84 protein-coding genes (2 of these 84 cut by a window edge) are annotated in these 115,343 nt (G+C 66.1%); 36 read left to right on the top strand and 48 right to left on the bottom strand.

The window, feature by feature from the left end:
- The 14 genes in view from O3305_RS10555 to O3305_RS10490 are tightly spaced (at most 32 nt apart) and all read left to right on the top strand, a layout consistent with a single transcriptional unit that may run on beyond the window.
- Positions 1-543: the 3' portion of a FliH/SctL family protein gene (locus O3305_RS10555; RefSeq protein ID WP_269576359.1), read on the top strand. 132 nt of this gene lie to the left of the window's left edge; the window shows 543 of its 675 coding nt (coding positions 133-675); its start codon lies beyond the left edge, outside the window; the stop codon is at positions 541-543.
- A complete protein-coding gene (locus O3305_RS10550; protein WP_269576358.1) occupies positions 540-1,856 on the top strand; it encodes a FliI/YscN family ATPase in 1,317 nt (438 codons plus the stop codon). Before O3305_RS10555 ends, O3305_RS10550 begins: the two co-directional genes overlap by 4 nt.
- Positions 1,849-2,298 (top strand): hypothetical protein, encoded by a 450-nt coding sequence (locus tag O3305_RS10545; protein WP_269576357.1) that lies wholly within the window; start codon positions 1,849-1,851, stop codon positions 2,296-2,298. The genes O3305_RS10550 and O3305_RS10545 overlap by 8 nt, the downstream gene beginning before the upstream one ends.
- A complete protein-coding gene (locus O3305_RS10540; protein ID WP_269576356.1) occupies positions 2,295-3,086 on the top strand; it encodes a hypothetical protein in 792 nt (263 codons plus the stop codon). Before O3305_RS10545 ends, O3305_RS10540 begins: the two co-directional genes overlap by 4 nt.
- Positions 3,083-3,535: a flagellar hook assembly protein FlgD gene (locus tag O3305_RS10535; RefSeq protein ID WP_269576355.1), complete on the top strand. Its 453-nt coding sequence runs from the start codon at positions 3,083-3,085 to the stop codon at positions 3,533-3,535. Before O3305_RS10540 ends, O3305_RS10535 begins: the two co-directional genes overlap by 4 nt.
- A gap of 3 nt (positions 3,536-3,538) precedes the next feature.
- The gene (locus O3305_RS10530; protein WP_269576354.1) at positions 3,539-4,744 is read left to right on the top strand and encodes a flagellar hook-basal body complex protein; all 1,206 of its coding nucleotides are present in this window, start codon (positions 3,539-3,541) and stop codon (positions 4,742-4,744) included.
- A complete protein-coding gene (locus O3305_RS10525; RefSeq protein WP_269576353.1) occupies positions 4,741-5,523 on the top strand; it encodes a FliM/FliN family flagellar motor switch protein in 783 nt (260 codons plus the stop codon). Before O3305_RS10530 ends, O3305_RS10525 begins: the two co-directional genes overlap by 4 nt.
- A complete protein-coding gene (locus tag O3305_RS10520; RefSeq protein WP_269576352.1) occupies positions 5,520-5,825 on the top strand; it encodes a FliM/FliN family flagellar motor switch protein in 306 nt (101 codons plus the stop codon). The genes O3305_RS10525 and O3305_RS10520 overlap by 4 nt, the downstream gene beginning before the upstream one ends.
- On the top strand, positions 5,813-6,226 hold the full coding sequence (locus O3305_RS10515; RefSeq protein ID WP_269576351.1) for a hypothetical protein: 414 nt from the start codon (positions 5,813-5,815) through the stop codon (positions 6,224-6,226). Before O3305_RS10520 ends, O3305_RS10515 begins: the two co-directional genes overlap by 13 nt.
- Positions 6,227-6,258: 32 nt before the next feature.
- A complete protein-coding gene (fliP, locus tag O3305_RS10510; protein ID WP_269576350.1) occupies positions 6,259-6,939 on the top strand; it encodes a flagellar type III secretion system pore protein FliP in 681 nt (226 codons plus the stop codon).
- A complete protein-coding gene (locus O3305_RS10505) occupies positions 6,936-7,679 on the top strand; it encodes a sigma-70 family RNA polymerase sigma factor (RefSeq protein WP_269576349.1) in 744 nt (247 codons plus the stop codon). Before fliP ends, O3305_RS10505 begins: the two co-directional genes overlap by 4 nt.
- 14 nt (positions 7,680-7,693) lie before the next feature.
- The gene (locus O3305_RS10500; RefSeq protein WP_269576348.1) at positions 7,694-8,260 is read left to right on the top strand and encodes a tetratricopeptide repeat protein; all 567 of its coding nucleotides are present in this window, start codon (positions 7,694-7,696) and stop codon (positions 8,258-8,260) included.
- A gap of 1 nt (position 8,261) precedes the next feature.
- Positions 8,262-8,615, top strand: coding sequence for a hypothetical protein (locus tag O3305_RS10495; protein ID WP_269576347.1), 354 nt, complete (start codon positions 8,262-8,264; stop codon positions 8,613-8,615).
- Positions 8,612-9,736, top strand: coding sequence for a tetratricopeptide repeat protein (locus O3305_RS10490; RefSeq protein ID WP_269576346.1), 1,125 nt, complete (start codon positions 8,612-8,614; stop codon positions 9,734-9,736). The genes O3305_RS10495 and O3305_RS10490 overlap by 4 nt, the downstream gene beginning before the upstream one ends.
- A 23-nt stretch (positions 9,737-9,759) precedes the next feature.
- Here the strand turns inward: O3305_RS10490 and O3305_RS10485 are convergent, their stop codons facing one another.
- Genes O3305_RS10485 through fliQ form a run of 4 tightly spaced genes read right to left on the bottom strand, consistent with a single transcriptional unit; the run spans position 9,760 to position 13,885 of the window.
- Positions 9,760-11,784 carry a flagellar biosynthesis protein FlhA gene (locus O3305_RS10485; protein WP_269576345.1) on the bottom strand — a complete coding sequence of 675 codons (2,025 nt, stop codon included), beginning with the start codon at positions 11,782-11,784 and terminating at the stop codon, positions 9,760-9,762.
- Positions 11,781-12,854: an EscU/YscU/HrcU family type III secretion system export apparatus switch protein gene (locus O3305_RS10480; protein ID WP_269576344.1), complete on the bottom strand. Its 1,074-nt coding sequence runs from the start codon at positions 12,852-12,854 to the stop codon at positions 11,781-11,783. The genes O3305_RS10485 and O3305_RS10480 overlap by 4 nt, the downstream gene beginning before the upstream one ends.
- A gap of 1 nt (position 12,855) precedes the next feature.
- Complete coding sequence (locus O3305_RS10475; RefSeq protein WP_269576343.1) at positions 12,856-13,611, bottom strand: flagellar biosynthetic protein FliR; 756 nt, start codon at positions 13,609-13,611, stop codon at positions 12,856-12,858.
- A 4-nt stretch (positions 13,612-13,615) separates the two neighbouring features.
- Positions 13,616-13,885, bottom strand: coding sequence for a flagellar biosynthesis protein FliQ (gene fliQ, locus O3305_RS10470; RefSeq protein WP_269576342.1), 270 nt, complete (start codon positions 13,883-13,885; stop codon positions 13,616-13,618).
- Positions 13,886-14,125: 240 nt separating this feature from the next.
- Between fliQ and O3305_RS10465 the strand changes: the two genes are divergently transcribed.
- The gene (locus O3305_RS10465; RefSeq protein WP_269576341.1) at positions 14,126-23,914 is read left to right on the top strand and encodes a LysM peptidoglycan-binding domain-containing protein; all 9,789 of its coding nucleotides are present in this window, start codon (positions 14,126-14,128) and stop codon (positions 23,912-23,914) included.
- Between the two features lie 50 nt (positions 23,915-23,964).
- Here the strand turns inward: O3305_RS10465 and O3305_RS10460 are convergent, their stop codons facing one another.
- Positions 23,965-24,513 (bottom strand): hypothetical protein, encoded by a 549-nt coding sequence (locus tag O3305_RS10460; RefSeq protein ID WP_269576340.1) that lies wholly within the window; start codon positions 24,511-24,513, stop codon positions 23,965-23,967.
- Between the two features lie 208 nt (positions 24,514-24,721).
- Positions 24,722-25,183, bottom strand: a complete 462-nt coding sequence (locus tag O3305_RS10455; protein WP_269576339.1) for a hypothetical protein — start codon at positions 25,181-25,183, stop codon at positions 24,722-24,724.
- An 837-nt stretch (positions 25,184-26,020) separates the two neighbouring features.
- On the opposite strand from O3305_RS10455, the gene O3305_RS10450 reads away from it, so the two are divergent.
- From O3305_RS10450 to O3305_RS10410, 9 genes are all read left to right on the top strand, one after another.
- Entirely contained in the window at positions 26,021-27,307 is a 1,287-nt protein-coding gene (locus tag O3305_RS10450; protein ID WP_269576338.1) for a TetR/AcrR family transcriptional regulator, read from the top strand.
- Positions 27,308-27,460: 153 nt separating this feature from the next.
- Positions 27,461-30,154 carry a TonB-dependent receptor domain-containing protein gene (locus tag O3305_RS10445; protein WP_269576337.1) on the top strand — a complete coding sequence of 898 codons (2,694 nt, stop codon included), beginning with the start codon at positions 27,461-27,463 and terminating at the stop codon, positions 30,152-30,154.
- Between the two features lie 79 nt (positions 30,155-30,233).
- The gene (locus tag O3305_RS10440; RefSeq protein ID WP_269576336.1) at positions 30,234-33,467 is read left to right on the top strand and encodes an alpha-L-rhamnosidase; all 3,234 of its coding nucleotides are present in this window, start codon (positions 30,234-30,236) and stop codon (positions 33,465-33,467) included.
- Positions 33,464-34,948, top strand: coding sequence for a carboxylesterase/lipase family protein (locus tag O3305_RS10435; protein ID WP_269576335.1), 1,485 nt, complete (start codon positions 33,464-33,466; stop codon positions 34,946-34,948). Before O3305_RS10440 ends, O3305_RS10435 begins: the two co-directional genes overlap by 4 nt.
- On the top strand, positions 34,945-35,832 hold the full coding sequence (locus O3305_RS10430; protein ID WP_269576334.1) for an alpha/beta hydrolase: 888 nt from the start codon (positions 34,945-34,947) through the stop codon (positions 35,830-35,832). The genes O3305_RS10435 and O3305_RS10430 overlap by 4 nt, the downstream gene beginning before the upstream one ends.
- Positions 35,829-37,427, top strand: coding sequence for a tannase/feruloyl esterase family alpha/beta hydrolase (locus O3305_RS10425; RefSeq protein ID WP_269576333.1), 1,599 nt, complete (start codon positions 35,829-35,831; stop codon positions 37,425-37,427). The genes O3305_RS10430 and O3305_RS10425 overlap by 4 nt, the downstream gene beginning before the upstream one ends.
- Positions 37,424-39,139 carry an AMP-binding protein gene (locus O3305_RS10420; RefSeq protein WP_269576332.1) on the top strand — a complete coding sequence of 572 codons (1,716 nt, stop codon included), beginning with the start codon at positions 37,424-37,426 and terminating at the stop codon, positions 39,137-39,139. Before O3305_RS10425 ends, O3305_RS10420 begins: the two co-directional genes overlap by 4 nt.
- Entirely contained in the window at positions 39,136-39,441 is a 306-nt protein-coding gene (locus O3305_RS10415; RefSeq protein ID WP_269576331.1) for a hypothetical protein, read from the top strand. The genes O3305_RS10420 and O3305_RS10415 overlap by 4 nt, the downstream gene beginning before the upstream one ends.
- Positions 39,441-41,993, top strand: coding sequence for a glycoside hydrolase family 3 C-terminal domain-containing protein (locus tag O3305_RS10410; protein ID WP_269576330.1), 2,553 nt, complete (start codon positions 39,441-39,443; stop codon positions 41,991-41,993). The genes O3305_RS10415 and O3305_RS10410 overlap by 1 nt, the downstream gene beginning before the upstream one ends.
- Before the next feature lie 147 nt (positions 41,994-42,140).
- Here the strand turns inward: O3305_RS10410 and O3305_RS10405 are convergent, their stop codons facing one another.
- The 4 genes from O3305_RS10405 to O3305_RS10390 all read right to left on the bottom strand — a co-directional run bounded on the left by O3305_RS10405 (position 42,141) and on the right by O3305_RS10390 (position 48,505).
- Positions 42,141-43,355, bottom strand: coding sequence for a Ca2+-dependent phosphoinositide-specific phospholipase C (locus O3305_RS10405; protein ID WP_269576329.1), 1,215 nt, complete (start codon positions 43,353-43,355; stop codon positions 42,141-42,143).
- A gap of 73 nt (positions 43,356-43,428) precedes the next feature.
- On the bottom strand, positions 43,429-45,807 hold the full coding sequence (locus O3305_RS10400) for a TonB-dependent receptor (protein WP_269576328.1): 2,379 nt from the start codon (positions 45,805-45,807) through the stop codon (positions 43,429-43,431).
- 102 nt (positions 45,808-45,909) lie between these two features.
- Positions 45,910-47,244 (bottom strand): MFS transporter, encoded by a 1,335-nt coding sequence (locus O3305_RS10395; protein ID WP_269576327.1) that lies wholly within the window; start codon positions 47,242-47,244, stop codon positions 45,910-45,912.
- Between the two features lie 61 nt (positions 47,245-47,305).
- A complete protein-coding gene (locus O3305_RS10390; RefSeq protein WP_269576326.1) occupies positions 47,306-48,505 on the bottom strand; it encodes a TetR family transcriptional regulator in 1,200 nt (399 codons plus the stop codon).
- 288 nt (positions 48,506-48,793) lie between these two features.
- On the opposite strand from O3305_RS10390, the gene O3305_RS10385 reads away from it, so the two are divergent.
- Positions 48,794-51,223, top strand: a complete 2,430-nt coding sequence (locus O3305_RS10385) for a glucose/quinate/shikimate family membrane-bound PQQ-dependent dehydrogenase (protein ID WP_269576325.1) — start codon at positions 48,794-48,796, stop codon at positions 51,221-51,223.
- 197 nt (positions 51,224-51,420) lie between these two features.
- Complete coding sequence (locus O3305_RS10380; protein ID WP_269576324.1) at positions 51,421-52,611, top strand: carbohydrate porin; 1,191 nt, start codon at positions 51,421-51,423, stop codon at positions 52,609-52,611.
- A gap of 8 nt (positions 52,612-52,619) precedes the next feature.
- On the opposite strand, the gene O3305_RS10375 is transcribed toward O3305_RS10380, so the two are convergent.
- On the bottom strand, positions 52,620-53,240 hold the full coding sequence (locus O3305_RS10375; RefSeq protein WP_269576323.1) for a TetR/AcrR family transcriptional regulator: 621 nt from the start codon (positions 53,238-53,240) through the stop codon (positions 52,620-52,622).
- Positions 53,241-53,323: 83 nt separating this feature from the next.
- Between O3305_RS10375 and O3305_RS10370 the strand changes: the two genes are divergently transcribed.
- Positions 53,324-54,643, top strand: a complete 1,320-nt coding sequence (locus tag O3305_RS10370) for an NAD(P)/FAD-dependent oxidoreductase (protein ID WP_269576322.1) — start codon at positions 53,324-53,326, stop codon at positions 54,641-54,643.
- A gap of 81 nt (positions 54,644-54,724) precedes the next feature.
- Here O3305_RS10370 and O3305_RS10365 read toward each other — a convergent pair whose 3' ends face one another.
- From O3305_RS10365 to O3305_RS10340, 6 genes are read right to left on the bottom strand one after another with little or no spacing between them, the layout of a single operon-like run.
- Entirely contained in the window at positions 54,725-55,480 is a 756-nt protein-coding gene (locus O3305_RS10365) for an ABC transporter ATP-binding protein (RefSeq protein ID WP_269576321.1), read from the bottom strand.
- A gap of 3 nt (positions 55,481-55,483) precedes the next feature.
- Positions 55,484-56,263: an ABC transporter permease subunit gene (locus O3305_RS10360; protein ID WP_269576320.1), complete on the bottom strand. Its 780-nt coding sequence runs from the start codon at positions 56,261-56,263 to the stop codon at positions 55,484-55,486.
- Entirely contained in the window at positions 56,260-57,237 is a 978-nt protein-coding gene (locus tag O3305_RS10355) for an aliphatic sulfonate ABC transporter substrate-binding protein (RefSeq protein WP_269576319.1), read from the bottom strand. The genes O3305_RS10360 and O3305_RS10355 overlap by 4 nt, the downstream gene beginning before the upstream one ends.
- On the bottom strand, positions 57,234-58,172 hold the full coding sequence (locus tag O3305_RS10350) for a TauD/TfdA dioxygenase family protein (protein ID WP_269576318.1): 939 nt from the start codon (positions 58,170-58,172) through the stop codon (positions 57,234-57,236). Before O3305_RS10350 ends, O3305_RS10355 begins: the two co-directional genes overlap by 4 nt.
- 20 nt (positions 58,173-58,192) lie before the next feature.
- Positions 58,193-59,533: an LLM class flavin-dependent oxidoreductase gene (locus tag O3305_RS10345; RefSeq protein ID WP_269576317.1), complete on the bottom strand. Its 1,341-nt coding sequence runs from the start codon at positions 59,531-59,533 to the stop codon at positions 58,193-58,195.
- Positions 59,534-59,535: 2 nt separating this feature from the next.
- A complete protein-coding gene (locus O3305_RS10340) occupies positions 59,536-61,908 on the bottom strand; it encodes a TonB-dependent receptor (protein WP_269576316.1) in 2,373 nt (790 codons plus the stop codon).
- Positions 61,909-62,076: 168 nt separating this feature from the next.
- Between O3305_RS10340 and cysK the strand changes: the two genes are divergently transcribed.
- The 3 genes from cysK (at position 62,077) to O3305_RS10325 (ending at position 66,336) form a co-directional block, all read left to right on the top strand.
- A complete protein-coding gene (gene cysK / locus O3305_RS10335) occupies positions 62,077-63,033 on the top strand; it encodes a cysteine synthase A (RefSeq protein ID WP_269576315.1) in 957 nt (318 codons plus the stop codon).
- Between the two features lie 14 nt (positions 63,034-63,047).
- Positions 63,048-63,731, top strand: a complete 684-nt coding sequence (locus O3305_RS10330) for a DOPA 4,5-dioxygenase family protein (RefSeq protein WP_269576314.1) — start codon at positions 63,048-63,050, stop codon at positions 63,729-63,731.
- Between the two features lie 244 nt (positions 63,732-63,975).
- The gene (locus tag O3305_RS10325) at positions 63,976-66,336 is read left to right on the top strand and encodes an arylsulfatase (protein ID WP_269576313.1); all 2,361 of its coding nucleotides are present in this window, start codon (positions 63,976-63,978) and stop codon (positions 66,334-66,336) included.
- 41 nt (positions 66,337-66,377) lie between these two features.
- Here O3305_RS10325 and O3305_RS10320 read toward each other — a convergent pair whose 3' ends face one another.
- From O3305_RS10320 to O3305_RS10285, 8 genes are all read right to left on the bottom strand, one after another.
- Positions 66,378-67,220 (bottom strand): fumarylacetoacetate hydrolase family protein, encoded by an 843-nt coding sequence (locus O3305_RS10320; protein WP_269576312.1) that lies wholly within the window; start codon positions 67,218-67,220, stop codon positions 66,378-66,380.
- Between the two features lie 25 nt (positions 67,221-67,245).
- The gene (locus O3305_RS10315; protein WP_269576311.1) at positions 67,246-67,983 is read right to left on the bottom strand and encodes an SDR family oxidoreductase; all 738 of its coding nucleotides are present in this window, start codon (positions 67,981-67,983) and stop codon (positions 67,246-67,248) included.
- 63 nt (positions 67,984-68,046) lie between these two features.
- The gene (locus tag O3305_RS10310) at positions 68,047-69,072 is read right to left on the bottom strand and encodes an aldo/keto reductase (protein ID WP_269576310.1); all 1,026 of its coding nucleotides are present in this window, start codon (positions 69,070-69,072) and stop codon (positions 68,047-68,049) included.
- Entirely contained in the window at positions 69,069-69,407 is a 339-nt protein-coding gene (locus tag O3305_RS10305) for an L-rhamnose mutarotase (RefSeq protein WP_269576309.1), read from the bottom strand. Before O3305_RS10305 ends, O3305_RS10310 begins: the two co-directional genes overlap by 4 nt.
- The gene (gene fucP, locus O3305_RS10300; protein ID WP_269576308.1) at positions 69,404-70,687 is read right to left on the bottom strand and encodes an L-fucose:H+ symporter permease; all 1,284 of its coding nucleotides are present in this window, start codon (positions 70,685-70,687) and stop codon (positions 69,404-69,406) included. Before fucP ends, O3305_RS10305 begins: the two co-directional genes overlap by 4 nt.
- A 348-nt stretch (positions 70,688-71,035) precedes the next feature.
- Positions 71,036-72,331 (bottom strand): L-fuconate dehydratase, encoded by a 1,296-nt coding sequence (locus O3305_RS10295; RefSeq protein WP_269576307.1) that lies wholly within the window; start codon positions 72,329-72,331, stop codon positions 71,036-71,038.
- A 215-nt stretch (positions 72,332-72,546) separates the two neighbouring features.
- Entirely contained in the window at positions 72,547-73,428 is an 882-nt protein-coding gene (locus O3305_RS10290) for an IclR family transcriptional regulator (protein WP_269576306.1), read from the bottom strand.
- 31 nt (positions 73,429-73,459) lie between these two features.
- Positions 73,460-74,188, bottom strand: coding sequence for a GntR family transcriptional regulator (locus tag O3305_RS10285; RefSeq protein ID WP_269576498.1), 729 nt, complete (start codon positions 74,186-74,188; stop codon positions 73,460-73,462).
- A gap of 444 nt (positions 74,189-74,632) precedes the next feature.
- Here O3305_RS10285 and O3305_RS10280 point away from each other — a divergent pair, with 444 nt between their 5' ends.
- Positions 74,633-77,365: a TonB-dependent receptor gene (locus O3305_RS10280; RefSeq protein ID WP_269576305.1), complete on the top strand. Its 2,733-nt coding sequence runs from the start codon at positions 74,633-74,635 to the stop codon at positions 77,363-77,365.
- A gap of 1,011 nt (positions 77,366-78,376) precedes the next feature.
- Here O3305_RS10280 and O3305_RS10275 read toward each other — a convergent pair.
- The 6 genes from O3305_RS10275 to O3305_RS10250 form a co-directional block, all read right to left on the bottom strand.
- Positions 78,377-78,865 (bottom strand): hypothetical protein, encoded by a 489-nt coding sequence (locus O3305_RS10275; RefSeq protein ID WP_269576304.1) that lies wholly within the window; start codon positions 78,863-78,865, stop codon positions 78,377-78,379.
- Between the two features lie 98 nt (positions 78,866-78,963).
- Positions 78,964-80,298 carry an APC family permease gene (locus tag O3305_RS10270; RefSeq protein WP_269576303.1) on the bottom strand — a complete coding sequence of 445 codons (1,335 nt, stop codon included), beginning with the start codon at positions 80,296-80,298 and terminating at the stop codon, positions 78,964-78,966.
- Positions 80,295-81,755, bottom strand: coding sequence for a S10 family serine carboxypeptidase-like protein (locus tag O3305_RS10265; RefSeq protein WP_269576302.1), 1,461 nt, complete (start codon positions 81,753-81,755; stop codon positions 80,295-80,297). The genes O3305_RS10270 and O3305_RS10265 overlap by 4 nt, the downstream gene beginning before the upstream one ends.
- A 2-nt stretch (positions 81,756-81,757) precedes the next feature.
- Entirely contained in the window at positions 81,758-82,867 is a 1,110-nt protein-coding gene (locus O3305_RS10260) for a pyridoxal phosphate-dependent aminotransferase (protein ID WP_269576301.1), read from the bottom strand.
- 176 nt (positions 82,868-83,043) lie between these two features.
- Positions 83,044-86,094 (bottom strand): TonB-dependent receptor domain-containing protein, encoded by a 3,051-nt coding sequence (locus O3305_RS10255; protein WP_269576300.1) that lies wholly within the window; start codon positions 86,092-86,094, stop codon positions 83,044-83,046.
- 166 nt (positions 86,095-86,260) lie between these two features.
- Positions 86,261-87,676, bottom strand: a complete 1,416-nt coding sequence (locus O3305_RS10250; protein WP_269576299.1) for a S10 family serine carboxypeptidase-like protein — start codon at positions 87,674-87,676, stop codon at positions 86,261-86,263.
- A gap of 314 nt (positions 87,677-87,990) precedes the next feature.
- Here O3305_RS10250 and O3305_RS10245 point away from each other — a divergent pair, with 314 nt between their 5' ends.
- Positions 87,991-89,223 (top strand): aminotransferase class V-fold PLP-dependent enzyme, encoded by a 1,233-nt coding sequence (locus O3305_RS10245; protein ID WP_269576298.1) that lies wholly within the window; start codon positions 87,991-87,993, stop codon positions 89,221-89,223.
- Between the two features lie 11 nt (positions 89,224-89,234).
- On the top strand, positions 89,235-90,746 hold the full coding sequence (locus O3305_RS10240; RefSeq protein ID WP_269576297.1) for a S10 family serine carboxypeptidase-like protein: 1,512 nt from the start codon (positions 89,235-89,237) through the stop codon (positions 90,744-90,746).
- Here the strand turns inward: O3305_RS10240 and O3305_RS10235 are convergent, their stop codons facing one another.
- From O3305_RS10235 to O3305_RS10225, 3 genes are all read right to left on the bottom strand, one after another.
- Entirely contained in the window at positions 90,747-91,376 is a 630-nt protein-coding gene (locus tag O3305_RS10235; RefSeq protein WP_269576296.1) for a hypothetical protein, read from the bottom strand.
- A 79-nt stretch (positions 91,377-91,455) separates the two neighbouring features.
- A complete protein-coding gene (locus O3305_RS10230; protein ID WP_269576295.1) occupies positions 91,456-93,531 on the bottom strand; it encodes an amidohydrolase family protein in 2,076 nt (691 codons plus the stop codon).
- Entirely contained in the window at positions 93,531-94,484 is a 954-nt protein-coding gene (locus O3305_RS10225) for an ornithine cyclodeaminase family protein (RefSeq protein ID WP_269576294.1), read from the bottom strand. Before O3305_RS10225 ends, O3305_RS10230 begins: the two co-directional genes overlap by 1 nt.
- A gap of 128 nt (positions 94,485-94,612) precedes the next feature.
- Between O3305_RS10225 and O3305_RS10220 the strand changes: the two genes are divergently transcribed.
- Positions 94,613-95,086, top strand: a complete 474-nt coding sequence (locus O3305_RS10220) for an Lrp/AsnC family transcriptional regulator (protein WP_183998663.1) — start codon at positions 94,613-94,615, stop codon at positions 95,084-95,086.
- On the opposite strand, the gene O3305_RS10215 is transcribed toward O3305_RS10220, so the two are convergent.
- Both O3305_RS10215 and O3305_RS10210 read right to left on the bottom strand, forming a co-directional pair.
- On the bottom strand, positions 95,066-95,989 hold the full coding sequence (locus O3305_RS10215; protein ID WP_269576293.1) for a DMT family transporter: 924 nt from the start codon (positions 95,987-95,989) through the stop codon (positions 95,066-95,068). The genes O3305_RS10220 and O3305_RS10215 overlap by 21 nt on opposite strands.
- The gene (locus tag O3305_RS10210; RefSeq protein WP_269576292.1) at positions 95,986-97,176 is read right to left on the bottom strand and encodes an aromatic amino acid transaminase; all 1,191 of its coding nucleotides are present in this window, start codon (positions 97,174-97,176) and stop codon (positions 95,986-95,988) included. The genes O3305_RS10215 and O3305_RS10210 overlap by 4 nt, the downstream gene beginning before the upstream one ends.
- Positions 97,177-97,319: 143 nt before the next feature.
- Between O3305_RS10210 and O3305_RS10205 the strand changes: the two genes are divergently transcribed.
- Positions 97,320-97,826 carry an Lrp/AsnC family transcriptional regulator gene (locus O3305_RS10205; protein WP_183998666.1) on the top strand — a complete coding sequence of 169 codons (507 nt, stop codon included), beginning with the start codon at positions 97,320-97,322 and terminating at the stop codon, positions 97,824-97,826.
- A gap of 87 nt (positions 97,827-97,913) precedes the next feature.
- Positions 97,914-99,629 carry a M61 family metallopeptidase gene (locus O3305_RS10200; protein WP_269576291.1) on the top strand — a complete coding sequence of 572 codons (1,716 nt, stop codon included), beginning with the start codon at positions 97,914-97,916 and terminating at the stop codon, positions 99,627-99,629.
- Between the two features lie 6 nt (positions 99,630-99,635).
- On the opposite strand, the gene O3305_RS10195 is transcribed toward O3305_RS10200, so the two are convergent.
- From O3305_RS10195 to O3305_RS10140, 12 genes are all read right to left on the bottom strand, one after another.
- A complete protein-coding gene (locus tag O3305_RS10195; RefSeq protein WP_269576290.1) occupies positions 99,636-101,039 on the bottom strand; it encodes an efflux transporter outer membrane subunit in 1,404 nt (467 codons plus the stop codon).
- Positions 101,032-101,937 carry an HlyD family secretion protein gene (locus O3305_RS10190; RefSeq protein WP_269576289.1) on the bottom strand — a complete coding sequence of 302 codons (906 nt, stop codon included), beginning with the start codon at positions 101,935-101,937 and terminating at the stop codon, positions 101,032-101,034. Before O3305_RS10190 ends, O3305_RS10195 begins: the two co-directional genes overlap by 8 nt.
- Complete coding sequence (locus O3305_RS10185; RefSeq protein WP_184168786.1) at positions 101,934-102,149, bottom strand: DUF1656 domain-containing protein; 216 nt, start codon at positions 102,147-102,149, stop codon at positions 101,934-101,936. Before O3305_RS10185 ends, O3305_RS10190 begins: the two co-directional genes overlap by 4 nt.
- Positions 102,146-104,191 carry an FUSC family protein gene (locus O3305_RS10180; RefSeq protein ID WP_269576288.1) on the bottom strand — a complete coding sequence of 682 codons (2,046 nt, stop codon included), beginning with the start codon at positions 104,189-104,191 and terminating at the stop codon, positions 102,146-102,148. Before O3305_RS10180 ends, O3305_RS10185 begins: the two co-directional genes overlap by 4 nt.
- Before the next feature lie 3 nt (positions 104,192-104,194).
- Positions 104,195-104,638: a MarR family winged helix-turn-helix transcriptional regulator gene (locus tag O3305_RS10175; protein WP_269576287.1), complete on the bottom strand. Its 444-nt coding sequence runs from the start codon at positions 104,636-104,638 to the stop codon at positions 104,195-104,197.
- 113 nt (positions 104,639-104,751) lie between these two features.
- Positions 104,752-104,919: a hypothetical protein gene (locus O3305_RS10170; RefSeq protein ID WP_184168783.1), complete on the bottom strand. Its 168-nt coding sequence runs from the start codon at positions 104,917-104,919 to the stop codon at positions 104,752-104,754.
- Positions 104,920-105,089: 170 nt separating this feature from the next.
- The gene (locus O3305_RS10165) at positions 105,090-107,807 is read right to left on the bottom strand and encodes a M16 family metallopeptidase (protein WP_269576286.1); all 2,718 of its coding nucleotides are present in this window, start codon (positions 107,805-107,807) and stop codon (positions 105,090-105,092) included.
- A 69-nt stretch (positions 107,808-107,876) separates the two neighbouring features.
- Positions 107,877-111,284: a TonB-dependent receptor gene (locus O3305_RS10160; RefSeq protein WP_269576285.1), complete on the bottom strand. Its 3,408-nt coding sequence runs from the start codon at positions 111,282-111,284 to the stop codon at positions 107,877-107,879.
- Between the two features lie 109 nt (positions 111,285-111,393).
- On the bottom strand, positions 111,394-112,362 hold the full coding sequence (locus O3305_RS10155) for a FecR family protein (protein ID WP_269576284.1): 969 nt from the start codon (positions 112,360-112,362) through the stop codon (positions 111,394-111,396).
- Positions 112,359-112,817: an RNA polymerase sigma factor gene (locus O3305_RS10150; RefSeq protein WP_184168779.1), complete on the bottom strand. Its 459-nt coding sequence runs from the start codon at positions 112,815-112,817 to the stop codon at positions 112,359-112,361. Before O3305_RS10150 ends, O3305_RS10155 begins: the two co-directional genes overlap by 4 nt.
- Positions 112,818-112,960: 143 nt before the next feature.
- Positions 112,961-113,887: an alpha/beta hydrolase gene (locus O3305_RS10145; protein ID WP_269576283.1), complete on the bottom strand. Its 927-nt coding sequence runs from the start codon at positions 113,885-113,887 to the stop codon at positions 112,961-112,963.
- A protein-coding gene (locus tag O3305_RS10140) for a TonB-dependent receptor domain-containing protein (RefSeq protein ID WP_269576282.1) crosses the window boundary here: on the bottom strand, positions 113,887-115,343 show its 3' portion. It continues 1,630 nt past the right edge of the window; the window shows 1,457 of its 3,087 coding nt (coding positions 1,631-3,087); its start codon lies off the right edge, out of view; the stop codon is at positions 113,887-113,889. The genes O3305_RS10145 and O3305_RS10140 overlap by 1 nt, the downstream gene beginning before the upstream one ends.

Genomic DNA, 115,343 nt, shown 5'->3' with positions numbered 1-115,343 from the left:
CGTCTGGAGGGGGAAGTCGTGCGCCTGAACGCCGTGCGAAAGCAGGATGCGGCCGACGCGGTGCAGGCTATCGAGGCGGCGCGCGCAGAAGGATTGAGGCAGGGGTTGGCCGAAGCGGAAACGCGGGAAGCGGACCGCTTGCTCGCGCTCAACAAGATGTTGCGGGAAAGCACTGACGCCTTTGCAGCGCGGCTGGAGGTGCTCGACGCACTCGCGCCGGCGCTGGCTCGTACCGCGCTGGCAAAATTGTTCGACAATGTCGAAGCCTGGGCCGTGCCGGTGGAGGCGATGCTCGCGCGACAGCTTGCCACGCTGCGTCGCTCGACGCTCGTCGCAGTCAGGGTCAGCCCGCAGGATTTCCCCGATGCCCAGGCGCTCATTGTCTTGTCCGGCGCGCTCGGCCTCGAAGGCTCGAGCCTGACCAGCGACCGCGAACTGCGCGCAGGCGCGAGCCGGATCGAGTGCCGGCTCGGCCAGATCGATCTCGATGCGCGAGAACAATGGCAGGCGTTGTCGGCGTTGCTGGAGGATATGTCGGGATGACGGTCCACCCCTTCCTCCAGCGGCTTCGGGATGTCGAGCTGGTTCGTCCGGTCGGTTTCGTGCGCAAGGTAGCGCACGGCCATCTCGAGTCGACCGGGCCCGCTTGTACCCTGGGCGATCTGTGCGAAGTGACGGGTGAAGGAGGTGCGGTCCTCGCCGAAGTGGCTGGCGTCGACGATGGCGGGCTGATCCTGGTGCCGCTGGAACACAATGGTCAGATACGGCCTGGCGCGCGCGTTCAGGCACTGCCGAGCGGCGGTGCCGCAGGGGTTGGCCAGGGGTTTGCCGGTCGCGCGATCGACGCGCTCGGCCGGCCTTTTGATGGCATGGGTCCGATTGCGGCGGATGCGCATGTGTCGCTTGCCGGATCGGTGCTGCGTCCGCTGGACCGCGGCGCGACAGGGCGTAAGGTGGCGACCGGTCTGCGGGCGATTGACGGCCTCCTTACGCTGGCGGAGGGGCAGCGCGTTGGCATCTTCGCCGCGGCGGGGGTGGGAAAGACCAGCCTGCTTGAGCAGCTTGCCGGCCAGATCGAATGCGATCGCTGCGTGTTGTGCCTGGTGGGGGAGCGCGGGCGCGAAGTCGAGGGAATTTGGCGGACGCTCTCCCGGCGCGAGGATGCCGGGCGCTTCACACTGGTCGCGGCCACTTCGGACGAGACCGCTGCGCTGCGCGCGCGCGCCGTCAGCCAGGCACTCTGTCTCGCGGAATTCTGGCGCGACCAGGGGCAGCATGTGCTGCTCGTGATCGATTCCGTTACCCGCCTTGCCATGGCGCTTCGCGAGATCGGCCTGGCCGCAGGCGAGCCGCCGACGGTTCGCGCCTACACACCGAATGTTTTCTCGGCGCTACCCCGGCTGGTGGAGCGCTGCGGGGCCTCCACATCGGGCGGGGCGATCACTGCGATAATGACGGTGCTGAGCGAAACCGACGATGTCGACGATCCGATCGTCGAGGTGATGAAGTCATTGCTCGACGGCCATATCGTGCTTTCGCGGACACTGGCGGAGCGCGGGCATTTCCCGGCGATCGATATCTCGCGATCGATCAGCCGCCAGGCGGCGCGCCTGATGGACGCCGCGCATGCCGGCGTCGCGCGTACGGCGGTTTCGCAGCTTGGTATCTATGATGAGGCGCGGGTGATGATCGAAAGCGGCGTCTACAAGACAGGCGCCAATGCCGACATCGACCAGGCGATCGCAACGCGCAGCCGCCTGATGGCATTCCTGCGTCAGGGGCAGGACGACAAGGTCGCCTTCGCTGACACGCTTTCGGGCTTGCGCGGCGCCGTCGGGAGTGCCGGGCATGCATGATCGGCGGACGCATCGTACGCTTTCGGACATTGCGCTCCTGCGCAGTGCCGAACGCCTCGCCGCTTATCAGGCATTGGCTGATGCCCGCGCGCGCGAGCGTGAGGCGGAAGAAGCGGCAAGCCGCGCGGACGCGCGCGCTACAGCCGCGGCCGAGGATTGGAGTGTGCATCTGGCCGGCAGCGACTTCGCGCCCGAGTTGGCGCGTGCGCTAGCTGATGACGTGGTCGCTCAGGGCGAGCGGGCGGTTCTTGCGCGGAACCATTGCCTGCGCATGGCGGACCAGCGAGAGGAATCGGAGCAGGACTGGCACGACGGCGATGCGCGCTGCCGGCTAGCTGATCGCGCGTTGTCTGACAGCAGGCGTGCGCGACAGCGCGAGCGGGATGAACGGCTGCTCGCCTTGCTCGCGGATCGTACGGCATTGCTTTGGAGGCGTGCATGATCACTCCCTTGCCGCAATCGAACGTCACTCCCCCCGATCCGCGCGGTCCGGGGGATTCGCGGAATGCGGGCGATCCGGGTGACTTGTTCGCGCGCCTGCTTGGCGTCGAGGAATTTGCATCCTCCATACCCCTCCCTCCATCCGGGGACCCGCGGACTGCCCTGGCGATGCCGGAACCCGCAATCGACCAGAGGGAGGGCATGGAGGGCGATGCCCCGGCACCACTGGCGCAGGTTTTCAACCAGGAAGGGTTCTTCAGCCACGCATTTCTTAACACGGATGCGACCGCAGGGAAGCTTGGTGCGGAGCCGATTGCCTGTGATACTCTCGCTGGCGTCAGCCTCTCGGACAGGGGGATGCCGGCTGCGGCCGGCCTGCCGGCTGGTGCACCGGTGCAGGCAGGCATGGTGCCCCCGTCTCAGATTCTCGCCTCGCCACAGGCCTTGGCAGCGGCAGGCGGAGAGGACGGCAGCGGCCTGCACGCGTCACCGGTGCCTGCCCAGAGCCCGGGCGCCAGCACGCCGTCGGCACCCGAAGCCGAGGGCGAGGCCCCGGAGGTCCATCCGCTGCGCCGGTTGTTACGCGCCGCTGCCGGCGCGCAATCGCCCGTCCAGGTAGCGATCAGCGAGGGGGAGCTGGGCCTTCATGTCACCGCGCGCCTTGCGGGCCTGGAGGAATCCGAGCGCCGTCAATTGCGCCAGGCCATTACCGCGCTTCTCGCCCGACATGGCTTCAGGGCCGACCATATCCAGATCAATGCAATGCCAATCCGGGGGATAAAGGGATGATCGCGCAGTCCGCGCCCGTAAGCGCAGCCGATACCGGCCAGACCGCCCAGCAGAATGCAGAAACGTCGAGTGCTGCGACCGACGCGTTCGGCTTGAGCTTCGACTCGCTTCTCAAGATCATCCTGACGCAGCTGACCTATCAGGATCCGCTCAAGCCGATGGATAATTTCGAATTCGTCTCGCAGCTGGCCCAGTTCTCGCAAATCCAGCAGAGCCAGACGATGAACGATCGGCTGGAAACCCTCGTTTCCGCCCAGGCGACCAGCCAGGCGACCAGCCTGCTGGGCACCCAGGTCGATATCCCGGCGGGAGCGACCACGCTCACAGGCACGGTAACTGCGGTGACCTTTGACAATGGCTCGCCCCGGATCACCATCAAGACCGCCGACAATCGCACGATCAGCAATCTCGCGATCGCAAGCGTCACCCAAGTCAGGAAGGGGAACTAAGCCATGTTCGGAGCGATCTATATCGGCCTCAGCGGCCTGAACGCTTATTCGCGCGGGCTCGAACAGGTCAGCAACAATGTCACCAACCTCAACACGTCGGGTTTCCGCGGTTCGACGGTGACGTTCCAGAATTATTATGGAAGCGGCAGCCAGGGCGGCCTTTCCCATTCCACCGATTCACGAGGCGGTGGAAACGGCGTCGGCATCGGTGACAACCGGCTCGATTTCACCGAAGGCCAGCTGCGCCAGACCGGCAATGATCTCGATCTGGCGATCGACGGCGGCGGCTTCCTGGTGCTGATGGACGGCGACAAGATGCTCTATGCGCGCACGGGCAGCTTCGAAGTCGACAAGCAGGGGTTCATCGTCCTCTCGGGCACCAATTACCGGCTGGCGACGCTCGATGCCTCGGGCCGCCCGGTCAGCCTGTCGATCGACCAGTCACGTACCAATGCGCCGCTCGGTACCACCACGATCAAGTTCAGCGATAACCTCTCGTCCTCCGCGACGGCAGCCGTCACCGTCAATGACATGACGGTCTATGACAATGCGGGCGGCGCGCACAAATGGACCGCCAAGTTCGAGAAGGTCGCCGGCTCGAGCACGGATGCGACCAGCGGGACCAATATATCCAGCTGGACGATGACGATTACCGACGACAAGGGCGCCACGATTGCGACCAAGACGCTCAAGTTCATCGGCAGCATCGTCGATCCGACGACGTCGCAGATCGATGTGGAAGACACGACGAACGGCTTTACCGTAAAGCTCGATTTCTCGTCGGTTCAGTCATATTCGGCGGGTACCGCCTCGACCTTGCGATCCGCGTCCATCGACGGGCACGGTGTCGGTACGCTGACTACGGTCACGGTAAATTCCAGCGGGCATCTGGAACTCGCCTATTCCAATGAGCAGAAGCTCGATCTCGGGGCGGTCGCGCTCGCGGATTTCCGCGATCCGCAGGCCCTGAAGGAGCAGAATGGCGGTCTGTTCACCTATTCGGGAAGCGGCGAGCGCATGTTCCTGAGCAGTGGCGATCCTCGCGTAGGCCAGGTGAAGGCCAAGCAGCTCGAGGCCTCCAACGTCGATCTCTCCAAGCAGTTCGGTGACCTGATCCTGATCCAGCGCGGGTTCCAGGCTTCCTCACAGATCGTCAGTGTTTCCAATGACATGATCCAGCAGCTGTTCGGCATCCGAGGTCAGGGATGACCCTTGCCTGGACGCCCTGGCTGCCGGAGAATGCCATTCTCCCGGCTGCGGTGCAGCGCATGCTCGCCGACCAGATCGGAAACTGGTCGGGCGATTGGTTCGCCGGCGCTCCTGCCTATGCGGTCGGGCAATTTTCCCGTGTCACGGCGCCGCGCTCCGAGCTCCGCAAGACGATCTGGCACGATTCCGGGGAAGGGGTCGCCATTGGCCTGCCAGCGACGGGCGCGGCGGCGCTTGGTGCCCTGGTGATCGATGTGTCCATGGCGCCCGGCAATCGAAGCGCCGAGGATATCGAGCTGCTCGGCTCGCTGGGCAAGGATTGTCTCGACGATCTCAAGCACCGGCTGGGACAGCTCTTCGCCCTGAGCAAGCCCGATTGGCGCCAGTCGGAAGCGGGGCAGGGAGCAGGGCCCGCCCAGCGGCTGGAAATCTCACTGGCCGCGCGAGCGCTAACCATTCAGGTTGAACTGACGGAATCGCGTTTCGCGCGCTTCCTGCGGACCATGTTGCCGGCATCGGCGCCGACCGGGCCGCTCGCCGACGGAGCGGATGCGCTCGCGGGCATTGCGGTATCGCTCTCAGCGTTGCTTGGGCGTTGCAGTCTCAACCTGGCGGAACTGTCCGGTCTCGCCGTCGAGGACGTACTCGTGCTCGACAGCGGGACAGCGGATTCGCTCCCGCTCGCCGTTGATGGTGCGCTGCTCGCGCGCGGGCGCTGCGCGGTGGTCGAGGCCGAAGCGGGCCTTGCACTCAAGATCATCCAAGCTCCAACCCGGTGAGTATCCCTGTGACCGAGAAGACCGAAACCCTGCCAACTGAAACCAAGGCTGACTCTACCCGTGTGAGCAGCAAGCTGATCGACAATGTCGCTGTCGAGCTCGAGGCGTTCCTCGGCTCGGCCCCGATGACCGTCGCGGACCTGACGGGGCTCGCGACGGGATCGGTTGTGCAACTCGATGCGCAACTCAACATGCCGGTGGAACTGCGGCTGAACGGCATGGCGGTCGCGCGCGGCGAGCTCGTTGCCGTTGGCGACAAGTTCGGCGTCCGCCTGACCGAGATCACCCAATGGCCCGACTGAGCACGGCATTCGCATGTTGCCTGACCTATCTGCTTTCGGCGCCGCTGGCGTTCGCTCAGCCGGGCCGGCTGGGCGGCGGCGGATCGCTGAACCTGTCGCTCACGCGTATCGTGATGTCGTTGCTGCTGTGCCTGATGCTTGCCGCACTGGCCGCCTTCGCGCTCAAGCGAAACGGAGGGCGGATCGATCTCAAGCGGCTCGGAGGGCTGATAGCCACGCTGCCGGCGCAGCGTCGAATCGAAGTGGTGGAGACGCGCCGCGCCAGCCAATATGCCGATATCTGTCTGGTGCGGTGCGACGGGCGCGAATATCTCGTCCTGAGCTCGCAGCAGCACCAGCTTGTGCTGCGCGAGGCCGAATGCCCGGTAGCTGCCGCGCCGAATGCGGAGGAAGAGGGCTGATGCGGAGGCGGACCGCCATACGCGTTGGCCTGGTGGCCACGGGCCTGTTGATGCCGGCCACGGCATTTGCTGCCAGCACGCCGGGGATCAGCACCGATCTGGTGCGCACGATGTTGCTGCTCACGCTGCTTGCGGTGGCGCCGGCGATCTTCATCAGCATGACGAGCTTTGTGCGCATCGTCGTGGTGCTGGCGATGGTCCGGCATGCTTTCGGCATGCCCGAAACCCCGCCCAATCCCGTGCTGATCAGTCTTGCGCTGTTCCTCACGGCCTTCACCATGGGACCGACGCTCAACGCGGTGAACAGCCAGGCGCTCAAGCCGCTGATGGCGGGCACGGTCTCGGTGGAACAGGCGATCGACAAGGGCAGTGCGCCACTGCGCAGCTTCATGCTGGCGCAGACCCGCGACAGCGACATCGAGGCGATCTATGCGATCGCCAAGGAGCCGGTCCCCGACCGTCCGGAGCAGGTGGATCTGCTGAAGCTGACCCCGGCCTTCATTCTCAACGAGCTGCGCGTTTCGTTCACGATCGGCTTCGTCATCCTGCTGCCTTTCCTTCTGATCGACCTCGTCGTTGCATCGATCCTGCTTGCGTTGGGTATGATGATGGTGCCGCCCGCGACCATCTCGCTGCCGATCAAGATTCTGATGTTCGTGCTGATCGATGGCTGGGGGCTTATCCTGCAGGGTGTATTGGGAAGTTTCAGATGAAGGCGCGACGGGGCACCGTCACCTCCGGTCTTGGGTTGCTGCTGGTGCCGCCCCGGGTCGAGGCTTCGCTATGGCGACGCTTCCGCTATGAGCGGGAGACCCGGTGCCGGGAGCAGATCTTCACGCGCTACCGCGGACTGGCGCGATCCATCGCGCTGCGCCAGCTGCGGGTCCGCCCGCGCAATGGCATCGAGCTCAGGGATATGGAGCAGTTTGCCTATGAGGGACTACTCGTTGCGATCGACCGCTTCGATCCCTTGCGTGGCATCCCGTTCGGCGCCTTTGCCCGGCGCAGGATCATTGGCAGCATAGCCGATGGCACCTCCCGGATGAGCGAGATCGATGCGCAATATAGCTATCGCCGCCGGGTTGAGGCGGAACGCTTGCGTTCGATCGCCACCGGAGGCGACAATATTGATGCGCTTGCCGCCCTTGCGGAGCTCGCCGCGGGTCTGGCGGTCGGCCTGATTCTGGAAGGTACGGGACTGATCGAGCCGGAGGACGGAGCCGACAGGCGGCCCGGGGCCTATGAGAGCCTGGCCTGGCGCCAGCTCCAGACCCAACTCGTCCAGGAAATCGATCGGCTGCCCGAGCGCGAGGGGGTGATCGTTCGCCAGCATTATGAGAACGGCGTAAGCTTTGCCCAGATCGCGCAGTTGCTCGGCCTGTCCAGGGGGCGCGTATCGCAACTGCATGCGAGCGCCATCGGCAAGCTGCGCACAAGAATGGGATATCGATGAGGGAAAGGTTCGAGATGACGCTTTGCAGTGACGAGGAGATGACGCAGCTGCTCCAGGCGATGCAGATGGGGGCAGCCGACGAGCTCGGTCTCGCCGAGAGGCTGATCGAGGCCTATCCCGAGGATGCGCGTCTGCATTTTCTGCGCGGTTCGATGCTCGCGGGATCGGGACGTCCGATCGAGGCGCACGCGGCACTAAGTCGCGCGGTGGCGCTTGCCCCGGACTTTGCGCTCGCGCGTTTCCAGCTCGGGTTCTTCGAATTGACTTCGGGCGAAGCGGCGCGCGCGCTGGCCACCTGGGAGCCGCTCGATACGTTGCCGCACGAGCATTATCTCGCGCATTTCGTCCGCGGGCTGCGACACTTGATCCAGGACCATTTTGGCGAAGCGATCCGCGAACTCGGCGAAGGCATATCGGTGAACGAGGAGAATCTGCCGCTCAACCGCGACATGCAGCTGATCATCGACGAGTGCCGCCGCCAGGGGGCGGGGGACGCGCCCTCGGAAACCCCGTCCGGCGAGGAGGAGGCTTCGGCGACGTCGTTCCTGCTCGACCAGTTCGGGCGCGGGACCACGCACTGATATGACGCGGGTCGGCAATGTCGATCAGGTGCTGCTGCTGTTGCGGGAGCAGTTGCAGCGCTCCGGCAAGGCGCGCGGCGCTTCCGCCAAGGCGCGGACCGCGCAAATCGAGACTTCTTCCGCTCGCCCGCTGGACCGTGTTCGCGCCCTGGCCGCACTCGACACGCTGGAGGAAGAGGATCTGCGCCGTGCCGTAGTGCGCGGGTTGCTCGCCGAACAGTTCGGCGAGGCGGTTGGCAATGATCCCGCGATGATCGCGATTGTCGACCAGGTCAGCCGGATCATCGGAGAGACGGCGGAAGGGCGCGACTTGATGGAACGGGCGATCGCCCAGTTGAAGGAATACCGAGCATGACCGAGCAGACCGCCGCGGCAACAAGTCGCTATCTTCGCCTCGCGGATTTGCTCGGACAGGATCCGGACAATCTGGCGCTCCTCGCCGATACCGCCGAGGCTGCCTTTGCCGAGGAGCGCTTCGAGGCGGCACAGGCGCTGCTGGATCGCCAGTCACTGCTTGCGCCGCTCGCACCCCAGGGCCAGCATCTCGCCGGGCTGATTGCGATGCGCCGAATGGACTGGCCGCGCGCGGCCGAGATCTACCAGACCCTGCTTGCGTCGGGAAACGACGCACCACCGGTGCGCTTCAACCTCGCCTGGTCGCTTGCCATGGCGAAGCGCTTCGAGGAAGCGCTCGCCGCGCTCGATGAACCAGCCAGCCTCGCATTGCCTCAGGCCGCGCAGCTGGAAGTGCAATTGCTGCATCAGCTTGGCATGTTCGACCGCGCGCTTGAGCGCGCTCGCGCCCTGATCGAAATTCATCCCGACCACCGCGGACTGAATGCCATCATATCCACCCTGGCGATCGACATGGAGGATAGCGCCTTGGCGCTGCGCACCGCCGAGAAGGCGGGTGATCATCCCGATGCGCTTACCACTCTGGGGACGCTGGCGCTCGGCGAGGACGATCCCGATACCGCCGCGCAACTGTTCGAGGCAGCGCTCGCACGCGCGCCAGAGGCGCCGCGCGCCTGGGTCGGGCGTGGCCTCACGCGTCTTCTGGGAGATGACAAGGCTGCCGCCGCCGCCGATCTGGACAAGGGGGCGGACATGTTCGGGACCCATCTCGGCTCGTGGATCGCGGCAGGCTGGGCGCATGCGCTGGCGGGAGATCGGGCGACTGCGCGTGCCCGCTTTGAGAAGGCGCTGGCGCTCGACGACACATTTGGCGAGGCGCAGGGCTCGCTTGCCGTGATCGAGTTGCTCGACGGTCAGGTCGAGGAAGCGAAGCGGCGGACCGAGGTGGCACTGCGTCTCGATCGCGACAGCTTCTCGGGAGCGCTGGCCGCGATGTTGCTGGCTGCAGGCGAGGGGAAGCCCGATCGTGCCGCCCGGATTTTCGAAACCGCGCTGCGCACCCCGATTGGCGAGAATGGCAAGACGCTGGCACAGGCGCTGGCCCGGCTCGGCGCGCGCTGAGCCAGGCTTTCGGCTGAAGGACGTCAGCTCTCCAGCCGCACCACGTCGAAGGATTTGAGGCTGACCCGCGTCGGGATCTCGCTCACGGACAGGATCGAGAGCTTGGGAATGCTTCGGCGGGTGAGATTCTTCAGGTGACGGCGAATCTCGCCGCCGCATAGCAGCACCGGCGCGCGGCCCTGCCGGAACATCTCGTCGCTGAGCGGCGCGAGCCTTCGGATGATCTGTTCCGCAAGACGGGGTTCGACCACCAGGGATCCCTGGCCGCCCGTGGCGCCGATGCTGGCCACGATCTGGTTTTCGACGCGCGGATCCAGGCTGAGCACCGCGAGGTCTCCATGCGTGCCACGAAGCTGGTGGCAGATCGCATAGCTCATTCGCTGGCGGATCAGTTCGGTCAGCTCGATCGGATCCTTCTGGATACGGGCGAGATCGACAAGATGCTCGATGATCAGGTCGAGATTGGCGATCGATACACCTTCGCTTAGCAGGTTCTGCAGTACGCGCTGCACATCCGAAAGCGTCAGGACGTTGGGGATCAGGTCCTCTACCAGCCCGGGCTGGCGTTCGCGAACCTCGCTCAGCAATCCAGCGACGGTCGCGCGGGTAAGCAGGGTCGAAGTCTCGCTGCGTACAATCTCGCCAAAATGCGTGATCATCAGCGTGACGGGATCGACAACCGTGTGACCGCCATCTCGCGCTGCCCCAGACTGCTCCGGCGCGATCCATACGGCAGGCATGCCGAACGCCGGATCGATCGTTTCCTCGCCATCCAACTTCGCCTTCACCCCCTGGCTGGCGATCGCCAGCACATGGTCAGGGCGCACGCGCGTGGCACCGTAGCGCGCGCCGAACAGGCGGATTTCATACTCGAGCGCGCCCAGGCCCTGGCCATCGACCAGCTTCACTGCCGGGAACCCGATACCCAGTTCCTGTTCCTGTGCTCGGCGCAATCCCGCGAGCCGCTCGACGATCAGTGCCCCTTCCTTTTCCCAGCTGCGGCCGAGCTCCGAGCCCAGCCGGATCTCCACGGCTGGAACAGGGACAACCCCGGTGACGGTTTCCTCCGCCAGTTCCTCGGCCATGGTTCCTGCGGAGCCGCGGCGGCGGAGTCGGAACCAGGCGAAGCCGGCGATGGCACCGATGAGCAGGATCGGCCATTTCGGCATGCCCGGCATCAGCATCAGCGCCAGCAATACCGCCGCGACGATCAACGGAATGCGGGGTTCCGAGGCGAGCTGTCGGAAGATCTCGGTGGAAAGCTGTTTGTCGGCCGCCGAGCGCGTGACGATGATGCCGGTGGCGATCGAGATGATCAGCGCGGGAAGCTGGGTAGCGATACCGTCACCGATCGTCAGCAGCGTGAAATGGGACAGCGCCTCGGACCATTCCATGCCCATCTGGCTCACGCCTACGATCCAGCCGGCGATGATGTTGATCAGCAGGATGATGATGCCCGCGATCGCGTCTCCCTTCACGAACTTCGAGGCGCCATCCATCGCACCATAGAAGCTCGCTTCCTTTTCCAGCTCCTCGCGCCGCCGCCCGGCTTCCTTCTGGTCGATCAGGCCCATGTTGAGATCGGCATCGATGCTCATCTGCTGGCCGGGCATGGAATCCAGCGTGAAGCGCGCGGCGACTTCCGAGACGCGCTGCGCACCCGAGGTCACCACGACATATTGTACGACGATCAGGATCGAGAAGACGACCAGGCCAATGACGAAATTGCCCTGCACTGCAAAGGCACCAATCGAGCCGATCACGTCACCGGCATTGCCACCGGTGAGGATGAGGCGGGTCGCCGCGACATTGAGCGAGAGGCGGTAAAGCGTCGCCACCAGCAGCAGCGAGGGGAAGGTGGAGAATTCCACCGGCTTTCCGACATAGAAAGTCAGCAGCAGGATCGTCAGACCCAAGCCGAAATTGGCGATGATCGCCAGATCCAGAAAGGCGGGCGGGATCGGCACGAACAGGATCACGAGGATCGCGATCGTCGCGCCAATAAGCACCAGGTCCTTCTGGTTGCGGAACAGCTTTGGGAACATCATGCGGCTTCCGGACTGGAGGGGCGGCGGCGGAGCGCGATGTAGAGCTCGGCCACTTCCTCATAGGTGGTGGAGGGAACGGGATTGCCCGGCTTGCAGGCGCGGAACAGTGCGCGTGCGAGGGGAGGACGCTCGAGGATCGGGATGCCCAGGCGGAACGCTTCCTGCTTGAGCGCCAGGGCGAAACGGTTGCGCCCCTTGGTGGAGACCTCGGGCGCGAGCATCGTCTCCGGATCATAGCGCAAGGCCACGGCGAAATGCTCCGGGTTAACGACGACCAGGTCCGATCCCGGCAACGCGCCCAGGCCCTTGCTCTGCTTCACGAACTCGGCATGGAGTTGCTTGCGTTTCTGCTTGATCCGGGGATCGCCCTCGCGATCCTTGGTCTCTCGCGTCACTTCGCGCCGGCTCATCCGCATCTGTTTGAGGAACTCGCCGCGGACCAGGATCTGGTCGAGAATGACGAAGCCGATCGCGATGGCGATGAACACGAAGAGAAGTCGCAGCCCTGCGCCTGCAAGCGCGCTTGCCAGGCGATCGCCATTGCTTGCGGCGATGGAAAATCGAGCAATCGCATCCTTCACGACGAACCAGGCAGCCACGGCATAAATTGCGGATTTGAGCACGGTTTTCAGCGTCTCCTTCAGCATCCGCATGGAGAACAGGCGCTTGAAGCCCTGGGCTGGGTTGAGACGGTTGAAATCGGGCTTGAGTGGCTGAGCGGTGAAGATCAGTCCACGAAGCTGCAGGATTTCGAGGAAGATAACTACCGTCACGATTGTGGCGCCGAGCAGGGCGAGGGGCGCAAGCGCCGCACGGGCAAGGTCGCCGATCATCGCCCCGGCCTGTTCGGGATCGCCGGCCCGGTCGATTCCGGCGGAAAAGCTGCGGCGCATCAACTCGGCGAACTTCTCCAGCATCGCCGGCCCCGCGACCGCACCGAACCCGGCCAGCGCTATCAGCCCTCCGAGAAAGCCCAGTTCGGCACTGCGCGCGACCATGCCCTTCTCGCGCGCTTTTTTCAGCTTGAAAGGGGTGGGGGCCTCGCTGCGATTCTGTTCCTGCTCGGCCATGTCAGATCAGCCGCGGCATGACTTCGAGGGCGCCGCGCATCAGTTGCGCGAACAGCGCACCCGAGAAGGACAGCGCGAAAGGCAGGGCGGCCATGGTCGCGATTGCTTTCACCTGGAAACCAAGCAGCAGCACGTTCATCTGCGGGAGGGTGCGCGAGAGAAAGGCAACGATCAGGTCGAGAAGGAACAATATCAGGAGGACAATACCCGCGAGCCCGATCGCCATCAGGAACACCGCGCCCATATATTCGAGCATCGGTGCGGGATCTCCGCCGAGGCTCGCTGCGCCGAGCGGTACCTTCTCGACCGACGCGGCCCAGACCGCCAAAAGGTCCTGCGGCCCTCCAATCCCGAAGAACACCGCGGCACCCGCATAAGCGAAGAGCGTGCCGGCCAGCGGCATCTGGCTTCGCGTGGTGGGATCAACCAGGACGGCTAGGCCGAACCCCGCCTGGATGTCGATGGTGCGTCCGGCAGTAAGCAAGGCGGCGAAGGCCAGCTGGAGGGCAAGCGCGAGGGAAACACCGAGGAAAAGCTCGCCGGCGGCGACCATGGGAAGGCCGGCGTCCCAGAAAGGCGCGCGCCAGGTTGCTTCGGGATTGCCGTGCACCAGCCAGGCGGCCAGGCTTATCCCAAGCATCATCCGCACCATCGCGGGGATGCGAAGCAGCGTGAAGGGCTGCGCGAAGCCGAGCATGGGGGCGATGCGCAGGCTCAGCAGCAGCACCGCCACCGCCTGGTCGGTGAGGTCTTCCATGATCTCAACCGGCGAGCGTCGGGATTACCAGGTAGAGCCCCCGTGCGAAGTCGGTGATCCGCGCGATCATCCATGGACCAAGGGTGATCAGCAGCAACGCAGCGACGAGCAACTTGGGCACGTAACTCAGGGTCATTTCCTGCATCTGTGTGGCCACCTGCAGGACACTGATCAATACGCCCACCACCAGCGTTGCGAGCAACACCGGCCCGGCGATGATCAGGCAGTTCCATAGCATGTCGTCGAGCAAGTTAAGCGCGCGGTCGGCTTCCACGGATCCCCCCCGGATTGATCTGGCCGCGCCGATTCTGGCGAATCCCCCCGCTGCCGCGATTAACCATAATGGACCAAAGGGCACAGGCAATGCGAAAGCCCATATTTCAACGGCTTCGGCGCTAATTTCCGGTGATCGCAACCGAAGTGGTGCCATCGCGCTAAACGATCGCGATTTTCCGCTGATCTCCAAACGACCGGACGGCCAGCCTTGCCGTCCATACCGTATTTGGGGGATGATATGGTTGCGATCTTCGCCGGCGCGGGTGCGGGTTTCCAGCGCGGTTCGGGTAGCACGCTGGGCTCGTCGGGGCTGCTGGGTTCGGCCAGCTTCGGACGCAGCGGCGAGCAGCTGTTCCTCAATGCGGCAAATGGCAATCTGCTGATCAGCCGACAGGACGAGTTCCTGGCGGGTCGCGGCCCCGACATCGATGTGAGCCGGACCTATAACAGCCTCGGTAACCAGAGCGACGACAATGGCGATAACTGGCGCCAGAGCACGCAGCGCGTCCTCCAGCTCAACGGAGCGCTGAACGGCGCCGGCAGCACGATCACCTATCGCAGCGGCGACGGCAGCGACGTCGCCTATGCCTGGAACGGCTCGGCCTATGTCACGACCGACGGAGGCGGGGCATATGACAAGATCGTCTGGAACGGCTCGGGCTTTACCCGCACCGATGGCAGCAACGCAACGATCAGCGAGACCTATCAGAGCGACGGCGTAACGTCATGGTATCGCCTCAAGACCATCTCCGATACGGATGGCAACAGCATCACCTATGGCTATAGCGCCGACAAGCTGACCTCGATCAGCAGCTCCAACGGTGAGTCGCTCACCTATGTCTGGAGCGGCAACCATATCAGCGAGGTGATCTCGGGCGACGGCACCTCCACCGTCTACAATTATGACGGCTATGGCAGGCTCTCGCAGGTCGCGGTCCAGCTCGCCGCCGGCGGCGGTACCTTCTATTCGACCTGGTACAGCTATGTCGGGTCGAGCACTTTGGTGTCGCGCATCGAGCAGAGCGACGGTTCGATCCTCGAGATCGGCTATGACGGGGCCAATCGGGTCACCAGCATGGTTCAGACCGCGGCGGCGGGCGACACGCGCACCACCAGCATCGCCTATGGTTCGGGCTATTCCGTCGTCACGGATCCTACCAACCAGGCGACGACTCTATATTATGACGGCGCCGGCCAGCTGACCAAGGTTGTCGCGCCGCCGGCTTCGGCCGGGGCGGCGCAGCAGGTCGTGCAGTTCGGCTATGACGGCAATGGTAATCTGAGCACCGTCACCGACGCCATGGGTCAAACCGTGACCTATGGCTATGATGGGTGGGGGAATGTCACCAGCCAGAGCGATCGGCTGAGCAACCTGGTCACGCGCACCTATAATGGCTTCAATCAGGTCGTCACCGAGACACGCGCGGGCTCGGACAAGGATTCCTCGTCCGACTACCATACCACGCGCTTTGTCTATGATGGCGCCGGTCGGCTGCGCTACACGATCAGCGCCGAGGGCAATGTCGTCGAATATGATTATGACGGTTTCGGGCAGGTCAATTATACCCAGACCTATCGCACCAAATATGATGTGAGCGGGCTGTCGGCGACCTTCGCGCCGACGCCGACGGACATGAGCAACTGGGTTGGCAGCGTCGCCAATCCCAATGAGATCGAGATCGTCCAGTTCGTCTATGATGCGCGCGGCAACATGTCGCAGCGCATCTCCTATGGCGCAGCCAACGCATCCGGCTCGGGCTCGGTTGCTGGCGGCTACACCCACGAATACTTCACCCATGATACCGCCGGCCGGCTGCTCTATTCGGTGGCCGCGGGACAGAACGCCACCACCTATGTATATGACGGGCTCGGTCGTCTTACTTCGAGCACCGACGTGAACGGCGGGACGACGAGCTTCGTCTTCAACGATGCGGCGACCACCACGACTGTCACCCTTGCCGGTGGCGCTGTCCAGACCTCGGTCTACAACAAGGCTGGCGATCTGGTCAGCTTCACCGAGAGCGGCAACGCCGTGCAGGGCGGTACTTCGACCTATCTTTACGACAAGGACGGCCGCGTCCGGAAGATGACCGACGCCACGGGGCGGGTATTCTATTATCTCTACGACAAGGTCGGCCGGAAGGTCGCCGACATCTCGCAGACCGGCGAGGTATCCGAGTATCGGTACAACGATAATAACCAGCTCGTCGCCACGGTGCACTATGCGCTCGGCAGCGGCAATTTCTCGATGCTCAACGATCCGAACACGACCGTTGAGATGGCGGCGATCCGGCCTGGCAGCGATCCCTACGATGTCTGGACCTTCTCGGTCTATGACAAGGAAGGCCGGGTAATCGAAGCGATCGAGGGCGATGGTTCGGTTACCGCGTACGAATATGATGCCTCCGGGCGTCTGGTGAAGACCACCGCTTATGTGAACAAGCTCACCACCGGTCAGCTCGACGCGTTCAAGGCGAACGGACCGAGCGCGTGGCTGCCAGCTGCCAGTACTGGCGACAGTGTGGCGCGCATCTTTTACGACAAGGCAGGACGGGTGATCGGCGCGCTGGACGGCGAAGGCTTCCTGACCCGCACCATCTATGACGGTGCCGGGCAGAAGGTGCAGGAGATCGCCTATGCCAACGTCACTGGCGCGGTCTACCGCGCCTCGAGCAGTTTCCAGGCACTGATCAATAGCGTCGGTACCAGCACCAGCGATCGCTCGGTACGCTATGTCTATGATCAGCAGGGCAATCTGCGCTTCACCATCGACCCGCTGAACCACGTTACTGAATATATCTATGAATATTCGAGCTGGCTCTACAGCGCTTTCGGCCCGGTGCGCGAGACAATCCAATATGCCGCTACCATCCCGGTGCTGGGCAGCTACACGTTCGCTTCGGTCAAGAGCGCGGTGGCTGGCCTCGCCAACGATGCGGCGAACCGCCTAAACTATGCGATCTACGATGATGCCGGCCGGGTAGCCTATACCATCGACGCTGCCGGCGGCGTGATCGGCTTCACCTACAACGCCCTCGGCAAGGTTACGCGCAAGACCGAGCATGCGAACACCTGGGCGGGCATTGGCCTGTACAGCAAGGCGGACTGGGATAATTGGGCTGCCGGCAGCCCCAGCTCCAGTGACCGTATCACCCGCTACTACTATGCCGCCAATGGCGACCTGCGTTTCACGATCGATGCGGAAGGATATATCACCCGTACCGATTACGATGCCGAGGGCCGCGTCGTAACCCTAATGCGCTGGGCAACGCCGGTATCGCCCAATGACAGCTGGACGATCGATACCGCAAGCAACGCACAGAGTGGCGACTATACTCATACGAGCACCTATTATGACTCGCGCGGTCAGGTCACGCTGGTCGTGGATGGGGCCGGGCGTTCAACGCGCTATTACTATTATGCCACCGGCCTTCTCGCCTGGGAGATCAGCTCGGAAGGTTCGCAGGACGATAGCCGAACGCTCTACGTCTACGACCAGGCAGGCCATAAGACCGCAGCATATGCCGCCTATGGCACCGCCGAGCAGGCGATCACCACCTATAACTATGACGGCCTGGGCAATCTGGTCGCGGTCAACGACCCCAATGCGCACACGACCTCGTTCTTCTACGATCATGCCGGCCGCCTGACGCGACAGACGAACGCGCAGGGCTCGCCGACGGATTTCGCCTACAACGCCTTTGGCGAGCGGGTGAGCGTTACCGATGCGCTCGGAAACACGAGCTACAGCTATTATGACAATGCCGGCCGCGTGATCGCCACGCGCGACGCGGAAAACGACGTTATCGAAACGGGCTATAACGCGTTCGGCGAAATCGCCTGGGTGAAGCAGCTCTATAACAAGGCATACAACGCGGCATCCGCCGCCACCTGGCCAGCCTATACGCCTGATTCCGCGCGCGATGCGGTCACTCAGTTCGAATATGACAGGCTTGGTCGCCTGACCAGGACGATCGACGCGCTGGGCTATTATGAGCAATATACGCTCAACGCCTTTGGTCAGCGCACCGCGGTGCGCAACAAAGCCGGCGGCACCACTACTAACGCCTATGACCGTCGCGGCCTGCTCGTTTCCGAGACGCTGCCGATGGCCTCGGTCGATATGTGGGGCAGCGCCATCTCGGCGACCGTGACCAATACCTTCGGCTACGATGCGCGCGGCAACCGCGTGTGGATGCGTGAGGCGGCGGGTCTCGCTGAACAGCGCTACACTAGCTTCATCTATGACAAGGCGGATCGGCTGATCGAGAAGCGGGGCGATACCGTCCTGTATGTCGACCAAGCCAACCATGTAGGTGCGCTCTACACCAACCTGATCGAGCGCTACGCCTATGACACGCGCGGCAACCTGATCGAGGTGGTCGATGCCAATGGCGCGCGGACGCTGTTCTATTACGATGACCTGAATCGCAAGATCGCCGATATCAACGCGACCGGCACGCTTTCCACCTATGGCTATGATGCAGTCGGCAATCTCACCAGGTCGCGTACCTGGGGCACCGTGATTTCCCAGCCATCGACTGCAGGCGGCACGCCGCCCGCTGCGCCGGGTGGGGAATATCGCGAGGCGAGCTACACGTACGACCAGGTGAACCGCCTGCGCACTACGACGGTAAGCGGCGTGCGGACCGGCAGCTGGAACGGCTCGGTTTTCGTGACGACCACCGCGCCATTGGTCACGACCAACGAATATGACGCGGTCGGCAATCTCCGCGTGGTGACCGATGCGAATGGTGGGGTTACCCGTTATCGCTACGACGCGCTGGGTCAGAAGACCCGGCAGATCGATGCCGAAGGCTATATCACCGGCTGGATCTATGATGCGCAGGGTAATGTCGTCCATGAGCGTCGTTGGGCGCTCAAAGCGATCGATGGCTATTACGACCCCGCTGTCTCTGGCGATGATCGTGTCACCAACTTTACCTATGATCGTAACGGCCGCCGCCTGACCGAGGAGCGCTCGACCGTCGATTCCTATGGGGTGAACGAATATGGGCAGCTCTACGGCACCTACGGCACCGCAACAGTCAGCTACAGCTACAATGAGCTTGGCCAGGTCCTGCGCAAGACCGAGTCGACCGGCGACTATGTCGATTACAGCTACGATGCCAGCGGGCGTCTGATCGCCGAACGCCGCGGTGCCTATAGCGAGATGAACGTCTATGGCGTGATCCGGCCTACGGTTCGCTATTTTTACAACGGACTCAACAATCTGACGCGGACCGAGCAAGGCGTGGAAGATGCCGGGCAGGCGGGGCGCGTCACCCGTTACGGCTACGGCATGGGCCAGCGGCTCGACTGGATGATCGACGCGAACGGCGCGACCACGGCCTATTACTACGATGCCGCGGGCAACGTTGTCCGGCAGAATTACACACGCGAGCATTCGGGCGGCAGCACGACCTATGAGGGCGTCCTGTATACGCGTGACGTACTGGGCCGGATGACCTCGCAAGCCGTCGGGGTCTGGGATGGATCGGCCTTCAACAAGGGCGATATCCAGCAGACTGCGTACAACGCCTATGGTGAGGTGTCACAGCGCGGCATCAATGGCGGCTGGCAGGAACAGTTCGCCTATGATGGTGCTGGCCGGCTCTATCGCTCCAATTCGGGCGACGGCGTTTGGCGCTACTACATCTATGACGGCGTCGGCAACCAGACCGCGACCATTGAAAGCGAGGGTAGCTGGATAGGGGCCAATTCCCTTGATGGCGCGATCTCGGGCGCGACCTATGGCTTCGCCTATTATCTCGGTCAGGTTTACGTCGATGGCGTCAACATCACTATCAACGCCTATGACCGCCGCAACCAGGCGACTGCGACGATCCTGACGCAGCGCCAGCTGGGCGGATCGGGCGGCATCGTCAATATCAGCACGGCCCGCGGCTATAACGCGTTCGGCGAGGCACTCTGGGAGCGCGACGTGCGCGGCAACCAGACGAACTACACGTATAATAGCATGGGCCGGGTTACTTCGGTTCAGCGACCATCGGTGATTGTAACCACCGAATATGGCTACAGCTATTGGACTAATCCGACCGAATATTACTACTATGATCTCTCCGGCCGCGCGATCGGTGTGCGTGATGCCAATGGCAATCTGACGACCCGACGCCTCCTCGCCGGCACAGGTTACAGCAAGGGCGAAGCGCTGGTCGCGCGTGAATTCCATGCCGATGGCGGCACTGTGACCTATGGCTATGATCGCTATGGCGACCTGCGCAGCGTCGTCGATGAAGTTGGCCGGCAGACCAACAATTACTACGACGGCATGGGGCGGCTCACCCAGGTAACGCGGCCGAGCGGTCAGGCCGAATATTATGCCTATGACGTGCTGGGCCAACGCATCCGGCATTGGAACAGCTATTACGGCACGGCGAATGTCGAGCGGACCGACTATGACCAGCAGGGCCGTGTCATCAGTCAGGTCGCTTATGGCGGCGATACCACCACGACCAGCTATGCCTGGTCGTGGCAGTCGACCAATGGTCTCGGTAGCTATGGTGGCTGGTATCAGACTACGACGTACGCCAATGGTCGTAGCTCGGTGCAGCAGGAGGACATGTTCGGACATGTCCTCTATACCTCGGATCTCGGTGGCCACGGCACCTGGTATAACTATGATTATGCCGGCCGGATGGTTCAGCGCTACGGCGGTGAGACGGTCAATTACGACTATCTCAACACCGGCCTGATCAGCGCGATGACGAGCGGTTATGGCTCGCCGACCAGCGCGCAGAACAATTTCGGCGAAACCTATCAGATCAACAAAACCAGCTACAGCTACGATGCCGCAGGCAACAAGCTGACCGAGAGCTATACGGTCGAGAATGGCGGCTGGTACGACAATGGCTGGTACGAATATAATTACGACTATGGCTATTATGACCAGTATTGGGTTTCGAACTGGGAATATTCCAGCAGCGTAATCACCTATCAGAACGGTGCCGCCAGCTACGATGCGCTCGGCCGGGTGACGAACTGGAGCGAGAGCGGAAACAGCACCACGCCTGCCGCGAGCATCACGTATAGCTACGATGCGAACGGCAATGTCCGCCGCTCCTATGCAACCTATTACGTGCTCGATCAGAATGGAGGCGCGTCGTACCAGACCACCCAGGACTATTGGTACCGCTATGACTCGATGAACCGGGTCGTGACCTCGAAGGGGCAGCAGTCCGGCGGCGTCGTTCGCGGCTATCAGGGTGTCGATCTTGCGTACAACGCCGCGGGCGAGCGTGTGCAGTCGACGCGCACGGTCACTGCCTATGGGCAGGTCTACTGGGAATATTACGATCCCAATATGTATGGCGGTTGGGGCGGCTACAACTACGGCTACCAGGACGTCCCCTATGAGGCGGACAGTCGCGAGGATTATGGCTACGATGCCGATGGCCACCTCTCCACGGTGCGCATCGCGCAGAGCGGCTATTACGACAACGGTGATGGCACGGTCACCGTTACCTCGCCGCCCGGAACCGGGGCGCTCAAGGCCAATTACTACTATGACGGCATGGGCCGTCTCTACCATCAGATCGACTGGCTGGGCGATGGCAACACCGCCGCCTATGACCGGACGCTGACGTATAACGACAAGGGGCAGGTCTATTATGAGGTGACCGTCCAGCGCCAGGGCGCGGACACGATCACGACCTACAGCTCCACCGATTTCGGCTATGGTTCGAACTATGCGCTTGGCGCAGCGGTGAGCATATCGACCTCAAACTATAAGAACGGCAGCTACCAGTCCTATTCGACCACCTCGAACAACTTCGCCTGGTATGCCGGTGCGGTGCAGGCGAGCACGAGCTATACGCAGTCGGGCCAGGGCACCCAGACCTCGACATTCTACTATGGCGCGTCGGGGCAGCTGACCTCGGTGTATGTCGCTGACGGACGGCCCCATTCTATCTCGTTCACCAACGACATGAACGGTCAGACGATCCGGCGCGACGAGTATGACAATGTCTACAACCAAGGCGATCCGCACGAGGTCTGGTATCGCTTCAACGGCAAGCAGATGGGGTATACCGGCAACAACGGCACCCAGAACACCGACTATCAGAGCTCGATCAATCAGCGAACCTGGACGCCCGGCAACGGCGCTTTCCAGAATGGTTCGACCTATGGCTCAGCCTATGCCGATTTTGACCAGAGCTTCACCGGCATCACCAGCTATAATCAGGGGGGCGCTGGTGGCAGCTACACCGTACGCACCGGCGACACCCTTCAGTCGATCGCTGCACAACTCTGGGGTGACAGTTCGCTCTGGTATCAACTGGCCGAGGCCAATGGCATTTCCGGCGCGGGTGGACTGGTCGAAGGGCAGGCGCTGACTATCCCTTCGGGCGTGATACGCTCGTCGAATAGCGCAACGACGTTTACCCCCTACGACCCCGCTTCGATCCTGGGCGATACCAGCCCGACGACACCGCAGCCACAGAAAGCAGCGAAGAAGAAGAGCGGCTGCGGCGTCTTTGGTCAAGTACTGCTGGCCGTGATCGGCGCTGTGGTGAGTTTCATCATACCCCCGATCGCCCCGGCGCTCGGGCCGGTGCTGAGCGGTGCACTCACCGCCGCGGCGGTCAACGTCGTCACCCAAGGCATTGCGGTGGCGACAGGGCTGCAGGACAAGTTCAGTTTCAAGGGCGTGGCGCTGGCAGCAATTGGCGGCGGAGTGGGAGGCGGCCTCAGCAGCATCGGCGGAAAGGTCGGCAGCTTCCTCAAGGCCGACAACTTCATCAGCAATACCGTTCGTGGCGCGCTGGGTAACGCAATTACCCAAGGTGTCGCTGTGGTGACGGGGCTGCAGCCGAAATTCGATTGGGCGGGCGTCGCCGTCGCCGGCATTACCGCCGGTGTGGAAGGTGCGGTTCGTCGGTCCCTTCCTGGGCAGAAGGGCGAAATCTACGAGGGCGATGACGGCTCAATCAAGGGGCGTACCCATGCGACCCTGGCCAACAGCCTGGCGTCCAGCGCCGCAGGCGTATTGGCTGGGGCCGCCACGAGATCCCTGCTCACGGGCACTGATTTCGGCGACAATATCGTCGCGTCGCTCCCGGGAGCAATTGGGCGGACGCTCGGTAACGCGCTCGCAGCGGAGATGTTCGGTCCGGACGACGTAGTTCTGATCGATGCGGCCACGCGCCGGGAGATCGAAGGCGGTGCGCCGCAAACCGCGCCGACCACCACTCCGCCAGTGCCGGCCGGAGCGCCGCCGGCCGGTACCATCGGGGCCATCAAGGACTTCCAGACCATACTTGGCCCCGACGTAGGCAAGCTCCTGGCAAATTCGCCCAGCGCGTTGGCCCAGATCGCCACGCTGAACGCCAAAGGATACAAGATTGAGATCGGGCCGGCTGGTAAGGGCACCTACACGGATGTTGACCACCGGAGAATCGTGATTTCCCAGGATCGCTTTGATAGCGCCGGAAACGTGGTCGATGCTCTGGGTCATGAAATCGGCCACGCCCTATACACCGGGAAGGATAATCTGACTTCACGTGCGGACTACATCCAAGGAAAGATGCGCGGTGAGGCCTTTGCCACCTGGAACGAGCTGACAATCAATCAGGAAATAAACACGGCACTTCCCAACTCGATTGTCGTGGGTGGATCAACGGGGACCACGATCAAGGCGATATTCGATGCCAATTCGGCAGTGATGGGAAAAAATCCCACCACGGCTGTGCTCGACCAGATTGGGGCGATCTACGCCAATAACAATCCGTCGACTGCGCCGACCAAGACCTACACGCAATATTATAGCGATGGTTATGACGCAATTAGGAATAGTATAATTAGTACAAATGTAAAAATAACTGCAAATAATGCTATTATTGCTTCAAATAACAAGAAGATTTCTGCCTATAATGCATCTATTACTGGTGAAAATGCTAAGATAACTGCATGGAATAAGTATATCTTCCCCAAGCCGCCAGTGCCGCTGCTGACGCCGCAGAAGCTGCAGAAGGCGCAGCCGCTGCTCAGGGTTCCGCCGATGTAGGGGTTGGTGGCGATGCCGCGGCCGCGAGCAGGCGGCATCGCAAGAAGCGATCAGGAGGATGCGTCGAACACGATGCTCTTCAGGCAGTTGGCTGCGCCCTGATCGAAGCCGAAGCTGACCTGACCCCCTTTGGTGTTACGTCGCCAATAGGTCAGTTCTGCGCTTGAATGGCCACTGGGGGTACGTACCGAGTCGAAGCCATAGCGTGCGAGAATGGTTTCGCTGGAAATGCAGGTTCCCCCGATATCGGCGGAGAGTCTCGCAACCGTAGCCTTGCCGCCTTCGATGAGCGTCACATCCGAGAGCTCTGTTTCCTCCAGATGCGCGTTGCCAATGACAAAGGGCGCATCCTGCCCGCCCGATCGAGAGAACTCCTGTCCCAGTTTTTCCTCTATCGCTTTTCGTGTCGGTGGAGATGATTGAACGAATAGGTCGAAGAGGGTGAGAATCTTGAGATCGGACTCGTGGGGCATGGGCGTGCCTTTCGTCGGAAGTGGGCGGATGGATGGGGTTCTCATGCCATCGATCGAGGCGTTGCTTATCGGTGCCGAGAGACAGCCCGAAAGAGTAACGGCGAGCAAAGCCAAGGTGCTCTTCACGTCAATTGTCCCGGATAATGACAGTGATGAATCATCTCATATGGCGAGCTGAGCACAAGTGTCGTTTCCAGGACAAAGTCATTCCTCAGCTCTTTCTGCGTCATAATGGTTCTTCTGTCGCTGTCTTGCAAACCAGCCTCAGCATTTGATGGAGGGGGCATTGCGCCCGCATGGCCCTGAGGCGATCTCACTCGAGATAGGGGCTGTGTCACTTGCGTATGAACGGGCGCCATTTCTCCAGCACCACGTCTACTGAGAGCGTTTCGCACCGATCCGCGCGGTTCATCTCGCATCCGGTTCGGTCATCGGGGCCGGCTGCGCCACGCACGAGCAAATGCGCGTAACCGGGCCCCTGGCCATAACTTTGTAGCGCTCCCGTTGGGCTTCCCAGCTCGAACCCGCCGTATTTGAGTACGCGCATGAACGCGAAGCCGCGCTGCTTCATCAATTCGGCTGAGCGGTAGTTGGCTGCGGCCGTCGCCATGACGACACCGCCGGACACCGTGTTGTACCGAGCGGTAACCCTGAAGACACCTGGCCGGATCTCCTTCTCACTATATCCGCCCCATAGATTTGCGGGGCGATAGCCAATGCCTTGCATTCGGAGCGGGGCGGCTGGTGCTAATGCCAAAGCGATTGCCAGTGCGGAGGACCCAAGGCCAATATTCATGGCTACTCCTGAAAATGTCCGATGCGGTCGCAGAATATTGCGCGAACGGGCAAGTGCACGGCAACCCTATTTGTGAAATCGTACGCAGCCAACAGCCGTTGTCACATGCTCGCCGACGGGCAGACCTCCCTAGATTGCGGCCAACGCGTTTCAGATGTCGTGAATTGGTGTCCGCGTACAGTCTATCTGCGGCGGTCTGGCGCATTAATTTCGAACCGTGATCCAATCATGAAACCGCCCGTTTGTATCCTGGTTTGTATCCCATTTTTTCTAGGTCCGCGGAATTGAACCAGGTATGCTTGTGGGGTCGCAGAATTCTGCGGTTTTCGGATTGTTGGGATGGTGTGGCTTCGGCTTTTGGTACCGTCATTCGCAGGTTCGAATCCTGCCGCCCCAGCCAGTGCAATCAACACATATGCATAGATTTTGCGTGCAGAGGGCGGTCATGCCGCGCCTCTTTCCGTAAAATCTCGGCCATTTGCCTCGGGTTTTGCGCCGGCTGAATCGCTCGGCCCGGCTGTCGTCGCGACGTATGTTTTGCCACCCGGTGGACCGCGACGGTCCTCCCGTCACTGCTGCGATCCCGGCATGCGTATCGGCACCGGGAGCGCATTTCGTTGATGTGGCCGAAGAGCCCGTCGGTTGCGAAATGGAGCGGTGGCGCTCGCGCCTGGCCTCGGGTGGCATTCATTGTACAATTGTTTAAAACATGCCGCCTGAATGGCGTAGGTGATTTGCGGCCTTCTTCTCGAGGGAGTGCTGATGGCGCGGTGCCGCGCATCGTTGGAGCGTCGCGAAGACTAGTGCCCCTGTAGCGCTAAGGAATATGGTTTGGTGATGCCGAAGAACGTTGGATCGAGCGAACGCATGGCGACCGACGGGTCGGTGCGAGAGCGGCGACAGCCCGGATCCCCCGCGCGCGCGGCACGGACCAAAGCCCGGATCGCCGATGCCGTCATCACCTTGCTCGCCGAAGCGGGTTCGAGCCGCGTGACGCATCGCCTGGTTGCCGCGGCGGCCGGAGTGTCGCTTGCCGCGACGACCTATCATTATGCCACCAAGGGCGAGATGATCGCCGATGCTTCCCGGCGCTTGCTCGATGGCTATGTCGAATCTTTCCGTCGTGCGGCCCTGCGGCAGCGCCGTGGCAAGGGCAGGGCGCCCGATCTTGCGGGCTTCGTCACCAAGCTGCTGACCAACGCTTCCGGCCGATATCGGCGGCTGGCGCTCGCGTGGTGCGAGATCATCCTTGAGGCCGCGCGTACTGCAGAAGGCCATGCGATCGCAGACGAATGGTTCGGCAAGCTGTTCGAGGCGTGGAGCGATCTGGCGCGTGCCATGTACGGCGAGTTGAGCGATGAGGCGGTCGTGTCCGGCATCGACACCGCCATCGGCCTGTTGTTCATCACGCTGCCGCTCGAGCTCAAGCCCGAGCAGGTCGCCGCGGTTTTCGCCGCAGGCGCCGATCCCGTCATCCATTGGGCACCGCGCGATTCCGCGCCCGAGGCCGGGCCGTCCCCGCCTGCACGGCGAACGCCCAAGGCGCGTGAAACGCGTGAGCGCATCCTGGAGGGTGCGATCGCGCTGCTCGTGGCGAACGGTGCGGGCGCCGTCACCTACAAGGCCGTGGCGCAGGAATGCGGTCTTACCATTGCGGCGCCGGCATATCATTTCGGGTCGATCGACGGCCTGCTGAAGGCCGCGGAAGCCGAGTTGTTCGCACGCTCCAAGCACCGCTACCGTGACATGGTCGGCTCGGCAGGGGGCGCAGGACTGACACTCGACGGACTCGCCGACCTGACTGCCGCCGTTTTCGTCCGCGAAGTGACGCAGCACGGCCGCGCCGCGATCGCGATCTATTCAATCGGCGTCGAGTCGGCGCGGCGGCTGGACCTGCGCTCGGCCGTGTGGAGCGTGATCGCCGACCAGGCAAAGGCATGGCGTCGCCAGCTCGAGCAACTCAATCAGGATGTCGCCGCTTTCGACGCGCTGCGGATGCAGGCAGTGTTCATCGGAAAGCAGATCCGCGCGCTTTCAACAGGCAGCCCGATTGCGCAACTCTCCGCCGCGCGAAGTGCATTTCGCGACGAGATTGCCGCTGCCGGCAGAGCGTCAACTCATTAACAGTACATATTTTTAAAAATATTGACGCATCGGCCCGGAGGTCGTAACCCTGAATAGTGCAAACCGCCTCAAAGAAGCGGGGCACGACCGGGGTGGCGCCTTGCGCCTCTCCAACCGAAACGAGCCGGGAATCCGGCCATCGGGGAGGATGGGATGAACGGACAAGTTGCGGGCCGCGGTGCCGCGGGATTTCATTTGCTGCGCCTCGGCGTGTCGGCGGCGGTGATCGCCTGGATACTGGGCGGGGGCAGCGTCGCATATGCGCAGGACAGCGCGCCTCCAGCGGAGCCTGTCGCACAGGTCGGCAAGTCGCCGCAGGACGCCGCGGCGGACGGCAGCGGGGGTGGCGACATCGTGGTCACCGGAACGCTGATCCGCGGTGTTGCTCCGGTCGGGACCAATGTCATCGGCGTTGATCGTGAGGCGGTGGTGGCGACGGGCGCCGTCTCGACCAACGATCTGCTCGCGCAGATTCCGCAGGTGGGCAATTTCGGGACAGTACCGATCGGCACCGGCAGCTATGCCCTGCCGATCGTACGCCCCAACATCCGGAATCTCGGCGCGTCGGGAGGATCGACCACGCTGGTGCTGATGAACGGCCACCGCCTGGTGGGCGCGGGCGTGCTCCAGACGTCGGTGGATCCCTCGATCATCCCGCCCGATGTGATCGAGCGGGTCGAGATCATTCCCGACGGCGGCTCGTCGATCTATGGATCGGACGCGATCGGGGGCGTGATCAATTTCATCACGCGCAAGCGCTACAACGGCATCGGCATCAATGCGCGCTACGGAATAGCGGACGACTATAAGTCGTTCGACGGCAGCGTGATCGCGGGCAGGGACTGGGGATCTGGATCGATCTTCGTCTCCTATGCCTATGCCTGGCACAACAATATTCTTGGCATCGACCGCGACTATGTGACGGCGGACAATCGCGCGGGTGGCGGCAATGACAACCGCGGCACGGCCTGCACGCCCGCCAATGTCCTGATCGGCGGCATTCCCTATGCGCTGCCGGGCAAGGTGCCGGGCACGATCAACCGCTGCGACCAGACCGATTATGCCGACATCGTCCCGCGCGAGAAGCGGCACAGCGTGTTCGCCGGGCTGACGCAGGAATTGAGCGATGTGGTCCATTTCTCGCTGACCGGCTACTGGTCGCAGCGCGATACCGTGACGCGCAGCGCGCAATCGACGCAGAGCGATACGATCACGATCCTCAACCCCTATTTCTCGCGGATCGGCACCGAACTCTCCCAGACCGTGGCGATGTCGTTCGATTCGGTGTTCGGGCCGAGCAACGTCAGCCCGGCGCGCTTCTCCTCCTATGGCATTACGCCTTCGATGGAGTTCGACCTCGGCGGGGGCTGGCAGCTGCGTACGCGCGCCAATCTGGGGCGTAGCGAGAATAAGACGACCGAGGATGCGATCAATGCGAGCGCGGTGACCGCGGCGCTGGGTGGGACGACCACGGCGACGGCGCTGAATCCCTATAATCTGTCCGCGACGTCGCCGAGCGTGCTCGCGAGGATCAACGACTTCGTCAACTACGGCCAGGCGACGCAGGAGCTCGCCGAAGGCCGGGCCGTGGTCGATGGCCCGTTGTTCGCTCTGGCGGGTGGCGAAGTTCGCCTCGCGGCAGGCGCCGAATATCACTATGAGAACATCCGGTCCTTCACCGGAAGCGGCCCCATAGCCGCGATCACGGGCGGCAGTTCCTTTGCCGAGCGCGACGTCAAGTCGGTGTTCGGCGAGCTGCTCGTGCCGCTCGTCGGCGAAGGCAATCGGTCGCCGGGACTCTACAGCCTCGAGATCTCCGGATCGGCACGCTATGACGATTATAGCGACGTGGGTGGGACGACCAATCCCAAGATCGGCATCACCTATCGTCCGGTCCGTTCGCTCACCCTGCGCGGCAACTACGGAACGTCGTTCCATGCGCCGAGCCTTGCCGATCTCGGCAATTCGGTCGACTCGCGCGTGCAGGTGATTCCGTTCAGCCCGTTCCGTGCGGCGAACAGCTCCCCGTTCGACATCCTGCGTCCTACGATCGCAATTGCGGGCGGTAACGCCAACCTGAAGCCCGAGAAAGCCGACACCTGGTCGCTGGGTTTCGACTTCAAGCCCGACTTCGCGCCCGGGCTGGTGCTGAGCGCGACCTATTTCAACGTCCGCTTCACCGATGCGATCGCAGTGCCACCGTTCACGTCGCCGGTGCTCTTCGCCGACCCTAATTATTCAAGCTTCTACATCCTCAACCCCACGCTCGCGCAGGCGACGGCCGCGGCCGGCAGCTTGCGTATCGACGGCGTGCCGAGCCTTGCCGCACTCTACGCGGCCAGTTCTCCCTATGTGCTGTTCCTGGCGACGCGCGCCAACCTGGGTGCGGTGCATACCGACGGGATCGACTTCAATCTCGCCTATGTCCACTCGACGTCGTTCGGTTCGCTGAACGCGAGTTTCGCGGGGACGTACACGCTCGGCCGCAGGCCCCAGACGATCAAGGGCGGCCCGTTCAGCGACGATCTGAAGAATGGCACCGGGCGCCTGGCCTTCACGGCGGGGCTGGGCGGCAAGGTCGGAGGATTTACCGGTCAGGCGACGCTCAACCATCGCAGCGGCTTCCCGCTGGGCGGCGTGCTTCCGCAGACGCGCGTCTCGGCGTTCGACACTGTAGACCTGTTCTTCTCCTATGACCTCGGCAATCTGATCAAGAACACATCGCTGACGCTGAATGTCGATAATGTGTTCGATCAGGATCCGCCGTTCCTGAACAGCGCGCCGGGTTACACCAATGGTGGCACGCTGGGGCGGCTGTTCGCCTTTGGCATCCGGACGAAGTTCTAGGGAGCGGAAGTTGTCGTCGATGCGCGTATCGAGTGGGGGACGTGAAGGCAGTGCGCGGTGGTGCCGCCGTCTCCTGCCGTTGCTGGCGGGACTGGTGCTCGCGATGCCGGCAACGGCGGGTCTCGGTCGCCAGGGCCCCGATCCGTGGAAGCTGAAAGTCGAATATACCGAGGCGCCGCTGGGGCTCGACTCACCGGCGCCACGGCTCGCCTGGCATTCGCCGGTGGCGCGCCAGACTGGCTATCGCATCCGGGTGGCAGCGTCTCCCGCCGCGTTGAAGACCGGCCCATATGTATGGGACAGCGGCAAGGTCGCTTCCGACGCCAATGTCCAGATCGCCTATGCCGGTCCGAGGCTCGAGGCGCGCCGGCGCTATTGGTGGCAGGTGCAGGCCTGGGACGGCAATGGCCGCGCAACGGAGTGGAGCACGCCCGGTTGGTGGGAGATGGGGCTGCTCGCCCCGGCGGACTGGAGTGCGCGCTGGATTTCCGGGCCCGATCGCCGCGACCATGACTGGCGCGACGTCACACTCGAAGCCGACCTGACGCTCACCGGCAGCGCCGTCGACGTGCTGTTCCGGGCGCTGCCGCACGGCAAGACCTTCGGTGATGCCTATGTCTGGACCTTGCGCGAGGGCAAGGACGGGGCCGAGCTGATCGAGAGCCTGCGTACCTATCCGGGCGGAACCAGCTCGGCCGCGAAGACCGTACAGCTGAAGCGCGTGCCGCTGGCGAAGCCGCTCAAGGGTGTGCGGCACCGGCTGCGCATTCAGGCGGCGGGTACGCGCATCGTCACCAGCCTGGACGGCGTGGTCGCCGATACGCTCGAAGATGCGACGCATAGCCACGGCACAATCGGGTTCAGCGCAAAGGAAGCGCGGGCCGCCGTGATCCACGCCGTCGCGGTATCGGGAAGCGACAGTCCCGCGATCTCGACCGATTTCGCACGCAACGACAATCCCTTCACCGGCGGCAGCGTCTCGTCGCAGGGGCTGGTGGTTGCAAGCGGCGTCCCGAACATCGATCTGGTGCTGCCGATCGAAGCGCCGGCGCCGCTGGTACGCCATGCGTTCCGGCTCACGCCCGGCAAGAAGGCCATTCGGGCCCGGCTCTATTATTCCGCGGGCGGGATGCCGCGGATCACGCTGAACGGGGCCGCGGTGGGTTCGCCGCTGGGGGCCGGTTTTACGGCCTATGATAAGCGTGTGCTGGCATACACCGCCGACGTCACCAGCCTCCTGCGTGCCGGGCAGAATGTGATCGGGGCCGAGCTGGGCCGCGGATGGTACGGGCTCAGCGATCCCAACGAATGGTATTTCCACGCGGCACCCTGGCATGCGGAGCCCGCGCTCAAGGTTCAGCTCGAGATCGATTATGCCGACGGCTCCCGCCAGACGGTCGCCAGCGGCCCGGGCTGGCAGACGCGCTCGGGGCCGACGCTGGGAGATTCGATCCACCGCGGCGAACGCTACGACGCACGGCTGTTGCCTGACGGCTGGGATCGCGCCGGCACCGGGCCGGGCTGGCAGGCCGCGCGCCTGGTCGCCGGACCCGCGGGCAAGCTGGTGGCCGCGAATTCCGAGCCGATCGCGCCGGTCGAGACGATCGCGCCGGTCACGGTCACGCAGCCGACGCCGGGCGTATGGGTTTATGACTTCGGGCGGATCGTCGCCGGCTGGCCGGTGCTCGAGGTGCGGGGCGCGCGGGGCGCAACCGTCTCGATGGTGGCGAGCGAGCGGCTCGGCGACGACGGGCAGGTGGTGCCTGCATCGGGGCTGATCGATGCCCAGCTGCAGACCGATCGTTATACGCTGGCAGGCAGGGGGCTTGAGCGTTGGGAGCCGAGTTTCGGCTATCGCGGCTTCCGGTACGTCCAGGTCGGGGGCTATCCGGGCACCCCGGGCGATGGCGCACTCCGTGCGCGCGTGGTGCATTCGAACGTCGCGCGGATCGGCAGCTTCGCCAGCGCCGACCCGTTGCTGGGCAAGATCGACGCCGCCGCCACCGCGACGATCCTCAACAATCTCCACGGTTTCCAGACCGACACGCCGACCTATGAGAAGAATGGCTGGACGGGCGACGCCCAGGCGTCGGCGGGAGCCGCGGCTCGCAGCCTCGACATCGCGCGCGTATGGACCAAATGGCTTGACGATTTCGGCGATGCCCAGTCGGACAAGGGCGAGATCCCCGAGATCGTGCCCGCCACGCCCTATTACGGCTATGAGGACACGCCGGGCTGGAACCTGATGTGGGGACCGACCACGCCCTGGGACGCAGCGGCGCTGATCCTCCCCTGGGAGCTCTACGTCACCGACGGCGACACGCGCATCCTGGCGCGCAGCCATGCGATGCAGCGGCGGCTGGTCGATTATACCGCGACCTTCATCCGGGCGCCTGATTTCTTCCGCGCCAAGGGGCTCAGCGAATGGCTGCCGCCGGGAAGCCTGGACTTCTTCAATTCGCGCGGCGGCGGCGTCGATGCGGTGACGACGGCCTATTTCTTCCATGAGGCCGACCTGCTCGCCAGGTCCTCTGCCGTGATCGGTGCCGAGGAGGATGCGGCCCGATATCGCGCGCTCGCCGACGCCATCCGGACGGCCTATAATGCCCGCTACTGGGATGCCGCGAACGGCTGGTACCGCACCATCGACGCCAAGGGCGTGGCGGGACCGCCGCTTCAGGTGCAGAATGTGCTCGCGCTAGCCTTCGGCATGGCGCCCGAGGGGCGTGCGCAGGGCGTCGCCGACACGATCGCGCGCGATGTCGAGAAACAGGGGCTGCGCACCGGTGTGTTCGGCACGCGTCACCTGCTCGATGTGCTGAGCGACCATGGCCATGCCGACCTTGCCTACAGGCTGGCGACGCGCACGGACGAGCCCGGCTGGGGTTGGTGGATCGTCAACGGCCACTCGACGATGTTCGAGAGCTGGAGCCTCGCCAGCCGCTCGCGCGACCATCATTATTTCGCGTCGATTGCCGATTGGATGCGCCAGCGGCTCGCGGGGCTGAGGCCGGGCGCGCCGGGCTACAAGACGGTGCTGGTGAAGCCTGCGATCCCCGCGGGGCTGGCGAGCGCCGAGGCAGTGATGGAGACCGTTCAGGGTCGCGCCGCGTCACGCTGGCGCGTGGAGGCGGGACGGCTGACGCTGACCGCCGAGGTCCCCGCCAATGCGCTTGGCGAGATCTGGGTGCCGCTCGGCTTCGGCGCGATCACGGCGCCAGCGGACGCCTCGCGGGTGCGCGATGAGGCCGGTTATGCGGTCTATCGCACCGGCGCCGGCAGCTTCGTATTTCAGACGGGAGGCAGGCGATGATCCGGATATTGGCCGCAGGCGCATTGCTGTTCGTTGCGATGCCCGCCGTGGCGCAGCAGGTGCGGACCGAGGCGGGGCCGGTGCGTGGCGTCAGCGCCGAGGGGATCATGGCGTTTCGGGGGATTCCCTATGCCGCGCCGCCGGTCGGCGACCTGCGCTGGCGTCCGCCCGCGCCGACCGTGCCTTGGACCGCGCCGCGCGACGCGAGCCGGGCCGGAAATGATTGCATGCAGAATGCGATGCCCGGCGTCACGACGAGCGGCCAGCCGACGAGCGAGGACTGCCTGTTCCTCAACGTCTGGACGCCGAACGCCGCTGCCGGGGAGAAGCTGCCGGTAATGGTGTGGATCCATGGCGGCGGCTTCGTCAGCGGATCGGGTTCGCTTGCCGAGACCGATGGCGTGCGGCTGGCGGCGCGCGGCGTCGTGGTGGTGAGCTTCAACTACAGGCTCGGCCGTTTCGGCTTCTTCGCACACCCTGCGCTCACCGCTGAGGGCAGCGGTGGCAATTACGGCCTCATGGACCAGATCGCCGCGCTGACATGGGTGAAGCGCAACATTACGGGCTTTGGCGGTGATCCCGCGAAAGTCACGGTCTTCGGCGAATCCGCGGGCGGAGAATCGGTGCTGCGGCTGATGGCGTCCCCGGCGGCTCGCGGGCTGTTCGCCCGGGCGATCAGCGCCTCGGGTGGCGGGCGCGATCATTGGCCCGTCCCGTCCGAGGCGGAGGCCAAGGGCAGCGCCTTTGCGGCCGCAGCCGGCGCTGGCGATGCTGCGAGCCTGCGTGCGTTGCCCGCGCCGGCGGTGCTTGGCGGCATCAACATGCTCAACAAGGAGGATGCGCGCTATTCGGGGCCGATCACCGATGGCGATATCGTGCCCCAAGACGCCGCGCGCGTCTTCGCGGCGGGGCGCGAGGCCAGGGTGCCGCTGATCATCGGCAACAATGACGACGAGCTGGGCTTTGTCCCCGTGGGATTGCTGCCGATGGTCAATGGTCCGGTGCTCGCGGCGTTGGGCAAGGGCGCCGATGCGGTCAAGGCGAGCTATGCCTCGCCTGAGAAGGCCACGCGCTATCTGGCCGGCGACGCGATGTTCACCGAGCCGGCTCTCGCGATGGCGCGTTGGCACGCGGCGACGGGCGCGCCGACCTGGCTCTATCGCTTCGGCTATGTCGCCGAGGCCAAGCGCAAGGAAGGCATCGGCGCGGGCCATGCGACCGACGTGATCTTCCAGTTCGACAATCTCGCGAACGGCGATGCGAAGCCGAGCGCCGTCGATGCGGCGGTGGCGGCGCGGATCGCGGACTATTGGGCCGGCTTCGCGGCTACCGGCGACCCTAACGGCAAGGGCCTGCCGCGCTGGGATCGCCTGAACGGCACCGCGCCGCGCCTGCTCGCGATCGGCGCATCCGCAGCGATGGCGGAGGCCGGCAGCCCGTCGCTCGCCGCGATCGCCGCCGCACGGGAGGCAGGGCAATGACGATGGCGAAGAAGTTGCGATGGGGCGCCATGCTTGCCCTGCTGACGATGGGCTGCGCTCCGCATGTGCTGCCGCAGGATCCGGGTGCCCGGCGCATCTGGTCTGCACCGCCGCCGCAGGCGCCATCCCGTCCCGAAGTGACCGAGACGCGTTTTCCGTTCGGCACGATCGTTCGCAATGTCAGCGATGCGACGCTCACCGTCTATCGCCCCGATCCGGCAATCGCGAACGGCACTGCCGTGATCGTCGCTCCGGGCGGCGGCTTCCACCTGCTTTCGATCGAGAACGAAGGCACCGCCGTGGCGAAGTGGCTCAATGGCATGGGCGTGACCGCCTTCGTGCTGCGCTACCGGTTGTTGCAGACCGGCGACGATTTCACCGGGCAGTTCATTCGGCGATTGACGCATCTGCCCGAGCTTGCCGACGCTGTCGCACCGCTGCGGCCGCTTGCGACGGCGGATGGCGAGCAGGCAGTGCGCTTCGTCCGCGCGCATGCCGGGCAATATGGCATCAAGCCGGATCGGATCGGGCTGATGGGCTTCTCCGCCGGCGGGGCGGTGACGGTATGGACGCTCGCTGCCGGCCACCGCGACAGCCGTCCCGACTTTGCCGCGGCGATCTACCCCGGACTGCTCCCCGATCCGATCGCGGTGCCGGCGCATGCGCCGCCGCTCTTCGTGCTCGTCGCCGACGATGACAAGCTCTCGCGGAACGACAGTGCCAGGCTGGACGCCGCCTGGCGCGCCGCGGGGGGCAGGTCGGAGCTCGTGACCTATCCCGATGGCGGCCATGGCTTCGGCATGGAGCGCAAGGGCAAGTCTGTCGATCAATGGACCGCGCGGATGCGCGACTGGCTCGAATCGCTGGGGATGCTGCGCAAATGAAGTCGATCCACCTGCTCTCCGCCGGCATGCTGGCGCTGGTCGTCACCGGTGCAGCCGAAGGCAGGAGACTGTCTCCGGCACCCGCTCGCTCGGGCGAGGGCTGCGCGGCGCTCGCCGGGCTGGCGCTGGGCAACGGTAGTGTCGTTTCCGCGACTCCCGTCGGCAAGGGGACGACGATCGATACCGAGCCCGGGAAGCCCGGGCTTCCCGCCGCGGCGCCCTTCTGCCGCGTGCAGGCGGTGCTCACGCCGGTTCCCGGTTCGTCGATCAAGGTGGAGGTGTGGCTGCCCGAGCTCGCGGCGTGGAACGGCAAGCTGCTCGGTGCGGGCAATGGCGGCTTTGGCGGCAGCCTGATGATCCCTTCGCTCACGATGCGCGGCGGCGTCGCACGCGGCTATGCCGCGGTCGGCACCGACATGGGGCATGTCGGCAGCGGCGACGTCGACGGAAAATGGGCCCTGAATGCTCCCGAGAAGATCCGCGATTTCGGCTGGCGCGCGAACCATCTGGGCGCCGAGGCGGCGAAGCGCGTGGTGGCGGCCTATTATCCCCGGCCGCTAGCGGCGAGCTATTTCCACGGTTGCTCCGATGGCGGCCGCGAAGCGCTGATGGAAGCGCAGCGCTTCCCGGAGGATTATGACGCGATCGTCGCCGGTGCGCCGGCGATACCCTGGACGCGGATGACCAGCGCGTTCGCCGCCGACGCCCGCATCGCCTTCGCGCGGCCCGACGCGGTGATCCCCAACGCCAAGCTCACGCTGCTCCAGAACGCGGCGCTCGCGCAGTGCGACGCGAAGGACGGCGTGGCCGACGGGGTAATCGACGATCCGCGCACGTGCCGCTTCGATCCGGGTGTGCTCCTGTGCAAGGCCGGCGACGCGCCTAGCTGCCTCACCGCGCCGCAGGTTCAGACGGCGCGCGCGCTCTATCGCGGCGTGCGGACGGCGGACGGCAAGCCCTTCTATCCGGGGTATATGCCCGGTGCCGAGGCGGTGCCGGGCACCTGGGATCTGTGGCTTACCGGGCCGAACGCGCAGCACGGTCGTTTCTCGACCGACTTCATGCGCTACATGGTCCATTCGGATCCGTCCTGGGACCTGGCGCGCTTCGATCTGGCGCGCGATTATGCACTGGCGAAGCGGCTTCAGGGCGCGAACCTCGACGCCGATAATCCCGATCTTCGGAGTTTCTTCGGCCGGGGCGGCAAGCTGCTGATGTATCACGGCTGGCAGGACGCGGCGATCGCGCCTGAGAACACGATCGACTATTTCACGCGGGTGCAGCGGACAAACCGCGCGGCCCGCGATTCCGCGCGGCTCTTCATGATGCCGGGCGTGTCGCACTGCCTCGCCGGGCCAGGCCCCAATGTGTTCGACGCGCTCGGAACGATCGACGCCTGGCACCAGGGCGGCGCAGCCCCCGAGCGGATCATGGCGACCAAGTTCGACAACGACCTGTTCGGCTATCTCGGCTTCCCGGCGAAGCCGGTTCGCACCCGCCCGCTATGCGCCTATCCCAAGGTCGCGCGCTGGAGCGGCACGGGATCCACCGACGACGCGGCCAACTTCACCTGCACCGCGCCGGGCAAGCCATGACCGCGCACGCGCTCAGCCATGTCACGGGGGCGGATACGCCTCCGCTGCTCGACATCACCATCGGCGAGGCGCTGGTGCACGCCGCGGAGCGCTGGGGCGGTCGCGATGCGCTAGTGTCGGTCGCGCAGGGCGTTCGCTGGAGCTTCGCCGAGCTGCTTGCGCGCGCGGATTCGCTCGCGGCGGGGCTGCTCGCGCTGGGGCTCGAGCCGGGGGACCGGATCGGCATCTGGTCGCCCAATTGCGCCGAATGGGCGCTCACGCAGTTCGCCGCGGCGCGTGCGGGGCTTATCCTCGTGACGATCAACCCTGCCTATCAGCTTTCCGAAGCCGAATTCACGATCAACCTCGTCGGCCTCAAGGCGCTGGTGGCGGCCGAGCGCTTCAAGACCAGCGCCTATCTCGAGATGATCGAGGCGCTGGCACCGGAGCTCGCGGAGAGCGAGCCGGGCCGGCTGGTCGCGGCGCGGCTGCCGACGCTGCGGGCGGCGATCCGGATCGGCGGCGGTCCGCGCCCCGGCTGGCTGGCGTTCGACGAGATCGCGGCGATGCGCCCCGGTGCGCGGATCGAGCTCGATCGGCTGGCCGCCAGGCTCGATCCGGTCGATCCGATCAACATCCAGTTCACCAGCGGGACCACCGGCCTGCCCAAGGGCGCGACGCTCTCGCATCGCAACATCCTGAACAACGGCTATTTCGTCGGCCGCGGCATGGCGCTGGGCCCCGAAGACCGCATCTGCATCCCCGTGCCGCTCTACCATTGCTTCGGCATGGTTATGGGCAATCTGGCCAGCATCACGCACGGCGCGGCGATGGTCTATCCCGCGGCGGCGTTCGATCCGGGCGCAGTGCTCGCAGCCGTCGAAGCCGAACGCTGCACTGCGCTGTACGGCGTGCCGACGATGTTCATCGCGGTGCTGGCGCATCCCGAATTCGCCCGCTTCGACCTCACTTCGCTGCGGACTGGATGCATGGCGGGCGCGGTGTGCCCTGAGCCGCTGATGCGCGACGTGATCGCGCGGCTGCACATGCGCGACGTGACGATCGGCTATGGGATGACTGAGACGAGCCCGGTGAGCTTCCAGACCGGGCTGGGTGACAGCCTCGATCGGCGCGTGGATTCGATCGGGCGCGTGCTGCCGCATCTCGAATGCAAGGTGATCGATGGCGACGGCGCGACGCTTACCGCCGGCCGTCCCGGCGAATTGTGCACACGCGGTTATTCGGTGATGCTCGGTTACTGGAACGATCGCGAGCGCACCGCCGATGCGATCGATGCGGACGGCTGGATGCACAGCGGCGATCTCGCGACCATCGATGCCGAGGGCTATGGCCGGATCGTCGGCCGCATCAAGGATGTCGTGATCCGCGGTGGCGAGAACATCTATCCGCGCGAGATAGAGGATTTCCTGCTCAGCCACCCCGCGATCGAGGACGTCGCGGTGGTCGGTGTGCCGGATGCGCGAATGGGCGAGGAACTCTGCGCCTGGATCCGGTTGCGCCTCGGGGCAGCGGGCGACGAGGCGGCGGTCCGCGCCTTCTGCCAGGGACGCATCGCGCACTACAAGATTCCGCGCCACATCCGCTTCGTCGATGCCTTTCCGACGACGGTCACGGGCAAGATCCAGAAGTTTCTGATCCGCGAGGCGATGGTCGCCGAACTGGGTCTTGAAACGTCGCCGCCGGCTTCCGGCGAATCCCAGGAGATACGATGATGATTATGTTGCTGGCTCTCGCCGCGGCCGCGCTGCCGCAGACTGCGCCCCAGGCCGCGCCTGCTGCGAGCCCGGCGCCGGCCGCCGCGCCGAAATATTCCCTCGACACGCCGATCGAGACGCTCGCCGCCAACGAAGCGGCGAAGGCCGTTCTCAATGCCGATCTGCCCGGGCTGCTCGAGATTCCGCAATATGAGATGATCAAGGGCCTTAGCCTCACGCAGCTCCAGCCATATTCGGGCGGCAAGCTCACCGACGAGCTGCTCGCAAAGACCGCCGCCGATCTCGCGAAGATCCCCTGATGCGCGGCCTGAGTATCGCTTTTGTGATGACGCTGTCGGTTCCTTCCGCCGCCGGGCTCGCGCCCGCGTCGGCGCAGGACGCGGAAGCGCCGGTGTATCGCCGCCTATCCGCGCCGCTGGACGCGCGCGTCGACGATCTGATTGCGCGGATGACGCTCGACGAGAAGATCGCGCTGCTGGCCGGTGCTTCCTCGATGACGACGAACGGCGTGCCGCGCCTCGGCGTGCCCGGGATCAAGATGACCGACGGGCCGACCGGCGTGCGGTCGCCCGAGGGCAAGCCCGCGACCGTGTTCCCGGTCGGTGCCGCGATCGCCGCGACCTGGAATCCAGCGCTTGCCGCGCACGTCGGCGGCGCGATCGCCGAGGAGGCCCGTGCCGACGGTGCTTCGGTGCTGCTCGCCCCGACGGTCAACATCGTGCGCACGCCGCGCTGGGGCCGCAATTTCGAGACCTATTCCGAGGACCCCTATCTCACGGCACAGATCGCGCTCGGCTATGTCGGCGGCGTCCAGCGCGAAGGTATCGGGGTGTCGCTCAAGCATTTCGTCGCGAACAACCAGGAGACCAATCGCTTCTTCGTCGATGCGCGGGTTTCGGAGCGCGCGCTGCGCGAGCTCTATTTCCCGGCCTTCGAAGCGGTGGTGAAGCAGGCCGATCCCTGGTCGGTGATGGCGTCATACAACAAGGTCAACGGCACCTATGTGTCGCAGAACCGCCTGCTGCTCACTGACGTACTCAAGAAGGACTGGGGCTTCCCCGGCGCGGTCGTATCCGATTGGGGCGCTACGCATTCGACGGCGCCGGCCGCCAATGCCGGGCTCGATCTCGAAATGCCGGGCCCGCCCGCGCAGTTCGGCGCGAAGCTGCGCAAGGCAGTCGATGCGGGCGAAGTGAAGCTTGCGCAGATCGACGACAACGCCCGGCGCGTGCTGCGGATGATCCTGCGCAGCGGCGTGCTGGATCGCGCACCCTCGGCGCCGGCTCCGGCCCGCAATCATGCCGATGTCGCGCGCGCTGCTGCGGAGGAAGCGATCGTCCTGCTCAAGAACCAGGCCGTGTTGCCGCTCGGCTCCGACATCCGCACGCTTGCGGTGATCGGTCCCAATGCCGCTTCCGCGCGGATGCAGGGTGGCGGGAGCTCCGAAGTCGTGCCGTTCGACGCCATCGCGTCGCCGCTCGCGGCGCTGCGCGCGGCCTATCCGGGCGTACGGATTACTTATGCCCAAGGCGTCGACAATGAGGAAACGCCTCCCGCGGCCGATGCTGCGCTGTTCAGCCCCGATGCCGGCCATGCCGATTCCGGGCTGCAGGCCAGCTATTTCGCTGCAGCCGACTTCGCCGGAGAGCCGGTGCGCAGCGCCCGCGAGACCCGCTTCATCAAGCGGATCAGCGGCAATGTCGCGAGCGCCAGCGTCATCGGCTACGCCGCGCTCCGCTGGGAGGGCTGGCTGTGGCCGCGCCGCAGCGGACGCCACGAGCTCAGCATCCGCGGCACGGGCTCCGCGACGCTAATTCTCGACGGCAAGACTATCCTCGACAAGAGCGTGAAGGGCGTGCCGGACGCGCGCGACGTGATCGGCTTCCCGGTGCTCCGCCGCACCGTTGCGCTCGATCTGGAGGCCGGGCGCGGCTATCGCATCCGCCTCGACTATGCGACCGGCCAGACGCCCTATGAGGCGCTCGCCTTCGGGCTCCGCGAGCCTTCGCCTTCGCTCGACGAAGCCGTGGCCGCAGCGCGCGCCGCCGACGCCGCGATCGTGCTAGTCGGTTCCTCCTCGACGACCGAGGGCGAAGGCTATGACCGCCCGACGCTTGCGCTCCCGGGCGAGCAGGACAAGCTGGTCGCCGCCGTCGCCGCGGCGAACCCGCGCACGGTAGTGGTGGTCAACAGCGGCGCCGCCGTGACGATGCCGTGGCGCGACCAGGTGCCCGCGATCCTCCAGCTCTGGTTCCCCGGCCAGGAAGGCGCGCAGGCGCTGGCCGCTATCCTTGCCGGCCGGGTCAATCCCTCGGGCAAGCTTCCGGTGAGCTTTCCCGCTTCGGATGCCGACGACCGCGCCGATCTCTCCAAGATCAGCAGCGACTATTCCGAAGACCTGCTCGTCGGATACCGCAAATTCGACACGGCGGGCACCGCGCCGCTGTTCGCGTTCGGGCACGGACTTTCCTATTCGCGCTTCGGCTATTCGGCGCTCAAGGCACCGCGTCGGCTAAGGGGCGGTGCGCCGCTCAAGGTCCAGCTCACGCTACGCAATCAGGCCGGCCCCGGAGGCAAGGAAGTCGTCCAGCTCTATGTTGCGCCCGCCGAGCGGGGCGAGGGCGAGCCGGTTCGGCAATTGCGTGCCTTCGCGAAAGTCGCGCTCGCGCCGGGCGAGAGCCGCAGGGTCTCGCTGACGATAGATCCGCGCGCCTTCGCGACATGGGACGAAGCCGAGCACCGCTGGCGGGTGCGCCCGGGTGCCTATTCTCTCCAGGTCGGTGGCGGTTCCGACGACATCCGGCTGCGCGGCGAGGTGATGGTTGCGGGCGGGGACGCGTTCGTGCCCTGAAGCGCGATGGCTCCAGGGCACGAACGCTTCGACCAGGCGAAGGCGGAGACATCGGCCACACTCGGGATTGTGGATGCCAGTGTTTCCAACGCACCGGGTAGGAAACACTGGCCGCCGCGGGATCACTCTCTCCCGTGGTGTAACTCGTCAGCGCCCGAGCCGGCAGGCCTTAGGGGCGTTGACCGGGTTGCAGCGCGCTTCGCCACCACCGGGCAGTCGCACGACATAGCTGGTGCCATACGCGTTGCCCGGCTTGTAGAAGTCGGTCGAGACGATCTGCGCGCCGCTTGCAAAGGCCTGGTTGGCGCGGGTCGGGTCGTTCACCTTCGCCTCATAGGTTTCGATGTCGGCACGGGCGCGGACCAGATAGCCCTGCTTCACGCGCTCGGGAATCTCCCTGGCGCGGACATTGGCATTGTCGAGCAGCAGGAAAGCGGCATAGCTCTGCCCCGGCGTGGCGCGCAGGAAGGCCGCGCGGCCCTCCAGATTCTCGTGCCCGGCATGATAGGCGGCCAGCGCCTGGGGATCCATCGCGGTCAGCAGCAGGAAGACGAACTTGCCGCGCGACTGGGCAAGCGTCGGCCAGTTGTGCGCGAGCACGCCGGCCTCGAGCGTGGGATAGGTGCCGCGGACCTGGTCCGGCGTCACCAGCTTGTCGCGGCCGATCTCGCGGAAGATCGACTGGTCCATCTCGTCGAACGCGGCACGATCAAAGGCTAGGGGCGGGGACGAGTTCGGGAATACCGGCAATGCATCGCTTTTCGCTTCGACCAGAATGAAGATGGGAGCGTGATCCGGATGCGCATCGGACCAGGCGCGCAGCTGCTTCAGGCAGCGCGTGAACAGGTTGCAGCTCGATCGCACATCGAGATCGGCGACGTGGAACACCTTGAGGCCGGGCTTCTCCATGTCGGTGGCGTCATAGGGTAGCATCTGGCTGTCGCTGACGCCCTTGGCGCGCAGTGCGGCGAGACCTGCCGGATGGGCGTAGCGCCCGCCCTGGGGGTCGTTGTTGATGTCGATCTCGAGGCTGCGCATCCCGGCGTCCAGCTGGTCGGTCAGGCTGGGGTAGCGATAGCTCAAGCCTTCGCTCATGCTGGTGAAGTTGGGATGATATTCCTGCCAGTCGGCCTTCATCTTTTCGGGCATGGCCTTGGTGAAGGCGGCCAGCTTCGGGCCGAGCGTGGCATCAACCATCGCCAGCAGCTGCGGGTCGACGCCCTGCGAATAGCTGTTGTGGGTGCCGATCACCTGGATCTCGTTGAGCCGCACCTCGTCGGTGCGGGGCGCTTCCTGGGCAATGGCGATTGCGGCGGCGGTGCAGGTGGCGATCAGGCCGAGGCCGATGGCGAGCTTCTTCATGTCGTGCGTCCTTGGTGCGACGGATCGCGCGCCGCCCCCTGCCGATTGGCCCGGGAGCGGCGGCGAAGGCGCGTCAGAAGTTGATCTTGGCGAAGGCGCCGAGCGTCCGGTAGGCGTTCGGCGAGGTATAGTGCAGCAGGCCAAGCGGGCCGTAGATCTGCCAGCCGGTGGAATAATAGGTGTTCAGCAGGTTGCGGGCATAGACGCCGAACTCCACCGCGCCGTCCAGCTTGGCCAGGCTGACACGCCCGTTGAGCAAGCCATAGCCCGGGATCCGCGAATAGGTGGAATTGGGCGTCTTGGTGCCATCCGCGTTGCTGACCGCCGGGGCGAGGATGTCGTCGAGCATCGCACCGGTCACCGTCTGTGTGTCGCTGCGATAGCCATAGTCGAGATGCGCCTTGAAGTTCAGCCCGGCGCCGATCTCGTCGGCATAGTCCATCGTCACGCTAGCCTGCCATTCGGGCGCATTGGTAAGGCGCGTGCCGGTATAGTTGGCGGTCGGGCTGGCGACATAATCGGTGAAGGTGGCGTCGGTATAGGTAACCGAGCCGCCCAGCGTGATCTGCCGTGCCGGCTTGACCATGAGCGACGCCTCGATGCCGCGCGAACGCAGGCCCGGCGCGTTGCCGATCGCCGACGCCAGGATGAACCCGCCGATGCCGGTGCTCACCGGCGTCAGGATCGTCGCCTGGAAATCGGTGAACTTTGACGAGAAGGCTGCGAGGTTGAACCGGGCGCGGCGATCGAACAGCTCGCTCTTCAAGCCGATTTCCCAGCTCTTCACCGATTCCGGATTGTATGGATCGTAGCGGTTGCCGACAAAGGCGACGCCGCCCGGCTTGTAGCCCGTGGCATAGCTTGCATAGACCATCAGGTCGCGGCTGATCGTGAATTGCGGCGCGATGCGATAGGTGAAGCGGCCGCCCTTCTTCGATCCCGTGCGGAACGCCTCGGTCGGCCCGGCGCCGGTGGCGACGAAGATCGGCGAATAGCCGGTGATCGGCCTGGGATCGATATTGACGTAGCTGATCGTCTGGCTGTTCCAGTCGTAATTGTAGCGCCCGCCAAAGGTCACGCTGAACCGGCGCGCCGGCGTGATCTTGACCTGGCCGAACGCGGCCGCCGCCTCGTTGGTGGCGTCGAACAGCACGGCGTTGCCCAGCATCGCCTTGGTGATCGGATCGAAGGCGCCGGTCACCGCATAGAGCGTCGGCGACGGGACACCGGCAGGCGACAGCAGCGGCGTGCCGAGCGTGCCCCATTGCAGCTGGGTCTGCTTGGCATTCAGCTTGTTGTAGAAGGCGCCGAACAGATACTCGATCGTGCCGCCGGTGGGCGAGGCGAAGTGGATCTCCTCGCTGAACTTGTTCGTCTTCAGCCGGCCTGAATTGAACGGGATATAGGCATAGACGTTGCGGGGCAGCAGATCGGCGGGCGTGTCGTTGTCGAAACTCGTCTCGCGATAGGCGGTGATCGAGGTCAGCGTGTGCCGGCCCATCTCATAGTTCACATGGAGCGAGCCGCCCTTGTTGGTCGTGGTGTTGTGGCCCAGCGATCCGTCGGCGCTGTCGGCGTTCTCCGGCCCCGGGACGACGCCAAGCGCGATCTGCGCCGCGGTTAGCGCGGCGGCGGGCGCAAAGGTCGATCCGGCCGGGCCGCCAACGGGCACGCGGATGGCAGTGTCGATATGGTGGGTATATTCGCCGGCGAGCACCAGTTCGAGCGACGGCGCCGGCTGGAACAGCAGCTTGCCGCGCACGCCCCATTCGCTGACCAGGCCGAGATTGCGGTCGAGCACCACATAGCGGCCCTTGCCGTCCTGCCCCAGTGCGAAAGCGGAGACGCGCAGCGCGGCCTGATCGCTGAGCGGCACGTTCACGGTCGCATTGGTGTTGCGGTCGTTGCGCTCGCCATAGCTGGCATAGGCGGTGCCGGAGAACTGGCCGATCACCGGCTTGTTGGTGGTGATCGCGATCACACCCGAGGTCGAGTTCTTGCCGAACAGCGTGCCCTGCGGGCCCATCAGCACGTCGACGCGCTGGATATCGGTAAGGCCGATCAGGCCGTTGTCGCGCTGGGCATCCATCACGACGTCGTCGACGACGACATTGACCGATTTGGCATTGGAGAAATCGAACGAAATGCTGCCGACGCCGCGGATCTGGAAGGCGGCGCCCTGGGTGGGGTCATATTGAACGCCGGGCACGACATATTGCAGGTCGGTGAGCGAGGTGAAGCCGCTGTCCTCCAGCGCCTGGCCGCTGACCGAGGTGATCGAGATCGGCACCGATTGTGCCTTTTCCTGGCGGCGCTGCGCAGTGACGACGATGTCGGCGAGGCCGGTATCCCCGGAAGCCTCGCTCGTCTGTACGGGAGCGGTGTTGGCGTTCTGTGCAAACGCTTGTTCAGTAACGCCAAAGCCGCAGCCGAGCGTTGCTGCGCTGGCCATCAGCGCACGAAACAGGTCGGTTCTCATCCGAAATACCCCTCGAAGTCCCACCGATTCGGCGGGATACGGGGCACCTCCTATGGTGTATCCATGACGGCATAATTACACTTGTTCAGTAAGTGCCTCGGGAGTTGTGCGCATTGCTGAAGATATTCCGGCGGGCTCGTCCAGCGAGGAATCCGCCAGAATTCTGAGTGAAACCAACGTGATCAGCGCGGCTGCCGCGCCCGGGACGAGCAGCACCGGCGCGAACGTCTGTTCAGGCCCAAGGGCCGCGCGCGGGTCGAAGCCCAGGGTGCGATAGCCCGCGAACAACAGCCCCGAAGCGACGGCGCCACATAGATTGAAGGGCAGGTGGAACCCGGCATAATGCGCGGCTGCACGCTTCCCCGACGGCGAGCCTCCGGCATCGAGCCGCGCGCCGAGCAGCATCCGCAGGGCCATGAAGTCGATCGCGGAGGTCAGCCCGTACGGCACCGTCCACAGAATCAGCGCGACTGGCGAGCCGGCGGGCAGCAGCGGCAGGGCAAGCGCCAGGCCCAGATTCGCCCAGAGCGTCAGCCGCAGCAGCGCGTGCGCGCTGAGACTGGCGCCGATCCGGATCGCCGCCAGGATGCCAATGGCGGCGCAGATGGTCTGAACGAGGATCCCGGTTGGCGCCCAGCCGTGCAGCCCCAGGCCATTGTCGACCATGTAGAAATAGCCGGTGGTGGTGATCGCCGCATGTGCGCCGTTGAGCGCGAACAGCGCTGCCAGCCGGCGATTGCCGCTACTGGCGAACAGCAGCCACAACGGATCGAGCAGCGAGGCGAGCCGCCACCTGCCCGGCGCGGGCGCCTGGTCAGGCAACAGGGTGACGAGTGTGGCGTGCAGTACCAGCGCACCAAAGGCGACGGTGATCATGATGACGGTGAAAGGGGAGGGCCAGCTGGCGACCTGCAGTGCGCCGATCGCCGAAAAGCAGATACCGCCAGCGATCCCGAACAGCGTTCGCGTGCCGAATATCCGTCCCCGGGACCGGTTATCGTGCGCGGCCTCGAGTGCCCAGGCGCCGTGCGTGACGTTGCACAAGGCCCAGCCGACCACCAGCGCGACCAGTGCGACTGCCACCGAGGTGATCGATGGCGCGGTGCCCTGTCGCAGCAGTCCGGCGGTGCCGATCAGCACCAGCGCGGTACCCAGGATCATCCATAGTCGCCGCCGCCCGATCCGATCCGATCCGTGATCGCCCATCGATCCCGCGAGCAACTCGGCCGGAATCGACGCGAAATTGGCGAGCAGCACCAGCCAGCCGACAACACCGACCTGCAGCGCGAGTTCGCCGGAAAGATACGGTGCCAGGAACACCCGCCGGGCGAGGTCATAGCCTGCAAAGGCCAGCGACGGCAGCGACAGCACGACGAGGCGCGTGCCCGACAATATTTCCCGATCCGCCATCCCGCCGCACTCCGGCCCGGCGCCTATCAGCGGGTTGTGCCGTTTCGATGACTCCGTGCGCTCAGCCGGTCGACCGGGTCCGCCAGGTCTCCAGCGCGGCTAGGGCATGGGCAAAGTGCGCGCGATCGGCAGTCTTGCGCGCCATGCCGATCATGCCCATGCCGAAGGCGGCAATCGACAGGACCTGTCCGGCCGCGCGGTCGAAGCCCGCGCCGATACCGATCCCCATTGGCGCCATGTCGCTCGCGCGCCAGTTCTCGCCGCGCCTGCGCCGCATGTCGATCGCGTAGGGCAGCAGGCTGGGTTCGCGGGCACTGGCGAGCGCGATCATCGAGGTGGCCTTGACCAGGTCCTGGATACTGGTGTCGTTGGGGGGCGCGCCATTATGATCGATGCGGATATCACTCCGCCGGCTATGGAAGCGGGCAATGACCGCATGGAGGCCGGCCACCACCAGGGCGGGGCGGGCCCCGAAATGATAGACGACCGTGGAGGCCGGCACGCCGGCGGCAAGCGCGACCGAGCGGTGCGTGACGCTTTCGATGCCTTGCGAGACGATCAGGTCGGCGGCGCTGCTCGTGATCCGTTGGCGCTTCGCATCTTCTTCCTCGGCTGCCGGCGTCACGGCGGCATCGAGCCGGCTGATCAGCGATGCGATCACGGCGCCCTTGTCGGCATCCGCGCCTGGAAAGATGCCACTCGCAAAGCGCTGGAGGCACAGCGAACGGAGCAGCGCATATTTCGGATCGTCGCCGGCGCCGAGCGAGAATCCGGCCTCGTCCAGCACATAGCCGAGCGCCAGCTCGGCCAGCGCCGCGTCCCCGAAGATCAGTTCGGCCCAGAACCGCCCGGCATCGTCGAGCCAATCCTCGAGCACGGGCAGCCGATCGGGCCGCAACGCACGATCATGCACCAGCTCGATCAGGAGGATCGCCTGGCGTCGCTCCCGGGTCACCCATTCGTGCAGTGCCAGTTCGGCGATGGCGGCGCGCGAGGCGCTGTCCCTGGCGCCCACATCGCTCGCAAGCGCTCCCCATTTTCCGAAGAACACCAGGTCGCGCGCATGCGCTGCCTGCGTTACGCCCTCAACTAGCTGCTCCTTGCTGCCCATGCGCGCCGAGATGACAGGCACGCTTACGCCAAGGCTGGTCGCGAGTGGTCGCAGCGTCAGTTCGGCGAGTCCCCCGGACGCAATAAGATCCAGCGCCTGGTCGACGATCGCATCGACGGAAATACCAAGGGGAAGCGTTGATCGGTTCACGGGCACGCCGCGGGTCTATCGCAATCCCTTCTCCCGGTCACGATCCGCGAAGCATCGCGCGCGTTCCTCGTCGGGCTTGCCGCAAGGGTGCCAGGTCGGGTGGAAGACGCTGTGCCGGATTTGCCGGCGACCACTCCGCCGGGCCGTCCGGCTTGAACTTCGTCCCTGAATGTACTAACTGGTACACAGTTGACGTCGCCGCCGCGACGGTTCCGCGATTCGACGCGTCCCATCGCCCAACCGCATTCCGGCCTCCCCGACGATCGTTACGCAAGAAGGAGGTGCCGCATGTCGGGCACTAGACAATGGGCCAGCCTGCTTACACGCAGCTGGCTGGTGCTTTTAGGCCTGGTACTGCTCGCGGCGGGCCTGTTCTTTGCCATCGGCGGCGCCAGGCTGGTGAGCCTTGGCGGCAGTTTCTACTTCCTGCTCGCGGGTATCGCGCTGGTGGCATCCGGCGTGCTGATCGCGCGCCGTCGCTCGGCCGGCGCGCTGGTCTTCGGCGCCACCTTCGCGCTGACGATCCTCTGGGCGCTATGGGAAGTGGGCCTGAGCTTCTGGCCGCTGATCTCCCGCCTGCTCGCGATGGGTGTGGGGGCGACAGTGGTTGCGCTGTCCTATCCCTTGCTGCGTCGCGCACAGGGGCTGGCCCCGATGTGGCGCCCGGCGCTTGCGACGGGCGCCGTGCTCGGCATCGCCTCGGCGACCGGCTTCGGCGCGATGTTCGTGCCGCACCCGACCGTGGCCTTTGCCGGCACGCCGGGCGCGCTGCTTCCCGTCGATCCGGCACAGGCGCAGAAGGACTGGGCCGCCTATGGCAACACGCCGGGCGGCAGCCGCTTCGTCGCGCTGGACCAGATCACCCGCGACAATGTGAAGAACCTCAAGGTCGCCTGGACCTATCGCACCGGCGATGTCGCGGTGAGCGACGGCAATGGCGCCGAGGATCAGGATACGCCGCTGCAGATCGGCGACACCGTCTATATCTGCACTCCGCACAACAACGTCATCGCGCTCGATGCCGATACCGGCCGCGAGAAGTGGAAGGCGCTGATCAACGCGCATGCCTCGGTGTGGATGCGCTGCCGCGGCCTCGCCTATTTCGATGCGCGCGCGCCGCTGCAACAGCCGAGCCTGCCCGGCGCGACGCCGGTCGCCGCAGCCACCGTGCCGGAGGGTGCCGCCTGCCAGCGCCGCATCCTGATGAACACGATCAACGCCGAGCTGATCGCGCTCGACGCCGATACCGGCAAGTTCTGCACGGACTTCGGCCAGGGCGGCCGGGTCGATCTCAAGGCCGGCCTCGGCAACGCGCCCGACCCGCAATATCAGCTCACCGCCGCGCCGACGCTGGCCGGCACCACGGTCGTGGTCGGCGGCCGCATCGCCGACAATGTCCAGACCGACATGCCCGGCGGCGTGGTCCGCGGCTTCGACGTGATCAGCGGCAAGCTGCGCTGGGCGTTCGATCCCGGCAATCCGGCGATCACCGGCACGCCCCCGGCGGGACAGACTTATACGCGTTCCACCCCGAACGTCTGGTCTTCCATGTCCTATGACGCGGCCTCGAACACCGTGTTCATGCCGGTCGGCAGCGCCTCGGTCGACCTGTACGGGGTGCCGCGCACGGCTCTCGATCACAAATACGGCGCCTCGATCCTCGCGCTCGACGCCACTACCGGCCGCGAGAAGTGGCATTTCCAGACCGTCCACAACGATCTCTGGGACTTTGACGTGCCGATGCAGCCGAGCTTCATAGACTTCCCCATGCCCGGTCGGCCGGCCGTCCCGGCGCTGATCGTCGGCACCAAGGCCGGGCAGGTCTATGTGCTCGACCGCGCCACCGGCAAGCCGCTGACCAAGGTCGTCGAGACGCCGGTCAAGGCGGCGGGCATCCCCGGCGAACCCTATGCGCGCACCCAGCCGCGCTCGGTCGGCATGCCGCAGATCGGCGTGGGTCCGCTCGCCGAGAAGGACATGTGGGGTGCCACCCCGTTCGACCAGCTGCTCTGCCGCATCGCGTTCAAGGGCATGCGCTATGAGGGGCTGTACACCGCACCCGGCACCGACAAGTCGCTCAGCTTCCCCGGCTCGCTCGGCGGCATGAACTGGGGCGGCGTCTCGACCGATCCGACCACCGGCACCGTCTTCGTCAACGACATGCGGCTGGGCCTGTGGGTGCGGATGGTGCCGCAGACCGCCACACAGGCGGGCAAGAGCGGCGCGGCCGGCGAGGCGGTCAACACTGGCATGGGCAGCGTTCCGCTGAAGGGCACGCCCTATTCGGTGGTGAAGGATCGCTTCCTCTCCGCGCTCGGCGTGCCATGCCAGGCGCCGCCCTACGGCACGCTGACCGCGATCGACCTCAAGACGCGCAGCATCAAGTGGCAGGTGCCGGTCGGCACGGTGCGCGACACCGGCCCGCTCGGCATCCGCATGGGCCTGCCGATCCCGATCGGCCTGCCGACTCTGGGTGGCACGCTGGCCACGCAGGGCGGCCTCGTCTTCATCGCCGGCACCCAGGATTATTACTTGCGGGCCTTCAACTCGGCGAACGGCGCAGAGGTATGGAAGGCGCGATTGCCGGTCGGCAGCCAGGGCGGGCCGATGAGCTACCGCTCGCCGCGCACCGGCAAGCAATATGTCGTGATCACCGCAGGCGGCGCGCGCCAGTCCCCTGATCGGGGCGACTATGTGATCGCCTACGCGCTGCCCTGACCCGATGATCGGGAGCGCGGCCCGCCGCTGCGCTCCCGCCCTTGTTCAACACTGGATGATCCCGTGTCCGACGACACGGGAAGGAGGGCGCTTTGGCCCGGTACACACCGATATTCGCAGCGGCTTTGCTGTCCGCCGCCCCCCTTTCAGGAGCGCATGCCCAAGCGGAAGCGTCTGCGCCTGCCGAGCCGGGCCTGTTGTCCCCGGATCGGGAGACGCTCACCGGCGATTGGGGCGGCGCGCGCAGCGACCTGCGCGAGGCGGGGATCAGCCTCCGCGCCGATTATGTCTCCGAGACCTTCGCCGCCGTCGATGGCGGCCTGAAGCGCGGCACCGGCTATACCCAGCAGCTGCGCGCCGGCGTCGATGTCGATCTCGACAGGACGATCGGCTGGTCGGGCGCGCTCTTCCATCTCACGCTCAACGACCGGCGCGGCATCGGCGTCTCGTCGGATATCGTCGGCAACCGCCTGCCGATCCAGGAAGCGGCGGGCGGCAACTTCACCAAGCTCACCGAATTCAGCATCGAGCAGAATTTCGATAGCGGCCGGCTGAACCTGCGCGTCGGCTATTTCGCGATGGGCAATGACCTGGGCGGCATGGCGATCGGCTGCAACCTGGTGAACGCCGCCTTCTGCGCGCACCCGCTGGCCTTTTCGGGCGACACCGGCTGGTACAATTACCCCAATGCCCGCTGGGGCGCCGCGCTGCGCTATCGGCTGCGCCCGGATGTGACGCTGCGCATCGGCCTCTTCCAGGTCAATCCCCGCCTCAACGACCAGCATAATGCCTTCCGTCCCTTCGCCGGCGGCTCGACGGGCGTGCTGGTGCCGATCGAAGTCGAATATGATCCGGGCATCGGCAAGGACAGTCGCGTGCTGCCGGGCCACTACAAGCTCGGCTTCTACTATGACAGCTCGACGGTGGCGCGGCAGGGCCGCCCGGGCAGCGTTACCGGCCGCTACGGCGCCTATATCCTGGCCGACCAGATGGTGGTGCGCGGCAGCGGGGGCAGGGGGCTCTCTGTCTTCGGGCAGTTCGCCGCCAATCCCCGAGCATCGGCGCCGATCACCCGGTGGTTCGCTGCCGGCCTGGTCAAGACCGGCACCTTCGCCAGCCGCGATGCCGATACGATCGCGCTCGGCATCATCCAGGCGCGGGTCAATCCGCGGCTGCGCGACCTGCACGAGGCGTCCCAGGCCGTGCCCGACGGCTTCGTCTCGCTGCCGGCCGGCGAGACCGCGATCGAGCTGAGCTACGGCATCCAGCTGCGCCGCTGGCTCAGCATCCGGCCGGACGTCCAGTATATCCTCGATCCGGGCACCTTCGCCTTCCGCCGCACCCGCAACGCGCTGGCGTTCGGCAGCCAGGTCAAGGTCCAGTTCTGATGCAGGCGTCAGCGATCCGCGCGGCAATAGCGCAGGACAGTGTCGATCACCTGTTCGCGCCGCTGCGCGACGGCCGCCTTGCTCTCCATGTCCGCGCCGAAGATCGTGCCGAAAGTGTAGCGATTGGCAACGAAGTAGAAGGCGAGCGCGCTGATCGTCATGTGCAGGTCGGCGGCGTCGATGCCGGCACGGAAGCTCCCCTCGGCCACGCCGCGATCGAGCAGCGCCCGGGTACGCGGCAGCACCACTTCGTTGCGCCCTTCCGAGATCCCGCCGACATGCGGCCCGCGCCGCATGTTCTCGTCCATCACCAGCCGCACCAGCTCGGGATGGAGGAAGTGGAAATCGAAGCTGTGCCCGGTCAGTCGGGCCAGCGCCTCGATCGCCGGCAGCGCGTCGAGCCCGGTGTCGAGCTCGGCCGAGCGGAAGCCGCGATAGGCTTCGGTCAGCACCGCGCGGTAGAGCCCGTCCTTGCTGCCGAAATGATAGTAGATCATCCGCTTCGAGGTGGCCGTGGCCGCGGCGATCTCGTCGACCCGCGCGCCGGCAAAGCCCTTGTCGGCGAAATGCCGCGTGGCGATCGCGATGATCTCCTGGCGATTGCGTTCAGTGAAATTGTCGTCGGCCACATCCTGTTTTGCGATCCGCGGCGAGGCATTGCAACGTGCAACGCGCCGGATGTGACTCGAACGACCCAGACCGCGGAGCGAGCATGACAAGCGACAGGAAGATCCAGATCGTGATCGTCGGCGGCGGTGCCGCCGGCCTTGAACTCGCGCGCAAGCTCGGCAGCCGCTACGGCCGCAAGCGGCACGACATCATCCTGATCGATCGAAACCGCACCCATATCTGGAAGCCGCTGCTGCACGAGGTGGCGGCGGGCTCGCTCGATGCCAGCCTCGACGAGGTGGGCTATCGCAGCCACTGCCATCGCTGGGGCTATCGCTATCATTATGGCACGCTGGAGCGGATCGATCGCACCGCGCGCCGCGTCCATCTCGCGCCCGTGCTCGATCCCAAGGGGCGCGAAGTGATCGGCGCGCATACGGTGCGCTATGACTATCTGGTGCTGGCCTATGGCTCTGTCACCAATGACTTCGGCACGCCGGGCGTCGCCGAGAACTGCCTGTTCCTCGACAGCCAGGCCCAGGCGGACAGCTTCCGCGACCAGCTGCTCGATCATTGCCTGCGCGTGTCGCGCGCCATGTCCGAGGATCCGGCATCGGATGCGCGCGTGCGCATCGCCATTGTCGGCGGCGGCGCCACCGGCGTCGAGCTGGCGGCCGAACTCTACAACGCAGCCGACGGCCTCAGCTATTACGGGCTCGAGGTGTTCGACCGGAAGCGGCTGGACGTGACCCTGCTCGAGGCTGGGCCGCGCATCCTGCCGGCATTGCCCGAGCGTCTGGCCGATGCCGCGCGCGAGGAGCTGGAGGTGCTCGGCGTCAAGGTGATGACTGGCGTCGCCGTAACCGCCTCGACGCCGCTCGGCATGGAGACGCGTGGGGGCATTTTCGTGCCCGCCGATCTCCAGCTCTGGGCCGCCGGGGTGAAGGCGGCGCCGATCCGCGAGGGGCTGGACGGGCTGCGGCTGTCGCGCGGCGACCAGGTCATCGTGCGGCCGACGCTGCAGAGCCTGGACGACGAGCGCATCTTCGCGATCGGCGACTGCGCCTCCTATACGCCCGCCGGCAGCGATCGCCCGATCCCGCCGCGCGCGCAGGCGGCACACCAGATGGCGGACACCGCCTTCGCCAATCTTTCCCGCCTGATGGCCGGCATGCCGCTCAAGACCTTTGTCTACCGCGATCACGGTTCGCTGGTATCGCTCAGCCGCTTCTCCACCGTGGGATCGCTGATGGGCCGGCTGGTCGGCGGACGCATGGCAGTTGAAGGACGGCTGGCGAGGTTCGTCTATATGTCGCTCTACCGCATGCACCTGCTGGCGGTGCATGGCAGGATCCGCGGTGCGATCCTGATTTTAGTAAGCTATATCAACAGGTTCGTTCGCCCCAGGCTCAAGCTGCACTGAGAACTCGGCTCGGGGCGCAAAACCGTCCTTGGCCTGTACTTCGTGTACTTTCGCGGATCGCCGCCGGAACGGTGTAGGTAATCAGCGCCCGAGCAGCCGGTCGAGGATCAGCCCTTCCAGCGCCGCCAGCTCAGCATCGCCGTGGCGGCGTGGGCGGGGCACGGCGATCGGCAGGTCGAGCGCGATCCTGCCCGCTTCCATCACCACGACCCGGTCGGCCAGCGCTACCGCCTCGGCCACGTCATGGGTGACGAGCAGCGCCGAAAAGCCTTCGCTCGCCCACACGGTCTCGACCAGTGCCTGCATCTCGATGCGGGTAAGCGCGTCGAGCGCGCCGAGCGGCTCGTCGAGCGCGAGCAGGCGCGGCTGGCTGATCAGCGCGCGGGCAAGCGCAACCCGCTGACGCTGGCCGCCGGAGAGCGCGGCGGGCCATTGCTCGGCCTTGTCGGCCAGCCCGACTTCGGCAAGCCGGGCATCGACCAGCCGGTCGCGCTCGGCGGCATCGAGCCCGGTCGGCGCGCCTATCGCGACATTCTCGCGCACGCTCGCCCAGGGCAGTAGCCGTGGCTCCTGGAAAACCAGCCGTGCCGCGGTGAGGTCGACCTCGATGCCGCCGCCGCCCGGCTGGATCAGCCCCATGGCCGCGCGCAGCAGGGTGCTCTTGCCGCAGCCCGATCGGCCGACGATCGCGACGAATTCGCCGGGTTCGATATGCAGGCTCAGCCGGTCGAGCACCTGGTTCTGCCCAAAGGCGACGGAGAGCTCGCGGACGGCCACCGGCGCGCCGCTGACCGGGCGGTCAGCCTGTTCGACGAGACGAAGTGCGGGAAGGTTCATGGCTCAGGCCCTTGCGTAGGCGGGGTTCCAGCGGAGCAGGCGCTGCTCCAGCGCGCGGGTCAGGCTGTCGGCGAGCTTGCCGAGGCCGGCATAGACGAAGATCGCCAGCACGATGATGTCGGTCTGGCTGAACTCGCGGGCCTGCGTCGCCATGTAGCCGATGCCCGAATTGGCGGCGATCGTCTCGGCGACGATCAGGGTCAGCCACATGATGCCCAGGCCGAAGCGCAGGCCCACCAGGATCGAGGGAAGGGCGCCCGGGAAGATGATCCGGCGGAACAGCTCCCAGCGCTTCATCCCATAGACCCGGCCCATCTCGATCAGCTGGGGATCGACCGAGACCACGCCGTGATAGGTGTTCAGGTAGATGGGGAAGAAGATGCCCCAGGCGACGAGCAGGATCTTGGCCTGCTCGCCGATGCCGAACCACAGGATGACCAGCGGCAGCAGCGCGAGGTGCGGGATCGTCCGCACCATCTGCAAGGTCGGGTCGAGCAGCCTCCGCGCGAAGGGCGACAGCCCGCAGACCAGCCCCAGCACGAAGCTGATCGATCCGCCCACCACCAATCCGGTCAATGCCCGGGCGGTGCTCACGGCAAGATGGTGGATCAGCTCACCGTCGGCGGTCAGCTCGGCCGCTGCCTTCACCACGGCCGTCGGCGCCGGCAGGATCTGCGAGGGCAGCAGTCCCGTGGTCGAGGCGAGCTGCCAGACGACGAGTAGTCCCACCGGCACGATCGCCGGGACGAGCGGGCTTTCCTTCCAGCCGGCGCCCCGGGTCATGCCGGCTTCCAGCCGGTCCAGGCCGCCTTGGAGGCATCGACCCGCTTGGGCAGCACCCCGGCGTCGAACAGATAGTCCGAGACCTTTTGCTGGTTCTCGATCACCTCCGGGGTCACCGGATCGACGCGGAACAGGAAGTCCTTGTAGCGTGTCAGCATGCCGTCGAGCACCTGCGGTGGCAGCCGCGTCGCCTTGGCGACCTGGTCGCGATAGAAGTTGCGGTTGGCATTGCCCCAGGCGGCCTCCGCGCGCAGCTCGTCGAGCGTGGCGCGCAGCACATCGGTGCGGTTCCGGGTGAAATCGCCCGAGGCGATGTAGAAGGCGGTGGTGTTGAGCCCGGAGGCCGGCAACGGCACTTCACGGGCGCCGCCGCGGATCTGGGCGAGCGTGAAATACGGATCCCACACCACCCAGCCATCGACCGACCCATTGGCGAGCGCGGTCTGCGCGTCGCCGGGGGCGAGGCTGGCCGTCTGGATGTCCTTGAGGCCCAGCCCGACCTGCTTGAGCCCCGCTGCCAGCGCGAACTCGGCGGCGGAGCCCTTGGTATAGGCCACGCGCCTGCCCTTGAGCTGGGCGAGGTTCGTTACGCTCGACTTGGCCGGCACCAGCAACCCGCTGCCGACCAGGCCGGGGAAGCTCTGCGCGGCAACGAAGTTGAGGTCGGTTCCCGCCGCCTGGGCGTAGGCGACCGGAGTGTCACCGACCAGGCCGATATCGACGGCACCGGCGCGGATCGCCTCGATCAGCGGCGGGCCCGAGGCGAACTCGACCCACTTCACCGGCGCTATCCCGCGCTTATCCAGCCGCTTGGCGAACTCGCCCCGCGTCTCTGCGAGGAAGGGCACGCCGTTCTTCTGGGTGGCGAAGATCACGTCCTTGCGCTCGGGGCCGGCCTTGCGGCCGCAGCCGGCAAGGGCCAGCCCGGCGGCAGTGCCGCCGAGCAGGATGAGCGACTGGCGGCGCGAGATCATTCCGCTGCCTCCAGCAGCGCCTCGGGCGCGGGCAGGATCGCGCGGCTCGACTGGCCGTCGACGCCGACCGGCACATCGCCCGCCAGCGTCACACGGCGGACGACGCGGTGCTGGTCGCCATAATCGTCGATCGCATAATGCTGGGTGGCGCGATTGTCCCAGATCGCCACATCGCCTTCGCGCCAGCGCCAGCGCACGCTGTTCTCGAGCCGGGTCACATAGCTTTGCAGCCGATCGTAGAGCGCCTTGGAGTCCGCCTGCGGCAGTCCGACGAACTGTTTGACGAAACCGCCGAGCAGGAGCGTCCGCTCGCCGCTCTCGGGATGGACGCGCACCACGGGATGCTCAGTCTCGTACACCACCCGCGCGAACACGGCGGCGAAGCGCTTACGCTGCTCCTCGGTCGCGTCGGGGCGCTCGGCGGCATAGTCATAGGCATTGGTGTGGATCGCGCGCAGCCCGTCGGCCAGCTCGCGCAGTGGCTCGGGCAGGTCCTGATAGGCGGCGACGGTATTGGCCCAGACCGTGTCGCCGCCCGCCGGCGGGATCGTCACGCCGCGCAGGATCGAGGCGAAGGGATAGGCCGGCACGAAAGTGATGTCGGTGTGCCAGTGATTGGCGCGGGCGCCGTGGTGCGAGTCCAGCTCGAACAGGAAATTGCCGCGCGACGGCACGGTCGGGTGCTCGAACGGCGTGCCGAATGTCTGGCCGAACGCTTCCTGCCCGGCATCGTCGAGATGATGCTGGCCGCGGAAGAACAGCACCTTATGGCGCACCAGCGCGGCGCGGATCGCCGCCAGTGTTTCGGGCGGGAGATCGGCGGAGAGCGCGACCCCGCGCACTTCAGCGCCGATGCGCCCGCCGACAGGCACTACGTCGAGCGGGATCTGGGGGTCGGGCGTGTTCAGATAGGCACTGCGGGTAGAGACGGTCATGGCAGCTCTCCTTCGTTGGGTTACTCGGCAGCGGCGGCCAGCGCCGGGGTTTGGGGAAGGGGCAGGCCCAGATGGTCGCGCAGCGTCCGGCCCGCATATTCGGTGCGGAACAGTCCGCGGCGCTGCAGCTCGGGCACGACCAGTTCCGCGAACGCCTCCAGCCCCTGTGGCAGGATCGGCGGCATGATGTTGAAGCCGTCCGCCGCGCCCGCGGTGAACCAGTCCTCGAGCAGGTCGGCGGTCTCGCCGGGTGTGCCGACCACTGTCTTGTGCCCGCGCGCGGTGATGATCCGGGCGATGAGCTGGCGGATGCTCAGACCCTCGGCCCGCGCGGTATCGACCAGCAGCTTCTGGCGGCTCTGCCAGCCCTGGGTGGAGGCAGGCTCGGGCAGCGGGCCGTCGAGCGGATATTGCGACAGGTCGGTGCCCATCAGCCCGGAGACGAAGCCGATGCCGAGCCGCGGATCGACCAGCGCGAGCAGTTCGTCGTGCAGCTGCTGGGCTTTTTCCCGTGTCTCGGCGACGAAGGGCATGATCCCCGGCAGCACCAGCAGCTCGTCCGGGTCGCGGCCGTTCGCCGAAGCAGCGGCGCGCAGCCGGGTGCGGAAGGCGATGGCGTCCTCCCGCGATTGCTGGGCGGTGAAGACCAGCTCGGCAGTGGCGGCGGCGAGCGTGATGCCGTCGTCGGACGAGCCCGCCTGCACGATCACCGGATGGCCCTGCGGCGTGCGGTCGAGCTGGAGCGGCCCGGCGACCTTGAAGAACTGGCCCTCATGGTCGATCCGGTGGATGCGGGCGGGGTCGTAGAAGCGCCGCGCCTGCTGGTCCGCGATCAACGCGCCTTCGTCCCAGCTGTTCCACAGCGCCTTGACCACATCGACATATTCGCCGGCCCGGGCATAGCGATGGGCGTGCTCATATTGGTGATCGAGCCCGAAATTATGCGCCTCGGCGTCCGAGCCCGAAGTCACGCAGTTCCACCCGGCTCGCCCGCCGCTCAGATGATCGAGCGAGGCGAACTTCCGGGCGAGGTGATAGGGCGGGAGATACGTCGCCGAGACGGTGGCGACGAGGCCGATCCGCTCGGTCTGCGGCGCGAGCGCGGCGAGCAGCGACAGCGGCTCGAAATAATAGGGCAGGGCCGCCAGCGCCCCCAGTTCGGAAGGCGGCCCCAGCATCGCGACATTGTCGGCGAAGAAGATCGCGTCGAACTTCGCTGCCTCGGCCACCTGTGCCTGATGCGCATAGTGGCCGAGCCGGGTCAGTGCGCGCGGATCGGCCGATGGGTGCAGCCAGGCGGCGGCGTGATGGCCGACTCCCATCAGGAAAGCGCCGAGCCGCATCTGCCGATCGCGCGCCATGGTCAGAACCGCGCCCGCGCGGTGGTGCCGAAGGTGCGCGTCTCGCCGAGCACCTTGATGAACGGCGTGATCGCGGTCGCCTGGCCGATGCCGACGGCATAGCGCTTGTCGAACAGGTTGCGGCTCCAGAATTGCAGCGAATAGCGACCGTCGGCGCTACGGATCCCGATGCCGGCATTGGTAAGGCCATAGCCTTCCTGCCTGCCGTACACGGAGACGGCGCTCAGCAGGTTGGTCTCGCTGCGATAGGTCTGGTTGACATAGCCGAACAGGCCGAGCGCATCGGAGACGGTGTTGTCGTAGTTGAGGCTGAACTGGCCGCTCCATTTCGAGGAGCCGGGTATGCGCGTGCCCGACAGGTTCACCGAGGGCGCGACATTGCTGAGCTCCACCGGCGGCGGCGCGTTGGTGTAGGAGCGGAAGGTCGCGTCGTTGAACGATCCGCTCGCCGAGGCGCTGAACCCGCCGCCGAGCCTGGCCGACGCTTCCAGCTCGACGCCGCGCAGCCGGGCACGCGCCGCATTGCCGAGGAAATAGCCGAGCGCGACCCGGTTGGGATCATATTGCGTCGCCTGGAAGTCCTTGATGTCGTTCCAGTAGAAATTGACGTTGAAGGTCACCTTGCCGCCGGCCAGCGTCGTCTTGATGCCGGCTTCGTAAGCGGTCGACTTCTCCGGATCGATGATCACCGGCTTGCCCGGCGTCGCGCCCAGATTGGCCGCGCCCGACTTCTCGCCATAGCTGACCGAGGCATAGAGCAGCACGTCGTCGGAGAGCTTGAACGACGGATTGACCAGCCACGACCAGCTGCTGGTGGTCTTCTCGTCGGCAACCGCGAAGATCCCGCCGAACGCGTTGACGATCGCCGTGCGCGCCGGGGCGAGCGTGGCCGGCAGCGCCGAACCGCCAAAGACGGTCGCGGTGTTCGACGCCTTCTTGTTCTCGCGGGTGAAGCGCAGGCCGCCGGTCAACGCCAGCCGGTCGCTCGCATGCCAGGTAAGCTGGCCGAACGCCGCGCCGCTGGTGACTTGGAGCTTGCCATATTGGTCATACTCCACGCCATCGAGGATCGCCGGGAGCAGCGCGGCGGCGGGCAGCGCCCCGGTGAGGAAATACTTCGTCGAGTCCGCCTGGAAGATCGAGCGGTTGTTGCTGACCAGGTCCTCGCGCAGGAAATAGCCGCCGAACTGATATTCGATAGGATTGCCGGCGGCCGAGGCGATCCGGATCTCCTGCGAATATTGATCGACATCTACGTCATAGCCGGCGCGCAGGATCGAGAAGGGCGAGAGGTCGCTGTCGTTATGCGGGCGGAAGCGCAGCTGCCGCCAGGCGCTCACTGCGGTCAGGGTGGGGCCGCCCAGGTCGATCGTCAGCTCGTTCGACAGGCCGTTGACCCGGGAGTCGATCCGCTCCTGGGTGTTGAGATTGGCGTTCTGGCCGATCCTGTAGCTGGGCGTGTAGCCGAAGATCGATTTGAGCTTGTTCTCCCAGGCGCCCGAGCGGACCGCGCCATTGGCGAAGGTTGTCGCGTCCGCGAAGCCGGGATAGTAATTATTGTACTCGCTGGTCTCGTAATGCTCGCCGATCAGACGGCTGGTCACCGGGCCGCTCTGGAACAGCAGCTGCCCGCGTGCCGCCCAGCGGTTCACATCGAGATATTTCTGGCCGTCCTGGGCATTCTTCGCCCAGCCATCCGAGCGATCGACATAGAAGGTCGCGCGATAGGCCAGGGTGTCGCCGATCAGCGGGCCGGTCGCGTTGGCGCGGATCTGGAAGCGGTTCTGGTTGCCATAGCCCGCCTCGAGATTGAGCTCGGGGGTGAAGCTCGGCCGCTTGGTCGTGACGATCAGCGCGCCGATCGTGGTGTTCTTGCCGAGCAGCGTGCCCTGCGGCCCGCGCACCAACTCGACATGGTCGAGGTCGACGAAATCGAGCCAGCTGAAGCCGACATGGGTGAAGAACACATTGTCGACGATCAGGCCGACGCCCGATTCCGCGCCGTCATTGCTGGCATTGCCGCCAAGCCCGCGGACATAGAGGCCGGATACGCGGGTGTTCTGCTGAACAGCGGCGAAATTGGGTAGCTTCGCCGCGAAATCGCCGACGCGGTAGATATGCTGGTCGGCCAGCTCGCTGCCCGAGACCGCGCTGATCGCGACGGGCACGTCCTGCAGTTTCTCCTCACGCCGCCGCGCCGTGACCAGGATTTCCTGGCCGGTGGCGTGCTGCGCTTCCTCGTCGGCGACGGGATCGTCGGCGGTCGCCGCGACGGGCTTTGGTTTGTCGTCATCGGCAGCCCAGGCCGGCGCGGAAGCGACCAGGGTGAGAGCGGTGGCGGCCAGTGCGAGAACCCGGATCTTCCTGTTGTGCATGTTCGTGCCTCCCTTATCTCTATCATTCTAGTAGAGATTAAATGGGGCAACCGGAGTTCGGCTTCACCGCGGTGAGCTAAAACTATCAGGACCGCGTCGCGCTGAGCTGGCTTATTATCCATCAATCTAGTAGGATATAAATCCGGCCCTGAGAAGAGGGAGGCGCGCGTGAGGGCGAGCAGCATTCTCGAGACGATCGGCAACACGCCGCATATCCGTGCGTCGCGGCTGTTCCCGGATGCGAAGGTCTGGATCAAGGCCGAGCGATCGAATCCCGGTGGGTCGATCAAGGACCGCATCGCGCTGGCGATGATCGAGACAGCCGAGCGCAAGGGGTTGCTTCGTCCGGGCGGCACGATCATCGAGCCGACCAGCGGCAATACGGGCATCGGGCTCGCGCTGGTCGCGGCGGTGAAGGGCTACCGGCTGATCCTGGTGATGCCCGAAAGCATGAGCGTGGAGCGCCGCCGGCTGATGCTGGCCTATGGCGCCAGCTTCGATCTCACCCCGCGCGCGCAGGGCATGGCTGGCGCGATCGACCGGGCGCATGCGCTGGTGCGCGCGACGCCGGGCGCGTGGATGCCGCAGCAATTCGACAATCCGGCCAATATCGATGCGCATGTCCGCACTACCGCCCAGGAGATACTGGCGGACTTCCGCAGCGATCCGATCGACGCGATCATCACCGGCGTCGGCACCGGCGGGCACATCACTGCGCTGGCGGAGACGCTCAAGATGGAATGGCCGACGCTCCAGGTCTTCGCGGTTGAGCCCGAACTTTCGCCGGTGCTTTCCGGCGGCGCGCCGGGTCCGCACCCGATCCAGGGCATCGGTGCGGGGTTCATCCCGGCCAATCTCCATGCCGACATGCTCGATGGCGTGATCCAGGTCAGCGCCGACGAAGCGCGCGGCTTTGCTCGCCGCGCGGCATGCGAGGAGGGGCTGCTCGTCGGCCCTAGCTCCGGCGCGACCCTTGCGGCGATTGCCCGCAAGCTGCCCGAGTTGCCCGGCGCGAACATCCTCGGCTTCGCCTATGACACGGGCGAGCGCTATCTCTCGGTGCCCGATTTCCTTCCGGAAGAAGCGGCGCCGGAATTCACCCTGGCCGGCGTCCGCGCCCATTGACCGGAGAAGCTTCCATGTCGCTCGATCCCGATTTCTTCAACGAGCGCGACGACCAGATGTGGGCCGATTTGCTGTCGCCCGGGCGTCGCGCGCTATTGGGAGGGGGCGCGGCGGCACTGGCCGCAATCGGCCTTGCGCGAGGCGCGGAGGCGCAAACCACGCCCGCGCCGGCCATACCCGTCGCACCGCAGGCCACCGGGCGTAGCCCCTGGGGCTATGAGACCTACAAGGAGGCGACACCCCGCCCGAAATCGGTGCGCCCCGGCGAAGCCGTGCTGCCATCTAGCCCGCGCGCCTATACCGACATCAAGAGCTACCACGCGCACATCTATTTCGACGAGGACAGCTACGAAAAGGCGGCGCTGATCCGCAAATGGGCGGCCGAGCGATTCTCCGTCGAGCTCGGCAACTGGAACCTCGAGCCGCGCGGGCCGCATGTCACGCCGTCCTTCTATTTCGGCTTCACCAACGACCAGCTGCCGGTGATCGTCCCCTGGTTGCAGCTCAACAGCCTCGGCCTGACGATCCTGCTGCATCCGAACACCGAGGATCCCCGCGCGGACCATCTCCACTACGCGCTGTGGGTGAACCGGTCCCAGCCGGTGAATGCATACGGCATGCATGCGTCCGGGCCCGGTGAGCCGAAGGTGGAGCAGATCTACCCGAACACGCGGCCGAGCGTCCGTCCCGAGGTCTGAACGAAAAAAAGTGGCCGCGCCCTGCGGGATGGGGCGCGGCCAAGACCTGAGCTTGGGGGGAATGAACCTCGCTCGGGGAAGCGATGAAACCGGACGAGAGCGGCTGCCGGCTTCATCGGCACGGCGATAATTCCTATCGATATAGTATGAATTGAAAAGCAAGTTCGGCTTTTGCGGCCTAAAGCTCATCTCCTGTATCTCTACTTATTAAGTAGAGTATCATCGATTCCGACTGGAGGGGCTCATGACCATATTCCGCCGCACGCTGTTGCTGTTGTCCGCTTCGAGTGTTTCCCTGGCCGCGCCGCTGGCGGCCGAGGCGCAGACCGCGCCCGGCGGGAGCGAGGGATTCACCGGCAGGATCGCGGTTAAGCGGGCGGACTCGGTGCCGGCCTTTCCCCGGCGTCCCGAGGCACCGAAAGGCGCGCCCAATGTCGTGGTGATCCTGCTCGACGATGTCGGTTTCGGCGCGACTTCGACCTTTGGCGGCCTGGCCCGCACGCCCAATCTCGACGCGCTGGCCAGGGACGGGGTGCGCTACAATCGCTTCAACACGACGGCGATCTGCTCGCCCACCCGGGCGGCGTTGCTCACCGGGCGCAACCAGCACCAGGTCGGCTTCGGCAATCTGCAGGACATCGCGGCCGGCTTCCCCGCCTACAACTCGATCTGGAAGAAGGAGACCGCGTCGATCGCGCGGATCCTGCATGACAATGGCTACAGCACGGCCGCGGTCGGCAAGTGGCACAACACGCCGCAGTGGGAGATCTCGTCCGCGGGGCCGTTCGATCGCTGGCCGACCGGGCTCGGCTTCGATCATTTCTACGGCTTCATGTCGGGCGAGGACGATCAGTGGGAGCCGCATCTCTATGACAACACCACACCGGTGGAATCGCCGCAAAAGGCTGGGCTCGGCTATCACCTGACCAGCGACCTGGTCGATCATGCGCTGCGCTGGGTGGACGAGCATGACGCGCTGGCCGCCGCCAAGCCCTATTTCCTCTATTTCGCCACTGGCGCGGCGCACCAGCCGCACAATGCCCCGGCCGACTGGATCGCCCGCAACAAGGGGCGGTTCGATGGCGGCTGGGACAAGTATCGCGAGGAGGCCTTCGCGCGGCAGAAGCGGCTCGGCGTCATCCCCGCCAATGCCCAGCTCACCCCGCGCCCCGAGGGATTGCCCGCCTGGGATAGCCTGAGCCCGGACCAGAAGAAGCTCTATGCCCGCCAGATGGAAGTCTATTCGGCCTTCGTCGAGCATACCGATGCCGAGGTTGGCCGGCTGATCAAGGAGATCCGCAGCCGCCCCGGCGGCCAGAACACGCTGATCTTCTACATCGTTGGCGACAATGGCGGCAGCGCCGAAGGCGGGCTCGACGGTTCGATCGCCAACGAGGCTGCCTCGGGCACCGGGGGGCAGGCGAGCGCGGCGACCCAGCTGGCTCAACTCGACAAGTTCGGCGGCCCCGATGTCGCCAATCACTATGCCGCGGGCTGGGCCTGGGCGACGACCACGCCGTTCCAGTGGATGAAGCAGGTTGCCTCGCATTTCGGCGGTACCCGCAACCCGCTGATCGTGTCCTGGCCGGGGCATACCGATGTGCCCGGCTCGGTGCGTGGTCAGTTCGGCCATGTGAACGACATCGCGCCGACCATCCTCGACGCTGCCGGCATCGCCTTCCCGGAGAGCGTGGACGGCGTGAAGCAGATTCCGTTCGAGGGGCACAGCCTCGTCCCGACCTTCAAGGATCCCAAGGCGCCCGAGGCGCATCGCGAGCAGTATTTCGAGATATTCGGCAACCGTGCGCTCTATCGCGACGGCTGGGTGGCGGCGGCGCGCCGGCCCTATCTGCCCTGGAAGCTGATCGAGTCCGGCCTCAGCGTCTACACCAGCGACCCCGCCACGGATCGCTGGGAACTGTACCATGTCGATCAGGATTTCAGCGAAGCGAACGACCTGGCGGGCAAGGAACCCGCGAAGCTTGCCGAGCTCAAGGCCGAGCTCGAGAAGGAAGGGCTGCGTAACGGCGTCTTCCCGCTGCTGCCGGCCCCGGTCGGCGCGCCGGGCCTCTACGACAAGGCGGCTACCCGCTTCGCCTGGCAGGCGGGCATAGGCCAGCTGCCGCGCAACGCGCTTCCCGACCTCTCGGGTCGCGCGCATCGTTTCGAGGTGGATATCAAGGGGGACGCCGCCACCGGCAGTGGCGTGCTGCTCGCCGAAGGCGGCCGGCTTGGCGGCTTCGCGCTCTATGTGAAGCAGGGCAGGCTGGTGTTCGAGAACAACGCCTATGGCCAGTCCCACCAGACGGTGGTCGCGGGCGAGGCATTGCCTGCGGGGCCGCTTACCGTCGCCTATGAATATGTGCCCGATCAGGCCACCGCCAAGGGCACCTTGTTCAACCCGTCGGTGCCGGGCACGGTCACGCTCTACCTCAACGGCAGGCAGGTCGCCTCGGGGCCGATCGGCAAGTTCCTGACCGCCGTCGGTGCCTATTCCGAGGGTTTCGACATCGGCCTCGATCGCGGCTCGCTGGTCAGTGCCGACCCGGCGGGGCAGGCGCGCTACACCCAGACGCTCGGCGAAGTGCGGCTGCTGCTGAAATAGCGGGCAGGGGGCCGGTTCGGCCGGCCCCCGCCTTGTTGCGATCAGGCTTCGATGACCACCTGGTGCTGCTCGCCCAGGCCGGCGATCCCGAGCGCGATCCGGTCGCCCTTGTGGAGCCACACATTGGGGCTCTGCCCGAGCCCGACGCCCGGCGGCGTGCCGGTGGTGACGATGTCGCCCGGCTGGAGGCTCATGAAGCGGCTGAGATAGGACAGGATGAACGCCGGCCGGAAGATCATCGTCGAAGTCGACCCGTCCTGGTAGCGCTTGCCGTTGACCTCGAGCCACATGTGCAGGTCGCCCGTGTCGCCCACCTCGTCCGCGGTCACCAGCCAGGGGCCGATCGGGCCGAAGCTGTCGCAGCCCTTGCCCTTGTCCCAGGTGCCGCCGCGCTCGAGCTGGAAGGCGCGCTCGGAGACGTCGTTGCAGACGAAATAGCCGGCGATCGCCGCTTCGGCCTGCGCCTCGTCGACATAGCGGCATTCGGTGCCGACGACGAAGGCCAGCTCGACTTCCCAATCGAGCTTGGTCGATCCGCGCGGCTTCACGATCGGATCATTGGGCCCGGAAAGCGCGCTCGTCGCCTTCATGAACAGGATCGGCTCGTCCGGAATCGCGGCGCCGGTCTCGGCGGCGTGATCGGCATAGTTGAGGCCGATGCAGATGAACTTGCCCGGTCGCGCGACGCAGGCGCCGAGCCGCGGATCGCCCTCGACCAGCGGCAGGCTCGCCGGGTCGATCGCGCGAAGCCGCTCCAGGCTTTCCGGCGTGATCGTGCCGCCGTCGATATCGGCGACGACTCCGCTCAGGTCGCGGATCCTGCCGTCGGAATCGAGCAGGCCGGGCTTCTCGTCGCCGCTCGGGCCAAAGCGCAGCAATTTCATGTACGGAACTCCTTCAATCGCGGGATCAGTTGGTCCAGCCGCCATCGATCACATGGATCTGGCCGGTCGTGAATGCAGCGTCGTCGGACGCGAGATAGAGGGCGAGGGCCGCGACTTCCGATGCCTGGCCCAGCCGCCCCATCGGCTGGCGCGCGACAAAGGCGGCGAGCGCGCCTTCATAGTCCCCGGTCGCGCGCAGGCGCTCGTGCAGCGACGGCGTCTCGATCGTGCCCGGGCAGATCGCGTTGCAGCGTATGCCCTGGCCGACGAAATCCGCCGCCACCGCCTTGGTCAGGCCGATGACGCCCGCCTTGGTCACCCCATAGGCGAAGCGATTGGGCACGCCCTTGATCGAGCTGGCGACCGAGGACATGTTGACGATGCTCCCGCCGCCGCGCGCGATCATGTCCGGCAGCGCCGCCCGGATGATCCGGTACATGCTGGTGAGATTGAGGTCATAGGCGAGCGACCAGTCCTCGGGCGAGCAATCGAGGATCGTCCCGCCCGGCACCGCGCCGGCGCAGTTGAACAGCACGTCCAGCGGTCCGGAAAGCGCCAAGGCCTCGGCGATCGAGGCATCGTCGCGCACGTCCAGCCTTGCCACCTTGCACCCGGCCAGGCCCGACAGGCCGTCCAGGTTGATGTCGGTCGCCCATACGGCGGCGCCCTCCGCGGCGAAGAGCTCGGCGGTCGCCCGCCCGATCCCCTGCGCCGCCGCGGTCACCAGCGCGGTCTTGCCCGCCAGCCGGCCAGCTTTCGTCATCTCATGTCTCCGTCAGGGCTGTTGGTCGTGTGCCGCATCGGCACCGAGAAAGGTCATGCGCATCTACCGATCCGTCGGAAGGGGAGCGTCCGGGGCGATCAGGCCCGCATCGCGGAGCCCGTGCCAGAATTCCGCCGGGATCTCGAAGGCGTGCAGCCGGATCGTATCCTCGACCTGTTCGGGCGAGCCCAGGCCGAGCAGCACGCTGGCCACCGCGGGATGGGCAAGCGGGAACTGGAGCGCGGCGGCAGCCAGCGGCACCTGATATTCCCGGCAATGCGCTTCCAGCCGGGCGACGCGCGCCACGATATCGGCCGGTGCCTCGCCATAGTCGTAGCGCGGCGCATGGCCCGGCGCGGTGCCGGTGGCGAGGATGCCCGAATTATAGGCGCCGCCGATGATGACCGAGACTTGCCGCGAGAGGCAGAGCGGCAGGAACTGCTCCAGCGCACCCTGCTCGAGCAGCGTATAGCGGCCGGCGAGGAGCATGACGTCGCAGTCCGCGTGCCGCAGCACCTCAACGCCCACCTGCCATTCGTTCGCGCCTACGCCGAAACCGGCAATGGCGCCTTCGCCGCGCAATCGCTCCAGCGCCCTGAGGCCGCCGCCCTGGGTCAGCTGATCGAAATACCGCCCATTGTCCGCGCCGTGGGTGCGCACGCCGATGTCATGGACATAGAGAAGGTCGATCCTGGCGAGGCCCAGCCGCTGCAGGCTGTCCTCATGGGAACGCAGGACGCCGTCATAGCTATAGTCGAAATGCCGCTCGAAGGGCAGCGGCGAGCGAAAGCCCTGCCGCTCGGCATCGCCGCGGAGCGTGGGGTCCGCGCGGAGCAACCTGCCCACCTTGGTAGAGAGCACAACGCCTTCCCGACCGCGCAGCACATCACCGGTGCGCCGCTCGCTCAGCCCGTGGCCGTAATGCGGAGCGGTATCGACATAGTTCATGCCCGCTGCGAGCGCGTGCTCCAGCGTGGCCCTTGCCTCCAGATCGCTGACCGGCTGGTACAGGTTCCCGAGGGGCGCCGCGCCAAATCCGATTTCACTGACTTCGATGCCTGAACGGTGAATCTTGCGGCGTGCGATCATGCGTCGGGATGCTCGTCGAGCGCGAAGATCCGCGTCATCGGCAGCCATTTCGGGCCGTCGGCCGCGATCGGGCGCTGATAGGCGTCCATCGCGGATTCCCACTCGGCGATGACGGTCTCGAGCGCGGGGTCGGACGGAGCGAGCCCCTCCGCCGGAACCTCGGCCAGCATGACCAGCCGATCGGCGACGCGCCAAATCTCCATTTCGCTAAAGCCGCGCTGCCGGATGTCGCGCAGCACCTGAGGCCATACCGCGCCGGGCGCGTGACGCGCCTCATAGGCGGCGATCAGGTCGGGATCGTCTTTCAGGTCGAGGGCGAACAGGGCACGTGTCACTTGGCAGGTCCTTCGCGAAGCCGCAGCACGGCAAAGGCCAGCACGCCGGCAAAGGCAAGCATCGGCACGAGCATCATGTGGTGTACGCCGCCGATCCGCTCGGAAACGATCCCCATCAGCGGGGGGAACACCGCGCCGCCGATGATCGCCATGATCAGGAAGGCCGAACCGCTCTCGGTCTCCTCGCCCAGCCCCTCGACGCCAAGCGCGAAGATCGTCGGGAACATGATCGACATGAAGAAGCTGGTCAGCCAGAGCGCGCCCACCGCCGGCATGCCCGATGCCAGCGCCGCGAAGCCGCAGAGCAGCGCGCCGGCCGCGGCATAGATGGCAAGCAGCTTCGCCGGGGCGATCCGCCGCTGCAGGAAGGCACCGCTGAACCGGCCGATCATCAGCATCGCCAGGCTGGCCGAAAGCAGGAACGCCGTCGTGCGCTCGGTAAGCTGCGGGGCCTGCGACTTGGTGAAGTCGATGAAGAAGCTCCACACGCCGACCTGTGCCCCCACATAGAGGAATTGCGCGATGACGGCCGCGCGCAGCCAGCGGTGGCGCAGCACCGCGAACATCGGGCGGCGCGGGCCCTCGCTCGCCTTGGCATGCGCGATGACCGGGAAGCGGGTGAAGGCGATGAGCAGGCCGATCAGGCAGACCACCAGGCCGATCGCGATATAGGGGCCCTGCACCGCGGTCGCCGCGGCGGACCGCCAGGCGGCGCGCTCGGCCGGGGTCATCGCCAGGATCTGCGCCTGGGTCCGCTCGTTCGAGGAGAAGATGAACAGCCCGCCGACGATCGGGCCTAGGATCGCGCCGACGCCGTAGAAGGACTGCGCTAGGTTCAGCCGGGAGGAGGCCGTCTCGGGCGCGCCGAGGATCGTCACATAGGGGTTCGATGCGGTCTCCAGAAAGGCGAGGCCGATCGCGATCACGTAGAGCGCGACCAGGAACAGGCTGTAGCGTTCCGCCGCCGCTGCCGGATAGAAGAGGAAGGCGCCACCGGCATAGCAGGCCAGGCCGATCAGGATCGTGTTCTTGTATCCCAGTCGCCGGATCAGCAGGCCGGCCGGGATCGCGGCGCAGAAATAGCCGACATAGAAGGCGAACTGGATCAGGCTCGCTTCGGTGCGGGTGAGGTCCAGCGCCTTCTGGAACTGCCGGATCAGCACGTCATTGAGCGCTGCCGCCAATGCCCAGGAGAAGAAGAGCGACGTTACGAGCGCGAAGGCGACCACATAGCGGCGCTCGACGATCGGCGGTGCGGCAACGGAGGCGCGACTGGCCATTCTCGGATTTCCTCCCCCCGGCGGTGCGGGATGTACTTTTTTATAATTGCGTATTTAAAATACAAGTTCATAGGAAAAAACAATAGGTCGACCCGGTGATTGCGGCCTCTCCCTGAAATTTCCTGTCCTCGCGCGAAGCGATTGCGGCGTCGGCCCGATCCTGTCGAAGTGGGGCAGGGCGAAGGGACGTTGCAGCGCAACGGGTCCGGTCCGCAAGCCCGGCAATGTCCCATTGGGCCCGGGCTGCGCCCGGATGGGCCGTTTCCAATCGCGCCGCCCGCCGGCCCCGCTGGGCAGGATCGCACGCGCAATGTCCCTGTCGGGCGGAGCAGAGGCCCCGCCGCGCATTCAGGCTGCCTGCTCGCGGCCGGGACGGTGCTGATAGCGGGTCAGCGTTTCCGGCTTCATCTCGATCGAGAAGCCTGGCCGTTCGGGCGGCATATAGGCCGCCGAGCGGATCACGCAGGGATCGAGGAAATGCTCGTGCAGATGGTCGACATATTCGATCACCCGGCCCTCGCGCGTGCCGGCGAAGCAGAGATAGTCGATCATCGCGAGATGCTGGACATATTCGCACAGGCCGACGCCGCCGGCATGCGGCCAGACGGGCAGATCGTATTTCGCGGCCATCAGCAGCACCGCCAGCACTTCGTTGACGCCGCCCAGGCGGCAGGCGTCGATCTGCACGACGTCGATTGCCGAGCCCATGATGAACTGCTTGAACAGGATGCGGTTCTGGCACATCTCGCCGGTCGCGACCTTCACCGGCGCGATGCCGGCGCGGATGCTGGCATGGCCCAGCACGTCGTCGGGGCTGGTCGGCTCCTCGATGAAGAAGGGTTTGGCGAAGGTGAGGGCGTTGACCCAGTCGATCGCCTGGCCGACTTCCCACACCTGGTTGGCGTCGATCATCAGCGTGCGATCGGGGCCCAGCACTTCGCGCGCGATGGCGACGCGGCGCTTGTCGTCCTCCAGGTCGACGCCGACCTTGAGCTTGATGTGGCGAAAGCCGGCATCGACGGCTTCCTGGGCCAGGCGGCGCAGCTTGTCGTCGTCATAGCCGAGCCAGCCGGCCGAGGTGGTGTAGCAGGGATAGCCTTCGGCGCGGAGCAGGGCGATCCGCTCTTCCTTGCCGGCGGCGCGTGCTTCGAGCAGGGCGAGCGCCTCTTCCGGCGTGATGCAATCGGTGATGTAGCGGAAGTCGATCGCGCGGACGAGTTCGGCTGGCGACATCTCGGCGACCAGGCGCCACACGGGCTTGCCATCGGCCTTTGCCCAGAGGTCCCACACCGCATTAACGATCGCGCCGGTGGCGAGATGGATGGCGCCCTTGTCGGGGCCGATCCAGCGCAACTGGCTGTCGCCGGTGATGTGGCGCCAGAAGGCAGCCGGCTCGGCGCGGATCGAGTCGAGCGACTGGCCGACGACCAGCGGGCGGAGCGCCTCGATCGCCGCGACGCAGACCTCGTTGCCGCGCCCGATCGTGAAGGTAAGGCCATGCCCGCTGAGACCCGGCGTATCGGTCTCCAGGATCACATAGGCGGCCGAATAGTCCGGATCCGGATTCATCGCATCCGAGCCGTCCAGCGAGAGGCTGGTGGGAAATCTGATATCCAGCACGCGCAGGCCGGTGATCACGGTCATTGGCGGTTTTTTCTCTGTGACAGGGGAAGCAAGTGTCGGGCACTAAACGAGGCCTTCCATATTGCGCCGACAGTATTTTGTATATGGAAATATTGTTTCCAGATGAAATCTGATCCGGTTCGGATGGACACATTTCGCGCATCTCTTCGGTTCCGATCAAGCGGACTCGATCGGGTTGGGCCGGTGCGGGGAGGTGCTTGTCGCCGGCGGCGCCGCTAGCTGGCCTTGCGGCTTCGGCGTGGACGTTTCGGCTGGGGCACGGAAAGGGTGGGGACCACGGGTGCTTCCTCGCGGTCGTACCAGCCGAGGATGGTCGAAATATCGAAGGCGGCGACCTTCAGCAGCGCGAGCGTTTCTTCGAGCGACAGGTGCGGTGCGTCGTCGATCACCGCCAGATACGGGATGGTGAGCGCCGCCACCACCTGGCCGCTGAACCCGAAGATCGGGCAGGACAGGTCGGACACACCCGCCAGCCGCGAGCTCTCGATCGATTCATAACCCTGGGCGCGCACCTCGGCCAGGCGCTCGGCGAGCTGACGGGAAGGGGGCGCGCCCAGCACTTCCAGCCGGCGGGCCTCGTCCATGAACGCCAGCAGCACATGCCCCGAGCAGCTGGTCTCCAGCACGATCTCGGTACCCAGCCGAACGGCGAAGCCGGTGGGGCCGGAACTCTCCTGGCGCGCGACGATCAGGCCGCGGTCGCCATTGACGACGGCGAGGTGGCAGGATTGCATCGTTTCCGCGGCCAGGGCGTGCATGCGCGCCGCCGCGACATAGGTGAGCTCCTGCGCCGGCGTCGCGCGGTGCGCGAGCTCGAGCAGCTTGTAGGTCACCCGGTAGCGGTCGTTCGTCGCATCCTTGTGCAGCCATCCCCGGCGATCCAGCGCGACCACCACGCGGAAGAGTTCGCTCACCGAGCGGCCCAGCCGCTGCGCGATCTCGGTGATGGTCAGGCCGAACGGCTCGTTGCCGAGCAGCTCGATCACGTCGATGCCCTTCTCCAGGGCGGGAGCGCTGTAGTTGGGCGCGGCGGACTTGTCGTCCGGCTTCGCCTGCTTCTTGGCCGGCTTGTTCTGCGATGCGGGCTTTGGGGGCATCAGGCGACGCTAGCGCAGCAAAACCGGCTTGTCATGCCGGCACTGACTGGAGATCCGTCAGTTCCGCGACGAAGTCATAGGCGTCACCGCGATAATAGGACTGGGTATATTCTACCGGCCGCCCGTCGCCGAGGAAGCCGCACCGCTCGATCAGCAGCCCCGGCGTGCCCGCATCGACATCGAGCAGCCGGGCCTGGGACTCGGTGAAGGGCACCGCGCGCAGGCGCTGCAGCGCGCGGACCGGCCGGTGATCGGTGCGGGCCAGTGCCGCGTAGAGCGATCCCGAGACCTCATGGATCCCGTCCAGGCAGAAGCGGGGCACCGTCGAGAATTCGAGCGCCATCGGGGCGTCGTCGGCGATGCGGATGCGGTGGAAGCGCAGCACCGGCTCGCCGGGCGACAGGTTGAGGTGCATCGCCTCGGCCGGCGTGACCGTCCCCTCCGCGCGCAGGATCCAGCTGCTGCGCGCCAGCTGCCGCCGCGCCGCCACTTCCTCGGAAAAGGAGCTGATCCGCGAGAAATCCTGCTCGATCCGCCGGGTGACCGTGGTGCCGGCGCCCTGCCGCCGGGTGAGCAGCCCGTCCTCGGCCAGCTCCGCGATCGCCTTGCGGATGGTGATCCGCGAAAGGCCATATTCGGCGGCAAGGTCGCGTTCCGGCGGCAGCGTAGCACCGGGTTTGAGCCGCCCCTCGGCGATCGCCGTGCGCAGCAGCCGGGCGAACTGGGCGTAGAGCGGCTTGCGATCCCGCAGCACCAGCATGCCCAGCGAGGACCCGGCGTACGCCGCCGCCGGGGCAAGCACCGCGCGCGGTTGCGGGCCGAGCAGCGGAATGCTCGCGCTCATGCCGCGACTCGCGTGTCGACGAGACCAATTGCATCCTCGGCATGGCCTCTCCGCTGCCCGCACGGTCGCGCCGCGCCCAAGCCTCGATCGTCCATTCTGCCCCCTCATCCGGCTCTGGTTTTCAGGCGTAACATCAAGATCAATCTGACAAATGCCACGTTTCATTTTCATATGCAAAATTAGTTTCCAAAAAACCGTTGCGTGATTGGTTCGTTCGTGGTTACACACTGGTCCCTAGGCGCCCCGAAGCTCGGATTCGCAGAACCGGTCGGGAGAGGCGCTGCAGAACAATTCTGTATCCGCAGGAAATGCCGGGCTGGCGGTGCCAGTCCTGCGATGCAAGCGAGGGGGGTTAAACGAATGAATCTACGGCTTAAGTTCCTGGTCGGTACGGCGCTTACCTGCGCCGCGGTTCCGGCCTATGCGCAGGATTCCGTTCCTTCGCGCGACGACGGCGAGATCGTCGTCACCGGCATCCGCAAGAGCCTTCAGGACGCGATCGAGACCAAGAAGCGCGCCAATTCGATCGTCGACGTGATCAGCGCCGAGGATGTCGGCAAGCTCGCTGACAGCAACGTCGCGGAATCGCTGTCGCGCCTGCCGGGCGTCACGGTCGACCACCAGTTCGGCGAGGGCGAGCAGCTCTCGATCGCCGGTGTCGAGCCCGCGCTGAACCGCCTGACCATCGACGGCCACTCGGTCGCCTCGGCTGACTGGGGCGGCAACCCCTCGGATCGCTCGAGCCGTTCGTTCAACTACTCGCTGCTCTCGCCCACGATCATCAGCCAGGCGGTGGTCTACAAGACCCCCGAGGCACGCCTCCAGGAAGGCGCGATCGGCGCGAGCGTCGACATCGTCACCCGCAAGCCGCTGGACCTGAAGCCCAACACCGTCGCGCTGACCGGCGGCGGCGAGTATAACAGCCGTGCCAAGCGCGGCAGCTTCCGCGGCTCGGCGCTGTACAGCTGGCACAATGAAGACGAGACGATCGGCTTCCTCGGCGCGGTCAACTACGACAAGGAACAGCTCAGCCGCGCCGGCTCGGCGGTCTATTGGTATCGTACCGGTGATGCGCTGCTCGATCGCTACCCGAAGGACGCCAACGGCAACATCATCTACGGTGCGGACGGCCGCGTCACCAGCGGTCCGACGCTGAACGGCCAGCTGCCCAACGCCGCGATGATCGCCGAGTTCAGCAAGGCCCGCGTCGCGTCGTTCCTCGCTCGCGAATTCTTCAAGCAGGAGCGCGAGCGCATCGGCTTCTCCGGTGCGATCCAGGTTCGCCCGGCCGACAACCTCACGCTCACCGGCACCGCGTTGGTCATCCGCGGCAATTACGACAACCTGTCGAACTCCGAATATACCTATGGCTATGAGGGCTCGCTCCTCCAGAGCGCGACCTATGCCGACGGCATGGTCACCTCGGCGACCTTCGCTGGCATCACCAGCGGCAATGGCGCCACCGGCCAGCTCGACACCAACTTCCGTCGCACCCGCGTCAAGAATGACTCGCTCACCTTGATGTTCGACTGGAAGCCGGGCGACTGGGTCGTCACCGGCAACTTCGGCGGCACCCGCGCCTCGGGCGGCAAGGATCCGGAATATCTCCTCGATTTCCGCACCAAGCAGGGCTTCACCTCGGGCACCAACGGCCAGGACACCTATGTCAACTGGCAGTATCCGGCGAGCGACGCTTCGCGCTGGCTGAGCAACTACACGGCGCTCGGCGGCGAGAACCAGAGCGAGGCGGCGGTGCGCGCGGCCAATGGCGGCAACCCGTTCTTCGGGCGCCAGATCGGTGGCATCACCTACGCCGAAAAGACCCGCGACAACGAGCTGTTCGGCCAGGCGGACGTCAGCCGCAAGGTCAATCTCGGCCCGATCACCGAGATCCTGTTCGGTGCGCGCTTCGCCAGCCACACCAACAGCAACACCACCGTTGGCGGCGCGACGTTCACCAACCAGAACTTCACGCTCGCCGATCTCAACCCCTATGTCCTCGACAGCAATCTGTATGATGGCCTGGGTGTCAGCGGCAACGGCACGCCCTATGCCACGCTCGATGCCGATGCGATCCGCGCGACGCTGGAGAAGTACGGCAATATCAGTGTGAGCCGCGGCCTCTCGAAGGACCAGTATTTCCACGTCAAGGAAACGATCGTCTCGGGCTATCTGCAGGCCAATTTCGAGGCCGGCCGTTTCCGCGGTAACATCGGCGGTCGCTATGTCTTCACCCGCGACCAGTCGCAATTCTACGTGCAGAGCGGCGGCGTATTCGCACCGACCCAGGTGAACACCGACGACAACCGCTTCCTGCCGGCCGCGAACCTGATCTTCCAGGCGGGCGAGAATGTGGTGCTGCGTGCCTCGGCGGCGAAGGTGATGGCGCGTGCGCGCTACTCGGATCTCGCAGGGTCACTCTCGCTCGACGACACCACCCGCTCGGGCAGCGGCGGCAATCCCGATCTGAAGCCCTATGCGGCTACCAATTTCGGCCTCTCCGCCGAATGGTATTTCGCCCCGGCGAGCTACATCTCGGGTGAAGTCTTCTACCGCGACGTGTCGAACTATATCGGCAACGCGGTGCAGGACGGCGTCAGCCTCACCAACACGGTGACCGGCCGCACGCTGGAATACTCGATCTCGCGCCCGGTGAACGGCGGCAAGGCGAAGGTCACCGGCTTCTCGCTGACGGCCAACGCCAATTTGTTCTGGGGCTTCGGCATCCAGTCCAACTACACCTTCACCGACGCCGATACCGGCTCGCCCACCGGCCTGCCGTTCCTCTCGCGCGACACCTTCACGCTCGTGCCCTATTTCGAAAAGGGCCCGTTCCAGGCGCGTGTCAGCTTCAACCGTCGCTCGAAGTACTTCTATCGCTTCGGCCGCCAGCAGTCGCAGGATTATACCGACGGCTACAGCCAGCTCGACGCGTCGATCTCGTACAACCTCACCGACAAGCTCCAGGTCAGCGCCTCGGCGTCGAACCTGCTCGACGAAACCTATTACCAGTACAGCTCGGATCCGAAGTTCCCGACTTCGGTCTACAAGAACGGTCGCGTCTACTCGCTGAGCGCTTCGTTCCGCATGTAAGTGTGCCCCGGGCGCGGCGGCGTTCTCGCCGCGCCCACCCTTCCCAAGTCCCTTTGCGATGCCGGTGTCTCCAAGTCTGGCATCCCACACTAGCCGCCCCTAGCTCTGCTAAGGGCGGCATTTTTGTGTGTGCGCTGGTGCACGCGGGGCGAGGAGATCTTCTCGCGGTTCCAGGGTGGGCCGAAGGTTCCAAAACCTCGTCACCCCGGCCTTGTGCCGGGGGCCACCGGGCGGCGAGGGCAGAATTCGAGAGTTCCGGTTCAGCGCGTGCGGCACCGTGGAACCCGGCACAAGGCCGGGCCGACGGCGGGAGGCAGGCGATGACGATCTTTCCATGGCAGAGGCTGGGTGGGAGCTGCCTGTCCGCTCCATAGGCACGACTTGGATAGCGGACAGATCGCATGTTACCTTTGGAAATGCTCGCTGTCGTTCTCATCGCTGCATTGCAGACCCTCGAAGCGCCACCGGAGCCGCTGAAGGGCCAACTCCAATCGGCTATTTGGATGGATCTGCAGAGGAATGCGATGATCGGTAACGGCGCTCGCCTGGCCTCGCTTTGGTATCAGGCGGGAAGTGACACCGCTCCGAACCTCCACATCCAGGCGCTGGCATGCGCGAAGAGTCGCTCTGGTCAGCGGTGCTCGTTTGTCCTGTATCGTGACGGCGGTGCGGTCAGGGTAATGAATGAGACGGCTCCGGATACCTTGGCTTGTGTCGCTGACTTTGTGCGAGCGGATGGGGCATGGAGTGTTGTTCACACGCGTCCCCCTAGAAAAGGGGGCCACACCAAGACTTCCGTGCGATGTAAGACCTGAACGTCATAAGCGACTGCTTTTGACCCTGTTCAGCTCCAGCTCGAACGATCGACTTTGGGGCGTGAGCTGCCGTTCGAAGAAGTCTCGCACCAACGGCAGCTATGGCGTGGTGGAGTCCAAAAGCGGATTGGCAGCTAATGGTCCAATCCGGGCCTGATCTGCACAATGACGGCAATCTCGCCGCTGGCGCATCGGGTCAGGGCACGAATTCGGGTGCCAGCTTCCCGACGATGCCGTTCTCGTCGCCCTTCTCGCGCCGGGCGCTTGCCGGCGTGCCGCTGCAAAGCGGCAGGAGCGCCGCGTAGACGCTGTTGTCCAGCCCATATTGCGTGCCGGTGTTGCCGTCGAAATTGCTAACCTCTTCGCGGATCAACCGGAGGCCGTCGAGGCGCCCTTGTGCGATCGTCACGTCGTAATAGGCGGTGCGATCGGAATTCATGATGTTCTTGCCGCACCGCATCACGGCAGCGGCCTGCAGCATGTCCGCGCCGGAACCGGTCCGCGGGAAGACGAAAATGCCGACGCGGAGCTCATCGCCGCTGCGTTCCAGAGTGTTGAGATCGGCAACCACCACCGTGCGATACCCCGGCGAGTTCAGCACCACGAAGTCATCGGCGCGCGCCTGCGACGCAGAAAGCAGGGCCACAAACGATGCCGAGACCGCACTCATCGTCCCCAATTTCATCTTGCCTGCCCCCTGGTCCCAAGCCCGCCAATCGATCCTGCCAGCGAACGAAAGGCGTCACAAGCGCTCGATATCCGGGCGTGAGCGACCGGTCCGCTTTACGGGCCCACGTCCTGGTGGGCGGCAGGGCGCCGCCCGCGCGTCATGACCAGGCGGAACACCACCCCAACCACCAGCCAGCCGCCCAGCAGCGCATAGGGCCGCCAGTCCGCTTCGAAGCCGACCAGGATCAGCGCCAGCGCACAGAGCGTGCCCGCATAGGAAACCAGCCGCATCGGGCCCGGGGCCAGCTTGAACGCGGCGGCCGCGTACAGCTCGGGATGGCGCTCGGTCACGCGCGCGGCGGACAGGCAGATGCTGGCATATTTGAGCAGGTTGGGGATGTTGACCGCCAGGAACAGGAAGGTCAGCTCCATCGGCAGGAACAGCCCGACACAGCCGATCGCGAACACGGCGATCAGCGCGACATAGGGCGTCTTCCAGCGCGGATGGACCCGGGCAAAGGCGGCCGGGAGCATGCCGGCGGTGCCCATCGCGTAGAGGCTGCGGCTGAACATCGCGAACATCGCGTTGAGCGACTTGCCGATCGAAAGCACCGCGGCGAGCACGATCAGCGGCGTCGCCACCGGGCCCATGAACTGCTTTGCGGCGTCGAGGATCGGCGCCTGGCTCGCGCCCAGCGCCGGTGCGCCGAGCACGCCCAGCGCGACGAAGCCGACCGCGAGATAGAGCAGGGTGGCCGATCCGATCGACAGCGCGATGCCCAGCGGAATGGTCCGCCGGCTGTTGGCGACTTCGGCGCCCGCTTCGGTCGCTGCCTCGATGCCGAAGAACAACCCCATCAGCAGCGGGGTTGCCGCGATCATCCCCTGCCAGCCCTCAGGGAACATCGGCTCGAAATGGTCGAAATTCACCGCCGTTGCGCCGCCCCAGGCCACGAAGATCGCGAACAGGATCAGCATGCCGGTCAGCAGGATCTTCTGCGCGCGGGTGGCGATATGGACGCCGAACAGGTTGAGCAGCAATGCGAGCAGCAGCGCCAGGAACATGGTCGGCTTCACCGGCAGCGGCACCAGCATCGAAGCGTAGCGGACCAGCACCAGCGAGAGCACCACCATCGCGCCCATGTTCGCGATGATCCGCGCCCAGGCGATGTAGAAGCCCCAGTTCGGGCTCAGGAAGCGCGCCGGCCAGGCGAAGGATGCGCCCGACACCGGCAGTGCCGAGCCGAGAAAGGCGTAGCTGACCGCGATCAGGTACATCGGCAGCGCGGCGATCAATGCCGAGAGCAGCATCGCCGGCCCCGCGATCGCGGCGGCCGGGGCGATAGCCGAGAAGATCGAGACGCCTACCGCCGTCCCCAGCCCCATGGCGATCACGCCGCCAAGGTCGATGCCTTTGGCCAGCTTCTCGTCGCCCGCGCCCTCGCTCACTGCGCGACGCCTGCGATCAGGAAGGCGCGGACATCGGCGACCAGCTTCTGCCAGCTCGCATCATCCGAATAGGCGACATGGCCGGCGGGGTAGCGCGCGTTCCTGTAGCGCTCGGCGGGCAGCGCGGATTGCGCGAACAGATAATCGGCGGCGCCCACCGTGGTGGTCAGGTCGAACAGGCCGGTGCCGACGAACAGGCGCATCCTGGGGTTGTCGGCCATGTTCTTCTCGAGCTGCGCCATGAACGGCCAGTCGTTGAAGGGTGAATCCCCCGCGCCATAGGCCCAGTCGCCGGGGAAGCGGGCGATCACCTTATAGGCCGAGGGGTCGGCCACGCCGATCCGCTTGAGCTCGCCCAGCACTGCCTTGCCGTACAGGTCGGAGACCGCCGAGAAGGCATCGGGGCCGACGATCTCGCCGGCATTGGCGGGGCGCGGCGCGGTGTAGCGCGCGTCGTAGCGGCCGAGCACCTTGCCCTCGGCGCGCAGCAGCTCGGTGCGGAACTGCTCCTTCGAGATGCGCAGGTCGTGCGCCAGATAATAGGCGCGCGGGATGCCGGTCAGGTCTTCGAGCTTGGTCGCGATCTCGACGCGGGTGGCGGTGTCGAGCGCCGCGCCGCGGAACAGCGCGTTGAGATAGACAGGTCCGAACGCGGTCGCCTCGGCGGCGCTCGCAGCGGGATCGCAGGCGGCGGGGCGCTTGTGGTGGTAGCAGGCGATGGCGGCGAGCGTCGGCAGCGAGATCGGATAGGTGATGACGTTATCCGGGCGCTGCGACGTCTCGATCATGTTGAGCGCCTGGCCGAGCAGCAGCACGCCGCGCACCTGCAGCGCGGGGTCGCGCAGGCGCAGCGCCTCGACCATCGCGGCGGCGCGGATCGTTCCATAGCTCTCGCCCAATATGTAGAGCGGCGCGCCGGTGCGGCCGTGCGCGGCCAGCCAGGCCAAAGCGAGCTGCGCCACCGCATCGGCATCGCCCTTCACCGACTGGTAGGTGCCGCGATCGGCATCCTCGGCGAAGCTCGAGAAGCCGGTGCCGGGCGGATCGAGGAAGACGAGATCGGCAAGGTCGAGCAGGGTCGCAGGATTGGCCGAGACACTGGCGTCGGCGGGCAGCGGCGCGGCCGGGTCCTGCGGCACCTGCGCGCGCATCGGGCCGAGCGCGCCCATGTTGAGATAGGCCGAGGCGGCGCCCGGGCCGCCGTTGAAGATGAAGATCACCGGCCGATCGGCGCGGGCTGGTCCGGTATAGGAGATGTATCCGGCGGTCGCGTCCTGCTTGCCCGGCTTGCTGGCGACGGGCACCAGCCCGACCTCGGCCTCGACCTTCACGGTCTTCCCGGCGACCTTCACCGCCTGCTCGCTGCGGGCCTGGACCTGTGCCAGCGCGGCGTTGCCGCTCAGCAGGGCGGCGGCAAGCGCGGTTCCGGCCAGCAGCCGCCTGATATTCCCCCGCATGCTCATCCTCCCTGTTGTTCCCGATAGCGGATCAGGCCTTCGGTCAGGGCCTGCAGGCCATAGTCCACTTCCGCCGGTGCCCGGGCGAAGCCGATGCGGATATGCCCCGGCGCGCCGAAATACTCGCCAGGTGCTACGATCACGCCGCAGCGGTCCGCCAGCCATTCGGAAAAGGCGATGCTGTCCTCGATCCCCACCAGCCGGGGGAAGGCGATGCAGCCGAAATCGGGCAGAGCGCCTTCGAACAGCCCCTCTTCGAGCCAGTGGCGGTGATAGGATTCGATGATCGGCCGCGCGCGCGACATGATCCGGCTGCGATAGCCATCGAACATCTTGGGCTGCTCGAGCACCAGGGCGGCGAAGGCGTGGGCGAGGTTGGAGACGCCGAAGTCGATCTCCTCCGCCAGCGCGCGGATCCGCGCCATCCGGCCGGGCTCGCCGACGATCCAGCCGCAGCGCAGCGTGCTGAGCCCGTGCGACTTGGTCAGGCTGCTCACGCTGATGAGTGCGGGCGACAGGCTGGCGGCGGGCAGCGGGCGCAGCGCCGCGTCGACATAGTCGCCATAGACCTCGTCGACGATCACGCTGATCCCCCGCGCCTCGGCGATATTGCCGATCGCGATGAGGGTCTCGCGGTCCAGCGCCATGCCGGAGGGGTTGTGCAGGTCGGACAGCACGATCAGCCTTGTCCGCGGGCCGATCCGCGCGGCGAGCTCGTCGGGGTCGATCGTGAACCGGTCCCCGCGCCGCTTGAAGCGGTCGACGCCGAAGCCGTGGGTCTCGGCGATCTTGTGGAACAGGTCGAAGCCGGGATTTTCCACCAGCACCCGGTCGCCCGGCGCCAGCATCGCGCGGTAGATCAGCGACAGCGCGCCGGTCGCGCCGGTCGTGCACAGCACCTGCTCCGCCGGCACCTGGTAGCGGTGGGCGAGTTGCTCCACCACATAGGGATTCCCGCTGGCGAAGGCGCTGGTGTAGCGCGAGGTGATCGGTTCCGAGAATCCTTCGAGGATGATCTGGCGCAGCAGGTCGAAGGGTTCCGGCACGGAACTGTCGAACAGGCTCACCAGCAAATTGCGCTCCGAACGGACGGCGCGGATCACCCGGCGCACCCAATGCGAATAGGATTCCCCAACCGGCGCCCCGGCGCCAGGGATATCCGCTTCGCCCAGGGCCGCGGGGGAAAGGTCGGTAAATTCCGGCCGGTTCATGTTCTGGTTCGTTTTCCGTCCGTGCCTGGGGTCAAGCCTGTGGGTGCCGCCCGGCATTGTGCCGGGCGGCCGAGGGATCACTTGAGCTTGATGGTAGCGCCGACGAAGAAGCGCCGCCCGAGAATGTCGCCATAGGCGATCTGCGGGTAGGACGGTGCCTTGTCGGTGAAGTTGTCGACGCCTGCCCGCAGCGCGAAATTGCCGAGATCATACTGCGTCGAGATGCTGTGGACCACATTGGCGCTCAGCATCGGCGTCGGCGTCGTCTCGATCGTCGCGTTCGCCGCCGAGCGGGTGCGGCCGCGATAGTCGAGCTGATAGGTCAGCCGGAACGGCCCATTCTCATAGACCGCGTTGAACTGCCCCACCCATTTCGGGCTGAGATAGGTGTCGTCGGTCCGCGTGAAGGTCGTGCCGGTCACCGACCGCGTCAGCAGCGCATTGTGCGTCGCCACCGCGCGCAGCCCGAGCTTGCCGATATCGCCACCGCCGAACACATCGGCCAGCGCGAAGCGATAGTCGATCATGTAGGTCTCGCCGCGATACTTGATTACGCCGGCGTTGAAGGTGGTGGTGGTGCCGGTCAGCACCGAGCCGCCGATCGCCGTCGCGCTCGGATTGGCGATGCGCGAGAAGGCGCTGCACACCGCCGCGTCCGGGCTCGCTTCGTCATAGCAGGCCGCCATGAAATCCTCGGTCGTGAAGGGCGACAGGCCGTCCTTCAGATCGATCTGGACGCGGTCCGCGCTGATCGTCAGCCCGGGCACGAAGCGCGGCTGGAACACGAAGCCATAGGTCAGCGTGTCCGAGATCTCGTTGCGCAGGCCGGTATTGCCGCCGCTGGTGATCGTCGCGATGCTGAAATTCTCGGCCGGATCCTGGAAGCGGGCGAGCCGCTGGGCGGCGCTCAGCCCCGCGCCGGTGCCGTCGGGATCGACGCCATAGCCGGGGTTGGCGGCGAACAGCGCCAGGCAGTTGGCCCGGCGCGCCGCCGGATTGGGCCCGCTGTTGATCCGGTCGGCATCGCAGGGATCGAAGCCCACCGAGCCGAGCCCGCTCGAGGTCGGCGCGAGCAGCTGGGTCAGCGTCGGCGCGCGGAAGTTTCGGCTGCGCGAGCCGCGCAGGGTCAGCCCGCCGGTCACTTCCCAGCGCAGCCCGACGTCCCACACATTCTCGCTGCCGGCGAGCGAGTTGTCGACATAGCGGAACGCGCCCTTCAGCTCGAGCGCCTTGACCAGCGGCAGGGTAAAGCCCTTGCCGATCAGCGGGATCGAAAGCTCGGCCGAAAGCTCGTCGGTATTGTAGCCGCCGGACTGGGCGACCTGGGTCGATCCGTCGCCGAAGGTTCCCTGCAAATTGGCGGCGAGCGGCGAGAAGCGCGCCTTCTCGTCGCGATGCTCATAGGCGGTGCTGAACGCGACATCGCCCATCGGCAGGCTGAACAGCGATCCGCCCAGCGTCGCGAGCAGGTCGACCTGCTCGTTGGTCCAGTCCATGCCCGCACGGGTGCTCACATAGTCGCGCGCCGCCTGGCTCACATTGCCGCGGCCGAACGGATTGATCGGGGCGCAGCTCGCATCGTCGTTGGTCGTGATGGCATCGGCATTGATCGCGCAGACCACCTTGCCGCCGCTCAGCACCGCGTTGATCGCGTTGTTGTAGCGGCTGTTGATCACTTCCCAGGTGCGCTGCTTGCCCTCGACCCGGCCATAGCTGCCCGAGACCGACCAGTAGAAGTTGCGCGCCCCGATATCGAAGTCGCCGTCGAGCGTGACGAGCGCGCGATAGGTGTCGGTGGTGGTGGTGCGGGTGGCGTCCGGCACCAGGTCGTAGAAATACTTGGACAGGTACAGCGGCGCGCCGGCGGCGAAGGTCGGCGAGATCGCGCTCAGCGCCGCCTTGGCCTGGGCGGTCAGGAAGCCGTTGTTGATCGTGAAGGCGATCGGCCCGGCATAGGTGCCGGCGTTCAGCGTGGTGCGGCTGTTGCCCTGCGGGATCTCGCTGCCGGTGGTGCGTGCGAACAGCAGCTCGGTCGAGATCTTGATGCGATCGGTCAGGTCGTAATGGCCGATCAGGTTGGCGGTGTAGCGCTCCACGCCGGTGCGCAGGCCGGCCAGCTCCTGGTAGGCGAAGCCGTCGCCGCCCGAGGCGAAGGGAATGCCCTGGATCGTGCCGGTGTTGTAGGCGACGACATTGCCCGCGGAATCGAACTGCAGCGCGCTGCCGCTGGCGTTGCGCGCCAGGAAGTTGGGCGGCGGCGCCGGGCGGGTGAAGATCACGCCATTGCCGTTGAACGGCCAGAAGGCGGCGTTGAAGATCTCCTTCACCGAAGGGATGCCGTCGCTCGGGCCGGTATCGGCCGAGTTGCTCACGGTCAGGCGGCCGAGATTGGACAGCGGGCGATCCGAGAAGCGCAGGATCGGCGACTTGGACCAGCCCACATCGATCGCGACATTGCCGCGGCCGCCGGCGAAGTTCGTGCCCGCGGTGCCGCGCAGGCTGTAGGTGGCGTAATCGCCGCGGCCCGAGATGCCGGTCTGCCCGTCGAGCACCAGCCCGGTGAAGTCGCTCTTGAGGATATAGTTGACCACGCCCGCGATCGCGTCCGAGCCGTACACGGCGGCGCCGCCGCCCTGATAGACTTCGACGCGCTCGAGCAGGCCGAGCGGGATGATGTTGGAATCGACCTGTGCGTCACCCACGCCGCCGGGATCGCCGATGCCCGAGCTGCTGGTGACCATGCGGCGGCCATTGACCAGGGTCAGCGTGCGCCCGGCACCCAGGCCGAACAGGTTCGGCGCCTGGATGCCCGATCCGCTGGCCTCGCCCGATCCGTCCGCCTGGTTGAGCACCGGAACGTTGGAGGGCAGGTCGTTCAGCGCGTCGGCGGCGCTGGTATAGCCGCGATCGATCACTGCCTGCTGGCCGATCACGGAGACCGGCGCGGCGTTGTCCGATTCCGGGCGGCGGATGCGCGAACCGGTGACGATGATCGGCTCGCCGGCTTCGCTTGCGCCGGTGTCCTGCGGCGCGGCCTGCTGTGCCAGTGCCGGCATTGCGGCCATGGCGGTGAACAGCGCCGTCGATGCCATCAGCCGGCGCGCGATGCGGGTATGTGTGTTTGTCATGCTACCCCTTGCTCCCTGAAATGCGTTCCGGTGGCCTGTGCGGCTCTTTCCCGGATCCGCATCAGAATAGGCGGGCGGCGCGGAATTTTTTGCCGAAGCCACGCCCGGGAGCGAAAAATATGAAACAAATTCGCAATGTCTGGGCGGGTGAGCGCAAGATTTATGCTCAGGGTCGCAGGAAGGCTGCGAGATCCTTGCCGAAACGCAGCGTCTCGCGCGGATCCTCATACATCATGTGCCCGCCGGCATAGCAGCGCAGGGTGAAGCGGGCGGAGACGGCCCGGGGCAGTCCCGCCGCCACCGCTTCGTTGCCGGCGCAGCTGTTCAGCGAGTCATACAGGCCGGTCGCCACCCAGGCGCGCAGGCGCGGGGCCTTCTCCATCGCGCGCAGCGTCCAGGGCTGGGAAGGACTGGGCGGCCCTTCGCCGGCACGGGCGCGGGCGAGCGAGTCCGGAGTGATCGGCGCCTGGTCATATTGCCACTGGCTGCCGGCATCGCTTTCCGGCGCATCGATCCCGGCATAGCTGCCGGTGCGATAGTTCAGCGCGGTGCGATAATAGTCGAGCACGGTCCGGCCATCGGCGCTCTCGTCCTCGGGCGCTCCGGTCTTGCGCATGTCGAACAGGCCCAGCGTGTCGCCCGCGATCAGCCCGGTGCGGAAGGCGCGCGGCGAGACCCACAGAGTCTTGGCGTCGATCGTCGCGGGATCGAGCCCCTGGAAGCGGGCAAGCGCGGCGATCACTCGGGCGCGGTCCTCGGCGGAGAGTGCATCGGGCGCCGCCAGGGCAGGGGCATAGACCTTCTCGGCCCAGCTTCGCGCTTCGGCCAGCGCGCGCGGCTGGTCGGCCTGTAGCTCGGGCGGCAGCTTGCCCAGCGCATGCGCGGTGGCGGTGCGGTTGACCAGCGACAGCGCGCGCAGCCGGTTGCGGTCGGGCATGTCGCCCAACGGGATACCGCCCGAGATCAGCGCGATGCCGGCCACCGGCACCTTGGCGTCGATCAGCCGCTCGGCCACCCCGGCGGCGCGCCACGTCCCGAAGCTCTCGCCGGCGAGGTAGAGCGCCGAACCGGTGCGGCGATAGGCGGTACGGAAATCGGTGACGAAGCCGGCGACCGAGGCGATATCGGCATTGGTGCCGTAGAAGTCGGCGGCATGGGCGGGATCGTCGGCTTTGCTGAACCCGGTGCCCACCGGGTCGACGAACACGAGATCGCTCACCCCGAGCGGGCTCGCTTCATTGTCCACCAGCTTGCCCTGCTTGAGGATGCGCGGGCCGACCGCGTGGAACTGGAGCGTGCGCGAATCCGCGCCGGGGCCGCCATTCCACACAAAGGCGAGCGGGCGCGGCTTGCCGCCGGGCACCAGATAGGCGGTGTAGAAGATCCGCCCGCGCACTTCGCCGCGCAGGTTGCGCACCGGCAGCGTGCCGGCACAGGCGATGTAGCGCAGCGTCTTGCCGCCGATCCGGGCGCTGTGCTGCGTCTCCACCGCGTCGCCGGTGCAGGTCCTGGCGCTCGCCGCGATCGGCAACAGCGATCCACCGGCCAGCAGCATCGCGCAAGTCAGTGCTCGAACCTTCATCGGCTTTACTCCCTTTGCCGAACCCACGGCATCCCTCTCTTCCTCCGTCATCCCCGCGAAGGCGGGGATCCATAGTCGCTGAACGCAGTGAGGCACATCGCAGCCAGCCAGAATGGATCTCCGCCTTCGCGAGGATGACGAAGAGAGGTTCGATCCATCCTATCCGGGCTCGTGGGGAATTTTTATGCGCAACATGGCGAGTTTGCGGGGAGGCACGGGATCGGCTTCGCTGTGGTAGCCCGTGAAAATCGGCAAAAACTATTCGCGCAACCGGCGCTAAGCTGATCGGCAATTCGAACAGGGGAAGGCGGGGCATGCGATCGGGCGTCACACGGCGCGAAATCCTGGCAGGGGCGGGCGCCGCGCCGCTGGTCGTGCAGGCTGCCTCCGCTGCAGGGGCCTCCACGCCGCTGCCCGACAAGGCGAGCTTTGCGCCGATGCCCGGGCCCTATCTGGATTCGGGGACGATGCACCCGATCCCGCTCGGCGCCCGCGACGCGGTGCGCGCCTATCTCGATCAGCGCGCCACCACCGATGGCCATTATCCCACCGATGCGGTCGAAACCCGGGTCAAGGCGAGCTTCGCCAAACTCATCAACGCCGCGCCCGAGGAGATCGCCTTCGTCCAGAGCACCACGGCGGGCGAGCAGCTCGTCATCGACGCGCTCGATTTCCCGCGCGCCGGCGGGCGGATCGTCACCGACACGCTGCACTTCTTCGGTTCCTTCTACCTCTATCAGGAGCTGGCGAAGCAGGGCGTCGATGTCGCCTGGGTGAAGCCCATCGACAATCGCATCTCGGTCGAGGCAATGGAAAAGGCGATCACCCCGGGCACGCGGCTGGTCGCGCTGTCGCTGGTGTCGACGTACAATGGCTTCGAGCATGACCTGAAGCGCGTGTGCGAGATCGCCCATGCCCGCGGCGCGCTCGTCTATGCCGACATCATCCACGCCGCCGGCACGATCCCGATCGACGTGCGCGCCACCAATGTCGATTTCGCCGCGACCGCCAGCTACAAATGGCTGATGGGCGATTTCGGGCTGGGCTTCCTCTATGCCCGCGCCGACCTGCACGACCGGCTCAAGCGCACCCGCTATGGCTATTACCAGCTCGCGAAGTTCGCGCCGCACGTCTATCCCTTCGATCCGCCGGGCGAGACGATCGCCGATGTCGCGCCCCGTCCGGACATGGAGGGGCTGTTCGCCGGCGGCACCCATTCGCACACCGTGGTCGCGCAGCTCGACTGGTCGCTCGACTATATCCTCAAGCTCGGCGTCGATCGCATCGTCGCGCATCGCCAGCCGCTGATGGCGCGGCTGCGCAAGGGGCTCGCCGAGCGCGGCTATACGATCGTCACCCCGGCCGGCAGCCGCACCCCGCTGCTCACCTGCGCGCTGGAGGGCGCCTATGCGAAGCTCTCCGATCCGCTGAAGGCGGCAAAGGTGCAGATCACTCTGTCGCGCAACCGTTTCCGTGTCTGTCCGTCCGTCTTCAACGACCTAGACGATATCGAGCGCCTGCTCGCCGCGCTTCCCCGCATTTCCTGAAAGGCCCCCTGATGCGCCGTGCTTTGTCTGTCGCCCTGCTGCTCGCTGCCGTCAGCCCCGTTGCCGTTCATGCGCAGGACGGCAATGCGCCGATGCCGCCGGCCTTCATGCGCGCGATGGAGCCGATGGTCCCGCGCGATGCCGCCAGCGACCGGGTGGTGACGACGCAGCATGCCGCGATGATCGGCGGCAAGAAGCTCGCCTATCGCGCCGTCGTCACCGAGCTGCCGATGCCGGGGGCGGACGGCACGCCGGTCGCGGTGGCGGTCAGCTATGGCTATCTCGCGGATGTGAAGGGCGATGCGACGAAGCGGCCGGTGCTGTTCGTGTTCAACGGCGGCCCGGGCGCCTCGTCCTCGCCGCTGCACATGCAGGCGCTCGGCCCGCGCCGGATCGTGGGCAAGGGCGATGCGGCGCATCTCGAGGACAATCGCTTCAGCCTGCTCGACGCCGCCGACCTGGTGTTCATCGATCCGGTGGGGACGGGCGCGAGCATGCCGCTCAAGGACAAGGATGCTTCGGGCTATTGGGGCGTCGGCGGCGATGCGCGTGGGGTGGCGCTGATGATCGAGCGCTGGCTGGCGGCGAACGGGCGCACGGGTTCGCCGGTGGTGCTGGTCGGTGAAAGCTATGGAACCTCGCGGGCGCTTGCGGTGTTGAACGAGACCAGCAAGGCGAAGAAGGCGCTGCCTGATGGTGTCGCGTTGCTCTCGCTGGCGATCGGCGACAGCGACGGGCCGGTGATCTCGGACGTGGTCAAGCTGCCGACCCTGGCTGCGGTGGCCTGGTATCACCAGGCGATCGATCGCGGCGGGCGCAGCGTCGAGCAGTTTTATGCGGAGGCTCTGGCCTTCGCGCAGGGCGATTATGCACTGGCCCTCCTCAAGGGTTCGAATCTCTCCCCTGAGGCCCGCCGGCAAGTCGCAACGCGAATGGCAGCCCTCACCGGCCTGCCGGTTTCGCTCCTCGAAGAGAAGAATCTGCGGCTCGACAATTACGACTTCATGCTGAACCTGCTGGCCGCCAAGGGCCTCCGCACCGGCCAGCTAGACGGCCGAGCAACCCGGGCGATCGCCGAATCCAAGCTCCGCCCCCCCTTCGACGATCCCTCGATGACGCTCGGCGCCAGCTCGGCGCAGCTGATCGAGACCTATCTCAAGACTGAGCTCGCCTATGCGCTGCCCAGCCCCTACCGCAGCCTCAATCTGGGCATCAACTTCAAGTGGAACTGGGACAAGGAATATGGCGGCAGCTACCGCTCCATGTCCTTCGCGCAATATCTGAAGGCGGCGATGGACGCCAAGCCGAGCCTGCGCGGTTTCACCGGCGGTGGCTATTACGACATCACTACGCCGGTCTATGCCGGGCAGTTCGCGCTCGAGCAGGCGGGTGTGTCGATGGACCGCGTCGCGGCGCATCACTATGCCGCCGGGCATTCGGTGTTCGAGGACGAGGAAGGGCTGGCGGCGCTCAGTGCGGACCTGCACGCCTTTGTCGCGCAGGTCGTTGCCGCCAAGCCGTAGTCACCGGGCGGGGAAGTTCGCCTTCCAGCGTTCGTCCAGTTTCGCCGCCGCGCTCTTGCCCTTCGCGGTGGCGATGAAGGAAATGCCGCGCAGCGTGACGCTGTGGCCGCCGAGCAGCTTGCCCGAAATCGTATAGCCGACATCGTAGAGCGCGCTGTCCGCATGCGGCTCGCCATTCACCAGGAACTGGGTGGTGACCAGCACCGGCAGGCGCTCGTCGCCGCGACTGTTGTCGGGCAGCCTGGCCGCGTTGCGCGCCTTTTTCAGCGCCTCGTCGAACCATTTGACGTCGATCCGCGGCTCGCCGGTGGTCTCCACCGCGGCGATGCCCAGCGGCGAGGGGAAGGCGATCTTCTGGCTCTGGACGGTCTGGTCGGCCGAAGACGGCTTGAGCACCAGCACCCGCTCGCCGGAATCGGCCGGGACCAGCACCAGCGTGCCGGCGCGGGCGGAGGCACGCTCGGCACTCGCACTCTCCGCAGCCTTGCTGTCGCTGCGCTCGCTCCAGTTGTTCCAGAGGGTCAGCGCGGAGATGATGACGGCAACCACCGCCAGCACTTCGCCCAAGGTTATCCAGCGGCGACGGATCGCGGCGGCCTCGGCCGCGCGTTCCTCACTCTTCTGATCCACGGGCGCTTCGGGTTCGGGGGAATCGGTAGTCACGCCGGTGGTTCGATCATCCCGCGCCCGGGGCGTCAAGCCAGCTCGATCAGAACAGGAACTCGTCCGCCACGTCATGCGACGGGCCGCTGCCCGCTGCCTTGGGCGCCGCCGCCGGACGGGTGATCTTCGGCGCGTCCACGAACGGCTTCACCCCGAAGGCCGGATAGATTTCCGAGGGGAAATAGATCGTCCCGCCCTTCACCACCATCGCGATGCGGTGCAGCTCGCGCAGATCCTTCGTAGGATCACCGGGCAGCAGCAGGAAGTCGGCGCGCTTGCCACGCGCGATCGAGCCCAGCTCCTGGTCGCGGCCCATATAGACTTCGGGCGTCAGCGTGCCGAGGCGCAGCACCTCGGGGATCGGGATGCCCGCCTCGCCATAGATTTCCAGCTCGCGGTGCACCGACAGCCCGGTCTGGTCGTCGGTTCCGGGCAGGAGCGTGATGCCGCGATCGTGGAGCAGCTTGAGCAGCTGCTTCACCTTGACCATCGCGCCGTCATAGGCGGCGGCATCCTCCGGCCCGGCGATCGGCGCGATCGCCTGGCGGCGGCGGCGCTGCAGGCCGATCGGCAGGTGATCGATATAGCTGGCGACCGAGGGGCTGGGCGCGCCATTGCGGCTGAGCATCAGCAGCTCGAGAGTCACCGCGGTCGGATCATGCGCGACATGACCGGCGACCATCGCGTCCACCGTCTTGCTCACCTTTGCCGAAGCGAGATCGAGCTCGGCCGTGCGCCGCATCGCGGTCAGGCGCAGCGGGGTGCGGGTATCCTCCTTGGGATCGAGCACCCAGCCGAGCATCAGCTGGTTGATATGGGTGACTTCGTTATAGCCCGCCGCGATCATCGCATCGGCATTGGTGAAGGCCGGGATGTGCCCGGTCACGCCCATGCCGAGCCGGTGCGCCTCTTTGGCGATGGCGGGCACCCAGGCCGGGTTCATGCTGTTGTAGATCTTTACCTGCCAATAGCCGCGCGCGGCATACCAGCGCACGGCGTCGATCGCCGCGCTCTCGCTGTCGGCAACCACGCCCAGCCGCGCCGAATAGGGGCTGCGGCCCTCCAGGAAGCCATTGGGCACGATCCGCGGCCCGGCGACTTCGCCCGCATCGATCTGGCGGATCAGCTGGGGCAGGAAGACATTGTCATTGCCCATGTCGCGCACCGAGGTGACGCCGGCGGCGATATAGAGCATCGCCGATTCCAGCCCGATATGCGCATGCATGTCGTGCAGGCCGGGCAGCAACGTGCCGCCATTGCCCTCGATCGTCGCCTCGCCGGGCGAGGCGGGGGCGTCGAACGGCTGGATGCCGGTGATCCGTCCCTCGGCGAACAGCAACGAGACCGGATCGCCGAGCTTGCCCGAGGCCGGATCGAAGACGCGGACGTTGCGGATGCGCACCGGCGCGTCGATCCTGTGGGCGAAGCGCTGCTGGAGCGCGGCATAGCGCTTCGCGGTCAGCGCGGTCGCCAGCTTTGCCAGCGCCGGCACCTCCGCCTCATGGCCCTCGCGCACCACCGCGCCGCTGGTGTCGAGCACCGCGAACAGCCGTTGCTGGCCGTCGAGCAGGATCATCTCAGGCGAGAGGTCGATGCCGCTGATCGCATAGGCCTGATAGGTCGCGGTGCCGATCTTCGCCGGCCCCAGCTTCTCGATGCGCAGCTGCCCTCCGGGCATTGCCGGCAGCGTGCCGTCCGCGCGCTTGAGCAGGGCACGGGCATAAAGGCCGAGCGCCCAGGGGCTGGCATTCTGCCCGATATATAGGCCGGCGCCAGTGACGGGGGCGGTGCGCTCGCCCATCGAGTCAGTCCAGCGCGCGGTGCCGCCCTCGCGGGTGAAGCTCTCATGGACATCGCCGCCAAAGGTCGATTTGCCGTCCAGTGCCCAGCGCACCGGCAGGCCGTCGGTACCCAGCGCGATCGTCTCCGACATGGTCGGGCCGCGGCCATTGTTCTTCACGTCATATTTGATCGTGACGTTGCTGCCCTGCTGGTCCGCATCGACGAAGCCGACCTTCTCGCCATTGGCGATCACGCTCAGCCGCTCATGCTGGGCAAGCGCGGGTGTGACGGTGAAGAGGGTGGAGGCGAGAAGAGCGGCACGCAAAAGGGTGGGCGACATCAGCTGAGCGAGCTCCGGTAGAGATGGGCGGCAACGGCCAGGTCCTGCACGGCATGGCCCAACGACTTGTAGAGGGTGATCTCATCGGCGCTTCGGCGGCCGGGGACGCGGCCGAGCAGGACTTCGCCTATCTCCGCGACGATATGGTCGTCCGTCACCACGCCGGCCTGCTTCGCCACCAGGAACTCGGCGGCGGCGTCCAGCGCGGAGGCGCGGCTGTCAGCGATATAGCGGCTCATGGCGACCAGCGCATTGTCGGCCTCGACCGGACCCGGGCCGCTCGATCCGACCAGGTTGACGTGCGTGCCGGGGCGCAGCCAGGCGCCGAGGATCACCGGCTCGGCCGAGGTGGTGAGCGTGCAGATCACGTCGGCCCGGCTGGTGGCGGCTTCGAGGTCGGAGACCGCTTCGGCGCCGATCGCGGCGAACTCGGCGGCGAGGCTCACCGCCTTGTCGAACGAGCGACCCCAAATATGCACGCGGTCGAAGGCGCGGACCAGCGGCAGCGCGCGCAGATGGGTGCGCGCCTGGCCGCCAGTGCCGACGATCAGCAGCGTGCGGGCATCGGCGCGAGCGAGTGCATCGGTGGCGACCGCGGTGGCCGCCGCGGTGCGGATATGGGTGATCTCCTCGGCATCGGCGATCGCGACCGGCTCGCCTTCGTCCGGCTCGAACAGCAGCACGACACCGCGATGCCGGCGGAGGCCCGGCGAACTGGGATCGGCGAAGACGCTTATCATCTTTGCGCCGAACATCTCGCGCTCGCCGAGCGCTCCGGGCATTTGGGCAAAGGTGCGACCCGAGCCCAGGGGGATCATCGTGCGGAGGAGCTGGCGGGTGGTGCCCGCGGACAGCGCCTCCATCGCGTCGCGGACGACGCGGATGCAGTCGGGATAGCTCAGGTGATCGCGCACATACTGGCCGTCGAAAATCGCCAGCTGCTCGCGCTTCATGCCTCGTCCTCCCGTCGAACCTTGCAGGCAGGATAAGTCGGCGACCCCGCAAACGCTTGCCTGTCATCGCACTGTAATTTAGCGTTCGCGAAAATATGATCCAATTTTCGCCGGGGAGGCGCATAAATATGGCGGACAATCTCGACCGGATGGACATCAAGATCCTGGAGCGGCTGCAGATCGACGCCTCCGAGTCCTCCAGCGAGATCGCCGAGCGGGTGGGGCTGTCGCAATCGCCCTGCTGGCGCCGGATCCAGCGGCTGCGCGAGGAAGGCTATATCAAGGCGCAGGTCGCGATCCTCGATCGCGAGAAGTTCGGCGAGAGCATGTACATCTTCGCCCAGCTCAAGATGGGCCGGCTGAGCGACGAGGGCCGCGAGCGCTTCATGCGCGCGGTGGAGGAAATCCCCGAGATCACCGAGGCCTATACGCTGTTCGGTGAGATGGACGTGATGCTGAAGGTGCTGGCGCCGAGCATGGCCTGGTATCAGAATTTCACCTTCCGCACGCTTCTGCGCCTGCCCGGCGTCGAGGATATCCGATCGGTGGCGACGTTATCCGAGATGAAGTGCAGCCACCGCTTACCGCTGCCGTCGCGCTGACAGGGCGAAGCCGGCACCGACCAGCAGGAAGCCGGCGAGTTCGACCGCGCCGATGCTCTCGTGCAGGAAGATACCGGCGAAGATCGTGCCGAACACCGGCATCAGATAGAAGAACAGCCCTGCCCGCGCCGATCCGACCAGCGCCACCCCGCGGTTGAACAGGAAGAAGGCGAGGATCGACGGCCCGAGTGCGAGGTAGAGCAGCGCGGCGAACCCGCTCGCGTCCTTGAGCGGTAGCGGCGTCCCTATCGCAAGCTGGAAGGGCAGCATCAGCAGCGCGGCGCCTGCAAAGGTCAGGAACAGGAAGCTCGCCGGATGCACGCGCGGGCGCTTGCGCAGCAGCGTGGCGTAGAGCGACTGGGAGAGCATCGCCGCGCAGGCGAGCAGGGTACCCATGTTGAGGCTGCCCGAGGTGCCGGGCTTGCCGAGGATGACGCAGAGCACTCCGGCCAGCGCGAAGGCCATGGCACCCAGCTGGCGTGCCGCAGGGCGCTCGCCGAAGAACAGAAAGCCCAGGCCGATGATCGCGATCGGGATCGCCGATTGCACCAGCAGCGCCGGTGTCGCCCCGGTCACCCGCACCGCGTAATAGGCGAGGGTGTTGCTGCCGGCGAGGCCGAGCCCGGCGAGAAGCAGTAGCACCGGCCAGCCCCGGCGGATCAGCGGCCAGTCGCGCGCCAGATAGGGGAAGGCGAAGGGCAGGGTGAAGGGCACCGCCAGTGTCCAGCGCCAGAAGGAGATGCTCACCGGTGCCATGCCGTGCGGTATCGCCCGGCCGAGCACGAAGTTGCTTGCCCAGAGCGATGCCGCCAGCGTGAGCAGGAGATAGGGGCTGTTCCACAGCGACCAGCGTGCGTGGGACGATCGCGTCCCGGCGCCCGTGGTCAGGTTCGCTCCGGTCATGCCACGCCCGCGCGGTCCAATGCGCGAAGCGCGTCGCAAAAGCGGGCGATGGTGGGCAGGGTGAAGCCGGCGATGTTGATCCGGCCGGAACCCGCCAGGTAGATCGCATGCTCGTCGCGCAGCCAGTCGATCTGGGTGCGGCTGAGCGGCAGCGTGGCGAACATGCCCTTGCCACGGGCGATCTGGGTCAGGTCGACCTTGCCGATCCGTCCTTCGGATGCCAGCGCCCGGCGCAGCCCGGCAAGCCGCTCGCGCACAATATCCAGCTCCTCGCGCCAGATGCGGGTGAGTTCGGCATCCTCCAGGATCACGCGGACGACGGCAGCGCCGTGATCGGGCGGCATCGACCAGTTGGCGCGGGCGAGCGCGAGGAGGTTGGAATGGGCGATCGCGCCCTGCTCTGCATCGGGTGCGGTCACCCACAGCGCGCCGACGCGCTCGCGATAGAGGCCGAAATTCTTGTCGCAGGAATAAGCGAGCAGGCCGAACGGTGCTGCCGCCAGCAATATGCGGGTGCCGAGCGAGTCTTCGCAGAAACCCTCGCCCAATCCCTGATAGGCGAGGTCAACCAGCGGCAACAGGCCGCGGCGCACCACCACCTCTGTGATTGCCTGCCAGCCGAGCGGGCCGGGATCGATCCCCATCGGGTTGTGGCAGCAGCCGTGCAGCAGCACCGCGTCGCCGGGTGTCGCGCCATCCAGCTCCTCAAGGAAATAGGCGAGGTCGAGATGCTGCGCGGCGATGCTGAAGCACTCGATGAAGCGCGGCTCGATCCCGGCTGCGAGGAATACCGGGGCGTGGTTCGCCCAGCTCGGCGCGGCGACCCAGATGCGGCGCACCCCGGCCTTGGCGAGTAGTTCGGCGGCGAGGCGCAGCGCGCCCGTGCCCCCCGGCGTCTGCAGCCCATGGCGCCGCTCGACGGGCACGGCATTGCCCAGCACCTTGTCCGCCAGCCGCTCGACGAAGCCGATATCGCCTTCGGGGCCCAGATAGGACTTGCTCTGCTGCTCGCGCAGCAGCTTCTCCTCGGCCAGCTTCACCGCGCGCATCACCGGCGTGTTGCCGTCCTCATCGCGGAATACCCCGACGCCCAGGTCGATCTTTTCGGTGCGGGTATCGCGGCGAAAGGCGCCGATGATCTTCAGCAGCGGATCGGCGGGCTGGAGCGCAAGCGTATCGAACGACATGGTGAGACCCCTTTTGTTTATTGCGCTGCAAAATACGGGGGTGGCGCGCCAAAGTGCGTGCGAAATGGTCGGCCTTTTCGTGGATATTGCATCATCGATGTATGGATGTGGCAGTTCGTGCAAATTTGATGCAGGATCGCGGAATGGCGCGCGAACTCGACAGCTTCGATCTCCGTATCCTCGAGCAATGGCAGGTACAGGGCGACATTGGTCCGGTAGAGATGAGCGAGCGTGTGCACCTCTCCGCCTCGCAATGCTCGCGCCGGATGCATCAGCTGCGCGAGGCCGGTTATCTGGCGCGGGTGGCGGGCGTGCTGGATGCGGAAAAGCTGGGGATCGGCGTGAGCGCCTATGTGCTGCTGAGCCTGCGTTCGCACGAGCCCGGGTGGCTGGAGACCTTCCACCAGCGCATTACCGCCATGGATGAAGTGCTCGAATGCCAGGCGCTGACCGGGGAGGCGGACATCATCCTCAAGGTGGCCACGCGGGACCTGGCGAGCTTCAACAGCTTCCTGGTCAGCGAGCTGCTGGTCGCTCCCGAAGTGGCGACGGCGCGCTCCAGCATCGTGCTGGAAAACCTCAAGAGCAGCACGGCGCTGCCGGTCCGGTTCGCGCGGCAATCGGTCGGGCAGGGCCCCGACCACGCATAAATCATGTGCGGGGGCGGCTCTGCGGCGGGAGATCGCAGAAATTTTCGCGGCTCCAGCCGATAGGATCGGGGCAGCGGAGGAGAATTCATGACCAAGATTGCCCGAAACACTGTCCTGGCAATGGCCATTGCACTGGTGCCGGTTTCGGCGAGCAGTGGGGGGGGCGCCGAGCCCGTGCCCGAACTGGCGATCACCATCGCGCCCTCCGCGCCCGACGCCGCGCACAACATCCCCTATGTCGATGTGACGGTGGTTACACAGGGCGTGCACCGCAAGGCCGGGGAAGACCTGTTCAAGCTTGCGCTGGTAGCCAACACCGTGGTCACCAGCGGCAAGGACGTGCAGGGCCTGGCGATCACCGACGCCGCCGGCACGATCGCCGCCACGGTCAAGGATGTCGAGGAGGACGGCTCGAACCGCACCCGTATCTGGCAGGCGCCCCGCGCGATCGATGGTGCCGTGACTATCCGCTACCGCGTGCCGATCGATGCCGCCGCGCCGCCGCTCGCGCTGCCGCAATATGAGATGCGCACCGAGCTGGACGGCTTCTCCGCCGCCGCCAATGCGTTCGTGATCCTCCCCGCCGACGAGACCGCCCGCCGCGCGAAGATCCACTGGGACTTCGCCGCTTATGGCCCGGGCGGCATCGGTGTATCCAGCTTCGGCGTCGGCGACGTTACCAGCAGCGAGCCGCTGCCCGCATCGCGCCTGTCCTCGGTCTATTACATGGCGGGCAAGCCCGGCGTGTTCCAGGCCGGTGGCGACGGCTTCTTCGCCGCCTGGCAGGGCACGCCGCCCTTCGCGATGGACCCGCTGATGCACTGGGCGGGCGACCTTCATCGCTTCTACGGCAAGTTCTTCGGGTACATGCCGCCCAGCTTCGGCGTGTTCGGGCGCACCAATGTCCGCAACCCGGGCAGCGGCATCGGCCTGACCGACAGCTTCGCCTTCACCTTCAACCACACGTCGAAGCCCGACGACCTCAAGTCGCTGCTCGCGCACGAGATGCTGCACAGCTGGGTGCGCTCGCTAGATGAATCGATGGACTCAGCGGGTGGGCTCGACCGGTCCTGGTTCGGCGAAGGGCTGGCCGTGCATTACCAGCGCATGCTGCCCTATCGCGCCGGGATGATAACCGCCGACGAATTCCTGGCCGACCTCAACGAGACCGCCGCGCGCTATTACACCAACATCAAGATCAACGTGCCGAACTCTGAGATCCCGGGCGGTTTCTGGAAGGACACCCGCATCCGCGTGCTGCCCTATGACCGCGGCTCGCTCTATTTCGCCGCGCTTGACGCCGCGGTGCGCAAGGCTTCGGCCGGCAAGCGCAGCCTCGATGACATGGTGCGGACGATGCTGGCGGCGCGCCAGGCCGGCAAGCCGATGAACGAGGCGCTGTGGCGTTCGCTGCTCAGGCAGCAGCTTGGCGCCAGGGGCGTCGCCGATCTCGACGCGATGCTCGCCGGCGGCACGGTCACCCCGCCGTCCGATGCCTTTGGCCCCGGCTTCCGCCGCGTCTCGCGCCCGCTGCGCCGGTTCGATCTCGGCTTTGATCCCGCCTCGCTGACCGTTCGCCCCAAGCTGGTGAAGGGTCTGATCGCGGGCTCGGAAGCCGAGAAGGCCGGCCTGCGCAATGGCGACGAGATCCTCAACACCTTCTCGCAGGACGGCCTGCAGGGCGACCAGACCCGGATGCTCACGCTCGAAGTGAAGCGCGGCGCCGAGACGCTGTCGATCCGCTACCTGCCGCGCGGCGAAACCGTCGCCGCCTGGCAATGGGAGCGCGTCGCCGGCAAGTGAGGCAGGCTATTCCCAGCCCCCGCCGAGGCTGAGGAAGATCGCCAGCTGGTCGTCGAGCAGCTGCGCCCGGGCCGCTGCGCTGGTCACCTCGGCGCCGGCATAGCTGCGCTGCGCGTCGAGCAGCGACAGGAAGTCGCCCCGGCCGAAGCGGAACAGCTTGCCCGCCTGCGCCGCCGATTGCGCCGCGCTGCCGCTCGCCCGGGCAAGGGCATCGGCCCGTTGCGCGTCGCGGCGATAGGTCTCTAGCGCGGTCTCAGTCTGGCGCAGCGCCTCGAGCACGCTGCCGTCGAACCCGGCGAGATCGGCCCGCACCTGCGCATCGGCTTGGGCGATCCGTGCCTTTACCACCGGCCGGTTGGGGAAGGACCAGCTGAGCAGCGGTCCCAGGCTGAACCCGAAGGACGTGCCACCGCCGATATCCTTGAGCGGACCGGACAGGCCGAGCGACCCGCCGATGCTGATCTGCGGATAAAGCGCTGCGGTGGCGACGCCCAGCCGCGCGGTGTCGCCGGCGATCTTCCGCTCGGCCTGGCGGATATCGGGCCGGCGGCGGATCAGCGCGGCGCCGTCGCCGGTCGGCAGCGGGCTGCGCAGGCTCGGCAACACCGAGCAATCGGCGACTTCGCGCGGATAGTCCGCAGGCGGCTTCCCGAGCAGCGTGGCGAGCAGATAGAGCGCGGACTGGCGCTGGCCTTCGAAGGCGGGCAGCGCCGCTTCGCTGGTCTCGACCGCAACCTGGGCGCGGCTGACGTCGAATGCGGTACCGCGCCCGCCGCGGAACAGGCGCTTCGTCGCGGTCAGCGTGTCGCGCTGGAGGGCGACAACCTTGCGGTTGACCCCGAGCAGGTAATTGGCGGCGCAGACCTTGCCATAGGCGCGGGCGGTGGCGGCGGCGACGCTGACGCGGACATAGTCACGCGCGGCGGTCACCGCCTCGACATCGGCCTGGCTCGCCTCGATCGCGCGGCGCAGCCGGCCGTTGAGGTCGATCGGGTAGGAGGCGCTGATCCCGAAATTATAGGCGACGTTGCCCGGCAGGTCGGTGCCGGTCCCCGACGGGCGGGCGAGCGTGGTGCCGCCGCTGATCCCGGTGGTGACGTCGCGCCCGGCATCGGCTTCGCGCAGCACCGCCTCGGCGCGCACCAGATTGGCCTGGGCAACGCGCAGGTCGGTATTGGCGGACAGCGCCTGCTCGATCAGCCCATCGAGCCGCGGGTCCTGGTAGAGCCGCCACCAGTGATCGGGCAGCGACGTGCTGCCGTCGATCCCCGGGCCGGTGGCCGAGAGGAATGGACCGGTGGCACCCGGCGCGGTTGCGGCCGAAGTCTCGGGCGGATGATAGTCCGGCCCGGCGGTGGCGCAGCCGGCCAGTGCCAGCGCGACCAGCGATATGGCGAAGGGCTTACGCATGGTGGCAGGCCACCGGCTGCTTGGCGTTGGGGTCGGCCGGCTGGACGGTTACCGTCGCGGTCCGCCCGGCGATCAGCCGCATGTCCGCCGGCACCTTGTCGAGCCGCACGCGCACCGGGATACGCTGGGCGAGGCGGATCCAGGAGAAGGTCGGTTGGACCGTGGGCAGCAGGTTGCCGCTGTCGCTGCGGGTGGAATCATTGATGCCATAGGCGATGCTGTCGACATGGCCGGTCAGGTCGGCGCTCTCGCCCATCAGCCGGACATGGACCGGCGCGCCGATGCAGACGAGGGGCAGCTTGGTCTCCTCAAAATAGCCCTCGATCCGCAAGCTGTCGCGGTCGATCAGCGCCATCGCCTGCTTGCCCGCGCCCAGATAGTCGCCCGGGTGGAGGTCGAGATTGGTGACGACGCCGTTGACCGAGGCATGGACGCGGGTGCGCTTGAGGTCGAGCGCGGCGGCATCGCGGGCGCCGATCGCCTGGGCCAGTGCGGCCTCGGCGGTAGCGACGGCGGCGAGGTTCTGCTCATGTGCTTCGGCGGCGACGAGGTCGCCCAGCGCCAGGTCGCGCTGCGCGGTGCGGCGTGCCTGGCCGAGCGTGGCCCGCGCGCTCACCACCCGGGCATTCGCCTGCTGCAGCGCGAGGGCGTAGCGCGGCGTGTCGATCACGAAGAGCAGGTCGCCGGCCTTGACCGGCTGGTTGTCGTGCACCGCCACCGAGGTGACGAGGCCGCCGATATCGGGCGTCACCCGCACCACATCGGCGCGCACCCGCCCGTCACGCGTCCAGGGACTGCGCTCATAATGGTTCCACATCCACACCGCCACGGCGATCGCGGCGAGGACGATGACGATGGTGGCGGCGCTGCGCGCCAGCGGGAGGGCGAGACGTTTCATAGACGCAATCCAAAGAACGGGACGAGGAAGGCGAGCAGGCCGAGGCTCAGCACGAACAGGCTGAGGTCGACCGCCGCGCGATAGGCGACGAAGCGGTAGAGGCCGAAGGCGCCGATCAGCCGGGTGAGCACGAAGCTCAGCGCCAATGCGCCGAGCGCGAGAACGAACAGCGTCGGCAGATAGACGCCGTCCAGCGAGACTTCGCCGATCATGCGGCCCTCCGATAACTGGCTGCTTCAGGGAAAAGGTTGCGGCGCAGGCTCACCAGCCCGAGCGTGCCTTCGCGGCGGAAGGCGGGCTGGGGATATTCGGTGGTCGCCGCGATCGCGCCGTCGATGCGGTCGAGCAGCGCGGGATCGGATGGGAGCGGCATGTCGGGATCGAGGCTGCGATAATAATCGGCCACGCCCGAGAGCACCTCGGTCAGCGCATCGCCCTGCCCGGGCGGCAGGTCCAGCCGCAGCTGGCGCAGCTCGCCGATTGCCACGCCGGTGCGCAGGTCGCGCAACGCGTCGTAGAGCGGGCGGCCGCTGTCCTCGCCGATCGCAGCCAGGCGCGGGGCGAGCAGGCCGATCCGGTCGAGCATCCGGTTGATCCAGCCGCGCACGTCCGGCGCGCGCATCAGGTTGGCACGCTGGGCGATGTCGGCCCAGCCGGCGCGGATCGTCCGTCGGATCGCGTGATGCGCGCCGGCGGCCTGCATCAGCGCGGTCATCACGATTGCGAACCAGGTGCCGACCAGCTGGGCGATCGAGCCATTGGCATAGCTGGCGAAGTCGCTGCTGTAGGTCGCGGCGAGCAGCGCCGGGCTGCCCATGCCCATCATCGCCGGCAGCGCGATGCCGCCATAGCGCGGGGATGACATCAGTGCGCCGCCGACCAGCAGCACCGGTGCGAGGGCCAGGGCGAGCATCCAGAAACCGTCGAGCATCGGCAGGATCGCGAAGCCGTAGATCGCGCCAAGCACGGTCGCGATCATCGTGCCGATCATGAAGCCCTTGAGCGGCGCCAGCGCATTGTCGAAGGCGCAGAACAGCGCGAGGAACACGCCCGCGAGCATCACCGCGGTCGATCCGTCCGCCCAGCCGCTGCCGATCCACAGCGCGCAGCCCAGGACGATCGTGATGAACGCCCCGAACGCGCCGCGCGCCGCGCCGGCATAGTCGCGGTGCAGCTCGCGATTGCGACGCCCGCCGAGCAGTTCGGCGACACGCGGCGTCACCGGCTGGCGGCGATGGGTGATGAGTTGGTCGCGCAGGTCACGGCAGTCGCGATGCACCGCGACCAGCGCGCCGAGCCGGGCGAGCAGGCTCAGCCGCAGCATCTCGGTCCAGTTCGTTTCGGGGCCTGCCGCCGGCTCCAACGCCGAGCAGCGCGCGATCAGCGTCTCGGCGCTGGCATGGCGTTCGGCAGGATCGGCCTCAGGCGCGGCGAGCCAGACGCGGCAATCGTCGATCAGCGTGGTGACTTCCGGCGAGACGGTGCCGCCCGCGCTCTGGAACGTCTCGAGCCGGTCCTGCACGGCGGCGCCGAGCGGGAGCAGCATCGAGAGCTGGTCCTGCAGCGCGCGCACGGTGCGGACGCGCGGGGCGAGGCGCGAGGGATCGAAGGGCAAATGGATCGAGAGCTGGTGCAGCTCGGTTACGTCGAGCGCTAGGCGGCGGCGCTCGGCTTCGAGTTCGGGAACCGGCTCGGTGGCGATCGCATCGCGCGACCAGCGCTCGGCATCGCCCAGGATCGCATCGACGCGCGACAGCAGCAGCCGGGTGATCGATCCGGGCATCACGACGCCGTGGACCAGACTGCTGCACAGGATGCCGATGCCGATCTCCTGCACGCGCAGGATCGCGACGGTGAAGATGTCTCCGGGCGCGTCCACGCTCGGCAGTGCGATGATGCAGGCGCTGTAGCCGGCGAGCACGAACATATAGGCGCGCGGCGTGCGGTCGAGCAGCGACACGAACACGCAAATCGCCAGCCAGCTCGCGATCGCAAGCGTGAGCAGTTCCGGCGCGTTGACCAGGGGCGGGACCATCGCGACGGCCGCGACGCCGCCGACAAAGGTGCCGATCAGCCGGAACAGCGCCTTGGAGATAACCGCGCCGGCGAGCGGCTGTGCGACGATGAACGATGTCAGGAAGGCCCAGTAAGGACGCTCAAGTCCGATGCTCAGCGATATGTACAGCGCGAGCATCGCCGCGACGTAGCATTTGACCGCGAACAGCGCGGTCGGAAGCCCGAACTTCTGCCCCATGGTTCAGCCTCGCCGCTCCGCGATCCGGGCGTTGAGCAGCTCGAGGAGATGCAGCATCGTCGCGATCTCCTCCTCGGGCACGCCGTCGAACAGCTCGCGACGCAGCTGGGCGAAGCGGGCCTCGATCTTGTCGACCAGCGCGGCTCCCGCCTCGGTCAGCACCAACCGGTTCGACCGCTTGTCGTCGGGATTGGGCACGCGCTCGACCAGCGCCGCCTGTTCGAGTTGGTTGAGCACCGAGACGGTGGAGGGGCCGGTGATCCCGATCTCCTGCGCCAGGTCGGTCTGCCGCGCCTCCGGTCCGAGCCGGTGGAGATGGATCAGGCACCAGCCCATCGAATTGGAAACGCGGAGTTCGGCGAGCGCGGCATCGGCGAGCTGGCGCCAGCCACGACTCACCTGCGGCATGGTGCGCGCAACATCGCGTCGAAGATTCGCTCGAGTCATTTTAGATAGATAGCTATCTAATAAAATGAACTCAAGAGGCGCGAAAGGGTGCGCATTCAGACTTTGGTATGGGGAGGGCTGGCGCGGTCGATCTGCCGCAGGCCGGGCCCGATCTAGTCGAGCACAACCTTGTCGGCGTGGCGCGGTTCGAAGCCGCGGGCGCGGCGCTCATATTCCTGCGCCATGCCCATATGCGCGCGGAAGCTCGCCATGCCCTTGGCACGCAGCGCAGCGTCGCGTTCCTCGTCGGCACGCTGTGCGAAATAGGCGCTGTCGGTCATTTCCGCTCCGTCATTCATCCATTTCGGAAATATTCAATCATGAAGCGGACCGCATTCCGTACAAACGCGTAGGGTCGGTCGAGCCGTGCCGATCCTGCGCCGGGGCGGTAAACGGCAAACGGCCGGCCGGATAAACCGGGCCGGCCGCCGAGGATTGCCTGAAACGGCGCTTAGCGCAGCTTGTGCCCTTCCGCGTCCCACACCTCGACCGTGCCGAGCTTGAGCGCGCGGACCTTCTCCTCGATCTTCGAAAGATCGCCGACGATGACCCAGGTCATCGCATCCGGATGGAGCAGCTGCGCGGTATTGGTGATCGTGTCGGTGCGTAGCGCCGCATATTGCGCGGGCAGGGTCGTGATCCAGTCATAGGACCGGCCGAAGCGGTTCACATATTGGAGATAGCCGACCATCGCATTGTTGGTCTCGAACCGGCCGGGCAGGCCAAGCACTTCGCCCTTGGTGAGCAGGTCGAGTTCGGCCTGGGTGGCGGGCTTGTCCTTGCGAATCGCGCGGAGTTCCTTGTCGATCTCGCCCAGCGCTTCCGAAGTCTTGTCGGTCTGCACGCTGGTCGCCACGCCGAACACCTGCGGTCCGCGCGCCTCGGCGACATAGGAGCTGGCGCCATAGGTCCAGCCCTTGTCCTCGCGCAGGTTCATGTTGAGCCGCGCGGTGAAGTTGCCGCCGAGCACGTCGTTCATCGCGCCGATCTCGAACCCGCGCGGATCGTCGCCCTTCGGCATGATCTGGCCGACCCGGATCACCGACTGGATCGCACCCGGCTTGTCGACGAGGACGATCCGCGGGGCGGTGATATCCGCGACGGGCGCGATGGTCTTCTCGCCCTTGGAAGTGGCTGGAGCCTTCCAGTCGCCGAACGCCTTTTCGAGCGCGGCGGTCAGCGTGGCGAGATCGGTGCCGCCGGCGGCATAGATCACTGCGTTGTCGGGCCGCAGCCAGGCGTCATGGAAAGCGACCAGGTCCTCCCGGGTGATCGACTTGAGCGTGTCCGCGCGGCCAGCGAGCGGTACGCCATATGCGTGGTTGGCGCCGTAGATCAGGTTGGTGAAGGTCCGCTGGGCGATCTCGTCCGGCGAGGCGAGCGACTGAGCCAGGCCCGAGAGGTGGAGCTGGCGGTCGCGTTCCAGATCGGCGACCCGGAAGCCCGGGTTGCGGATATAGTCGGCCCAGAGCGCTACCGTTTCGGGTAGCGAGCGCGTCATCGACGAGACCATGAAGTCAGTCGTGTCGACACTCGACGTGGCATAGAGGCGGGCGCCGAGCAGCGCCTGACGCTCGGCGAACTGGGTGCCGCTGAGCGTGGTGGTGCCTTCGTCCATCATGCCCAGGGTGAAGCCGCCGATACCGTGCTTGAGCTTCTGCTCGGCAGCCTGGCCGGCATCGAACACCATGGTCATGTCGACGGTCGGCGTGCCCGGGCGTTCGGCCAGCACCACGCGGATGCCGTTGCTGAGCTTCGCCTCGCGCAGCTCCGGAAGCTTGAGCGCGGGGGAGGGGCCGAGCGGCGGCAGCTTGGTGCGATCTGCGCCATCGGCGATGACCTTGGGGTTCCCGAAGGGCAAGACAGTGAGCTTGTAGTTGGGCTTGCCGAGCCAGCTGGCGGCGGCGCCGCGGACCTGCGCCGCAGTCAGCGCCTGGAAGCGTTTGTCTTCCACGGCGTAGTTGCCGGGGTTGCCCGCGAAGATCGTGCCGTCGGAAAGCGCCATCGCCTTGACGTAGATCGACTCCATCGCACGGGCATTGTCGGCATAGGCGCTGGCCTTGACCCGGGCGAGTTCGGCCGGGGTCGGGCCCTTGGCGAGGAACTCGTCGAGCACCTGCTTCACCGCCGCTTCGGCCACCGCGCGATCGACGCCCGGCTTCAGCCGCAGATCGACCGAGAAGATGCCGGCGATGGCATAGCCCGCATATTGGGCCGAGGCATAGGTGGCGAGCTGCTTCTCCTGGACCAGCACCTGGTAGAGGCGCGAGGTCTTGCCACGGCCGAGCGCCTGGGCGGCGAGCTGGAGCGCCGAGGCCTCGGGCGTGCCGCGGCCGGGCACCGCCCAGTTCCAGGCGATCGCGGTCTGCGGCACCGCGTCCTGCATCACTTCGCCCTTGTCGCGTTCCAGCGTCGGCACCCAGGCGGTGGTGCGGCTGACCGGCTGGCCCGCTGGGACGCTGCCGAAATACTTCGTGACCAGCGTCTTGGCCTGTTCGAGCGTGACGTCGCCCGACAGGGTGACCACGGCGTTGGTCGCGCCATAATATTGGGCGAACCAGCCCTTCACATCGTCGAGCGAGGCGGCGCTCAGGTCCTCCATCGAGCCGATGGTCGGGTGGTGATAGGGATGGCCGACCGGGAACAGCGCCGCCGCCTCGCGCTGGTCCATCAGCGCATAGGGGGTGTTCTCGCGGGTGCGCTTCTCGTTCTGGACGACCTTGCGCTGCTCATCGAGCTTGGCCTGGCTGATCGCGCCGGCGAGATAGCCCATGCGATCCGATTCCAGCCAGAGCACGCGCTCCAGCCCGCCGGTCGGGACGATCTCGTAATAGTAGGTCTGGTCGAGCGAGGTAGCGCCGTTGACCCCCGACACGCCGATCTCCTGGAGTGGCGGCATGTACTCCTTGTCGTGATGTTCGGAGCCGTTGAACATCAGATGCTCGAACAGGTGTGCGAAGCCGGACTTGCCGTCGGGCTCGTTCATCGATCCGACGTGGTACCAGACCGCGACCGCCACCTTGGGCGTCTTGTGGTCCTCGTGCACCACGACGCGCAGGCCGTTGGGAAGCGTGAACTGCTGGTACGGAACAAGCTCCTGTGCACTGGCGGGCAGCGCGGCGGCGATGGCGAAGCTCGCCGCGGCTAGGAGCAACCTGGTGGCCTTCATGGGAATATCCTCAAGCAAAAAAGAGCCGGCTCCCTGCGCACAGGGGAGCCGGCAGGTGCGTGCAGTGCCTCAGAAGATCGCGGCGGCGCCGATCTTGAACTTGCGCCCACCGAGGTAGGTCGCGCGGGTGTAGTAGCCGGCGATCAGCTGCTGGACGTCGGGTGTCTCGGTGCCCTTGAGCAGGTCCGAGCCCTCGACATAGATCCGGTATTTCCGGCCGCGATCGATGTAGTATTCGCCGCGCAGGTCGAGCGTCTGGACGTCCTGGTTGTAGACGGACAGGCCGCGCGGGTAGAAATTGTCGAGCGTCTTCGACTGGAAGCTATAGGCCAGCGTGCCGTCGAAGCCGTATTTCTGGTAGGTTAGCGCGAGCGTGCCGCTGTGCTTGGGTTGCTGGTTGAACGGCAGACCCGAGAATTGATAGATATTGCTCTGCCCGGCCGGGGCATAGGCCCAGCTATACTGCTGGTAGCGGCTGCTCTTGGTATAGGTGTAGTTGGCGATCACGCCCAGCCCGGCGAGAGCGCCCGGCAGGAAGTCGAACTGCCGCTCGAACCGGCCTTCCACGCCCCAGATGGTGGCGGGATGCTGGCTGTTGATCGGCGAGCCGCCGTTGATGAAATAATTCTCCGGGTGCGCCGGATCGAAATAGGGCGCGCCCTGGAAATAGGGGCTGTTGGGCAGCGTGATGTTGGCCAGGTTTGCCGGGCCGTTGGTCTGGTTGGCCTGGAGCAGGTTGTTGATCCGCTTGTAGAAGCCGCTCAGCTTGATGATGCCGATCTTGTGGTAATATTCGGCGCTCAGGTCGAAGTTATGCGTGGTCGCCTGCTTCAGGTTCGGGTTGCCCGAATTGATCTGCAGGATAGGCTTCACGCCGTCCGGGCCCGGGATCGGGATGTTGATGAAGCTGATCCGGGTCTGCTGCGACAGGTCGTTGATCTGCGGCCGCGCGACCGACAGGAAATAGCCGCCGCGGAAGATCAGGTTGTCGCTCTGCCGGAAGTTGAACAGCACGCGCGGCAGGAAATCCTCGGACTCGGCGGTCTCGGTCACCAGCTTGCTGAACTGGTTCTGGAAGAGGATGTCGCTACCGAATCCCCCGCCGTTCGCCGGCAGGATCGGGCCGATATAGGTCGGGAACACCAGGTTCGAGGCCGACAGCTCGGTGCGGTTGTAGCGCACGCCGCCGATGATCTCGAGCTTGCCGAATTGGAGCCGGCTCTGGACATAGGCCGCGTAATTGTCCTCGCGCGTCTTCTGCTTGTCCTGGCCGATGGCCGGCGCGATCGGCGAGAGCACGACCTGCGGATAATTGCCGAGATTGTCGAGGAAGCGGATCACCGTCCCCTCGCTCATCGCGGTGAAGTTGGCGCCGGTAACCCCCACCCGGGTGAGGTCGGTCGGCAAGAAGGGCAGGCCGAGCGACGCGATCGAGGCGTTGCCGGCGAACTGGGTGCGGGTCAGGTCATGCTTGAACTCGGCCCGCTCGAAGCGCCCGCCGACCTGGACGTATTTCAGGAAGCCCCAGTCCATGTCCCAGCGCAGGCTGGCCTCGCCGGTATAGCGGTTGTTGCTGCCGGTGGTCTTGTCGATGCCGCCGGTGCCGTTGGTGATCGTATAGCGCGAGGAATCGTTGATCAGCGCCCAGCCGGCGGTGCTGAGCAGCGGGATCGGGATCGCATCGCCGCTGCGCCGGGCGAACGGGGTGATAATGTAGCCGAGCGTGGAGTCGGTCGCGCCGGGCTGGAAGTATGCCGCGGTCGCATCGATGCCGCTCACCCGCATGTCCAGCGTGGTGTTGCGGTCATGCTTCTCGCTGCCATGGGCATAGCCGGCGAGATAGGTGAAGGTCAGCTTGCCTGCGGTGCTCTTGCCGGAAAAGCTGTACGTATCGGTGATCGTCTTGGCATCGGGATCATAGCTGTACGCCTGCTCCCGCCCCAGCGCGGCATTGCCGGGCGTCAGTTCGAGGTGCAGCGCCGAGATCGCCTGGCCGCCGGGCACGTCCGAATATTTGCTGGTCGCGGTGAAGATGTCGGTCATCGCGTAATAGGTGCGGTTGACCTCCGCATGCTGGAAATCGAACTTCCAGTTGCTGTGGTTGCCGATGTTCCACTCGGCCGAGACCGTCGCCGCCAGGGTCGATTGCTTCACATGGTTGAAGCTGGTCTCGAGCTGGGTGATGTAGGCGCCGTCATCCCCGGGCACGAAGGGAAACATCGTGTTCGGGTTCACCGCGTCCCCCGCGGTCAGCGTCGGCGTGCCGTTGGCGGCATTAGGCAGGAACGCGCCGAACTTGGTCACCGTGTTGTACGACACGTTGCGTACCGAGTTGCGGCGATACTGGACCGACGCGCTCAGGCCGAAATTGTCCTGCGCGCCGAAGCGGCCGGCAACGGTGCCGGAGACCAGGAAATCCTTGCTGAAATCCTTGCCGCTCAGGCCGCCTTCCACCTGGAGATTGGCATAGCGGTGGGGCCGGTTGAGCGGCGACAGCGTCTCGATCTCGATCAGGCCGCCGGTGCCGGCGCTGTCCTGGCTGGGGAGCAGGCTCTTGCTGATCGTGATCTTGCCTACCGAGTCCGCAAGCAGGTTGCTCAGGTCCGCCGAGCGGCCGGTGCCGTTGCCAACGGGCAGTTGCAGGCCGTTGAGCTTGACGTTGTTCATATCCGGATCGAGGCCGCGGACGATGACGTTGGTGCCGTCGCCGGTCACGCTGTCGCGCTGGAACGATACGCCGGCGGTGCGGCGCAGCGCGTCGGAAAAGGTGGTGCCGGTGAAATTGCCCAGGTCGTCGGCCGAGACGACTTCGGTGTTGTTCTCGGCCGCGCGCTGCAGGTTGAGCGCGTTGGCGCGGGCGCTGCGGGTGCCGTAGACGACGATCGGTACGCCTTCCTCAACCCCTTCGTTCATCGCCAGGTCGATGGTCGAGGCGTTTCCCGATCCCACCACGATCGGCTGGGTGCGGGTGCCGAAGCCGAGAAACGAGATCTCCAGCGTGTACTGGCCGGGCGCGACGTCGGGAAAGCTGAAGTCGCCATTCTTGTCGGCGGTGGTGCTGTCGCCGGTCTCGGCGATGCGGACCAGCGCGCCGGCAAGCGCGCGGCCGCCCTGTTCGCGGGTCAGGTGCCCGGTGATCGCACCCTTCTCGCCGCTGGTGCGGTTCTGCCCGGCGGGCGCGGAAACGATGTACGAACCGCCTTGGGTCGCGTTGAGAGAGAGCCCCGATCCCTGCAGCAGCGCCTGGAATGCGCCCTGCGCCGTATACTCGCCGTGCAGCGCCGGCGCGGTCCGCCCCCGGATTACCGCGCTGTCGAAGATGATGTTCGTCGAAGTGCGCGTCGCCACCGAGCGGAGCGCGGCCTCAAGCGGCTGCGCCGCCATGTCGAAGCTGTAGCGCGTCTGCGCCTGGGCAACCGGGATGACGAAGAGGCAGCAACTTGCGGCGAGCGTGGACAGCGTGAGCTTGGACGGCATGATTTTCCCCCGGGGGAGTGCGACCTTTTCTCACTCCCTCACAGGTCTAGACGACGCTGCGTTGCGAAACCGACATGGCAAAGAAACAAAAATGTCACCCGGTCGGAAATCAGCGCACGATGTGCATAGTCTGGCCGGTCTGCTCGATACGCAGCCCGTGTAGTGCGGCGACGGCGCGGGCGAACTCGCCGGTGTCGTTGGTGGCGAATACGCCAGACACGCGCAGGGCGGCGAGCCGGGGATCATCGACGACGAGGCGCGGCCCGCCATAGCGGTTCAACTCGGTGACCGCGTCGGCGAGCGGCGTATCGGAGAACATCGCCTGGCCGCGCCGCCAGGCGGTGGCGATCTCGGCCGGCTGCGCATCGACCCGCACGGCGCCTTCGGGCTGCGCACGCAACCGCTCGCCCGGATTGAGATAGGTGGGTGCGATCCGCCTCACCGCGGGGCGGATGTCGGTCACCACCACCTTGCCCTGGAGCAGGGTGACGGTCACTTCCTTGCCCTCGCGCCGCACGACGAAGCTGGTGCCGACCGCGCGGACCTGCTTGTCGCCGGCGCGGACGACGAAGGGGCGGGCGGTGTTGTGCGCGACTTCGAACATCGCCTCGCCATGCTCCAGTTCCACCAGCCGCTGGGCCGGGTCGTAGCGCACCTCGACGCTGCTGTCGGTGTTGAGCGCGATACGGCTGCCATCCTCCAGCGTTGCCACCTTCTGCTCGCCGATCGCGGTGGAATAGGCCGAAGGCCGGCTCAGCCAGAGGAAGCTGCCGATGCCGATCGCGATCAGCAGCGATGCCGCGAGCGCCAGCTGATGGAGCGGCAGGCGCCGCCGCGGTCCGGCGACGGGGAGGGGCGTCGGCTTGGGCGCGCGGACCGGCGGCTCATCGAGCAGCAGCGCGGCGCCGGGCAGGTCGGCCCATATATCGGTGGCGCGCTCAAAGGCACTTTGATGGGCGGGATCGGCGCGCAGCCAGTCCTGGAAGGCAGCCTCGCGTGCGGGCGTGCGGGCATCGCCCTGGAGACGGGCAAGCCATGCGGCGGCTTCGGCCGATGCGCGGGAATAGGGCTGGCTCACCACCCCTCCATCCACTGCATCAGCTGGAGCGTCGCCCGCGCCACCTGCTTCTCCACCGCCGCCACGCTCATCCCCTCATCGGCCGCAATTTCGGCATAGCTGGCATTTTCCAGCCTTCGCCGCAGCAGGATACGGCGGGTTCGTTCCGGCAGTGTTTCCAGCCCTGCCTTGGCATGTTCAAGCCGCCGTTGCTGTTCCATGATCTGCGCGGGATCGGGTGTCGAGTCCGCGATATTGTGCAGGTCGGGCGTTTCGGCGAACGGCGCGCGCGCATCGCGACGCTTGCGATCGATCGAGAGATTTACCGCTGCCGTCACCAGCAGCGCCTCGCGCGAGCGGGCGGTCCGGTCGCGCTCGTAGCGCTCGATCCTCAGGAAAGCCTCCTGCACCAGCTCATCCGCATCCTGTTCGGCGACGCCGCGCCGCACTACCGCGCGCTTTGCCTTGGCGAGCATGTTCGCAAGGTCCCGCAACGTCGCTTCCGCTAGCTAGACGAGCGAGCGGCGCAAACCCGACAAGAAGGATCGGGAACGGTGCAAGAATCGATCATTGCACAATGTCTGGACTGTCCCGGGTTCCTTGCCAAGTGGTAACGCTATCACCGGCCGGGGATGAGCTGGTGCTCACGAAGCCAGGCAAGAAACAGGTCCGGCCACTGCGCCACCAGCGTGCCCGGCTTGCCGGCGCCCCAGCTATGGCCGCCCTTCTCGAACACATGCATCTCCACCGGTCGCGCGGCAGCCTTCATCGCGCCGAACATCCGCAGCGTATGCTCGACATTGGCGATCGGATCGTCGGCGGCGTGCGCCAGGAACACTGGCGGTGTGGTCGGCCCCACCTGCGCCTCTACCGAGTAGAAGTCGCGATAGTCGGGCAGCACCGACAGCTTCTTGCGGGTCTGGGTGGTGTCGATCGGCGGGCGCATCGAGACGACCGGGTAGATCATGCCGGCAAAGGCCGGCGCGGCGCTCTGCTTGTCGGCATCGTCGATCGGGGCATAGAAATCATGATCGCTGCGTGTCGCCATCATGCCGGCCAGATGCCCGCCGGCCGACATGCCGACCACGCCGATCCGCGCCGGATCGAGACCCCAGCGCCTGGCACCGGCCTTGAGCAGGCGAAGCGTGCGCTGGGCGTCCTGGAAGGGAGCATCGGCATTCCAGCCGTCGCCCGGCAGGCGGTAATAGAGGATGATCGGCGTGATGCCGGCGGCGGCGAGCTTCTCCGCCACATCCTTGGTCGAGCCGATCTGGATGCGGAAGTAACCGCCGCCGCCCAGCAGCAGTGCCGCGGCGCCATTGGGATGGGCGGGGCGGTAGACTTCGTAGCGCGGCTCCGAGATGTTCGAGTAGGAGCCGGTCTGCCCTCCCTCGTTGCCCACCTTTTCCGGGCCCGTCGGCTTGCCGTGGCCGGGCGGGTTGCCCGGCCACACGGCATAGACTTCGGGCTTGCCCAGCTTGTCCTGGGCGAGGGCAGGGCTGGCCGCAATGAACATCGTGGCCAGGAGGGAGAGGAGAAAGCGCATCAGAACCTCGTACCGAGCGTCACGTACCAATAGCGGCCATAGGGGCTGTAGAGCGAGCCCAGATAGCCGTCGGCGGTGATCGGGGGCTGCTTGTCGAACAGGTTGCGCACGCCGACGCGAAGCCGCGTATCGTCGCCCAGCCCGCCCTTGAAGCGATATTGGGTGTAGAGGTTGAACGTTACCTGGCCCTCGAGCTTGTACGGGTTGCCGTTCGCATCGAGGAAGTTGGTGTCGTAGACCGTGCCGATATAGTTGGCGAAGGCGCCGATCTGGAAGCCGCTCTTCGACCAGGTGAGCGAGCCGGTGACGCGCCACTTGGGCTTGCCCCGATCCTGGATCAGGTCGCTCGCATCGGTGAGTGGGGTAGCGGCGTTGATCTGCCCGGCTTCGCGCGCGTCGAACAGCGCCTGCACCGCCGGCGGGGTATCGCGCGAGAACTTGGTCAGCCGCGCGCCGTTCAGTGCCAGGTCGAACTTACCGATGCCGGTGCGAACATTGTAGAGCAGCGCGACGTCGATGCCCTGCACCGTCTGGGGCAGCAGGTTGACGAACTGGTCGTTGATCCGGGTAACCGCGCCCGCCGGGGCCAGGCCGGTGCCGGCGAAGACCGGGGTGTCGTCCGCGGTCGCTGCGGCGCGGATCACGTTCGGGTTGCTCGATCCCTGCAGGCGCAGGAGATAGTCGAGCACCAGCGCGTTCTGCGCACCGAACTGGCCGACGATGCCGGTCTGCTTGATCGACCAGAAATCGGCGGTCAGCGTCAGCCGCCCGGCGCTCTCCGGAATGAACTTGGGCTGGAGCACGGTGCCGATGGTCCAGCTGGTGCTGCTCTCCGGCTTCAGGTTCGGATTGCCGCTGACGAAGATCGAGTAGCTGATGCCGCGCGAGCAGGCGCCGTAGCTGGCGATGCGGCCGGCGCGCAGGTCGGCCTCGCAGCGATAATAGTCGGTATTCGAATTGAGGCGTGAATAGGCGACGGTGTTGGTCTGCTCGAGGTTCGGTGCGCGGAAGCCCTGCGACCAGGAGCCGCGGATGCGCAGGCCGTCGACCAGGTCCCATGCCGCGGCGATCTTGGGCTTCGCCACCGATCCGAAGTCGCTGTAATGCTCGTAGCGTCCGGCGAGCTGTACATCGAGACGATGGATCAGCGGCACGTGCATCTCGGGCGAGACCACCGGCACGGCGAGCTCGGCAAAGGCCGAGAAGACGGTGCGCGCGCCCCTGGTGCTCGGCGTCGGGCTGACGGCGGCGACGTTGGAGAGGTTGGTCTCGCCGGTCACCATGTCGACGAAGCCGATCGATCCGTTGAGGTTGGGATCGCGGTCGTCGCGCTGCGTCTCGCGGCGACCCTCGATGCCGAAGGCGACGCCCAGGTTTCCGCCCGGCAGGGCGAGCAGGCGCCCGTTCGACACCTTGAAATCGGCCAGTGCGAGCGTGGTCTTGGAGCGGCGCTTCA

This window comes from Sphingomonas sp. NIBR02145 (assembly GCF_027359115.1).
GTDB classification, from domain to species: Bacteria; Pseudomonadota; Alphaproteobacteria; order Sphingomonadales; family Sphingomonadaceae; genus Sphingomonas; species Sphingomonas kyeonggiensis_A.
Note: the sequence above shows the minus strand (reverse complement) of the source record. Positions and strands in the feature narration are given on the sequence as shown.

What these genes read in the sequence shown, in the direction of transcription:
- O3305_RS10365 (WP_269576321.1), bottom strand. Translation starts at nt 55,480, where the DNA reads ATGAACCTTCCCGCACTTCGTCTCGTCGAACAGGCTGACCGCCCGGTC.
- O3305_RS10255 (WP_269576300.1), bottom strand. Translation starts at nt 86,094, where the DNA reads ATGACAAACACACATACCCGCATCGCGCGCCGGCTGATGGCATCGACG.
- O3305_RS10505 (WP_269576349.1), top strand. Translation starts at nt 6,936, where the DNA reads ATGAAGGCGCGACGGGGCACCGTCACCTCCGGTCTTGGGTTGCTGCTG.
- O3305_RS10340 (WP_269576316.1), bottom strand. Translation starts at nt 61,908, where the DNA reads ATGCACAACAGGAAGATCCGGGTTCTCGCACTGGCCGCCACCGCTCTC.
- O3305_RS10535 (WP_269576355.1), top strand. Translation starts at nt 3,083, where the DNA reads ATGATCGCGCAGTCCGCGCCCGTAAGCGCAGCCGATACCGGCCAGACC.
- O3305_RS10285 (WP_269576498.1), bottom strand. Translation starts at nt 74,188, where the DNA reads ATGCTGGTGCTGCGGGATCGCAAGCCGCTCTACGCCCAGTTCGCCCGG.
- O3305_RS10385 (WP_269576325.1), top strand. Translation starts at nt 48,794, where the DNA reads ATGTCGGGCACTAGACAATGGGCCAGCCTGCTTACACGCAGCTGGCTG.
- O3305_RS10490 (WP_269576346.1), top strand. Translation starts at nt 8,612, where the DNA reads ATGACCGAGCAGACCGCCGCGGCAACAAGTCGCTATCTTCGCCTCGCG.
- O3305_RS10295 (WP_269576307.1), bottom strand. Translation starts at nt 72,331, where the DNA reads ATGACCGTGATCACCGGCCTGCGCGTGCTGGATATCAGATTTCCCACC.
- O3305_RS10425 (WP_269576333.1), top strand. Translation starts at nt 35,829, where the DNA reads ATGAAGTCGATCCACCTGCTCTCCGCCGGCATGCTGGCGCTGGTCGTC.
- O3305_RS10400 (WP_269576328.1), bottom strand. Translation starts at nt 45,807, where the DNA reads ATGGCCAGCGCAGCAACGCTCGGCTGCGGCTTTGGCGTTACTGAACAA.
- O3305_RS10250 (WP_269576299.1), bottom strand. Translation starts at nt 87,676, where the DNA reads ATGAAGGTTCGAGCACTGACTTGCGCGATGCTGCTGGCCGGTGGATCG.
- O3305_RS10280 (WP_269576305.1), top strand. Translation starts at nt 74,633, where the DNA reads ATGAATCTACGGCTTAAGTTCCTGGTCGGTACGGCGCTTACCTGCGCC.
- O3305_RS10175 (WP_269576287.1), bottom strand. Translation starts at nt 104,638, where the DNA reads ATGACTCGAGCGAATCTTCGACGCGATGTTGCGCGCACCATGCCGCAG.
- O3305_RS10480 (WP_269576344.1), bottom strand. Translation starts at nt 12,854, where the DNA reads ATGGCCGAGCAGGAACAGAATCGCAGCGAGGCCCCCACCCCTTTCAAG.
- O3305_RS10515 (WP_269576351.1), top strand. Translation starts at nt 5,813, where the DNA reads ATGGCCCGACTGAGCACGGCATTCGCATGTTGCCTGACCTATCTGCTT.
- O3305_RS10415 (WP_269576331.1), top strand. Translation starts at nt 39,136, where the DNA reads ATGATGATTATGTTGCTGGCTCTCGCCGCGGCCGCGCTGCCGCAGACT.
- O3305_RS10540 (WP_269576356.1), top strand. Translation starts at nt 2,295, where the DNA reads ATGATCACTCCCTTGCCGCAATCGAACGTCACTCCCCCCGATCCGCGC.
- O3305_RS10205 (WP_183998666.1), top strand. Translation starts at nt 97,320, where the DNA reads ATGGCGCGCGAACTCGACAGCTTCGATCTCCGTATCCTCGAGCAATGG.
- O3305_RS10215 (WP_269576293.1), bottom strand. Translation starts at nt 95,989, where the DNA reads ATGACCGGAGCGAACCTGACCACGGGCGCCGGGACGCGATCGTCCCAC.
- O3305_RS10420 (WP_269576332.1), top strand. Translation starts at nt 37,424, where the DNA reads ATGACCGCGCACGCGCTCAGCCATGTCACGGGGGCGGATACGCCTCCG.
- O3305_RS10485 (WP_269576345.1), bottom strand. Translation starts at nt 11,784, where the DNA reads ATGATGTTCCCAAAGCTGTTCCGCAACCAGAAGGACCTGGTGCTTATT.
- O3305_RS10450 (WP_269576338.1), top strand. Translation starts at nt 26,021, where the DNA reads ATGCCGAAGAACGTTGGATCGAGCGAACGCATGGCGACCGACGGGTCG.
- O3305_RS10370 (WP_269576322.1), top strand. Translation starts at nt 53,324, where the DNA reads ATGACAAGCGACAGGAAGATCCAGATCGTGATCGTCGGCGGCGGTGCC.
- O3305_RS10150 (WP_184168779.1), bottom strand. Translation starts at nt 112,817, where the DNA reads ATGCTCGCCAAGGCAAAGCGCGCGGTAGTGCGGCGCGGCGTCGCCGAA.
- O3305_RS10445 (WP_269576337.1), top strand. Translation starts at nt 27,461, where the DNA reads ATGAACGGACAAGTTGCGGGCCGCGGTGCCGCGGGATTTCATTTGCTG.
- O3305_RS10310 (WP_269576310.1), bottom strand. Translation starts at nt 69,072, where the DNA reads ATGATCGCACGCCGCAAGATTCACCGTTCAGGCATCGAAGTCAGTGAA.
- O3305_RS10495 (WP_269576347.1), top strand. Translation starts at nt 8,262, where the DNA reads ATGACGCGGGTCGGCAATGTCGATCAGGTGCTGCTGCTGTTGCGGGAG.
- O3305_RS10240 (WP_269576297.1), top strand. Translation starts at nt 89,235, where the DNA reads ATGCGCCGTGCTTTGTCTGTCGCCCTGCTGCTCGCTGCCGTCAGCCCC.
- fucP (WP_269576308.1), bottom strand. Translation starts at nt 70,687, where the DNA reads ATGGCCAGTCGCGCCTCCGTTGCCGCACCGCCGATCGTCGAGCGCCGC.
- O3305_RS10200 (WP_269576291.1), top strand. Translation starts at nt 97,914, where the DNA reads ATGACCAAGATTGCCCGAAACACTGTCCTGGCAATGGCCATTGCACTG.
- O3305_RS10190 (WP_269576289.1), bottom strand. Translation starts at nt 101,937, where the DNA reads ATGAAACGTCTCGCCCTCCCGCTGGCGCGCAGCGCCGCCACCATCGTC.
- O3305_RS10145 (WP_269576283.1), bottom strand. Translation starts at nt 113,887, where the DNA reads ATGCGCTTTCTCCTCTCCCTCCTGGCCACGATGTTCATTGCGGCCAGC.
- O3305_RS10345 (WP_269576317.1), bottom strand. Translation starts at nt 59,533, where the DNA reads ATGGCGCGCGATCGGCAGATGCGGCTCGGCGCTTTCCTGATGGGAGTC.
- O3305_RS10545 (WP_269576357.1), top strand. Translation starts at nt 1,849, where the DNA reads ATGCATGATCGGCGGACGCATCGTACGCTTTCGGACATTGCGCTCCTG.
- O3305_RS10185 (WP_184168786.1), bottom strand. Translation starts at nt 102,149, where the DNA reads ATGATCGGCGAAGTCTCGCTGGACGGCGTCTATCTGCCGACGCTGTTC.
- O3305_RS10395 (WP_269576327.1), bottom strand. Translation starts at nt 47,244, where the DNA reads ATGGCGGATCGGGAAATATTGTCGGGCACGCGCCTCGTCGTGCTGTCG.
- O3305_RS10225 (WP_269576294.1), bottom strand. Translation starts at nt 94,484, where the DNA reads ATGAAGCGCGAGCAGCTGGCGATTTTCGACGGCCAGTATGTGCGCGAT.
- O3305_RS10160 (WP_269576285.1), bottom strand. Translation starts at nt 111,284, where the DNA reads ATGCCGTCCAAGCTCACGCTGTCCACGCTCGCCGCAAGTTGCTGCCTC.
- O3305_RS10525 (WP_269576353.1), top strand. Translation starts at nt 4,741, where the DNA reads ATGACCCTTGCCTGGACGCCCTGGCTGCCGGAGAATGCCATTCTCCCG.
- O3305_RS10355 (WP_269576319.1), bottom strand. Translation starts at nt 57,237, where the DNA reads ATGATCTCGCGCCGCCAGTCGCTCATCCTGCTCGGCGGCACTGCCGCC.
- O3305_RS10195 (WP_269576290.1), bottom strand. Translation starts at nt 101,039, where the DNA reads ATGCGTAAGCCCTTCGCCATATCGCTGGTCGCGCTGGCACTGGCCGGC.
- O3305_RS10350 (WP_269576318.1), bottom strand. Translation starts at nt 58,172, where the DNA reads ATGACCGTCTCTACCCGCAGTGCCTATCTGAACACGCCCGACCCCCAG.
- O3305_RS10430 (WP_269576334.1), top strand. Translation starts at nt 34,945, where the DNA reads ATGACGATGGCGAAGAAGTTGCGATGGGGCGCCATGCTTGCCCTGCTG.
- O3305_RS10245 (WP_269576298.1), top strand. Translation starts at nt 87,991, where the DNA reads ATGCGATCGGGCGTCACACGGCGCGAAATCCTGGCAGGGGCGGGCGCC.
- O3305_RS10170 (WP_184168783.1), bottom strand. Translation starts at nt 104,919, where the DNA reads ATGACCGACAGCGCCTATTTCGCACAGCGTGCCGACGAGGAACGCGAC.
- O3305_RS10405 (WP_269576329.1), bottom strand. Translation starts at nt 43,355, where the DNA reads ATGAAGAAGCTCGCCATCGGCCTCGGCCTGATCGCCACCTGCACCGCC.
- O3305_RS10265 (WP_269576302.1), bottom strand. Translation starts at nt 81,755, where the DNA reads ATGCGGGGGAATATCAGGCGGCTGCTGGCCGGAACCGCGCTTGCCGCC.
- O3305_RS10530 (WP_269576354.1), top strand. Translation starts at nt 3,539, where the DNA reads ATGTTCGGAGCGATCTATATCGGCCTCAGCGGCCTGAACGCTTATTCG.
- O3305_RS10550 (WP_269576358.1), top strand. Translation starts at nt 540, where the DNA reads ATGACGGTCCACCCCTTCCTCCAGCGGCTTCGGGATGTCGAGCTGGTT.
- O3305_RS10410 (WP_269576330.1), top strand. Translation starts at nt 39,441, where the DNA reads ATGCGCGGCCTGAGTATCGCTTTTGTGATGACGCTGTCGGTTCCTTCC.
- O3305_RS10315 (WP_269576311.1), bottom strand. Translation starts at nt 67,983, where the DNA reads ATGACGAAAGCTGGCCGGCTGGCGGGCAAGACCGCGCTGGTGACCGCG.
- O3305_RS10475 (WP_269576343.1), bottom strand. Translation starts at nt 13,611, where the DNA reads ATGGAAGACCTCACCGACCAGGCGGTGGCGGTGCTGCTGCTGAGCCTG.
- O3305_RS10165 (WP_269576286.1), bottom strand. Translation starts at nt 107,807, where the DNA reads ATGAAGGCCACCAGGTTGCTCCTAGCCGCGGCGAGCTTCGCCATCGCC.
- O3305_RS10180 (WP_269576288.1), bottom strand. Translation starts at nt 104,191, where the DNA reads ATGGGGCAGAAGTTCGGGCTTCCGACCGCGCTGTTCGCGGTCAAATGC.
- O3305_RS10435 (WP_269576335.1), top strand. Translation starts at nt 33,464, where the DNA reads ATGATCCGGATATTGGCCGCAGGCGCATTGCTGTTCGTTGCGATGCCC.
- O3305_RS10220 (WP_183998663.1), top strand. Translation starts at nt 94,613, where the DNA reads ATGGCGGACAATCTCGACCGGATGGACATCAAGATCCTGGAGCGGCTG.
- O3305_RS10330 (WP_269576314.1), top strand. Translation starts at nt 63,048, where the DNA reads ATGTCGCTCGATCCCGATTTCTTCAACGAGCGCGACGACCAGATGTGG.
- O3305_RS10230 (WP_269576295.1), bottom strand. Translation starts at nt 93,531, where the DNA reads ATGTCGCCCACCCTTTTGCGTGCCGCTCTTCTCGCCTCCACCCTCTTC.
- O3305_RS10325 (WP_269576313.1), top strand. Translation starts at nt 63,976, where the DNA reads ATGACCATATTCCGCCGCACGCTGTTGCTGTTGTCCGCTTCGAGTGTT.
- O3305_RS10275 (WP_269576304.1), bottom strand. Translation starts at nt 78,865, where the DNA reads ATGAAATTGGGGACGATGAGTGCGGTCTCGGCATCGTTTGTGGCCCTG.
- O3305_RS10210 (WP_269576292.1), bottom strand. Translation starts at nt 97,176, where the DNA reads ATGTCGTTCGATACGCTTGCGCTCCAGCCCGCCGATCCGCTGCTGAAG.
- O3305_RS10360 (WP_269576320.1), bottom strand. Translation starts at nt 56,263, where the DNA reads ATGACCCGGGGCGCCGGCTGGAAGGAAAGCCCGCTCGTCCCGGCGATC.
- O3305_RS10320 (WP_269576312.1), bottom strand. Translation starts at nt 67,220, where the DNA reads ATGAAATTGCTGCGCTTTGGCCCGAGCGGCGACGAGAAGCCCGGCCTG.
- O3305_RS10290 (WP_269576306.1), bottom strand. Translation starts at nt 73,428, where the DNA reads ATGCCCCCAAAGCCCGCATCGCAGAACAAGCCGGCCAAGAAGCAGGCG.
- O3305_RS10455 (WP_269576339.1), bottom strand. Translation starts at nt 25,183, where the DNA reads ATGAATATTGGCCTTGGGTCCTCCGCACTGGCAATCGCTTTGGCATTA.
- O3305_RS10465 (WP_269576341.1), top strand. Translation starts at nt 14,126, where the DNA reads ATGGTTGCGATCTTCGCCGGCGCGGGTGCGGGTTTCCAGCGCGGTTCG.
- O3305_RS10500 (WP_269576348.1), top strand. Translation starts at nt 7,694, where the DNA reads ATGACGCTTTGCAGTGACGAGGAGATGACGCAGCTGCTCCAGGCGATG.